The sequence below is a fragment of the Acinetobacter sp. PK01 genome, from assembly GCF_022819285.1.
GTDB lineage: Bacteria > Pseudomonadota > Gammaproteobacteria > Pseudomonadales > Moraxellaceae > Acinetobacter > Acinetobacter tandoii.
This window is the reverse complement of record NZ_CP094643.1, coordinates 3287272-3402614: the sequence shown is the minus strand read 5'-3', so window position 1 is coordinate 3402614 and position 115343 is coordinate 3287272. Positions and strand designations below refer to the sequence as shown.

The window sequence follows — 115343 nt, the reverse complement described above, 5'->3', positions numbered from 1 at the left end:
AACCTCTCCCCAACCAATCGCAATCTGGTCAAAGCGCTTGGTTTTTTAACCCTATCTGCTTTTTTATTTTCGCTGATGGGAGTATGTATTCGTTATGCTTCTCATAGCGTAGATAATCCCACCATCGTTTTTTTCCGAAACTTTATTGGCTTATTCGTCTTTCTGCCAATTATATTCAATAAAGGATTGGGATTTTTTAAAACCACCAAAATTTGGATGCATACTTGGCGCGCAGTCGTTGGTCTGATTGCCATGTATGGCTTTTTCTATGCAATTGCTCACTTAAAACTCTCCAATGCGATGGTTTTCACCTATTCCTCGCCCATCTTTATTCCACTGATTGCATGGCTATTTTTAAAAGAAAAAATTACTCACTCCATGTTATTGGCAGCGGCAATTGGGCTAGGTGGCGTTTTGTTTGTAGCAAAGCCAGATTCAGGGCTATTTAACCAAATTTCCCTAATTGGCTTAATCGCAAGCTTTTTAGCAGCAATGGCATTTGTCACTGTGCGTGCGCTGACCAGCACTGAACCTCCAGAACGAATTGTATTTTACTTCTGCTTCATTGGCACGCTCATTTCGATGCTGCCAATGTTTTGGTTATAGCGACCTTATACACTGTACGAACTTGGTTTTTTAATAACTGCAGGCGTATTAGCGAACATCAGTCAGATTTTTATGTCTAAAGCCTACCAATTGGCACCCGCTGGTCAGATCGGTCCTGTAAACTATATTGCCATTATTTTTGCAGGGGCTTGGGGCTATATTTTCTGGCAGGAAACTCCTGATCATTACAGTTTAATTGGCTTCAGCTTAATCTTAGCTGGCATTCTGTTTTGTAGCCCCCTATTTCAACAACGCAAGAAAACATAAAGCACCCGAAGGTGCTTTATCTGTTATTCGAATCGCTTAATGATACCAACCGAACAATTTAAATAAGTAAGGGATATAAGCAATAATAAGCATGGCAGGGAATAATACCAATAACGGTAAGATCCAACGTTCATATCGATAATAGAACGATTCATGTCGCACTTCTGCATCGGCTTCAGCCACTTCTGCATCACCAATCGACTGACGTGCCAGTAAATGATTAAGTGCCACTGGAGGAGTCACATAACCCAACTCAAAACCAATTAAGGTAATCATCCAGAAATGTACAGGATGGATACCATATTGATAGGCTACAGGAGCAACGGTTGCAGAAATTAAAATAACAGCACCAAACGGATCCATAATCATACCAACGACAATCATCAAAGCTACGATCATGGTAATAACCAAATAAATATTACCAATATCTGTTGGGAACAGGCTCATGACTTCCACCCGCTCAAGGAAACCTCCGACGCTGACTGACAGCGCCATAAGGATGACCAACGCCCCAATATGCCCAACCGTTTCACTGGTCGAAATATGCATCGCTTTCCAGAAACCCACTTGACGCATCGGGGTTAATTTTTCTGAATGCTGAACCGTATGATTGACAACCAGCTCATCTGCTGCATGTGCAGGATGAATCCCCTCTCGATATTCTGCTGTATTGAGTAAATCTGCGCCAGCCATAGCAGGTTGTGTAGACGATGCATAATTCAAATCCAGCGTTTCATCCCAATGCCCTACAGCTTGAATCGGCGCTGGTTCATGGCGTAACTTATCGAATAACACCATAACCAATAGAATGATTGGCATCATGACTGGGGCTGTGAATTCATTCAAATCTGTCGATAACGCATATTTATAAAACAGCCAGATCAGTACAAAAATTAAAATATAAGGCAAGACCGGTGCAATCGCACGCACCGACTTTGGAGCAGCAATATTCAAGGGTGCGATACGAAACTTCTGCTCTGCGAGGAACAAAGACACCACTAAAAACAGCGTTGATGTGAGCAAAAAGGTATAACTACCATATTGATACAACCAGTCTGTGGTGACTTCTTTATTGAGTGATGCGACTACGACAATCAACAAACATGGTCTTAATACCACCCCTAAAGAACCTGACATGGCTGTTGCAGCCAAAGCAAATTGGCGACGTCCACCTGCATTCCAGACTTCTTTATAAATGATTGCTCCTGCGGCAATCACGAAAATCCCCGATGCACCAGTGTAAGCTGTCGGCAATGCTGCTGCGATCAGAATGAGCCAAGTTAAAGTCTCAGGTGCCAGATTCCATGGACGTAAAATATTCAGGAATAAATCCACAATTCGAGTTTGCTTTAACAGCATCCCTGCCCAGATAAAGAGCGCAAGATTTAGGAAGATACTGGAAAACTCGACCAATTGTCCTAAGTAAATCCCTTGCCCCATCGGGTAATCCATTAAGAAAGTAAAGGCAACTCCTGTGATGACCGCCATATAGGCATATAAAGGGACACTCAAAAATGCCATGCTCAAGCGCCCACCCTCTTGAGTCGGCTGGGGTTGTTTCACGACTTGGAATAAACTAATGACTGTCAACACACCAAATAAAATGATCCACATCCAATAAATACTGAACATTTCACCTGTCATTGGGACACCCGAGTTTTGTACAGAGTGATACTGACTTAAACTAGAGGCCGCCAGGAAACCATTTGCCAGCAACATAAAAAGGCTATAAACCCGAAAATCAATTTTGGTTGTCGGGCTACGTAAGCCAATATGGTGCGTTTTTAAAGTTGCACTGATTGCCGCAAATACCACCATCAATACCAACAAAATGGCGCGATTCTCGCTACCAAATTTAAACACACCAAAGAACGTCGTTTCCACGGTACGGTAGGTTCTTAAGGTTGGATGTGCCTGCATATGTTGCATTGCTTTATCATAAAACTGATATTTTTCTTCACATAAATTTCGTGCCGCAATAATCGAGGCTCTGACATCTGACTCAGATGCTGTACCAAAAATATCAGCAAATTCATCAGCTGCATTGGTTTTCATTTGTGTTTGAACCAAAGCATCCACATTAGGATTTCGGTCACAATCGGGTTTGCTTGGCTCAGCTCTCAAAAAAGAATATTGCATGCCCTTGTCAGGGTCACCATATAGGCTTTCACCCATCCGCAATAATTGTCCATGAATCATTTCACCTGTGCCAATAATCAGTGTCAAAACCAGTAACACCAAAATCACAAAGGCAGAGATCCATTCTGTCCAAATATATTTAAACAGGTCTAATCCAGACCGTTTCTGTCCTGCATCATACATATGTGTTCCTATTTTTATTTTACTCATCATCAATGATGACGTAGAGATCCTCTATGAACAGAACATCTCCATATTCTGTTCTATCTTTATTTTTCAACTTCACTCTGCATGACTTTCAGATTGAAAAAAATGACTGCTTTTATTTTCTTTCTGCTTAAAATGTCAACTCTTTGGCTGAAGTGACTGTAAATGAAAAGGAAAATAGACGGCAGCTAATAGCATGCCCCAGAGTGCACCAAGTAAATGGGCTTCAATCAGAACAGGACTTCCTATCAATTCTGCGGTGCTGGTGTTGCCTATTGTATTTTCCCAAATTAACTTCAGCACAATTAACCCCAACACGCCCGCAGCAAACTTACGTTCATGTGCATAAGTTAAATGGACAAGCGCGACCGCAACATAAGCACCATGCAATACACCTGAAAGCCCAGCATAAGCTTCAATGTCAGGAAAAGCATAATAGAAACTTAAGCTAATACACACTGGAAGCACTAGCAGTAATGCAGCCAATTGCCAAATTCGAACATGAGGAAAAATAAAAGGAAAACACGCAAAGGCAAGCATATTCAGCAAATAATGTATCCATCCGACATGCACCCAATGTGCCGTCCAAAGACGCCAGAATTGCTCTAACAAATCTGGGCGCCAATAGATAAAATAATCTGCAAAAATCTGTAAACAGGCAGATATTGAGGCAACTCCTGCAATAAAAACCACCTTTCGAACAAAATATGGGACATTCATCAGCATCTCCCTCGATCTCTCAGCAAATCCTTTGCTTCATTCTGTTTCACGCCACAGCCTATTCTTTTGCAGTACTTGCAGCATCCTCCGAGGCATTAAATAAATCATCCAGACCCGAGCTAACATCCTGTTCATCCCAGAATTGCTGTATACCATCATCGGCTGTACGTTTGCCTGTGTGTTCCGTCCAGTAGCGGTCTGAAATACCTTGCACCATACTCGCCGCCATACTATCAATCAACTTGAACTGAGGATTAACAGGCTTTTCATCTGAACGCGCTGCAACGAAATGTTTTAAGGCATCACGAATTTTGGCATCATCGCCACTGGCTTGTGCTGCTACCGCATATAGGGCATGAGATAAGCGTACACCTTTTTGCTCACCAATTTGCATGGATTGTTTTAGGGTTTGGTATGGATCTGGTTTACCATCTCCCGCCCCTGGCAGTAAGGTCCAAATGGCCGCACGCGTTGCTTCTGGTGCACCCCAGAACTTTTCATTGTTCAAGCAAACCATCCCGCGCTCTACAATTGCTGCGATATCTTTCGGTACATTCACCGAACCACCTGCATTAATGTCATTGGTCATGGCTTGTACACCACTGAGCAAACCCAGCAAATACACGGTCTGATCAATGTCACTTTTCATTTTTGGGCAACTCTCCCCCAATTCTTGCTTATACTTGGCTTGCCAGCGCTTCTCTAAGAGTTGATAACCTGCATATTGCCGCTGTGCCGCTACAGCCGACCAACGTTTTTGCTCAATACGAGCATCTTGTGCTTCTGTGACTTGTCCTGCTTTAGACGCACGCAAATAACGGAGTTCAGCATCGAGTGCTCTGTTTTCGGCACATGTGCCCGCAGCAGAATAGAGTAAAATTGCAATACGTGTCGGGTCTGCCCCCATCTCTTGGGTCGACATAATTGCAGGTGTTAACGCATTCCCCGAATTACACACCATATCCGCATCTTCCATGGCTAAAATGGGCGGAACAATATGCTTTTCGCTAAATCCTAAAGCGACATTCGCGCCAGATTTCACTACATGCGAACATCCTGTAAGTACACTTGTTGTAATCATTAAAATCGCCATACCTTGGCCAATTTTCTGGACTTGCGACATCTTCCTGTCCTCTATATTTTTTGTTTGTGTCCTTCGCAGTAAACATAGCAGAAGCTATTTTCGAAGAAAAGAGTATTTACTCTAATTCAAAGGATTACTTTGCCATGAAAAATAAAGAGAAAAATTGACTCTAGCGGCAGGATTATTAAATTTTGGGCAAAAAAAAGTAGCATTGCGACGGTTCAGCACATGCTACCTATTAAATGAACGCCCAATGGGCTTTATGTTTGTGCAAATCGATCCTTCAGCACAGTTCCTAAACGTCCTATAACAATTGCCAAGACAATCGCTACCATTAGAAACGACCACGTTGGAAAAATCATACTGTTCTCCTCGTTCGCTGTTTGGTGGTTTTAATGTACAGAGAAAACACAAATGTATCTGCAAAAATTGTCTAACAATTTATACTTTATGCCAATAAATTTATTTTTTGTCTAACAACGCATCAATGGATTAATATTAAATATTTGTTTTTTATATTTTAATTAATTTAATAAAATTATTAACTGTCTAACAATTAGAACATTTTTGCCAACAATTTCAGTTTTTTCCACTCCACAAGCGTTAGTTGGTCATACCAGATGACATAACTACAAGATGACTGCTGTTGGAAATAAAGCACAATATAAAAATGATGATCAACCACTCGCCTGAGCCGCATGTGCTTTACAGCTTGATCTGTAGACTGAATGGACCATTCATCAGCCGAAAATGCTTGAAAATAATGCAGTGTAGAGCGCTTAAATTGCATCCACCATGAAAATAGCAAAATAATCAAAATAACAACTGCCAACCAAACGGGCAGTAAAACTGAAACTAAACATTGAATAAGAAGCAACAAACCTATTTGAAACACAATCGCCATGCGACTGCGTTTCAAATAATATGCAGTATTAGCCATGAACGTAATGCTTTAATTTAAGAATAAACGTCTTAATTTCAGCACGCGGCGGTTCGCCGACTTCCATAAACCAATCGAGTAAATCAGGGTCTTCTTGTTCAACTAATTCTGCAAATAACGCTTTTTCTTCAGGAGATGCAGCTAAATAATAATTTCGAACATATGGGTCAAAATACACATCAATTTCCTTTAAACCGCGACGCGCACGATAAATCACTTTGCGTTCTTCAAGCGTCATTTCTTCGCTCATTGTATTTCCCCTAGACCAAACAGAAGTGCCTTAGTTTAACCGAATCATTGGCGAAATTTCGAGACATTTCCCCTGAATGACCAAATCTACCATTTTTTTCATGGAATTGAGCATTGCTCACATTGCCCAAGTCACAACAGATCTTTTAAGTTCAACCTCACAATGATAATTAAAGGACATCATCATGCAATCTGGAGCCATTCGCCCACTGCCCCACATGCTACCAAGTCAACTGTTCAATGCGGAACATGAAGCCTTCCGTGACACCGTACAGAAATTTTATACTCAAGAAGTTATCCCCAATACTGAAAAATATGAACAACAACAACATGTTGATCGGGACTTATGGACTAAGGCAGGACATTTAGGCTTACTCTGTGCCACCATGCCCGAAGCGTATGGTGGTTCTGGTGTCGACCGCCTATACAGCATGATCCTGATTGAAGAACAAGCTTATGCGATGGACTCTGCAACAGGGTTTTCACTACATTCGGACATTGTCGCTAATTATATTCTGAACTTTGGAAATGAAGCACAAAAGCAGCATTGGCTCCCTAAAATGGCGACAAGTGAAGTGGTCACCGCGATTGCAATGACCGAACCAGGTACAGGCTCTGATTTGCAAGCGATAAAAACTACAGCAGTCCTTGATGGTGATGAATATATAATTAATGGCTACAAAATTTTTATTACCAATGGCTATTTGTGCGACATGGCAATTGTCGTCTGTAAAACAGGCAACAGTGATAAAGGCTCTGCCAATTTATCACTTATTATTGTTGAAGCTGACCGTGTCGGTTTTAGTAAAGGCAAACCACTGCATAAAATCGGCATGAAAGGGCAAGACACTTGCGAGTTGTTCTTTGATAATGTTCGTGTACCCAAGCAAAATCTACTTGGCGCCGAGGGCATGGGCTTTATAATGCTGATGAAAGAATTGGCATGGGAACGCATGTTAGTTGCTATTATCTGCCAAGCTGGCGCCGAGGCAGCATTTGCACATACTGTTAAATATACGAAAGAACGACAGGCCTTTGGTAAGAGCATTTCCAGTTTTCAAAATACTCGCTTTAAATTAGCTGAACTCAGAACTGAAATCGATTTCTGTCGTACCTACCTTGATCGCTGTATGCAGTTACAACTCACAGAAAACTTAGGTGTCGATGCCGCAGCAGCTGCAAAATACAAAATTTCAGAGATGTTTTCTAAAGTGGTCGATGAGTGCTTACAACTGCATGGGGGATATGGCTATATGTTGGAATATCCAATTGCAAGGGCGTATATCGATAACCGCGCCAATCGCATTTACGCAGGCACCAATGAAATTATGAAAGAGCTAATTTCACGAACTTTATAACATCATAAAAAAAGGAGCTTAATGCTCCTTTTTTTGATTACTTCATAGCTCAAGAGACCAATTTAGGCTTACGTTGATCGTGCGGTAATGCTTTCTTAAACTTTAATACAGCATCTTCGAAAGTTGCATTTTTTAACTCCTTACGATCTGCCAAATAGTTATTGGTGACTTTCCATGGTGCATGCTTGCCTTGTTTTGGCATCACATTCGCTGCGCGGGCAATATAACCAGAAGTTAAACTTCCCATCACCGTGTCTTCAAGTAGTTCTGTTTGATCACCTTGCGGGATCACCTCTACATAACCCTTTTGATCCATATAATTGATCAAACGACAAATATAATCAGCCGCAATATCTACCTTTAATGTCCATGAGGCATTAATATAACCAATAATCATCGCCATATTCGGTACATCACTTACCATCACCCCTTGATAGAGCATATGTTTTGAGGTATCGATTGGCTGACCATCCAGCGTTGCTTTGAGACCACCTAAAATTTGAATATCCAAGCCTGTCGCTGAAACAATAATATCTGCGTCAAGATGTTTACCCGACTTTAACAAAACCCCATTTTCAGTAAATCGCTCAATTAAATCTGTCTCTACACTGGCTTGACCAGAAAGCAAAATTTTAAACAAATCACCATCAGGCACGACACATAAACGCTGATCCCAAGGATTATAACTTGGGGTAAAGTGCTTCATATCGACTTTACCTTTCAGTTGCAACTCAATTGATTTTAATAGCAATTTACGCAAGAGCTTTGGTTGCTTTTGTGCCAATGCATAAATACCACGCTGCATCCCGATATTACGTGCACGAGTCAATTTATACGCAAGGTCTTCAGGTAAAATTTTACGCATTTTATTATAAAGAATATCGACCGAAGGAACTGACGCGATATAAGTCGGTGAACGTTGTAGCATCGTCACGTGCCCTGCTCCACCTTTTGCCATGGCTGGGACTAAAGTGATTGCCGTAGCACCGCTCCCAATAATAAGCACCTTTTTTCCACGATAATCTAAATTTTCTGGCCAATGTTGGGGATGAATAAACTCACCTTTGAACTCAAGCTGATTCGGAAATTTCGGTTGATAGCCATGTTCATAATTATAATAACCCGTACAACCTAAAATAAAATTGGCCACCCAAGTCTGCTTCTTTTGATGATCATCTTCAATTTCAACCACCCATTTTTGAATACTTGAATCATAATTGGCAAAAATGACGTTGTGTTTAAAATGAATTTTAGAAGCAAGTTGATATTCTTCTACTACTTCTGCCAGATAGCCTTTGATTGCAGCTCCGTCAGCCAATACACTAGATTGCTGCCAAGGTTTGAAATTATAACCAAAGGTAGACATATCAGAATCAGAGCGGATACCAGGATATTTGAACAGATCCCATGTTCCGCCAATACTCTCACGTCGTTCAATAATTTCATAAGAACGATTTGGGTTATTCTTAGATAAATGAGCAGCTAGACCAATCCCTGAAATACCTGCACCAATAATCAATATATCAATTTGCTTTTCCATGTTGTTTTTATAACCTGACTGATAATTCCATTTTATTAAAACACAAATCTGACAATGATCAATGTCAAGTTAAGTAAATTCAGATAGAAATCATGTCATTTCAGGACAAAAGTAAATATTGTCAAACAAAAGACAATAAAAAAGGTCGGTTAAAAACCGACCTTTTTTTAAGAACAACTGAGTTATCCTGCGAAATTAGTTAACTTCGCGATCTACTAGTTCAACGTAAGCCATCGGTGCAGCATCACCTGCACGGAAGCCCGCTTTAAGAACACGTAGATAACCGCCGTTACGTTCTTTGTAACGAGGGCCAAGAACGGTAAATAATTTACCAACAGTTGCTGCTGAACGAGTACGAGCAAATGCCAAACGACGGTTTGCAACAGTATCGTTTTTAGCTAAAGTGATTAAAGGCTCAGCAACGCGGCGTAATTCTTTAGCTTTAGGAACAGTAGTTTTAATTAACTCGTGTTCGAACAAAGAATTAGCCAAGTTTTGGAACATCGCTTTACGATGACTGCTTGTACGGCCTAATTTCACACCACTATTACGATGACGCATGGTGATAGTCCTACTTAATTAACGGCTACGATAGGCGAAACGATCGTCCATACGGAGACTAGCTGGTGGCCAGTTCTCTAAACGCATGCCGAGCTGTAAGCCTTTAGAAGCCAGAACATCTTTGATCTCAGTAAGCGATTTTTTACCAAGGTTAGGAGTTTTAAGTAACTCAACCTCAGTGCGCTGTACAAGATCACCAATGTAGTAAATATTTTCTGCTTTTAAACAATTCGCAGAACGAACAGTAAGCTCTAGATCATCTACTGGACGAAGCAAAATTGGATCAACTTCTTCACGAGGTTCTTGAGCAACAGGAGCTTGATCTTTCTGAAGGTCAACAAAAATTGCAATTTGTTGTTGCAAAATTGTCGCCGCTTTGCGGATTGCTTCTTCAGGATCAACTGTACCGTTGGTCTCAAGATCAATGATCAGTTTATCAAGGTCAGTACGTTGTTCTACACGCGCATTTTCTACGATGTAAGACACACGTTTGATTGGGCTATAAGAAGCATCTAACTGTAAACGACCCACTGGGCGAGTTTCGCCTTCTGGGAAACGTGAATCAGAAGTTTCATAACCACGGCCTTGAGCAACTTTAAGGCGCATTTTTAATGAACCAGTTGCACTTAATGTACCGATCAAGTGTTCAGGGTTAACCACTTCAACATTATGAGGTAAACGAAGGTCAGCAGCAGTAACATCGCCAGGACCTTGTTTCTCTAATGTCAAATAAGCTTCATTTTGATCGAACAGCTTAATAGACAATCCTTTTAGGTTCAGCAAGAGCTCGACGATGTCCTGCTGCAAGCCTTCCAAAGTACTGTACTCGTGCTCAACACCCTCAATTTCAACTTCAACCACAGCTGCGCCAGGTAAAGAAGAAAGAAGGATGCGACGTAAAGCATTACCAAGAGTATGACCAAAGCCACGCTCTAAGGGTTCTAGAATAACTTTTGCCGAGGTCCCGCTAACCGCTTCGACCTTGATCGCTTGCGGAGTTAGAAACTCATTTGCAGTACGCGTCATTATTGCTACCTCAAGGATTATTTAGAATACAATTCTACAATCAAGCTTTCGTTGATTTCAGCAGGTAAATCAGAACGATCTGGTGCAGCTTTAAATGTACCTTCCAACTTAGAATGGTCAATTTCCATCCAAGAAGGAATACCACGTTGAGCAGCTAATTCAACTGCGTTTTTAATACGCAATTGTTGCTTAGCGCCTTCGTGAACTGCAATCACGTCACCAGCTTTAACTTGGATAGACGCAATGTTAACACGACGACCATTTAAAGTGATAGAACGGTGAGATACAAGCTGACGAGCTTCTGCACGTGTAGAACCAAAACCCATGCGATAAACAACGTTATCTAGACGGCTTTCAAGCAATTTCAACAAGTTTTCACCTGTTGCGCCTTTAACACGAGCAGCTTCTTTATAGTAGTTACTAAATTGACGCTCTAAAACACCGTACATACGACGTACTTTTTGTTTTTCACGTAATTGTAGTGAATACTCAGATTGTTTTGCACGGCTTTGACCATGTTGGCCAGGAGCTTTAGCATGTTTTTTAGTCTTAACGTCAAATGGTTTAACGCCAGATTTTAATTGCAGGTCTGTCCCTTCGCGGCGAGAGAGTTTGCATTTTGGACCAATATAACGAGCCATGAATGTTTCTCCTTACACGCGACGTTTTTTAGGTGGACGGCAACCGTTGTGCGGAATTGGAGTCACATCGGTAATGCTGTTAATTTTATAACCCACTGCACCTAATGCACGAACCGCAGACTCACGACCAGGACCAGGACCTTTTACAAGGACGTCCAAGTTTTTCAAACCGTAATCTAAAGCAGCTTTACCAGCAACTTCAGCAGCTACCTGAGCAGCGAACGGAGTTGATTTACGTGATCCACGGAAGCCTTGTCCACCTGAAGTAGCCCAAGCCAATGCATTACCTTGACGATCAGTGATCGTTACAATGGTGTTATTAAAAGAAGCGTGAATGTGTGCGACACCTTCAGAGACGGTACGAGTGACCTTCTTGCGTGCGCGAGTATCTTTAGCCATCTTTTAGCTTCCAGAAATCTTATTTCTTAATAGGTTTGCGCGGACCTTTACGGGTACGTGCGTTAGTTTTGGTGCGTTGTCCGCGGACAGGCAAGCTGCGACGATGACGAAGACCGCGGTAGCAGCCTAAATCCATTAAACGTTTAATGTTCATGGAAATTTCGCGACGTAAATCACCTTCGGTTGGAACCTTGGTAACTTCTGCACGAATCGCATCAAGCTGAGCATCATCTAATTCACGAATCTTTGTTGTTGGAGCGATACCAACAGCAGCCAAGATGTTCTTAGCAGTGTGGCGACCAATACCAAAGATATAAGTGAGAGAGATAACAGCATGCTTGTTATCCGGAATGTTTACACCGGCAATACGAGCCATTCAATTTTCTCCAAAAAGGCAGTAGAGATAATCAACCGCCCCACAAAAATCTTGAGGGGCGGATAATAACCTAATTAGCCTACTGAAATCAACAGGTCTTGATCAGATTAACCTTGACGCTGCTTATGACGAGGTTCTGCGCTGCAAATTACGCGAATAACCCCATTACGACGGATAACTTTACAGCTACCACAAATTTTCTTTACAGAAGCTTGTACTTTCATGATGAAACCTCTAAGTGCGCTTATCCCTTCGGATGAGCAGTCGTTTTTCTCATTAACGTTTGATTATCGTATTGATGAGATGTGAGATGTGCTTGCAGTTGCGCCATGAAATCCATAACAACAACAACAACAATTAGCAAAGATGTACCACCCAGATAGAATGGAATACCAAAAGAACTTTGCAAAATCATTGGCATTAAACACACGATCGCAATATAAATCGCACCAATAAACGTCAAACGATTGAGAATATGATCTAAATAACGAGCAGTTTGCTCACCTGGGCGAATACCAGGCACATAAGCTCCGCTGCGTTTTAAGTTTTCTGATACTTCTTTAGGACTAAATACTAGCGCCGTATAAAAATAACAGAAAAAGATAATTAACGCACCAAAGAGCACCAAATACAACGGCTGTCCAGGCGACAATAAAAGAGCCAAATCTTGAAGACTGCGTTTGATTATACCTGCACTCGGATCTGAGCTACCTACCCACTGTCCTAAACTCGCTGGAAACAAAAGCAAAGAACTGGCAAAGATTGCTGGGATTACACCTGCCATATTAATTTTTAATGGCAAATGCGTTTGTTGTGCAGTAAATACACGACGACCTTGTTGTTTTTGAGCATAATTTACTGGAATACGACGCTGCGCTTTCTCAATAAACACAATTGCTGCTAATACACCGAGAGACAATAAGCCAAAAATAACCAAGCCAATCAGACTAGTTTGACCATTATCTACTGATGAAATAGATTGCATAATTAAATTAGGCAATCCAGCAACAATACCAGCGAAAATGATCATGGAAATACCATTACCCACTCCGCGTTCGGTAATTTGTTCACCCAACCACATTAAGAACATAGTACCTGCAACCAGTGAGGTTACAGCAGGAACATAGAAGGCTAAACCAGCTGAAAGGGTAATCCCTTGACTGATCAAACCTGCGCACATCCCAGTTGCCTGCACCAAAGCTAAAAGCAACGTACCTTGACGTGTATATTGGTTAATCTTACGCTTCCCTTGCTCTCCCTCTTTTTTCAAAGCTTCGAGTGATGGAATCACAGTCGACATTAACTGCACAATAATTGATGCAGAAATATACGGCATAATCCCCAAGGCAAGAATTGACATTCTTTCTAAGGCACCACCTGAAAACATATTAAACAAACCAAGGATTGTGCCCTGGTTTGCATTAAAAAGGTTTTCAAGTGCAGCATTATTAATGCCCGGTACTGGAATATGCGCTCCTAGTCGAAAAACCAACAATGCACCGAAGAGAAATGTCATTCGGCGAATAATTTCACGATATTTCACGTAAAATGGTTGCCCTTTCATCATGTGAACATGACCTGAAGAACTAGGAGACATAGACACTCGCGATTACTCCTCGACTTTGCCGCCAGCAGCTTCAACAGCAGCTTTAGCGCCTTTAGTCAATGCAACACCTTGTACAGTGAATGCACGAGTAATTTCACCAGAAAGTACGATACGAGCACGAAGCATATCTTTACGTACAACATTCGCCGCTTTTAAAGTTTCAAGTGAAACAATATCACCTTCAACTTTAGCAAGCTCTGATAAACGTACTTCAGCAGTTTTTAAAGCGATTTGGCTAGTGAAACCGAATTTAGGTAAACGACGATATAACGCAGTTTGACCGCCTTCAAAGCCTGGACGAGTACCACCACTTTTACGTGAGTTTTGACCTTTGATACCACGACCACCAGTCTTACCTACGCCAGAGCCAATACCACGGCCTAGACGAAGATTATCACGCTTCGCACCTTCTGCAGGTGCAAGTTCATTTAAACGCAGAGTCATGGCTTATTCCTCTACACTAACCATATAGTAGACTTTGTTGATCATACCGCGGTTAGAAGGCGTATCTTGCACTTCTACAGTATGACCAATACGACGCAGACCTAAACCTTGTAAACAAAGCTTGTGATTTTTCAAGCGATGAGAAGAAGATTTAGTCTGGGTAACTTTAATCGTTTTCATGATTGATTACCCTTGAATTTGTTCTACAGAAAGACCGCGTTTAGCAGCTACTTTCTCTGGAGAAGTCATATCACGCAAACCTTTGAAAGTTGCATTTACAACGTTCGCAGCATTTGTAGAACCGTAACATTTAGCAAGTACGTTATGTACGCCTGCAGCTTCAAGAACAGCACGCATAGCGCCACCAGCGATTACGCCAGTACCTTCAGAAGCAGGTTGCATATACACACGGCTTGCACCATGACGTGCATTCACAGGGTGTTGTAAAGTAGTACCAGCAAGGTCTACAGTAATCATGTTACGACGCGCAGCTTCAAGTGCTTTAGAAATAGCAGCTGGAACTTCACGCGCTTTACCACGACCAAAACCTACACGACCGTTACCATCACCCACAACAGTTAATGCTGTGAAAGAGAAGATACGACCACCCTTAACAACTTTGGCTACACGATCAACGGCAACCAGCTTTTCAACAAGACCTTCGTTTTGTTCAACTTTAGCCATGATTAGAACTCCAAGCCGTTTTCACGAGCAGCATCAGCCAAGGCTTTGATACGACCATGATATTTAAAACCAGAACGGTCAAAGGCAACTTTAGTAATACCAGCTGCTTTAGCACGTTCTGCGATTAAAGCACCTACTTTAGTCGCTGCTTCAATATTACCAGTTGCACCAGCACGTAAAGTAGCATCTAAAGTTGAAGCTTGCGCTAAAACTTTGCCACCATCTGCTGAGATAACTTGAGCATAGATGTGACGCGGAGTGCGGTTTACACACAAACGAGTCGCACCCAATGCACGAATGTGCAAGCGTGTGCTTTTCGCACGACGCAAACGGGATTGTTTCTTTTCGTTCATAAGAACCTCGCGCCTTATTTCTTCTTAGCTTCTTTACGAAGTACAACTTCGTCAGAATAACGAACACCTTTACCTTTATAAGGCTCTGGCGGACGGTAACCACGGATATCCGCAGCAACTTGACCTAAACGTGCTTTATCAGCAGATTTAAGGATAATTTCAGTTGCTGTAGGAGTTTCAGCAGTTACACCTTCAGGAAGCGTATAGTCGATCGGGTGAGAGAAACCAAGGTTAAGGTTAACAACGTTACCTTTAACCGCAGCTTTATAACCAACACCGATAAGTTGTAACTTACGTTCGAAGCCTTCGCTAACACCTTTTACAAGGTTGTTAAGAACAGCGCGAGCAGTACCAGCTTGCATCCAAGCGTCTTTCGACTCAGCTTTTGGAGCAACAGCTACAATACCGTCTTCCTGTTTAAGCTCGACCAGCGCATGCAGGTTGAAAGACAATGTACCTTTACTGCCTTTCACTTCGACCTGCCGGCCGTTCTGAGTAACTGTAACACCGTTAGGTACAGTTACTGGGGCTTTAGCCACACGAGACATGAGGAATCACCTATTAAGAAACAAAAGCAATAACTTCACCACCAACGCCTGCAGCACGTGCAGCGCGATCAGTCATGATGCCTTTGCTTGTAGAAACAATTGCAATACCTAAACCTTGCTTAACGCTCGGAAGTGCATCTTTACCGCGATATTGGCGAAGACCTGGACGGCTTACGCGCTTCACAGTTTCGATAACTGGCTTGCCTTCGAAATATTTTAAAGTGATGGTCAAAGTAGCTTTGCCTTCAACTTCAGCAACTTCTACGTTTGAAACATAACCTTCTTGTTGAAGTACGTTAGCAATTGCAACCTTCAACTTAGAATTAGGCATAGAAACTGCTTGTTTCTTAGCCATTTGTGCGTTACGAACACGAGTTAACATGTCGGCAACGGTATCTTGCATACTCATTTATAGTCGCTCCTTACCAGCTTGCCTTAACTACGCCCGGTACATCACCTTGCATTACTGTGTCACGTAATTTGTTACGGCTTAAACCGAACTTACGGAAGTAACCATGAGGACGACCAGTTAAACCACAACGGTTACGAAGACGCACTGGAGACGCATTACGTGGTAATGCTTGTAACTTCATCATCGCTTCGAAACGCTCTTCGTCGCTTGCATTTACATTTGCAATCGTAGCTTTTAATTCAGCACGTTTTGCAGCAAATTTAGCAACTGTCTTTTCGCGTTTCAATTCGCGATTAATCATACCTTTCTTAGCCATATCGACCTCTTATTTGAACGGGAAGCCGAATGCACGCATAAGCGCACGGCCTTCGTCATCGGTGCGAGCAGTCGTAGTAACAGTAATATCCATACCACGAATACGATCAATCTTATCGAAATCGATTTCAGGGAAAACGATTTGCTCTTTAAGACCCATAGAGTAGTTACCACGACCATCAAATGATTTCGAAGAGAAACCACGGAAGTCACGGATACGAGGGATCGCAATAGAGATCAAACGGTCTAAGAATTCGTACATGCGTTCGCCGCGTAAAGTAACTTTACAACCGATCGGCCAACCATCACGGATTTTGAAACCAGCGATTGATTTACGAGCTAATGTAAGCACTGGTTTTTGACCAGCAATTGCTTGCATATCAGCAAGAGCACCATCAAGGAGTTTTTTGTCAGCAGCTGCTGCACCAACACCCATATTGATCGTGATTTTAGTGATGCGTGGAATATCCATCACATTTTTAACGCCTAAAGTCTCTTGTAATTGAGCTTTAAGTTCGTCATTGTAACGCGTTTTAAGTCTGGCCATTGCCTTCTCAACCTATTACTTCGCTACCGCCACTGATTCACCATTTGACTTGTAAACGCGAGTTTTCACGCCTTCAATCACTTGGTAACCAACACGGTCAGCCTTTTGGGTTGTAGCATTAAAAATTGCCACATTAGAGATATGAAGCGAAGCTTCTTGTGTAACGATAGCGCCTTCAGCACCTGTTGCACGGTTCGGCTTTTGATGCTTCTTAACCAAGTTAAGGCCTTCAACCATAACACGGTCATTAGAAACAGACAGAACAGTACCCTGTTTGCCTTTTTCCTTACCTGCGATCACAATTACTTGATCGCCTTTTTTAATCTTAGCCATGATTGCCTCTTATAGAACTTCAGGAGCCAATGAAATGATTTTCATGAACTGTTCAGTACGAAGTTCACGAGTCACTGGTCCGAAAATACGAGTTGCAATCGGCGCTTTGTTGTTGTTCAAAATAACAGCTGCGTTATCGTCGAAACGAATCACAGAACCATCTGGACGACGGATACCGAATTTTGTACGAACTACAACAGCATTCATCACGTCACCTTTTTTAACACGTGCGCGCGGAATAGCTTCTTTTACAGTAACTTTAATAATATCGCCAACTGAAGCATAACGACGATGCGAACCACCAAGTACTTTAATACATTGTACGCGGCGGGCACCACTGTTGTCTGCTACGTCGAGCATAGTTTCGGTTTGAATCATTGCCCTACTCCAAAACCGTGCATCACCGGTCGCAATTTCGAAAGGCTCAAAGAGTACTCGAAATTGACCGATGATGCAAGAACGTTTAATTACTCAGCAGCAGCTTCAACAACTTCAACTAATGTCCAAGACTTAGTTTTAGAAATTGGGCGGCTTTCTTTGATTGTCACAACGTCGCCTAATTTAGCTGTGTTGTTCTCATCATGAGCATGTAATTTAGTTGAACGGCGGATTGATTTGCCATACAACGGGTGTTGAACACGACGTTCGATAAGTACAACAATAGACTTGTCCATTTTGTCACTTACGACTTTGCCGGTTAACGTGCGGACTGTTTTTTCACTCATTGTCCGTTCCCCTGTTTTTCGGTAAGGAGGGTCTTAATACGAGCAATAGTTTTACGAGTAAGTGCAACTTCGTGCGATTTACCCAATTGACCAGTTGCTTTAGCCATACGAAGACGGAATTGGTTAAGCTGTTGCTCATCAAGCAAAGCTGTCAACTCTTCTACCGACTTTTCACGTAGATCTTTAGTTTTCATTACATTACCGTCCGAGTCACGATAGTGGTTTTAAACGGAAGCTTAGCAGCAGCAAGCGTAAATGCTTCACGTGCCAATTCTTCGTTCACACCTTCCATTTCGTACAGGATCTTACCTGGTTTGATTTCACAAACCCAGTACTCCACATTACCTTTACCGTTACCCATACGAACTTCTAATGGCTTTTCAGTAATTGGTTTGTCTGGGAATACACGAATAAAGATCTTACCACCACGCTTAACACGACGGCTAATGGTACGACGCGCAGCTTCAATTTGACGTGAAGTCATACGACCACGTTCAGTTGCTTTAAGCGCGATTGAACCAAATGATACTGTACTACCACGGTGCGCTAGACCAGTGTTACGGCCTTTTTGCACTTTACGGAATTTGGTACGTTTAGGTAGCAACATGGATTATTCTCCCTTGTCAGCAGCACGGTCATTACGACGTCCACGACGTTGCTCTTGACCTTCACCACGACCACGACCGCGTTTAGCTGGACGCTCTTCAGCTGGAGCTGGGTTCATGACTTGTTTCATGCCACCCAAGATCTCGCCACGGAAGATCCAAACTTTAACACCAATCGTACCGTAAGTCGTTTCAGCACGCATAGTTGAGTAGTCGATGTCCGCACGAAGCGTATGTAAAGGTACACGACCTTCACGATACCATTCTGTACGAGCGATCTCTGCACCACCTAAACGGCCAGAAACTTCAACTTTGATACCTTTAGCACCAGCACGCATAGTGTTTTGAACCGCACGCTTCATAGCACGACGGAACATAACACGCTTTTCTAATTGAGAAGCAATTGCTTCAGCAACTAAACGAGCGTCTAAGTCTGGGCGATCGATTTCGTTGATGCTTACTTGCGCTGGAACACCCATAATGCTGGTAAGTTCGCGCTGTAATTTTTCAATGTCTTCGCCTTTTTTACCGATAACGATACCAGGACGAGCAGTGCTAATAGTTACTTTAGCAGCGCCTGTTGGACGTTCGATAAGAATATTGCTGATCATTGCATTCTTAAGTTTTTTAGTTAAAAACTCACGAACTTGCAAATCTTTAAGCAAGTATTCAGCGTATTGTTTCGGATTCGCATACCAGTTAGCGTTATGACGTTTCACAACACCTAGGCGGATACCGATTGGATGAACCTTCTGACCCATATCAAACCCCTACCTTAACGGTGATGTGACAAGTACGCTTAGTAATACGATCTGCACGGCCTTTAGCACGTGGCATAATACGTTTAAGGCTCATGCCTTCATCAACGTAAATCGTAGAAACTTTAAGGTCGTCTACATCTAAACTGTTATTGTGTTCAGCATTCGCAATTGCAGATTCCAATGCTTTTTTAACTAAAACTGCAGCTTTTTTGTTGCTGAAGTTTAAGATATTAAGCGCGTGAGCAACTGATTTGCCACGGATAAGATCTGCAACCAAACGAGCTTTCTGTGCCGAGATAGCGGCACCGCGTAATTTAGCAGTTACTTCCATCATAGCACCTATTAACGTTTAGACTTCTTGTCAACACCGTGACCACGATAGGTACGAGTTGGCGCGAATTCACCTAGTTTGTGACCAACCATGTGTTCAGTAACAATTACTGGAACGTGGTTACGGCCATTATGTACAGAGATTGTTAAACCAACAAAATCCGGGAGGATCATCGAACGACGTGACCAAGTCTTGATCGGCTTACGGTTGTTAGCAGCAATAGCAGCTTCAACTTTAGCGAACAAGTGCGCATCGACGAATGGACCTTTTTTCAATGAACGAGGCATTAATCAGATTCCTTTACTTGACGCGACGATCGCGAATAATCATCTTAGTCGTACGCTTGTTGGTACGTGTCTTGTACCCTTTAGCTTTTTGACCCCATGGGCTTACAGGTTGAATACCTTTGTTACGCCCTTCACCACCACCGTGTGGGTGGTCAACTGGGTTCATCGCCATACCACGAACGGTAGGACGAACACCACGCCAGCGTGCTGCACCAGCTTTACCTAGTGAACGAAGGTTGTTTTCTTGGTTAGAAACTTCACCCAACACAGCGCGACATTCAACATGAACTTTACGCATTTCACCAGAACGAAGACGGATGATTGCATAAGAACCGTCACGACCCAACAACTGAACAGAAGCACCAGCAGAACGAGCTAATTGCGCGCCTTTACCGATTTTAAGTTCGATGTTGTGAAGTGTAGAACCGATAGGCATATTGCGAAGTGGCAAGCAGTTACCTGGACGAATTGGAGCATCGTTACCAGATTGTACTTTATCGCCAGCACGCAAACCTTTAGGTGCGATGATATAACGACGCTCACCGTCAGCATACTTCAACAAAGCGATGTGTGCAGTACGGTTAGGATCGTATTCGATACGTTCAACTACAGCAGGAATACCATCTTTGTTACGTTTAAAGTCAACAAGACGGTAGTGCTGCTTGTGACCGCCACCAACGTGACGAGTCGTGATGTGACCGTTGTTGTTACGACCACCAGTACGTTTTTTAGCTTCAACCAACGGAGCATACGGAGCGCCTTTGTGAAGATGGTCGTGAACGACTTTCTCTACAAAGCGACGTCCAGGAGACGTTGGCTTACATTTTTGAATCGGCATAATTTTCGTCCTTATTCCGCTGCGCTTTCAGCGGTATCGCCCAAGTCAGCCATTTCTACATCTTGGCCAGCTTTCAGGGTGACGTATGCTTTTTTAACATCAGAACGACGTCCTAATGTTTTACCAAAGCGCTTAGACTTACCTTTAGTGATCGTTGTGTTAACTTTAACAACTTGAACACCAAAGAGTTGTTCAACTGCTTTTTTGATTTCAAGTTTGTTTGCATCAAGTGCAACCTTGAAAACTTGAACACCAGCAGTCTCACCTAAAACTTGTGCTTTTTCTGAGAATACAGGTCCTTTTAGGACTTGATAGATACGTTCGTTGTTCATCCGAGTTCTACCTCAATTTTCTTAGCAGCAGCAACAGACATAACAACTTTATCGAACGCGATCAAGCTAACAGGATCGATTGCAGTAGCATCAACCACATCAACGTGTGGAATGTTGCGCGCTGCTAGATATAGATTCTCATCTACAGCATCAGTAACGATCAATGCGCGAGTAGCATTCAAGTCGTTAAGTTTCGCAAGCAATTCTTTAGTTTTAGGAGCTGCAACAGCAATCTCTTCAACTAGTACAAGACGATCTTGGCGAACAAGTTCAGCTAAGATACATTGCATTGCACCGCGGTACATTTTGCGGTTTACTTTTTGAGACCAATCTTGTGGACGAGCAGCAAAAGTTTTACCACCACCAACCCAGATTGGGCTACGAATAGAACCAGCACGCGCGCGGCCAGTACCTTTTTGACGGAATGGCTTTTTACCACCGCCAGATACGTCAGCACGTGATTTCTGAGCTTTCGAACCTTGACGACCACCAGCTAAGTAAGCTGTAACAACTTGGTGTACAAGAGCCTCGTTAAATTCACGACCGAAAGCAACTTCAGATAATTCAACAGCAGAGCCGGAAACAGTTTTTAAATTCACGTTATTTCCCCTCAGGCCTTGATCGTAGGACGAACGGTAACGTCGCCACCAGTAGCACCAGGAACCGCGCCTTTAACAACTAGAACTGAACGTTCTGTGTCGATAGCAACGATCTCAAGACCCTGAGTAGTTACGCGTTCAGCACCTAAATGGCCAGCCATTTTTTTGCCTTTGAATACGCGACCAGGAGTCTGGTTTTGACCAGTAGAACCTAAAACACGGTGAGAAACTGAGTTACCGTGAGTAGCATCTTGGGTACGGAAGTTCCAACGCTTAACACCACCTTGGAAACCTTTACCTTTAGACGTACCAGTAACGTCAACGATTTGACCAACTGTGAACAAGTCAACAGTTAGAACACCACCAACTTCACGACCTTCAAGATCAGCTTCTGTAGCGCGGAATTCTTGAACTAGACGACCAGCAGCAACACCCGCTTTAGCGAAGTGACCTTTCTGAGCGTTAGTTACGCGAGATTCGCGACGTTCACCAGTAGTGATTTGAATCGCTTGATAACCATCAGTTTCAAGCGTTTTGATTTGTGTGATGCGGTTAGGATCAACCTCAATCACTGTTACAGGCACAGAAACACCAGCATCTGTAAAGATACGGGTCATACCGCACTTGCGACCGACTAAACCAATAGCCATGTGCATAACCTCTAAAAAAGCGGCCTAATTAACTAAAAACGTTAATTAACCGAAAGCCTTAACCCAAAGCGATCTGAACATCAACACCAGCAGCAAGATCTAACTTCATCAATGCATCAACAGTTTTATCTGTAGGTTGAACGATGTCGATCAAACGCTTGTAAGTGCGGATCTCGTATTGGTCACGAGCATCTTTGTTTACGTGCGGTGATGTTAAAACGTTAAAACGTTCGATGCGTGTTGGCATCGGGATTGGACCACAAACTTGTGCGCCAGTACGTTTTGCTGTTTCTACGATCTCTTGAGCAGATTGATCAATTAAACGGTGATCAAAAGACTTAAGACGGATACGAATTCTCTGGTTAGACATACCAGTTAACTCCAAGCCAAATATATAAAGAATCACCCTTGACGCATCTCACCTATTGGTAAGTGTCAAAGGCAGTGAAAATCACTAAGGTCATGATCGATGCCATGACTGTCACGATGCTAACTACTTTCTTCGCAGTTAACCCCCTTCCTTTGAAGGGTGAGTCATTATATCGATTGTTTAACGCTTAAGCAAATCCATTTTGTCTTTTTTGGTCTTTTTTTCAAATTTTGATGATTTTCATTTGTTTACTATTTAATCATCATGCTGTTTTTTGTAAGACATATTCAATAGCTTGATTGAGCAATTGATTTCCTTGTAAAAAGTGTGCTTTTGAAGAGTGTTTTAATTCACGTTCAGTTTGTACAAAGGCCCCAGAAAAATGAGCCAGCTCTTCGTCATTTTCCAAAAATAAACTTAGGGTTTCAGGCGTGATTTCGGGATGAAACTGAAAACCAAGAACATTTTTACCAATTTGGTACATTTGATTACGACACACATCATTTTCCGCCAAATGAATGGCGCCTTTAGGAATCTCAAAAGTCTCACTGTGCCACTGCATGACATTAAAATGCTCAGGTAACTCAAAGCAATCTTGTGGTACATGTTTTACTTTTCGTACCGTAGTCCACCCCAACTCTTGCGCACCATTTTTACTGACTGCTGCGCCCAGAGCATTCGCAATCAATTGCCCACCCAAACATAGCCCAATAGCAGGTTTACCCAATGCCAAATAACGTCTTAGCCAACGCTTTTCGATTTTTAACCATGGATAATTAACCTCATCATTCACACTCATAGCTCCCCCCATGATAATGAGAAGATCCACATCTTCAATTTGTGGTAAGGCCTCAATCTCTAGAGGTAAATCCACAGGCAAGGCAAAGAATTCTGTGGCCGTAATTTGTGCCTGATGTGCTTTTAAAAACTCATAACAACTACCGAACCCTTCACCAGCAATATGCTGAAAATAATGTACTTTTAAATGCGACTTCATGCGCTGTAACCTATTGTTGTAGCTTTGCTTAGATTTAGCAAAATTGAAGCCAACTTTTGATTTGGTTGCTTGTTTTTACAGTTCTTCCCAATTCGGTAGCGAAAATTAACTTATTCTCTTAATCTAGATGACATCTTACGCTTTAGATGAGTCACATCTTGAACAAGAAATTTCAAACTGCGCTAATTCATGCACCAAGAAAAGCACCTCAGTATATTTCCAGCGTTCAACCTCCCCTGTTTCGTGCATCTACCATTATTTTTGAAAATACTGATGCACTATTTAATCGCCACTGGACTGACCCGTATGACTACAGTTATGGCACACATGGTACACCCACCACGTTTACCTTAGCCGATCAGATCGCTCAAATCGAGGGTGGCGAATACTGCTTATTGGCACCTAGTGGACTATCCGCAATTAATTTGGTCAATTCTGCATTACTGGCACAAGGAGATGAAGTCTGGGTACCCGATAATGTCTATGGTCCAAATATGGAACATCTGCGTAATTTGGAAAAACGCTATGGGATTCTGGTTCGAGTTTATAACCCTATAGATGTAACCAGTTTCACCCCCTCTGAACATGCCAAACTCCTTTGGCTCGAAGCTACAGGATCAGTCACCTTAGAATTTCCTGATTTGGTTGGCTTAGTTCAAAAAGCACAAGCTCAACAGATTTTGACCGTACTGGATAATACTTGGGGTGCAGGTTTAGCATTTAATCCTTTCGATTTTTCTGATGAACATTTGGCTGTAGATATTAGTGTGCATGCCTTAACCAAGTATCCAAGTGGTGGTGGTGATATTTTAATGGGCTCAGTCGTGACGCGTGATCTGCAATTGCATCACAAATTGTTCCGTATGCATGCCATACAAGGGATCGCGGTGTCTGGCGATGATACTGCTCAGATTCAGCGCAGTTTGGCACACATGTCCATCCGTTATGATCAACAAGCTCAATCTGCCTTGAAGTTGCTCGCATGGTTAAAACAGCAACCACAATTTAGTCAGGTGTTACATCCTAGTGATCCAGATGCCGCAGGACATACTCACTGGAAACAAGTCTGCACAACAGGAAAAAGTGCAGGCTTGGTGAGTGTAATTTTTAAACCCGAATATGACTTAAAAGCAGTGCGTAAATTTTGTGATCATCTTAATTTATTTAAACTCGGTTTTAGCTGGGGTGGTCCAATCAGCTTGGTTATGTTGTATGAACTCAACCATATGCGCTCACTAAAAAATACACATTTACAACAAGGTTTATTGGTCCGCTTTTGCATAGGACTAGAAGATGCTGAGGATTTAGTCCAAGATATTCAAAACGCATTAAAACAGCTCGAATAAATTCTAAAATAGGTGAAAAATGAGTACACCAATCGTTATTGCAAAAAAAACTACTGATACCACACAAGCTATTGTTTTACATTCTCAATTTGCCAATCGACACGGCTTGATTGCAGGCGCAACAGGTACTGGTAAAACCGTGACCTTAAAAGTCTTGGCAGAAAGTTTTTCACGCATTGGTGTGCCCGTTTTCCTTGCAGATGCCAAAGGTGATGTCTCAAGCCTTGCACAAGCAGGTAGTAGCAATCCAAAATTTGACGAACGCATCAAAAGCCTAGGAATTGATTCTATTCCTTTTGCTGCCTCACCTGTGATGTTCTGGGATTTATTTGGCGAACAAGGACATCCTATACGCAGTACGGTTTCTGAAATTGGGCCACTTTTACTGGCACAAATGCTGAATTTAAATGACACGCAAGAAGGTGTTTTATCGGCAGTTTTTCGGATTGCCGATGATCAGGGGTTACTGCTCATTGACTTTAAAGATTTAAAAGCAATGCTTAGTTATGTCAGCGAGCATGCCGCGGAATTCAAAGCCGAATACGGTAATCTATCACCTGCCAGCCTAGGTGCCATTCAACGTAACTTACTGGCGCTTGCTGATCAGGGTGGAGATCAGTTTTTTGGTGAACCTAGTTTAAATATTCTTGATTTTATTCAAACTGATGCTGATGGCCGAGGTTACATCAATCTGCTTGCAGCGGATAAATTGATGAACACCCCTAAACTGTATGCCACCTTTCTACTCTGGATGCTCTCTGAATTATTCGAGCAATTGCCTGAAGTCGGTGATATGGACAAACCGAAACTGGTATTTTTTTTCGATGAAGCCCATTTACTTTTTGATAATGCCAGTGCTGCACTGCAAGAAAAAATTGAACAAGTGGTGCGCTTAATTCGATCCAAAGGTGTCGGAATTTATTTTGTCACTCAAAATCCGCTGGATTTACCTGAAACCGTACTTGGGCAATTAGGAAATCGGGTACAACATGCTTTACGCGCATTCACACCTAAAGATCAAAAAGCGGTTAAAACTGCTGCTGCAACATTCCGTGCCAATCCTGAATTTAATGTTGAACAAGCTATTACCGAATTGGGCGTAGGCGAAGCCTTAATTAGCTGTCTAGATGAACAAGGTATACCGCAAGTTGTCGAGCGTGCATGGGTGATGCCTCCCTACTCATCTTTTAGCCCCATTAGCCCAGAACAACGTCAAGCATTAATTTCACAGAGTATCGTTGCTGGCGTTTATGAACAAAGTGTAGACCGAGATAGTGCTTACGAACGTTTACAGCAAAAAGTTGTTGAACGCCAACAGCAAGCTATACAAGTTGAACAAGAAAAACAACTCGCCAAAGAACAAGAAGTCCTTGCGAAACAACAGGCCAAAGAAGCTGAAGCACTGGCGAAACAGCAAGCGCGTGAACAAGAGCGCATTGCAAAAGAACAACAGAAAGAAGCCGAACGTGAAGCCAAACAGCGAGAGAAGTTAATCCAAGACACGGTCGGTACTTTTGCAAAAAGTGCCGCACGCAGTTTAGGTGGCTCGACTGGACAAAAAATTATGCGTGGTTTATTAGGCTCTTTGTTTGGTGGGAAATAGCATTCCCATCACCTTGGGGCGTAATCTGCACATAAAAAACTTAGGTAAATCATACAATTCTTATTGCCAAATTTTCAGCATAAACCCATAAAATTTTTATTCCATAAAATAAATATGGTTTTATATTAAAAATAGATTGCAATTAAAATATTAAATATGTATTTTAAATACATCTTATAAATAACAGCCAAGTGAGATCACCTCATGACTCCACAGCAAATTGAACTTGTCAAAGCCACCGTTCCTGTACTTCGTGAAAATGGCGTTGCATTAACCGGCTATTTTTATAACCGTATGCTAGGTAATAACCCTGAATTGAAAGAAACTTTTAATATGGGACACCAACGTAGTGGTGCACAGGCACAAGCACTTGCAGGTGCTGTTTTGGCTTATGCAGAAAATATTGAAGACCCATCTGTTCTTCTGCCTGTGGTTGAATTAATCGCACACAAACATGTCAGCCTGAATATTCAAGCCCCTGACTATAATATTGTGGGTGAAAACCTTCTGCACTCAATCAGTGAAGTCCTTAATATCTCAATGGAAGACCCATTAATTGATGCGTGGGCAGCGGCTTATGGTCAGCTAGCTGATTTGTTTATTCGCACTGAAAAAGCAATTTATGATCTGCACCAACAAACAAAAGGCAGTTGGTTAGGCTGGCGTAATTTTAAAATTGCAAAAAAAGTGGTTGAAAGTAATGAAATCACTTCTTTCTATCTTGCTCCCGTTGATGGTGATGCATTGCCAACCTATCAAGCAGGTCAATATATTTCAGTTCGCGTCTTTGTCGAAGAATTAGGTTTAAAACAACCTCGTCAATACACGTTATCGACTAGCCCACAAGCTGACTATTTACGTATTTCGGTAAAACGTGAAGATGAAAAAGGTGATTTAGCTGGCGGATGGGTTTCTAATACGCTTCACGGCTTAGACGAAGGTGCTGAAATTGAAGTTTCTGCACCAACAGGTAACTTCTACCTAATTGATAGCAGCAAACGTAATGTCTTTATCAGTGGTGGTGTTGGATTAACCCCAATGATTGCCATGCTTAATCAATTGGTTACACTGGATATGCCACAACCTGTGAGTTTTATTCATGCTTGTCGTAGCAGCGAAGTACATGCCATGAAACAACATATTCATGCACAGAAATCGAAGTTCCCTCGCCTCAGTACATTTACAGCTTATGAGTTTCCACATGCAACTGATGTCTTAGGTGAAGATTATGATGTCGCTGGACGCCTAGACCTCGGCACAATGGATGCAGCTCTTCTACCTGTCAATGCAGATTACTATCTTTGTGGTCCAATGCCATTTATGGCTGAACAGCATAAAGCACTGGTTGCTCGTGGCATTAAACCTGAACAAATTCATAGTGAAGCATTTGGTACAGGCGGGGTTCGTATTTAAACCCACCCTCGCATACATACCTTATAAGGCTAGTCTATGATAGACTAGCCTTATCTTTTCATCTCAAAAAAGATGAGCACAATCATGCAGCTAAATAAATTTACCGATTATGCCCTGCGCATTCTAATGTATATTTCGCGACCAAGAGAAAGTGCATATACCATTGCTGAAATTGCGACTGACCTGCAAGTGTCTCAAAACCACTTGGTCAAAGTCGTTCACTTTATGGGCAAACAAAACTGGTTGATTACCACACGTGGTAAAGGTGGTGGTATTCGATTACACCCAGATGCTGTACATCTAAAAGTCGGTGAGGCAGTTAGGACTTTACAAGGTGAAAATCAGATTGTTGAATGCAACAATCCCCCTTGCGTACTCAGAAGCCAGTGCGGTCTAAAAGGTATTTTAGATCAAGCGCTTGAACAGTTTTATCAGTATTTAAATCAATACACTTTAGGCGAAGTGCTTGCTCGTTCGAATATTAACAATACTAAAACCATTAAAAATGGTATTGAGCTACTTAACCTATAACATTTTCAAGCGCTAAGAGGAAAATTCGCGTGCGTGGGCGACTTCCTTTATACTAGGCACTTGAAAACCAGTGAATGAAGTTGAGTTATGCACCACAGCAGAGGAAAATCAAAAAACAGTAAAACCGCGCAGGCGCCTAAGCAAAAGATCAGCTATGAAAAAAAGCTTGATCCTGCGATTACTGAATATGCTGTACGTGCACTCAACTGGCTGCGTAAAGCCGCTTTTTTAATGAGTGCACCCAAGCTCAGTATCTGTGTAGAAGATACTGGTTATGAAATTGCTTTTGCTGGACGCTCCAATGCGGGTAAATCTAGTGCAATTAATGCATTGACCAATCAAAAGCAATTGGCACGCGCCTCAAAAAAACCTGGTCGTACCCAAATGATCAACTTCTTTAGTCTAGGCAATCCCGATCAGCGTCTGGTCGATTTACCGGGCTATGGTTATGCAGCCGTACCTGAAGCCATGAAAATCGTGTGGCAGAAAGAGCTTGAAAATTATCTGATTCATCGCAAAAGTTTACAGGGCTTAGTATTGTTGATGGATATCCGCCATCCCCTACAACATTTCGATGTGATGATGTTGGAATGGGCATACTCACGTAAACTATTTGTGCATGTGCTGTTGACCAAATCAGATAAGATGAACCGTGGCCCTGCCAACAAAGTACTCTTAGATGTCAAACAACAATTGAAGAAAATGAAACTCGATTTCTCGATTCAATTGTTCTCCTCACTCAACAAACAAGGTTTAGAAGAACTTGCCAGTGTCATGGGTGGGCGTCTGAATTTCACCCTTGAACAAGCTGCCGAGTTTGACCTCGCGCTCATACCTGAAGCAGAAGCCGATACACTCGAAGATACTTTGGATGATGAGAGCGAAGCTTTTGAGCTAGAAGAACTTGAAACCGAAGCATCGGAGCAAGCACCGAAACCAGATTAAGTACTGTTAAACCAGATCAACTCATCATGAATTGACATTGAAATGTCCCGCATTGCTAAACACATTGTGGGACTTTTTTTTCATACTGTTTCGAATGCATCAAAAAATGCTAGAGACCGTAGTATGAAACTGTTACAACGCCTGAAAAAAACAAAAATTGGCTCTTCAATTCAATATCGTATTCAACCGCGCAAAGTGAAATTTGAATGGCACAATACACCCGTCGACTGGGTGCCAGAACAACCATTTGTCAGCTATTTTATTAATGAAATTAATATGATTTTACCTGCTGGCGAGTTCTGGTTTTGCCGTCTGTACAATAAAGTTCTACCGCAAATTCAAGATGAAAAACTCAAACAGGATGTGCAAGCCTTTATTCGTCAAGAAGCCATGCACGCGCAGGCGCATAACTCTGCCAACAAAGAATATTTACGCGAGCGACATATCGACATTCAACGTAATCTAGATGTTATGGATTTCCTATTTGGCAAATTATTGGCGGATCAACCTTTAGGTTTGAATGCTCCAAAACCCTTACAACATCAATGGGATTTATTCCGTCTCGGTATTATCGCCACTGTTGAGCATATGACTTGCGTCTTGGGCAAATATGCACTCTACAATACAGAGTGGCAAAAAAGTGGTGCAGATCCTGCCATGCTCGACTTAGTGAAATGGCATGGTGCAGAAGAAATTGAGCATCGGACTGTCGCATTTGATTTATATCGCCATTTGGGCGGAGGCTATCTGGCACGTTATTACCTCAGTGTTGTGGTCATTGCTGCAGTACTGGGCTTGTGGGTGGATGGTACGGCTCATATCATGCAACAAGACCCTCGTTTTAAATCAATCCGCCCTGCTATCTACAAACCATGGATTTGGCGTGAATGGTATGCTATTTCTCAACGTAACAATGGTTTATTACCAAATCCACTCTGGCTTATCTCGCAACAATTGGGCTATCTGATGCCATGGTACGACCCTGTACATGAAGCCAAAACTGAAGATGCGATTGCTTATCTCAATCAATCCCCTGCTGCACTTCGCGCGATGCTTAAGGTCGCATAAATCAATTACCCATATGTCGGAACACTACAAAAAGCAGGCTGAATTTGCCTGCTTTTTTGCTCATGCTGAAAGTCACTTTCCGATTGAGTACTCCCCCTTATGCATCCTCATCTCAGTGTACTGACCCTTGCAGTTCGTGACCTCCAAGCAGCGCTGGATTTTTACTGCCAAGGACTGGGCTTTAAAAGTGACGGCATTATTGGACAAGAATACGAAAATGGCGCCGTTGCCTTTATTGAACTGCAATCAGGTTTAAAACTGGCTCTTTGGCCGCAACAGAGTTTAAGTCAGGATTCTGGCTTGGCTTTAACGCCTTTCTGTCCGACTGGATTTTCGCTAGGACACAATGTCGGCTCAGCAACCGAAGTCGATGCCATTATGGCACTCGCCGAAAAAGCGGGTGCAACCATCACCAAAACTGCACAAGCCACTTTTTACGGTGGCTATGCCGGCTATTTTCAAGACCTAGATGGACATCTTTGGGAAATTGTCTGGAATCCCTGTTGGGAATAAAGCTAGCTGTTTGGTTCCGTCACAGTTTCACGAGTATGACGATCAACCACCACACTAATCATCATGTCTCCCTGAACATTGACCACGGTTCGGACCGTATCCAACAAACGGTCGATCGGCAGTAAAATCGCAATGGCTTCCGCAGGTAAACCCACCGATTGCAACACCATAATCATGGTGACCATGCCTGCACTTGGAATACCAGGGGCACCTAATGATGCAATCATGGCGGTCAAACACACAATCAGTTGTTGACCTAGACTTAAATCCAAACCAATCAGATTGGCGACAAACAACGCCGCCGCTGCCTCGTACAAAGCGGTACCATCCATGTTTAACTGCGTTCCCAAGGGAATTACAAAACCCGCAGTTGCAGGACTGACTTTCAGATTCTCTTGTGCACATTTCATGGATAATGGCATGGTAGCTGAACTGGAACTGGTGGCAAATGCCGTGATCAATGCGGCTCGTGTGCCTTTAAAAAAGGTCACAGGGTCCATCTTGCCAAAAATCCATAACAGCAACGGTAACACCACTGCTCCGTGGAAAATGGTGGTGCCTGTGACCACCACAGCAAATTCGGCTAAACGACTGAGTACAGAAAGGTCTTCTGTGGCAATCAACTTGGCTAACAGGGCAAAAATCCCCAATGGTGCAAGTTTCATTACCCAACGAATCATCAGCATCATAATTTCAAAAAATTGTGCTGCGAGCTGACGTACCGCTTTAAAACGCTCACCACCATGTACCAATGCCACACCAATAAACAGTGCAAATACCACCACAGCCAAGACATTGCCTTCTGCAAAGGCTTTAAATGGATTAATTAACGTATTCTGAATAAAATTGGTAAAGAAAGATGTTGGCGTTAAGGTATCAGGCGTTTGATATTGATTCATGTCATTCTGGAATAAAGTGATATCTACTCCCTTACCCACATCGAATAAATGTGCACAGCCGATGCCTAGAATTAATGCCAATGTGGTTGTCGTGACGCAGCAGGCAACCGTGATCTTCCAGACTTTTCCAAGTTGCCCACCTGCTTGTAAATTGGACACCCCAACCACAATCGAGCTAAAAATCAGAGGAATTAATAGCATTTTAAGTAAGCCAATGAAAATGCTACTGATAATGCCCAAGCCATATAAACTGCTGGTAAAAAAACTACTCTGTGGAAAGACACTGAGTAGAAAACCAAAAGCAATCCCCAGAATGGCAGCAATCAAGATTTGGGTATTTAAGCTCATATCTGCTGTAATTTTATCTTTTAAAGTCACATCACTATGGCATATCTTGTGTGTAAAAATCGAATTTTTCTTATCCAAAAAATAAAGCCGTCTAACTCACCCCTTATGTAATCGATCACTTGCATGGAGCGTACGTATTGCAAAAATATCAAAAAAAAGCCTCATCTACATGAGGCTTTTCTAACATTTAAATCTTATTGGGTTTCAATTTCTCTGAGCCGAATCAAGCCTTCTTGAGTCGTACTACAGACCAACTCGCCATTTTGCCACATACGTCCAAAATTTAGTCCCCGCGAGTTGGCACTTACCGTTGCATCCATGTCATACAACATCCAGTCATCCACACGGAAAGGTTTATGGAAATACATAGCGTGGTCAATACTGGCACATTGCAAACTTGGTGATAACCAACTCAAACCATGTGGACGTAATGCCGTGGTCATTAAAGTAAAGTCTGAATAAAATGCAGCAATCGCTTGATGTAATGAAACTTCATCAATCTCAGCCGCAATACGGTCATGGGTGCGTATGTAGTGCGCATAAGAAGGTGCCGCTGGTTGTGGCTGATATGGATTCGCTGGGTCGATCGGACGAATCTCCACATGACGATCACGCATAAAACTAGCCCGTACGTTTTCAGGCACAAACTCCACCATCATTTTTTTCAGTTCCGCTTCCGATTTCACCTGCATCGGTGCGGGATAATCAGGCTCCTGAATCTGATAATTCAAGCCTTCTTCTGGCTGAGCAAACGATACCATTGCGGTAAAAATGGTACGTCCATGTTGAATGGCACGCACCTGACGGCTGACAAAACTTTTGCCATCTCTTAAACGATCCACTTCATAAATGATCGGAGCATTGACATCACCACCAAAGAGAAAATAAGCATGTAAAGAATGTGCAGGACGGTCTGCCGTATAAGATGCGGCACGTAAAGCCTGCCCCAAAACTTGACCACCAAAAACACGCTTACCTACCAAATTACGACTTTGACCGCGAAAAATATTCTCTTCGATTTTTTCAAGGCTAAGGAGTTCAACCAATTCTTGAGTTAAGGCATTCATAGCAGACCCGTTTTAAATTTTAGACACACCCATGTTGGTGTTCATTAGAAATAACCATTGAGCGCTTGCTCTAAAACTATATTACCTAAATGTTGACCGATCCCCTAGAGATTAATTGACCGCACTGTCACTGTAATTTTCAAATTTAATTGCTAAAAATATGCAGTTTAACGCTAGAATCTTGGCATAAGCAGTAAATTTGTCAGAAAATGACATCTAGTTTTTGATTACAATTACGCAGAATAATTTCCCCTGTGCATTTTGGGGCTTCGTACCGTATTAGGAGTGTTTATGTCCAAGCGTGGCTTTGGTCAAATGTATCGCCAGCTTTCCAGCAAGCTACTTGACCTTGTGGTAACCCCTCATATTTTGGGTGAAGTACCCAGCAACCCGACAGCTCCAACCACCAGCGAAGATCCTCATGTTGCCAACACACCGAGTAAGAAAGTGGTGTGTTACGTCTTACAAAACTATTCGCGTAGTAATGCCTTGGTGGTCGATGGTGAAACCCGTCGTTTAAAACTGCCTGCGGCATTGGATTCGCTCTTGATTGGCGAACATAAAGAAAAAGCCTCCATCTTATTTTTACAACATCATGATGAGCAGAACCTACTTAATCCGCCACCCAATACCTTTCCACCCCGTCTATTACGCCTGATCGATTTACTCGAAAAGCATCCTGAACTAGACATTGAACTGGTGCCTGTAACGGTGCTGTGGGGTCGCTCACCAGACAAGGAAGACTCTTGGTTTAAATTGTTATTTACCGATACATGGGCAACGCCAAGCCGTGTCAAACAGATGGTAAATATTGGCTTGCATGGACGTGAATCTTATCTGGAATTTCACGAAGCCCAGTCTTTACGTGACCTGATTCAGTACGCTAAAACCACCCATCCAAATTTATCGCCTGCAACGTATATTATTAGCAGCTTGAATAACTACATGGATGCGCAACGTGAAGTCGTGCTCGGTCCTGACTTATCTGACCGTCGTAACGTCATGCACAGCCTAATTAAAGCACAAGATGTGCAAGATGCAATTCGTCGTGAAAGTATCCGTAGCAAAATCAGCATGCTTGAAGCAGAACGCCGTGCGATTGGTTATTTAAATGAAATCGTGTCCGATTATTCCTCTTCAGCCGTTCGTTTTGCGGATATGGCACTTACTCGCTTATGGACACAGTTGTATGATGGCGTCGAAGTGCATAACTTCAGCACCGTACGTGAACTGGCCAAAGAATACGAAATTATTTATACCCCCTGTCACCGTAGCCATATCGACTACTTATTACTGTCGTATGTGATTTATAAGCGTGGTTTGATGGTACCGTACATTGCGGCGGGCGATAACCTGAATATGCCATTTGTGGGGCAACTACTACGTGGTGGTGGTGCGTTCTTTATTCGCCGTACTTTCCGTGGTAATGGTTTATATACCACCGTTTTTAAAGAATATTTATACAGCATTCTGTCGCGCAACACGCCTTTGGAATACTTCATTGAAGGGGGCCGTTCACGTACAGGACGCCTATTACCTGCTAAGACAGGTATGCTTGCCATGACAGTTCATAGTCACTTACGTGGACGTGCCAAACCGATTGTGTTTGTGCCAACCTATATCGGCTATGAACGCCTGATGGAAGGTTCTACATATGTTGGCGAAATGCAAGGTAAACCGAAAGAAGCGGAATCTGTGCTTGGAATTGTAAAAACCCTACGCAAAATTGAACGCATCTTCGGTAAAGTACACGTGAACTTCGGTGAGCCTGTATTCTTGGATGACAAACTCAAAGCCTTTGGCGCTGACCAGATTCGCATTCAGAAAAATGACGATCCAATTCCAAATGAAGTCTCTGATGCGGTAAACAGTGCTGCACATACCATTTTAGAAAATATCAACCGTGCTGTAGTGATTAACCCAGTATCGTTGTTGTCTCTGATTTTATTGGCAACACCAAAACATACATTGGATGAAGAGTTGTGCATCAAGCAGTTAGATGCGTATCGTAATTTGCTCACCGCACTGCCTTATGATAAACGCACACAAGTTACACCTCTTTCTGGCAAAGAAATTATTGCTTACGGTTTAAAACTCAAACTGATTAAGCGCGTGAAACACGTTCTGGGCGATATTATTGCGATTGAAGACAATCAAGCCGTGTTACTCACCTACTTCCGTAACAACATTGTGCATGCTTTTGTCTTGCCATCTTTGATTGCGGCTTTGGTTGAACACAACGGTACCATCAAGCGTCACGATTTATGTAACGTCATTCGCACCTTATATCCATTCTTGAAAGCTGAGTTATTTCTTAAATGGGATGATGAAAGCTTAAAAGTACAGATCGCTGCTTATGCAGATGCTTTAATCAGTGCAAAACTCATCACTGAAGATGCGGAAGGACATTTAATTTCCCCTGCACCGAACAGTGAAGATCATAATCAGTTGTTAGTCCTTGCTGGTCCTGTGATGCAGAGCCTAGAGCGCTATTACATGACTTTGGCACTGATTACACAGCGTGGTTCTGGCAACATCTCGACGCGTCAAGTGGAAGAGTTGAGCCATTTGGTGGGTCAACGCCTCTCTGTGTTGTATGAGTTCAATTCACCAGAGTTCTTCGATAAAGCCCTATTCCAAGGTTTTATCCGCGTACTGACTCAACAGGGTTATATCAGTACCAATGCCGAAGGCTCAATCGTATTTGACAGCAACTTTAGCAATATTGCTGCCAATGCCAATTTGGTACTGGATGATGTGACTTTACAAATGTTGCAGCACATTACCACTTTTAGCGATGAAGAGTTAAAGCAGGTATTAGATGCGGTTGCCGCACAACAAGCGAAACGTCGTTTGAAGCGTAAGAAAAAGTAATTTTAAAAAGCATAGGTATCTGCGATTGGCAGATACCTATGCTGTATGTATAACAAGACGTTTTGGTCGATTTTGCATAAGAGATTTTATGTTAAATAAAGCTCAGGTTAATAATTTAAGCCAGCTTAGTAAACTCAAAATATTATAATAATTATCAAATGCTTATATTAATCTTAACTTAAGGTTTCCATGTTGGTCTTTAATATATTGATCATGGTACATAAGAACTATTTTCAGATTATTAACGTCAGGCCTATAGTCAAATCCGATATAATCACCACAACCATTTAGTCCAAAGACGACTATCCTATCATGGCCATATATATCTTGATCTTGATAGTTTTCAATATGATCACCTCCTATCTCCTTCCAAAACAACAGAACGCTATGCCTGACTCTCCTACTTCATTGTTAGAATCTGTATATTCAAAGCTATTCTCAATAAATTGCACCCCATTATGAGATGTAATCAGCTTTATATAATTTAAAGGTAAGTTAATTTCATAAGCTTGATCAAGTTTTTCTACAACATCTAAACTGATTGATCCGAAATCATACATAACATTTAAATTTTGATAAGGCATCTGATGTTTTTACCTAATTAAGAGAAACTCAATTTCCTATAACCACCATTATTTTAAATGGAGGAAAAGAAAAAAGAATGAAATTTTCAAACTTTGTATCGTTTAATTCTTGTGTTTTAATGGTGCTGTTATTAATTAAACATAAAATTATAAATGAAAGCATTAATTACCGTTGGTTGTAAAACGGATCATGGTGGAATCATTATTTTAGGTGATTCGTCTTTTTTAGTTGAAGGTAAAGCTGTCCATTTAGATGGTATGACGCATTATTGTCCTCTGTGTAAAGTTCAATCACGTGCATTAGCTTCGAATCAAGGCTTTATGATTGTTGGTGGAAAAAGCATTGTAGCTGCAGATGATACATCTACTTGTGGTTCAAGATATTTAAAAATTTCTGATCTTGCTGTTATGAGTAATGGATCAGGTAGATTCGAAACATCATCAAAAAATACTAATAACTTTATATCTAAACCTGAGTTTCAGTATGGTCAAAGATTTTTATTACAAGATGAGTTAACAGGTGAGCCACTGGCTGAAATTTGTTATGAAGTTCATAAAAATGGTGAAGTTATTCATGGAACTACGGATAAAGACGGTTTGACTGAACTTATAAAAGGAACTGAAGAGGAGGAAGTTGAATTAAAAATTATTTCGAAGGAGCATAATCATGACTAATGTTATTGCAACATTTTCTGCAAAATTAAAAAAAATTGATGGAGATATGAAAGCAAAGGCTGCTGTTGCTATCAAAATAGGGACTAAACGTAAACTTACATCTGGTGAGATAGCAATGTCTCAATTGGTATTCAAGGACTCTATTGATTATTCTAAAGTTTGGATACATTTAGGTGGATTGATACACACAAGAACTGGCAATGCAATGACGCCTGCTGGAGAAATATATTTACCTAAAGATGATTATTTAAAAATAACAGACTTTAGTATTGCTAAACCAAATGTAAGACATTGGTTTATTCATGAAATGACTCATGTTTGGCAATATCAAATGGGTGCAACGAATGGTTGGCTTGGCATAAAGCAACTTTGTAATGGTGGATATACTTCCGAAGTAAATTCAGTTGATTCAGGTCAAAATGAATTAAAAGCTTACGATACAGACTTAATGGGCAGAGATCTTAATAAAAAATTTCAAGATTTTAATTTTGAGCAGCAAGGTCGTATCATTGAGTTTTGGTTTGATGCAATATATTTACAAAAAATTAGCCCATCACGAGCGCACCATCAAAAAAGTCTAAAATTATTAGGGTATGTTGAAAGAATATTAAGAGATTTTTTGTTAAACCCTAAAGATAAATCTTTGTTACCTAAAGCTTAAATCATGAAAAAAAATCCTGTTTTATTAATGTCTTTGCTTAGTTTACTTACTATAAACAGTTGTGCACAACCTATTAGTAGAAATCTTGAATCCACTATTAAAGATAATAATGTATGTATTTTCACAAATAATGAAAAAACCTATTCCGATGTTGAAAACTCATATCTAGTTTTTGTTGCAGAAATAACAGATAGTAAAGATTATAAAACTGTGTATGAAAAGACATACAGTAAAGGAAAATTTCCTATATTAGAGGATGATTGTGCCTTAATTCCGTTAAATATTTTAAAAATAAACAAACCATATGATGTGAATTTGGAATCAAATAAAAATTTTGCAACGCAAATATGTATTTCTGAAGCTGGAAAGATTCTGCCTGTAAGCTATCTTAGCCCTGGGGAAGCTGTGTGTTCTAAGTAATAGATATTTAGTCATGACTAAGTTTTTACCTATCGACTTATCCCATAACCACGACTTTTTGGCTGATCTTACTTAAGCTGATCTCGTTCCTGTTAATGGTTATGCCCATATTTCAGGTAGATCTCGTTCATTTTTAGGAGGGATTACCAGATGAAGCCTAGAGCTTTTTTGTAGCACATTAAATCAAGTTTTAATTCATAAAAAGGCAGTTCAATTTAGTTAATCCCAAAAATTGCAGCACTTGTGTTCTTAATATCAGATGGATTTAGTTTTATGCTTAGTACTGAAATATTGGTTGATAGTGATGTGCTAGGATTCAGTTGCTCTAAACTAACATAATACACCTTATACCAACGTGAAAGTTTAGGCTATGTTTTTAATTTTTATATATTTTTATTTCTTACCACAGCCATGATGTTAAATAGAAGGCGTCTCTCTTAAAACAAGAGCTTTAATTTTTACGGCTTTTTCAAAATGATCTAATTTATGTTGCATGATCCACCAAGTTGCAGCTTCCATTAAAAGCTCAGGATCATCATTTTTATTTTTGAAAAAAGCATAGAAAGATAAACCTACACTATCTCCCTTTTTTTGAATTTTCTCATTACACCCACTGATAAATAGTTCTCTTAGCTCTTTTCTCATATTTTTAACTTTTCCTAAAATCAACATAAACAACTTATGCAAAATTATTTATTTAATATAAATCATAATCTTAAATCGGATCCTTCTAGTGAACAGTCCACTAGAAGGACTTTTACATTACTTTTCACATTCCACGACTATTTTCCAAAAAATTCATTGAATAAAGTACAAAATATTTTTTCAATCATTTTTTAACAACAACGCCGAATAATCCTCAAAACAATCAGGATGTTGTAATTCAAAATCCATCTGCTGCATATGGGAAGCATAAATTCGCTTACCAGACACCACATCGCTTTCCAAAACTAAAACTAGCAGCGCCAACTGCTGCTGAAACCACTGAATAATTTCATGTAAAGGAATGGGTTGATTATTCGTGACAATATAAGAACTTTTAGGATGTTCCACGTGAATCAAATGCGCCAAAAAGCGGGCTAAATCTTCAATATGAATACGATTGCTATAATGAATATTCGGATAGGTCGAAGTCTGCTGTGCCAACTTCACCATACGCGCAACAGAAGCTCCGTAAATACCTGTCGGGCGAATAATGATGCTTTGTTCAGGATACGCAGCCTGCCACAACAATTCCATCTGCCGTAGAATTTCGCCCTGTGCATTAATCGGCTGAGGCACACTCGCATCATCAATACGCTCCCCTGCTTGCTCACCATAAACTCGGGTTGAAGACACTACAATGACTTTTTTGACAGGATGAGCTTGTAAGGCCTTCTGCATCGCAGGAATGGCATCTACAAAAGTCGCTTGATAACCTTCAGGCGTGCTTGATGCGGGAGATAACAATATATAGACGATATCGACAGGAGTAATTTGACTCAAATCAAGTTGATGAATATCTTGAATTAAATGTGTAGCAAAATCTTGTGGTTTGGCAGTACGGCTTATTGTGGTAATTTGGTGGCCTTGTTGAAATAATTGTTTAGCAACCCGTTGAGATGTTTTACCATAACCTATAAATAAAATATGCATTTAGCACCTAATGAGCACTTTAGTTGAGGGGACATGGCCGCAGTCCAACAATTGCAAGGGGTTGGAAGTGCCTCTGCTGCATTACTTGAAAAACTGAATATTTTCACCACGGATGATTTACTGTTTCATCTGCCGCGGGATTATGAAGATCGTAGCACGATCATCCCCATGAACCAATTGGAGGTTGGGCGTAGCTATCTGCTTGAGGGTACGGTGAAATCAGTGGACTTTCCTCCGGGAAAGCGTAAATCCATGGCCATTTTACTGGATGATGAGCTCGGTAAAGTTACATTACGCTTTTATCACCTATATAAAGCCCTGACTGATCGCGGCAAAGTCGGCAACCGTTTACGGGTTTTTGGTGAAGTCCGTGTCGGTGCTCGTGGCTTGGAAATGTATCATCCTGAAATTCAGCTCATTACTGAACATACGCAATTGCCACAAACCCAGCTCACGGCGATTTACCCTGCGACTGAAGGACTCACTCAAACCAAACTACGTGAATATGTCAAACATGCGTTAAAACAGCACAGTGATGATCTACCAGAACTCCTGCCACAGAAATTCACCAATGGCTACGCCTTAAAGCAAGCCTTGCATTACATTCATGAACCGCCATTGGATGCCAATATGTTGCAGTTGAGTCAAGGTTCACATCCTGCGCAGCAACGTCTAATTTTTGAGGAATTGGTGGCTCATCAAGTCAGCCTTCTGACCCGCCGCGCCTACATCCAACAGATTGAAGCTCCCGCTTTTACTCACAGTAAAATCCTATCCAAACAATTGCTAGCTGCGTTGCCTTTTAAAATGACCGCAGCACAGAAGCGCGTGTCTAAAGAAATCTCCGATGATTTAAAGCAACACAAGCCAATGCTGCGTCTGGTACAAGGTGATGTGGGTGCAGGTAAAACGCTCGTGGCGGCACTTGCTGCTTGTCACGCCTTAGAAGAAGGTTGGCAAGTTGCACTCATGGCACCAACTGAAATTCTCGCAGAACAACATTATTTGAATTTTAAACGCTGGTTTGAACCTTTAGGCTTAACTGTGGCATGGCTATCAGGCAAGCAAAAAGGTAAAGCCCGTGCCTTGGCAGAGCAACAAATCCAACAAGGCTCGGCGCAACTGGTCATTGGTACCCATGCATTATTCCAAGACAGTGTTGCCTTTCATAAATTGGGTTTGGTGATTATTGATGAGCAACACCGCTTTGGGGTTGATCAGCGTTTAGCACTTCGCAATAAAGGCGCACAGCAAACCACGCCCCATCAACTCGTAATGACTGCAACCCCTATTCCGCGTACTCTCGCGATGTCCGCATATGGGGACTTAGATACCTCAGTGATTGATGAATTGCCACCAGGTCGAACCCCGATTCAAACGGTGACTATTCCTTTGGATCGTCGTGAAGAAGTCTTACAACGGATTGCCAGTAATTGCGCCGAAGGCAAACAAGCCTATTGGGTTTGCACATTGGTCGAACAGTCGGAAACTTTAGATGCTCAAGCCGCAGAAGCCACCTATACCGAAATTAAGCAACGTTTCCCAACACTCAATATCGGACTGGTACATGGCAAAATGAAAGCCGATGACAAGCAAGCCGTCATGCAACAGTTCAAGGACAACGAACTACAATTGCTCATTGCGACCACGGTAATTGAAGTCGGCGTGGATGTGCCGAATGCCTCTATTATGGTCATTGAAAATGCCGAGCGTCTGGGCTTATCACAACTGCATCAGTTACGTGGTCGTGTTGGACGTGGTGCTAAGGCAAGTTTTTGTGCCCTACTCTATAAGAATCCACTGTCACAAAATGGGCAAGAACGCTTACGCATCATGCGTGAAACCAATGATGGCTTCATCATTGCAGAGAAAGATTTAGAGATTCGCGGCCCTGGGGAATTACTCGGCACTAAACAAACAGGAGATATGGGCTTTCGCGTTGCCAAATTAGAACGGGATGATCATTTGCTCAATCAGGCGCATTATGTAGCACAACAAATCCTGAAAGACTATCCAACTCAGGCCGATGCCCTACTCAAACGCTGGCTGCCTGAAGCCCCTCGCTATGCCTATGTTTAAACCTTTTTTATCTAGCGCTCAGCAATGGCTACATTCAGTACTACCATGTCAGTTTTGTGGACTTGAGCGTGGCCGCTATGCGAGTCTCTGTCAAGATTGCTGGAACCATTTACCTTGGTTCAAACAATACGTGCAACGTCAAGAAATTGAGGTTCAAGTCGCCTGCCATTATGCCTATCCCATTGATCGTGTGATTCAGCAATTTAAATATGAGCAACAACTACATTTTCAAATTTTGCTGACTGGACTGCTCAAGCAACTGGACTATCGACAGATTCAGGCCATCGTTCCCATGCCAATTTCCACTCAACGTTTGGCTGAACGAGGTTATAACCAAAGTGTCATTCTGGCACAGCGTTTGAGTCAGCAGTTAAATATTCCTGTTTGGCAACCTATTCAACGGCAACATCAGCATTCACAGAAAGGCTTAAGCCGTTTAGAACGACTGGATAGCATAGAACAGCAATTTAAAATCGCCCCAACAAACACTCTGCGTTATCGTCGCGTGTTAATGCTAGATGATGTGGTGACAACAGGCAGCTCACTTAAAGCATTGCAACAAGCTCTAAATGAACTGGGCTGCCGAAAAATTGAAGCTGCCTGTATTGCAGCAGCTCAATGTTAATTATAGAAGTACTGATTCAATCCATTTGAAAAAGCTATGCCTGTATCTTTAGATACTGACGCACCCATGGCAACACGATTTCTCGAGTCAATGGTGCTAAAGGCGTACTCTGATCATCCAGCTCAATCCACTTGAGTTCGGCAATTTCAGCTGCAATTTGTGGCGAGTTCAATAGTTCCACTTGAAATACATGACTCACCAATAGATGATCAGGCTCATTGGCCGCAGCAGTTTCGAAACGTCCAACGTACTGAATAATTTTCGCCTGACAACCAATTTCCTCCTCGATTTCACGCAAGATACAATGTTCAGGTGCTTCATCTGGTTCTAACTTGCCACCCACCTGCATAAAAAAACGAGTGTTGTGCTTACGCACCAATAACAACTGCTGTTGTGTATTTAACACAATACCCGCAGCGACAGTAATTTGTTTCATTAGGCGTGTTTCACCAAGTCTTGCTGCTCGGTCATGCCCCATTTCGGGGTAGGTGCAGTAAATACATCAAACTGCTGTAGAATCGCTTCAACCGAGTTTTCAGCAATTAAGGTCTCTGTGAAACGTGAATGCGTAAAGCCTTTTTCAGTCGTTAAGTTGATGAATTTAATCAGGTCATCATAAAAGCCTTCAACATTTAAAAAGGCGCATGGTTTTAAATGAATGCCCAATTGTGCCCAAGTCCACTGTTCAAAAATTTCTTCCAAAGTTCCCGCACCACCTGGCAGTGCAATAAAGGCATCTGAAAGTTCAGACATTTTGGTTTTACGTTCATGCATGTTTTTCACCACATGCAGCTCAGTCAAATCAGGATGAGCCAACTCACGATCGACCAATGCATGTGGAATCACGCCAATCACTCGCCCACCTGCTTGTAAGGCACTATCCGCAATCACGCCCATTAAACCAGAGCGCCCACCACCATAGATCAGTGTTTTACCTTGTTGTGCTAACGTTTGCCCAACATGACGTGCTGTATCTAAGAAAATGGTGTCTGTACCAACCGCTGAACCACAAAAAACCGCAATAGAATGTGTCATTATTTCACCATGTTATGATCTTGTCATACCGCGAAAGTAAAGTAGATAGAGATTTTTTCATAAATTAGCAATTCAATCAGTGTTTTTCATGAAATCCTTGTCTAAAATACACCCATCGATTTAACCCCATACTGCGTAAGGGAGAAAAGACATCTATGCTTGAAGCCTTTTACGCCACAGAGCGCGGTAGTTTAGAAGACGCCACCATTAATGGCGGTTTTGATTTACATCCAGAACTGGTCTGGGTCGACCTGATTGCACCTTCACAAGAAGAACAGCAATGGGTTTTAGATGCGTATGATCAAAATCTACCAACACTAAAATCGTTGGAAGACATCTCTTCATCTGCCCGATTCTACCGTGATGATGATGGTATTTTGCATATCAGCACGTATTTTTTAACGAAAAATAAAAATTATCAGGTGGATGGTGAAGCAGATGATAATTCCAGTATTTTAGCCACAGTACAAACAGTTGCTTTTATTTTACATAAAGAGCGTTTGTTTACTCTACGTGGTGAAAAACTGGTGGCTTTCCGTGCCTTTCGCGCACGCGCACGTCGCAATGATTACGAAATTGACTATAAAGACCCGACTTGGGTACTTTTAGGTTTACTCGAAGCCAAACTAGATGAGCTTGCGGATATCTTGGAAGATATCCACAAGGACTTGGAAAAATACTCCACAGAAGTGCTGAATAACCGCCATCGTGAACAAATTCTCGACCTTGATGACATGATTACCCGTCTGGCACAGTTAGAAGATATGCTAGGTAAGGCACAACTCTGTTTGATTGACTTACGTCGTGTACTGACCTTTTTATCCCGTCCGCGTGCCCTAGGCAGTCATATCTATGATGCAGACATTCGAGAGTTGAGTGAAGATGTACGCTCACTGGTCGAACATGATGCCTTCTTGTTCCAGAAAGTGCGCTTCTTGCTAGATACGACATCAGGATTCATTAACACCGAGCAGAATGATACCATTCGTCGCTTCTCGATTTTACCCAGTATGCTTGCACCCCCAATGTTAGTGGCAAGTATCTACGGCATGAATACGGATGTTTTACCCTTTGCCCACGGCACCACCAGCTTTATCGCCGTTAGTATGATTATTGTCGGCTTCTTTATTGGGCCACTGATTTATTTCCGCTGGAAAAAATGGATCTGAACATTCTTTTTTGCATGGTGTGATCCGCGAAGTACAACAGAACACGTTCTTTTTGAGCATAAGATTCAACATAAAAAAAGCACCGCAATTGCGGTGCTTTTTCTTTTAGATCAAATGCAGATCATCTTGCAGATGACAAGCCTGAATAATCTTCATCATTTTGTCAGGCACAGCCTTAAAGTGTAAACCTTGTGCTTGAGGCGTTTGGCGCAACCAACGTACCAGTACCGCTAATGCCAAGGTACTTCCCTGTTGCAACTGTGCTAGGTTCACTACCATAGGCAACTGTTGTTTCTGAATCAATGCCAGACCCTGCTGATAGTATTGTTCAGCATTGTCATAGTCGATTTTTCCAGTGACTTGCAATTCCTGATTGACGAGACTAATCACCATTCACCTATCTTATTTTTTCTTTACAGCTGCGTCAGCATCTGGTTCAAAGTTAGCAATCGCTTTATCCAGATTACCACCATTACGTTTCACAGTCGCCGCAAACTGGTTACGGAATTGCAAACCTAAATCAATACCAGAAACGTTGATGTTACGAATCTTCCATTGGCTACCTTTATCCGCCAACTGGAACGATACAGGAATCTTTTCACCGTTGTTATTAAAGTCAATGGTCACTACAGGATTAGCACTGCCTGTTGCTTTATAAGGGCGCATGCTATACGTCTGGTTGCTAAACTTGGCAAAAGCTGTGCCGTAGTTTTCAATCAATGTTTCACGGAAGTTCTTTTCAAACTGTGCACGCTGTGCTGCAGTGCTGTACTGATTGGTTGCATAAGTACCCATGACGATACGAGTGAACGCTTGTGAATCCACATACGGGTCTAAGTTTTGACGTACAATGGCTTTAACCGCTGCTGGGTTATTTTGCAATTTTGCATGGTCTGCTTTTAAGCGACCAATTAAACCATCCGCCACACGCTTAATAAATGCAGGAGGAGCTTCAGCTGGCGCAGCAAATGCAGTACCTGCAATCATGGTTGATAAAATGCTTGCCGTTAATGTTTGTTTCAACAACATATTCACTTCTAAGTTCCTCTTTCAATTATTCAACAAATGCTGGTTCAGCATCTGTTTTTTCAGTTGGTGCCTCAGCTTCTGCCGATGGAGTCGATGACTTACCTGCACCTGCTGTAATAAATTTACTAATCAAATCTTCCAAATCCATCGTACCCTGAGTGTTAGCGATTGATGCGCCACGCTTGATATAATTCAAGCCACCACCTGGAACAACTTTCAAATACTTCTCACCCAACAAGCCATTGGTTGCTACCATTATGTAAGCATCTTCATCAATACTGGTGATGGATTTCATGTTCGCAATAAGTTGCTGTTCCATTTCTTTTTGTTTCGCTGGTGTAGCTTCGGTATATTCTGTGCTATAGCGCAACTCATCCAACGCATTGTTTTCAACCGTTTTCAACTGTTCTGCATTAAAAGACGTTAGCTTGCCATCCAATTCAAAATGCACCGTTGCCAAACGTGTTACTGGATCTAGAGTAATATCTGTAACACGACCAATCGTGACACCACTCATCGTAACTTTGGCACGAGGCTTCAAGCCATTTACGTTATCAAATTGTGCCGTCATGCTATAGGCATCACGTAAGTTAGTGCCGACTAAGCCACTTACTTTCATTGCCAAGAAAAACAATGCAACACCGAAGACAATCACAAATAATCCTACGGCCAGCTCACTTGCACGTGATTTCATTAAACCCCTCCGAACATGACCGCAGTCAACACAAAATCAAAACCTAATACACAAAGCGATGAATACACCACGGTACGCGTTGTGGATGTTGCAATGCCTTCAGATGTCGGTACACAGGCATAGCCTTGGTAAACCGCAATCCAAGTACATAAAATGGCAAAAACAATACTCTTAATAATCGTGCCATTAAAGATATCTTTATAGAATTGCACATTACTTTGCATGCCACTCCAGAAAGAACCTTCATCTACGCCCAGAAAATCTACGCCGACCATTTTACCGCCAATAACACCAATCGCAGCAAACACCACACTCAACATCGGCAAACTTACAATACCCGCCCACAAACGTGGTGAAACAATACGTTTTAATGGATCAACCCCGATCATCTCCATACTGGACAATTGTTCGGTGGCTTTCATTAATCCAATTTCTGCAGTCAATGCAGAACCTGCACGCCCAGCAAATAATAATGCGGCAACCACAGGAGCCAATTCACGTAACAGAGTTAACGACACCATGGTGCCCAACATAGCTTCTGAACCAATGTTGACCAAAATGGAATAGCCTTGTAAGCCTAAAACCAAACCAATGAACAAACCTGACACCGAAATAATCAGTAAGGACATCACCCCGACACGATACATTTGGTAAACAAACAGTTTGACCCCTAACCATGTCGGCATTGAGCATAGAATTTGTAGCAACATAATGGTTGCAACACCGACACCCTGAACACTCTGAATAACACGTCTACCTAATGAGGTAATAGCATTCATGCACGAACCTCGCCCGCCAAATACGCTTGATGACTAAACTGATATTCTACAGGCCCTTCAGCCGCACCTGTCAGGAACTGTCGCACAAATGGTGATGCATTCGCCTGTAATTCAGCAGGCGTACCTTCACCTTGCACTTTCCCCTCCGCAACCACATAAATATAATCTGCAATCGAAAGCGTTTCTGCTACATCATGCGATACAATAATCGTGGTCAATTCCAATGCTTCACGTAGAGAACGAATTAATCGAGTCAGTACACCTTTCACAATCGGGTCCTGACCTGCAAAAGGTTCATCATACATAATCAATTCTGGATCTAATGCAATTGCACGTGCCAAAGCCACACGTCGGTTCATCCCCCCTGAAAGTTCAGAAGGCATGAGCTGCTCTGTGCCACGCAGGCCAACCGATTCCAGCTTTAATGCGACCAATTCTGCAATTAAATGCTCAGGTAATTGGGTATGCGCACGCAATGGAAATGCAACATTTTCATAAACGCTCATATCGGTAAATAAAGCACCGCTTTGGAACAGCATGCCCATACGCGCTCGTGCCGCAAACAACTCATGTCGCGACATCTGACCAATATCTTTACCATCGAGTAGCACTTGCCCATGATCTGGAGTTAACTGCCCCCCAATTAAACGCAACAGTGTAGTTTTACCTGTTCCAGATGGCCCCATAATGGCGGTAATTTGACCACGTCGAATCTTCAGACTGACTTGGTCATAAATGATTCGTTCCCCTCGCTTAAAACTCAGTTCTTTGACTTCAATCAAAGCTGAATTTTCAAAGGGTGCTTGATTATTCATAGCGGAGAAAGTTCCTGCAATTTTTCAGCACGCATACTATAAAGGATTGAACTATAAAATGTTACCTAGTTACGTCGGGTAAACTGTGTGCAATTTGTTTTTTGATTCTTTCATTTTAATTATACGAACCAAGGCGCACAGCATAGAAATTAGAACGCTGTGTTATATAAATTGAGCGTAAAAGAAAAAGATCAAATTACTCAGCAAAAGAATAAAACCCAAATAAGGCATAATGACCTCTTTTAACGAATACCCGAATAGAGGTTGTTGTTCTATATTGTTGTTCATATTTGTCATATTTCAACATAAATTTGACTTAGTATACATTTTTTAAACAATAAACGAAATCTTTAAACATAAAAAAACCAGCGCTTTTGCGCTGGTTTTTTAGAAGGTAGAACTTAGTCGTTAAACTTACGACGACGGTCACCGCCTTCACGACGTGGATGATCATCACTACCAAATGAACGTTTAGGACGATCATCGCCACCAAATGAACGCTTAGGACGATCTTCACCACCGAATGAACGCTTAGGACGATCTTCACCACCAAATGAACGTTGTGGACGGTCACCAAAACCACCTTCACGACGCGGTGGACGATCACCGAAATCACGTTTAGGACGGTCACCAAAAGAACCTTCACGGCGTGGTTTGTAATCTACACGGTTACCACGGTTATCATCATTCGAGTCAAAACGCGGCTTATCATTGAAACCACCTTCACGACGTGGACGATCGCTGTTAAATTCGCGACGTGGACGGTCTTCAAAACCACCTTCACGGCGTGGACGATCATTATTGAATTCGCGACGTGGACGGTCTTCGAAACCACCTTCACGGCGTGGACGATCATTGTTAAATTCGCGACGTGGACGGTCTTCGAAACCACCTTCACGGCGTGGACGATCATTGTTGAATTCACGACGTGGACGATCTTCACCACCAAATGAACGCTGTGGACGGTCGCCATCACGGCCACCTTCACGACGTTTGAAGTTAGATTCACCTTCAAAACGACGACCACCGCCGAAACCGCCACGACCACCTTCACGACGACCACCGCCATTGCGACCACGACCACCATCACGACCAGAACGTGCTGGAGGTGGAGATGGCTCTAAGCCTTCGATTTCAGAAACTTCTAAACGAGCATCTAAGTAATCTTCTAAAGCACGGATTTTGCCGCGTTCACGGTAAGTTGCCAAAGTAATTGCTTTACCTGTACGACCCGCACGACCTGTACGACCAATACGGTGTACATAGTCTTCGTTCTTCATTGGTAGACCGAAGTTGATTACATGTGAAATTGTTGGTACGTCTAAACCACGTGCTGCAACGTCAGTTGCAACCAAGATTTTTGCACGACCTTCACGAATACTACGTAAACGACGGTTACGCACGGTTTGTGGCATTGCACCGTGAAGTGCAACCACTGAGTGACCCGCTTCAGCCAATTCTTCAGCAAGCATATCTGTGTCTTCTTGTGTAGACGCGAAAACAACAGCTTGATCAAGATCTTCTTCGCTCAACCAGTGAGTTAAAAGTTTTTTCTTGTGCTCAAAACCATCAGTCCAGTGTAGAGTCTGAGTGATATCTGTATTGGTAGAATGACCTGTCTCAATTGCAATACGTTCAGGATCATTCATCATGCGTTCAGCAAGAGTGATGATACGTGGTGCAAATGTTGCAGAGAACATTAATGTTTGTTTACGGTTTGCAGCAAGATCGCTAATCGCTTCTAAGTCTTCAGAGAAACCAAGGTCAAGCATACGGTCAGCTTCATCAACAATTAGCGCATCAACTTTGTCTAATTTAATTTGACGACGGTTCACAAGGTCAAGTAAACGACCTGGTGTCGCAACCACAACTTGTGCACCTTTTAACTGTTGGATTTGCTTGCCAAATGGCATACCGCCCATGATCGCAGCAATACGTGCACCTTTCATGTGACGTACAAATGCAATTGCGTCTTGGCTTACTTGTTGCGCCAACTCACGTGTTGGGCAAAGTACTAAAATATTTGGTTGGGTAATTGCTTTCATACGTTCTTTGAACGGAACGAAAGTCTCTTGACCTGCAAGTGCGTTTAACGTTGGAAGTAAAAACGCCGCAGTTTTACCTGAACCTGTTTGGCTTGATACAAGAAGGTCTTTACCTTCTAAAGCAGCAGGAATCGATTGTTCCTGTACAGGCGTAGGAGATGTAAAACCTAGGCTTTGTAGCGCTTGTTGTAACGATTCATGTAAAGAAAATTCAGCAAAAGTTTTGCTCATAGAGTTTTTCACCCGAAAACTGGGTGCTCCATTAAAATAAAGTCAGATGGACATCGGCAAAAAGCGGCACAGCAATAATCGCTGAAAATATAGAATCAGCGGCGATCCGAGAACGACGATGCGTATAACGCACATTTGATTACAGCCGCAACCTGAAGGAATCGCTTAAGCGATTGGGTGGGGCGCGAAATAATGTCCTCTCTTTGGACCGGACGCGCATACACAATGATAGAAGAGAATGTTCAGGTAATGAACGAAATTTAGTGCGTGGCAAGATTATAACAGCATATTTTTAAAAGTCACCTTTTTTAATCGACTTTTACCATTTTTTTAAAAAATATTATTTAAAGATGCAATTAAAGCTTGGAATTTTATATAAAAAAGCCCTCAAAATTGAGAGCTTTTTTATCGTCACTTGATCAGGTAATCATTCAATTACTTTGCTGCTTCGCCCCACGCTGGCACGACTGCCTGCATTAATGGCTTTAACATTTTCATTGAACATGCAAGTACTTGACCATTTTCCATAGAGTCGCTACCGCCACGTGCATCAACCACAGTGCCGCCCGCTTCTTTCACAATCAATTCGCCTGCTGCGATGTCCCAAGGCTTTAGACCGAGTTCAAAATAAGCATCGAAACGACCCGCTGCTACATACGCCAAATCTAATGCTGCTGAACCTGTACGACGATATTGCGCACCAGCTTCAGTTACATTTAACAATGAAGCAAAATGATTCTTTGCATAAGAAATCACTTCACCATTACGTTTTGCGCGGTAAGCATGTCCTACAGACATGAATGTATTTTCAAGGCTGTCTTTCACATTTACACGAATACGGCGTTGATTCATCATGGCACCACGACCACGACTCGCAGAGAACAACTCATCTTTCACAGGGTCGTAAATTACACCGTGTTGAGTAATGCCTTTATGTTGAACTGCAATAGAGATACAGAAATGAGGAACACCATTAATGAAGTTTAAAGTGCCATCAAGTGGGTCAATGATCCAACACCAATCTGCGTCGTGACCTTTACCTTCTTGATAACCAAACTCTTCACCAAGGAAACTGTGGTTTTTATAGCTTTTACGTAGCGTATCGATGGTCAATTGTTCCAAATAACGGTCTACACGCGTTACAGGCCCATCAATTCCTTTTTCTTCGACTTGTAGATCAAGTTTATGACGATTTTGATGCGCTTTTAAAAGCTCTTGACCGACTGTTTGAGCCGCACGCGCAGCCATCACCACCATAGGTTCCATTGAACACCCACTACAAATTTGAAGATATTGATTAAAGAATAATGCATAAAAGCCCCTATATCTTAACAAATATAAGCGCTTTTAGGGAAAAAATGTTTCGAAAATTTAGTTTTTGATTAGCCTATACTTTGTACAAGCTTTAACCATGCTGATTCTATTGATTTAACAATGCCTTGTGCATCTAGACCTGCTTGTTGCAACATTTGATTGTGTGTTGCCTGATGCATAAAGTTGTCAGCCAAACCTAAATTCAGCATCGGCTTAACAATTTGTGCTTGTGCCAAATATTCATTCACTGCACTACCCGCACCCGCCATTACTGCATGTTCTTCTACGGTGACAAACAATTGAGTTTGATCGGCTAAGCGCGACAATATCTGTTCATCTAAAGGTTTCACAAAACGCATATTGACCACACGCACGCCAACATCCAGTTGCTGTGCCAGACTACGTGCAGCCTCTACAGATGCCGCAACACGACTACCAAAAGCCAGAATGCTGATCTGTTCATCGGCAGTTTCGTTCAATTGCAAGATGATTTCAGCACGCCCTATTTCTAGTTCAGTCATGTGCTGCTGTATTTCCACACCAAGGCCATTACCACGCGGATAACGTACCGCTGCTGGTCCTGGATATAAATATGCAGTATGCAACATCTGACGACATTCATTTTCGTCTTTCGGTGCCATGATGACCATATTCGGCACAGTTCGCATGAAGGCATAGTCATACGCTCCTGCATGCGTTGGGCCGTCTTCACCGACCAAACCTGCACGATCAATACCAAACGTCACATCCAGATTTTGCAATGCTACGTCATGGATCAACTGATCATAACCACGCTGCAAGAAGGTGGAATAGATGGCGACCACAGGTTTTAAGCCTTCACACGCCATTCCAGCAGCCAGTGTCACTGCATGTTGTTCTGCAATCGCCACGTCAAAGAAACGCTCTGGATATTGCTGCGCAAACTTGACCATACCTGAGCCTTCGCACATGGCAGGCGTAATCGCTAATAAACGTGTATCTTGTGCTGCTTGATCACATAACCACTGACCAAATACATCTGAATATTTAGGCGCTGTTTGCGGTGCCGCCTTGGCATTTATTTTGCTAATGGCGTGGTATTTAATTTGTTCTGCTTCAGCAGGCGCAAAGCCTTTGCCTTTTTTGGTATAAACGTGAATTAAGCGTGGTCCACTGCGTTTTTTCAAAGCTTCAAAAACTTGCGTCAACTCTTTGACATTATGGCCATCAAAGGGTCCAAAATAATCAAAACCAATCGCTTTAAACAGATTGTCAGCAGCTTCTGTTGCGGATTGATGTAAGCGTGAGTTATATGACCATTTTGGATGTGGTTGTACGTAAGCTTCGCCTTGTTCTGAAATATGTACTGACTGACCACTTTCCCAAATTGCTGCCAAATGCTTGGCAAAACCACCCGTACTGCATGAAATCGACATATCGTTGTCGTTGAGTACCACCATCAAGTCAGCGTTATGTGCCACGGCATCATTCATGGCTTCAAACGCCATGCCCGCAGTCATAGCACCATCACCTACAATCGCGACCACATCACAAGGATTTTGTTGGTAGCGACGCGCTAATGCCATTCCCAGCCCCGCTGAAATTGCAGTAGATGAGTGGCCAACCCCAAAAGTATCAAAAATCGATTCATCTCGCGCAGGGAATGCTGCTAGACCATCTTTAGCACGAATGGTGGTTAATAACTCACGACGACCTGTTAAGGCTTTATGTGGATAAGCCTGATGACCCACATCCCAAATGAGGCGATCATCTGGCGTATTAAAACAGTAATGCAAGGCAACTGTTAACTCAATGACCCCCAAGTTCGCGCCAAAATGTCCGCCGCTTTGTCCAGCTGCATACAAAATAAATTGACGTAACTCATCCGCCACTTGTGGTAGTTGATCACGCGCGAGCAAACGTAGTTGTTGTGGATGATCGATCGTATCCAGCAACGGTGTTACAGGGCGTTGAGTTGGTATTTCTGTATACAACATATGTGGCAAAGCCTTCTAAAGCCTGGCAAATCCTAAGCTAGGTAAATGGGTTACTTGATCATCGTGGGATGATATCACCTTCAATCAGCCACATTTCTGGCGATGCGTACTTGAGTACAAAACTCAATTGGCGTTTTTTGGTGCGTAGATTATCCTGAATAATATAGCTATTTATCAACTATTATCGTTCGCTTTCTACAAAAAAGAAAATCTTGCATACATTTTCAATGTGACTATTCTACTAATGTCCAAGCATTACGCTATACTTTAGTCAATTTATAAACTATTTAACGGGTTAAACAGTGCCTATAGAATTTGTCGCAACGTCTCGCCTTCCCACTGCTTTTGGTGAATTTAAAATTACGGTCTTTCAAGACCCGAAAACGGGTGAAGAACATGTTGCGCTCTCTAAAGGACTCGATACACCACCAACGGGTCCAGTATTGGTTCGCATTCACTCGGAATGTTTGACTGGCGATGCTTTTGCCTCATTAAAATGTGACTGTGGCCCGCAATTACAAGCCACCCAGAAACTCATTAATGAAGTCGGACAAGGCGTCATTCTCTACTTGCGTCAGGAAGGTCGTGGCATTGGTCTTACCAATAAAATTCGTGCCTATGCCCTGCAAGATCAAGGACATGATACCGTTGATGCCAACCTCATGCTGAATTTGCCTGCCGATGCACGTCGCTATGATATGTGTAGTATTATGTTGGATCATCTCAATATCAAAGAAGTTCGCTTGGTTACCAATAATCCATTAAAGATTAAAGCATTAACCGATCTTGGCATTAATGTAATTGACCGTGTACCATTAACGGTGGGTTTAAATCCGTTCAATGAAGATTATTTAAAAACCAAACATGAACGCATGGCACATATGTATAAAAAGGATGACTTTTAAGTCATCCTCGCCTGATTTATTTGCACATTTTTCAATCAATAACAGCATTTAAGTCAGCTAAATCGTCATCGAGAAAATACGGTTATTCGGCATTTTTCGACTTAAACGCAAATCGAATGCCATACAAATATTTCGCACAAAAGGTTTGCCCTGCTCAGTAATTTGAATATGATCTGCTTCAATCGTTAACAAGCCATCTTTTTGCATTTCTTCTAGTTGTTGTAACACCTGTGGTAATTCTGGAAATCGCTGAGCTTTGTCCTTCCATGACGTCGTAAAGGTACACATTAAATTCAGAATATGTTGCCGAATGACCAAATCTTCATCGCTTAAAATATGGCCACGATAGACAGGTATTTCATTTTGCTCTAGACGCGCATAATAATCTTCTAAAGTTTTTTCATTTTGCGCAAAGCTGTACAAACTATCACTGATGGACGAAAGCCCCAAACCAATCATGACCTGAGTTTTGGATGAGGAATACCCCATAAAATTACGATGTAAATTTGCGTGCTGAAAGGCTTGATACATTTTGTCGTGTGACAAAGCAAAATGGTCCATGCCAATTTCATAATAACCCTGTGCCAGCAGTTTTTTCTTACCCTCTTCATAGAGCTGGCGTTTTAATTCGTCTTTGGGGACATCCTGATCTTTAAAACCACGTTGTCCATTGCCTTTAATCCAAGGCACATGCGCATAACTATAAAATGCCAAACGGTCTGGACGTAACAGATTGGTTTGATCAATGGTATGTAAAACATCGGTTAAATCTTGGAAAGGCAGGCCAAACACCAAATCATGCGAGATAGAGGTATAACCAATGTCTCGCGCCCAGCCCGTCACTTGTTGTACATGCGCAAAGGGTTGAATGCGATGAATGGCTTTTTGTACTTTTTCATTATAATCCTGCACTCCGTAGCTGACACGGCGGAAACCAAGGTCATATAGGGCTTGCAGATGTTCACGCGTGGTATTGTTCGGATGCCCTTCAAAACTAAATTCATATTCGTCCGAGATTTCCGCTTGCGACAAAATGCCTTGGATAAGTTGAGTTAAATGTTCGGCCGAAAAGAAAGTCGGTGTGCCACCGCCCAAATGAATTTCTTTGATAATGGGTTTTTCGACCAACAACTGACAGTACAAGTCCCACTCTTTTAACACTGCTTGAATGTAAGGCTGTTCCATCTCATGCTTTTTGGTGACGCGTTTGTGGCAGCCACAAAAGGTACATAGGCTTTCACAAAACGGCAGATGGATATACAAACTAATGCCTTCTCGGGCATTCGATTCATCAAATGCTCGCTTTAGGCTTTGCTTCCACTGCACCAAACTAAAATCTTGCTCTTCCCAATACGGCACAGTTGGATAACTGGTATAGCGTGGACCTGCAACATTGTACTTTTGAATAAGGGAATTGGCTTGAGTCATGGATGCCTCATCAGAATCTCTGCCTGATACAACAGGCGTGTTTCCTCTATTGTGCGGAGCTTAAATTCAGAATTCAACCTAGCCTTTTAGTCGGGATAATTTCTATGAGATCAGATAGATACTGTAATTCAAACCAACCAACTTATTTATCCAAATAAGAAAAAACCTTAATTTTTTTATGATTTTATGTTACATGTTAGGGCAACTTTTATTATTTTTTAGAGGGTTGAGATGCAACATCCAACGTCCACAGATATTCAACGTGTTCGTGACTTTCTTCTCGATTTACAAGCCCGTATTTGTGCTAGCTTAGAACAACAAGAACGTGCTGGCGGTGGAACTGCTGAATTTATCATTGATGATTGGCAACGCCCTGAAGGCGGTGGCGGACGTTCACGCGTATTACAAAATGGTACAGTGATTGAAAAAGGTGGTGTGATGTTCTCACACATCAACATTTCCAAACTGCCTGCTTCTGCCACTGAACGTCATCCTTCAATTGCAGGTGCAAAAGCCCAAGCCATGGGGGTGTCTTTAGTGATTCATCCTAAAAATCCGAATGTGCCGACTTCACATGCCAATGTACGGTTATTTGTAGCGGAGCCTGAAGGACAAGACCCAATCTGGTGGTTTGGGGGTGGTTTTGACCTCACCCCATTTTATCCTAATGATGAAGATGTACTGTCTTGGCATCAAACCGCGTATGACTTATGTGCTCCATTTGGAGATGGCGTCTATGCCGAGTATAAGCAATGGTGTGATGACTATTTCTATTTAAAACATCGTGATGAACAACGAGGGGTTGGTGGTTTGTTCTTTGATGATTTAAATCAATGGGACTTTGAAACCTGTTTTAACTACATTCAAGCCGTGGGCAATGGTTACCTAAACGCGATCTTGCCAATTTTCCAAAAAAATCAAGATAAACCTTATACTGAAGCACAACGTGAATTCCAGCTTTACCGTCGTGGTCGTTATGTCGAATACAATCTGGTTTATGACCGTGGCACATTATTTGGGTTACAAACAGGCGGACGAATTGAATCGATTTTGGTCAGTTTGCCTAATTTAGCCGGTTGGTCATATCGCCCTGAATGGGAAGCAGACTCTGCCGAGAAAAAACTCACGGATTATTATTTAAAACCTCAAGATTGGCTCAATCTACTCAAATAGACACACGCACTTACAATTTTGAAACCTTAAGTACGCCCTTTTTAACCAGATAAGGGCGACTTATAGCTTAGATTGGTATATTTCCCCACAAACTCCCCGTAGAATGTCTTCTACAAAAATGTCTATTCTTTGCATTTATCAAAAATACTGTCACCGCTTTAAAACAGCATTCCCGCTCTTTACGGTTTAAAAATACATAAACTAAAAGAAGGTATTTTTAATATATTCATTTTAATGACATGAAAATCTCGTATCGTTCTGTGCTGTCATCTGAGGTCTCTAACATGTTCACAAAAAGAGTTAGTTCAACCATCATGGTTTTTTCCTGCTTTGCTATTGTCTTCCTGAGTTCAATTAGTACGACTATTTTTTCTGAAAGTGCATTCAATGATAATGCTTCGATCAGTATTGCCGTACTTGCTGCGATTGGCTTAGCTCTGACCACTGCAAAACTCATCTTTGATACAATTCACAATATTTGTAATCCATAAGCACTTGATTTCCACCCCAGAAAAAATAGGTTAGCGCTTTAGCCTGAGTGCAATTTGCCGTATATTGAACGGCATTTCTCACATGGATTTTGTGCGATGAGCAAACAATTCGCTGTCATCGGCAACCCGATTGAACAGTCTCGTTCACCTGAACTTCATCATGCCTTTGCAGCAAAAACAGGCATCGACCTCCGCTACAGCAAACGCTTAGCCCCTCTAGATGGCTTTGAAGCCAGTGTGCAAGATTTTTTCGCTCAAGGTGGCTGTGGTATGAATGTCACTGTTCCATTTAAAGAGCAAGCCTTTGCGCAATGTCAGGTACTGACCGAACGAGCCAAGATTGCCAAAGCCGTCAATACGCTATGGATGCAAGATGGCATACTTCATGGCGACAATACCGATGGTCAAGGTCTGGTCGATGCGATCCATGCTTTGGGTTGGTCACTCACGCAAAGCCGCATCTTAATTTTAGGTGCAGGTGGGGCAACACGTGGTGTGATTTATCCTTTGGTACAAGCAGGCGCGAAACACATCGTGATCGCCAACCGTACGCTATCTCGTGCGGAACAACTGGTGACAGATTTACAACAGCATGTGCCGCAAGCTGAACTCAGTGCGACAGCACTCACTACCTTAACTGGAGAATTTGATCTGGTGATTAATGCCACTTCTGCCAGTTTGAGTGGTGAAGCCTTAACCCTTCCAGAGCAATTGATTTTTCACCATGCTTACGAAATGGCTTACGGTAAACCCTCTAGTTTTCTTGACCAAGCCAAAGCACGCGGTATCCCAAGTTCTGAAGGGTTTGGCATGTTAGTTGGGCAAGCTATAGAAGCATTTTCCATTTGGAATGGGGTGAAACCTGAATTAAAAGATTTCCTTTAATCACTCAAGAACACCCTTGAGAAAATAAAAAAGCCAACCGACTTAGGTTGGCTTTTTTGAATACATGACTTTATTTCAAATGCTTAACCACAGCGACATACGCTTTTTCATACAGATCATAATCCATAAAACCATCGTGGTCTTTGTTTAACTTGGCAATAGATTGCTCGGAAAGTTTATCCTTACGATCATCTGCAAATGCTTGACCCAGTACGGCTGCCGCACTTTTTAAAGTTTTGGTTTGCTCAGCATTGAGCTCATAGTCATCCTTAAACAATTCAATATAATAATCTGCAAATACCGCTTGTGGGGTTTTGAATTGTTGAATCCGCTTATTCCATGCCTGATATTCTTTCGCACCTTCCGAAGCGTCTTGGACAATACGCGCAGCGCTATAACCCAACTCATCAAACTGATCTGGATCTAGTAATTTGTGCTTTGCTTTCAGGCTATTCAAACGAGTTAAAGCTTTGCCTTTCGGCTCTTCTAAACGGTCATTGAAACGGTAAGCATAGACTTCTGCAATTTCATTTAATTCGCTATTGCTAAAATGCTTCACTATTTCAGGGCGGTTTGCAGACAGCATCAAGACGAAGACCGATTGGTAAGTCTTAATATAAGAACCTGTGTTTGCAAAAGTTTTTTCTGCCAAGTCCGACAACTGCTGATCAAAGCTCAACCGTTCTCCCTGCTGTCCATCTACACCAGTTCCAGACATACCTAACGATTTGGTAAAGCCTGTCACTACATTTTCTAGCATTGAGCCTTTGGTGACATCCTCAACCGATTTGGCATCGCGTAATGCTTTTTTATCAATCGGTGTACCATGTCCATAATTCGAGACTTGCATATCTAGATTGATACCGAAGTTCCCAATGGTCTCATCAGCAAATTGTAATTGATATGCCAAATCTACTGCACGACCTTGATTATCCAACGCCACATCTATAGTGACTGGCATAGCCTGTCCACTTTCCGCTAAAGCAGCCTGAATTTCAGGTTGATGCTTAATCCAAAGCGCTTTAAACGCCTGCACATCGGTTAATTGATCGCTAACATAAGGTTCAAAAATTTGTTGTACCTCTTGCATCGCCAACACTTTTTGCTCCAGAGCAGAAGCGGTTGATTTCGCTTTACCTTGCGCTGTTTGTAGCAACTTGATGCCATAGATATCTTGACAGTAAGTCACATCACCAATTGCGAGATGCTTTTTACTACCCAACAACGCTTCGCATGCCTGTTCCGATAAAAGTTGACTTGATGATGCTGCAGCAACTGCACCCGTAGCAACATCTTCTGCTACTTCATCTTCAACAGTTTCTTCCTGCGCTTCGGCAACCTCTTCTGTATGTTCAGATGCATCAGTTGATTCTTGCTCTGGATATAACAACTCATCCAAACGATTATTAATTAAGGTTGCTACACGCTCTGAAGATGCATAGGCTTGTGCACTCACTGATTCACTGCTTGCTGCAACCGCTGCGTCTGCAGCTTTTGCGGCCTCTTCTGCTACAATTGAAGCATCTTCACTAACGGTATCAGTTTCAACCACGCCCATGACTCGCTGAGTAAGGTATGGTTTATTAATCTGCTCAAACAGACTCATTTGCAGCATTAAATTGCCCAAATCACCTTGATAGCGGATTTTATTGCTGATGCCCTGTTGTTTTTCTGATGCTGAAACATGCATACGCTGCAATTGTTTAGTATCAGCCAATACATAAGGCAAAGCATTCATCTGTTTCAGGTAATCGACCAGTTTAGGCACATTTACACGATCAAGATCTTGTTTATATTTAGAAAAATCTAAATATGCATAAGATGCCTGACTGTCTTTATTGACCAAGTAAGGCATGAACGCAAAATAATTGGCATAGAACTTATAGTTTTGAAAATCCACCACCATTGGGAGCTTCGCTTCAACCAATAGCGTTGGTTTTTGATACTTGGCCACCAGATTTAAAGATGCCATTTTGTCTCGATAATGTACCGAACCATCATAGCTAATTTTTAAATCATTCATAAAATTCATCAGACCTGCAGCAATGCGGGCAGAGGATGAATCCGAACCTTGACCGTAAAAATACGGGCTTTGCTCTGCAAGAATCGCCTCATACAAGGCCTGCTTCTCTTGTTTACTCAACGACAACTTTTGTTGTTTTAAGTACTGATCTAACTGCTTTTGAATGGCGGGGTCTAAATTCTGCGTCGAATTAGAAGTTGTTTGGGTATTGGCAACTTTGCCTTTACTGGTATCAAACTGGAAACCCATGTTACCGCGATAATCGTAACTCGGATATTCATACATCGCATTGACGCCAGTAACCGCTTGTTGTTCCAAAGAGGTATTGGTCGAATTAGATGTATTCGAATTGGATTTTATGACATGCTGAGAGCAACCGACTATGCTCAAACTTAAAAGACAGCAACTTAAATATTTTAAACGCATAGGTTTTTTTAAACCCCTTATTTATTTATACTTTAAGACATCAAAAAAATTGATTAAATGATCAAAAGACCGCAGATACTGTAGCAAAAAAATACAATATTTTGATAACATTTTTTACTTTAATTAGCCTTTCTGACATTTTTATTGGGCTACACTATCAATGTATTTTTATAACTAATGTGAATAATCAAATTATCGATTCGGATAATCCAAAACTATTTCTAAATTAGGATTAATATCATGCCAGCATATAAAGCTCCCCTACACGACATTCGTTTTTTAATGAATGAAGTGTTTGACTACCCAGCACATTACAAAACTTTATCCAACGGCGAACTCGCTGATGCTGACACTGTAGACATGATTCTAGAAGGTGCAGCGGATTTTTGTGAAAACGTACTTTCGCCAATTAATCAATCTGGCGATGAAGAAGGCTGTCATTTTGACAATGGTGAAGTGAAAACGCCAAAAGGTTTTAAAGAAGCCTATGACCAATTTGTCCAAGGTGGTTGGCAAGGTTTATCTTTCCCTGAGGAATTTGGCGGTCAAAACTTACCACAATCTTTAAACTTGATTAAATCGGAAATGATGGGGACGGCAAACTGGTCATTCCAGATGTACCCTGGTTTAAGTATTGGCTGTATGAACACCATTTTACAGTTTGGTACAGATGAACAAAAAAATCTGTATATGCCAAATTTGGTTGCAGGGACATGGTCAGGTACCATGTGTTTAACAGAGCCACAATGTGGTACAGACTTAGGCCAAGTCAAAACCAAAGCAGAGCCAAATAGCGATGGTACCTATAATATTTCAGGCACCAAAATTTTCATCTCTGCGGGTGAACAAGATTTAACTGAAAATATCATTCACATCGTTCTCGCCCGCCTTCCAGATGCACCTGCTGGCACCAAAGGTATTTCTCTGTTCATTGTACCTAAATTTTTGGTGAATGAGGATGGCAGCCTCGGTGAACGCAACCCTGTAACGTGTGGTTCAATTGAACATAAGATGGGGATTCGAGCTTCTGCAACAGCAGTCTTAAACTTTGACAATGCTGTAGGTTATTTAATCGGTGAACCGAACAAAGGCTTACATGCCATGTTCACCTTTATGAATACTGCACGTATTGGGACCGCGATTCAAGGTATTGCACATGCTGAACTGTCTTTCCAAGGCGCGTTACCTTATGCCAAAGAACGTATGTCAATGCGTGCCCTTTCAGGTAAAAAAGACCCTGAAAAAGTCGCGGATGCGATTATTCACCATGCCGATGTGCGTCGTATGTTGTTGACTCAAAAAGCGATTGCTGAAGGTGGCCGTGCCATGATTTATCATGCTGCACAAATTGCCGACAAAATGGCCGATGCATTAACACTGGGCGATACAGCCGCGTTTGAAGCAGCCGATGATCATTTAGGTTTTTACACCCCAATTTTAAAAGGCTTTCTAACAGAATTAGGCTTAGAAGCAGCCAATCATGGTATGCAAGTTTATGGTGGTCACGGTTATATTAAAGAATGGGGGATGGAACAAATTGCACGAGATGCACGTATTTCAACCCTATACGAAGGAACTACAGGTGTTCAGGCACTGGACTTGATTGGTCGTAAAGTTTTACTGACCTCTAAAGGTAAAGTGATTCGTGACTATACGGCTGAAATTTTAAAATTCTGTGGTCAACATGCACGAAATAAATACATGCGCCGTTTTGCGTGGGATTTAACCAAGCTTTGCGCACAGTGGAATGCTTTAACTGTGCGTATTATGCTTGCAGCACGTAAAGACCGCGATATCGTATCAAGTGCATCTGTAGACTTCCTCATGTTCTCGGGCTATGTGATGATGGCTTATTTCTGGGCGCAACAAGCGGCAGTAGCTTCTGCTAAACTTGCAGCGGGTGAAGGCCAAGAAACTCCAGAATTCTATAAAGCTAAAATTAAAGTCGCAGACTTCTACTTTGAACGTTTGCTACCACGTACACAAGGTCATGCTGAAGCGATGGTGAATCCTTCACGCACCATGACCTCATTAGCAGCGGAACACTTTAGTTTTGATTACTAAATTATAAATTCAATAAAAAAGACCGCCGTAGCGGTCTTTTTTATTCTTTGCATCTCTTTTCATTTCTCTACTTAACTTCTTCCAATAAAGCCTGAGCTGCCATTTTACCTAAGGTATTCGATGCCAACGGGCTATCACCTGTAATTAACTTACGGTCTCGAATACATTGTCCTGACATCTCTTTATTGACCACTTCTACACCCAGTTGTTCGAGGCGTTCGGCCAATAACCAAGGTAATTCCCCCGGCATATAGCCAATGTCTAGATTGGCCCCTTGATCGAGTGCATCGGGGAAAACACACATTTTATAGCCTTTAAAAATATAATTTTCTGGTGCTTCATTCACAGCCGCTGCCAATAATCCCGCAGGACCATGACACAAAGAGATCACAAATTTATCTTTATCCACTGCCCATTTCAGTAAAGTTTTTAAGTCTTCACTTTGAGGTAGACCAATTAATGCGCCATGTCCGCCAGGAATGAGGACAGCCAAATAAGGAGAGTCATCACCTAAACTATTTTTCAATATATCTGCAAGTTTTAAAGGCTTTTTAAACTGGGCTAAATATTTTTGGAATGTTGCTGGCACCACAGCATCTTCATGAGGCATCGCCCACATTTCAAGCTTGACGGGATTGCCCGATAAGGTCGCAATATCAATTTTGAACCCTGCACGATCTAAATGATACATCGGCAACAAAGTTTCTACAGGATGATTGCCCGTAGAGAAAAATTTGCCATTTTTCATGAGCAAATAGCGTTCATCGCTTGCAATCATCAGAATTTTTTTATTCCCAGTATAAGGCGTTGGATAGTCCGTGCCATCAAAATCAGTTTTACTGGCAGTGTATTGAGAAAGTGAGTAAGGCGAAGGGAAAAAGGCATTATCTTCAGCTAAATCAGGGGTTGGATTACGGTCTTGGCTGGTCTGTACCATGCGAATTCTCCTTTATTATTGCGTGGTTATTTTCAACTTTTCGAAACCTAGAGTCCTGTACCGCAGCTCATTTATTCAGCATAGCAAAGTTTCACAGGGGCACTGTTTTAAGATGTAATTTTAAGATTTTCTTTACAACCCATAAAAATTTGGTCAATAAAAAACCCCGACATCCTGTCGGGGTTTTTCATATTCAATGCTGAGGTATGACTCCTGTCTTACCTTCGTCCTTGTGCAGATCTTTATTGTTATTCTATTGGAGCATCCTGCTCTCTATGGTTCTATCTTATGAAAATCATGATGCGGCGCATAGGTGCAAAAAGCGGGAATTGATGTAAGCTAATTCGTACAAAGTCAAAAAACGTCGCATAAGATATTTTAGCAATACAATAAAACTTCTTAAAAAAACATACTCAAGCCATGTTTTTAATTTAAACGATTGAAAGGACGGTGCAGTTTGAAAAATCAGTGTAGTTCAGCCTTTCACAATCAACAAAAAGTCCAATTCATCTTGAATTGAACTGCTAGATAGAACCTTCAAACTAGACCAATCATTTTTAGTTTCAATAAGATGCGATACCTGTCAATAAAAAAATAATGATTTATTTAAGCTAAAGAAACTCTTCCAGCACCGAATTTAAAAACACATGCCCCTGCTCGGTACATGCCAAACGAGTTGCATCATCCGACATCAACTTTCGACTACGGAGTGAAGTTAAGGTGTCGGCTAGATCATCCAAACTCAAACCTGTACGCTGCGCATAATTTTCAGCAGCAACTCCATCATTTAAACGCAACACATTCATCATAAACTCAAACGGCAATTCATCTGCTTCAATCCGTTTAAACTGCACATGCTCCGCAGGAACTTTGGCTAAATAATCTTTAGGTAAACGGGTTTTCTGAAAACGGTACACGCCATCTGGCTGGGTAACCTTGGCATGTGCGCCTGCCCCAATCGCCAAATAATCCCCAAACTGCCAGTAATTCAAATTATGTGCCGAAGGCAATTCTTTACGCCATGCCGAAACTTCATAGTTAATAAAACCTTGTGCTTTTAAATAAGCTTCACCCTGCACTTGAATTTCTTCAAGTACATCATCTATAGGTAAAATAGGCTGCGTTCTAAAGAACACCGTGTTCGGTTCAATGGTTAATTGATACCATGAAATATGGGTTGCACCATTTTCCACCGCCAGCTTTAAATCTAGTAAAGCCTGTTCTAAAGTCTGTTCAGGCAAACCATGCATTAAGTCCACATTAATCCGCTGAAATCCTGCATCACGTGCCAAACCAATCGCAGAAATCGCATCGGCATTGCTGTGAATTCGTCCCAACTTGGTTAAATGCTCGGTGTTAAAGCTTTGAACCCCAATTGAGAGGCGATTAATGCCTGCCGCCAAGTAATCGGCAAAAGGATCATGCTCGACCGTACCCGGATTGGCTTCTAAGGTAATTTCACAGTCGGCCTCAAAAGGCAACAAGGCTTTTAATTGGCTAAATAACCATTGATAACCTTGTGCAGAAATAAGCGAGGGCGTTCCACCACCAATAAATACGCTATGAATGGCTCGACCTTGAGCAAATTCAACTTGGGTCTTAAAGTCCTCAACCAAAGCCTGTAAATACTGTTGCTCCAAATCCAAAGACAGTTTGCCATCTGGCACCGCATGAGAATTAAAGTCGCAATACGGGCACTTACGCACACACCAAGGCATGTGAATATATAAAGACAACGGGATATTTTCAGGATGTAAATCAGTCAAGGAAAAGACTCTAAAGCACAACGGGAATCTTGCATATTTTAACATGACTGCATCAAGACACTTATGAAATCTATGTGTATTTGGATTAGACTGATAAAAAGACAAGAAGAATGAATGGGTTAAAATGATGAAAATATCGAGTCAATTGCTGTTTTTCTTACCGCTTGCATTCGGTATTGGTATTGCCATGACCTTTCAAACTGCTATTAACAGTCAATTAAGAGAACATTTACATTCCCCACTACAAGCAGCATTACTGTCATTTACTGTGGGAACTATCGTCTTAGCGTTGTTTGTGCTATTCCAACCTGTACCTAAACCTAATTTACAAGATTTTTCCAGTATTCCTTGGTACTTGTGGCTAGGTGGATGCTTAGGGGTTTATGCCATCAGTATAAGCATCTATACTGCCCCTAAATTAGGTTTTCTCACGTTCTCAGGTTTGGTTATTTTTGGCCAAATTCTGACATCGATGATTTTTGACCATTTTGGTCTACTTGGTACCGACAAAACGCCTGTGAATTGGCAGCGTTTACTCGGCGGCGTCGTAATTTTTATTGGTGTGCTTCTCACTTTACAACGCTAAATCTATTCTGACCAAGCACATAATGAAGATGAGTAATTTTTGTGTCGAATGTCATATCTACCCGCTATGAATTAAAACAACTTTTCCATTTAATGTTACCCATTTTGGTGACGCAATTTGCCCAAGCTGGTTTGGGATTAATTGATACCATTATGGCAGGACATTTATCGCCAAACGATTTAGCCTCGATTGCTGTTGCGGTTGGTCTTTGGATTCCTGTCATGTTGCTGTTTAGTGGCATCATGATTGCGACCACACCTTTGGTGGCGGAAGCCAAAGGCGCTCGTACGCCTGAAAAAATTGCCACCATTGCTCGGCAGTCCCTATGGGTCGCTTTTATTTTAGGAACCATTGCAGGACTTGTTTTACAGGTTATGCCGTTTTTACTGCCACTATTTGGTGTACCTGAAAGCCTGCAACCCAAAGCCAGCCTGTTTTTACATGCAATTGGTTTTGGTATGCCTGCCGTGACCATGTATGCGGCACTGCGCGGCTATTCCGAAGCTTTAGGCTATCCACGACCTGTCACCGCCATTAGCCTTCTAGCTTTAGTCGCACTGATTCCGTTGAACTTTGTGTTTATGTATGGCTTAGGACCTGTGCCCGAATTGGGTAGTGCAGGCTGCGGCTTTGCAACGGCCATTTTGCAATGGTTGATGTTCTTGACCCTTGCCACCTATATTTTTAAAAGCAGTGCATATAAATCGACTCAAGTCTTTGCCCTATGGGAAAAAATTAACCCTTACTGGATCAAACGCATTTTAAAATTGGGTTTGCCGATTGGTTTAGCCATTTTCTTTGAAGTCAGTATTTTCAGTACTGCGGCGATTATTCTCAGTCCATTAGGCGATACGATTGTCGCCGCCCATCAAATTGCAATCTCGATTACCTCACAATTATTTATGATTCCAATGTCCTTGGCGATTGCACTCACCATTCGTGTTGGAACCTATTATGGTGAGAAAAACTGGGCAGCCATGCGCAAAGTTCAAACTGTCGGATTGACGGCGGGCACCTGCTTTGCCCTTATTACCATGTTGTTACTTTGGGTGTTCCGTGCCGAAATTATTGCGATTTATACATCGGACTATGATGTGGCACAAATTGCAATGTATCTGGTTTTATTTGCGATCGCCTATCAACTCATGGATGCATGGCAAGTCAGTGCTGCGGGCTGTTTGCGTGGTATGCAAGATACCAAAGGGCCAATGTGGATCACCATGATAGCCTATTGGGTCGTGGCTTTTCCTGTCGGTATTTATTTGGCACGCTTTACGTCCATGCAAGCAGCAGGCGTATGGGTAGGCTTGATTGTTGGTTTAACTGTGGCTTGTCTGCTGTTGCTCAGCCGCCTCTATCTCAATAATCATCGTCTCAAACAATCGGCTTAATCAAAGACTATATTCCCTTGTAGCTTGAATACGAGGGAATACTTTTATTTTAAATCTATCAATCTGTTGCTCCAATCAAACTCTTCACAGCTTTCAGCATTCTATTGATCTTTTTTATCCTGTATTGATGCCAAATAATTCAATGTATTTGAGCCTTAAATACTGAACAACAACCATAAAAGTTGAAAATTTGAAGCGAAAATTTAAATATATTCACGCATTTTTAACAATTTAAAATAGGCAAACTTAGTTTTAACGCCTATGATCAAAAACACTCAAGATTAAGATCTTTCCGAGGTACACTGCATGGCCAAAACGACTCGTACACCTGGTCGTCGCTTTATGAAACTTGCCAGTATGACTGCAAGTATTGCCACCAAAACCGTGTCCAACTCTATTAGAAACTTTAATGCCGATGAAGAACAAAAAAATGCGGCACGTAGCCAGTTGTTTCAGGATATTGGTATTCAAATTGCAGACACGCTCGGTGAGATGAAAGGCGCCGTGATGAAAGTGGGTCAAATTGCCTCACAATATAAAGATATTTTTCCGCCTGAAGTATCACGAGCGATTGCCAAACTGCAACGTCAAGCCCCTGCCATGCCATTTGGCGAAATCAAAAAACAAGTCGAAAAAGAACTAGGCAAACCCTTAGATCAAATCTTTAAACAGTTTGATGAACAGCCTTTTGCCGCGGCCTCGATTGGTCAAGTGCATAAAGCCATCTTGCCGCATGGTGAACAAGTGGTAGTGAAGGTGCAATATCCTGGCGTAGATGAAGCCTGTGAGAGTGATCTCAAACAAGTAAGACTCGCCTTGCGTCTGATGGGGGTATTAAAGGTTGATCGTAAATTACAAGATCGTTTATTTAAAGAAATCCAACACAGTTTAGACAATGAACTCAATTATCAGATTGAAGCACAGAACTTGGAAGTCGCACGTACCTTCCATGAAAAACTCGACAGTAAAATTATTATTCCCAAGGTCTATCCCGACTACTCTTCACGACATATTCTGACTTTGAGCTTAGAAGCTGGTGACAGTATTGAAACTGCCAGCACTTGGCCACAACAAACCCGTAATGAATTGGGGCGACGCTTACTACGTGCGATTGGGCAGGAAATTTTCTATCTGAAACGCTTTCACTGCGACCCACATCCAGGTAACTTCGCATTTCGTGAAGATGGCAGTGTGATTATTTATGATTACGGCGGTGTGAAAGTGCTGTCTAATGAAATTGTGCATCATTTCAAACAATTGATCCAAGCCTCACGTCGACAGGATATTTCCGAAATTGAACAGCAACTGAATGCCTTACATGCCATTGCTGAACAAGGCAAATTTCCAGAACCTCTATATCAAGCTTGGTTAGAAGTGCTGATGCGTCCACTGACAACACATTATGATTTTGCAGAAAATTCAGCGCATCATGATGGCATGGAACTGGTGAAATCATCCCTGAAATATTGGGATGTGTTTAAACCTTCTCCTGACACCTTAATGGTCAATCGCACCGTCTCTGGACATTATTGGAATCTGATTCATTTAAAAGTAAATGATAATTTAAATGATGTTTTTGAAGAACTTGTCCCTTCCCCGCATATCCAATAAAACTCCATAAAAGACTGATCATGATATCAGTCTTTTTATTTAGATTATTTATGTTATATTATAACATATCAATTTTAATTCAATAAGGAGTCTTAAAATGCGTCCGAACATTCATCCCGAATATCGTGAAGTACTGTTTCATGATACCAATGCAGATGCTTACTTTATTATTGGAAGTACCATGCATACAGCGCAGCAAAAAGAATATCAGGGACAGGTTTATCCCTATGTCAGCTTAGATATTTCCAGCGCCTCACATCCGTTTTATACAGGTGAAGTTCGTCAAGCCAGCAATGAAGGTCGCGTTGCCAGCTTCAATAAACGTTTTGCACGTTTTCAGCGTAATCGTTAAAAATTAATATTGCTTTAAGTTTAACGTTCTAAACTACAACTATTCAGAAGTCTAAGTCTCTATCCTCCACTTAGACTTCTTTTTTTTACTTAAGTTTTTAATGGCAATAGATGGGAAAAAATAACATAACCTACGGCCAAAAGAACCACTCCAAGAATTACACTCGAAACAGCGTAGCCAATTGCCCACATGGCTTGTCCTTCGCGCAGTAAATTAAAGGTTTCTAAGCCAAAACTAGAAAATGTGGTGAAGCCTCCTAAGATGCCCACCATTAAAAATAAACGTGCATTATTCTGTAAAGTTGGATATTGCTGACTAAAGGCAAAAAATACACCTGCCAAAAAACAACCCATCAAGTTAATACACCATGTTGCCCACGGAAAGGTTGAACTGGATTTAATGAAATAACTGCCCAGACCATAACGAGAAATAGCACCGATTGCTCCCCCCAGTGCCACTAATAGCCAATTCATGCCTTGATCATCTTCGTTCAAATAAACCCTGTTATCCTCTTCCCATCCCGTATTGTCAACGCTCACTCTGATAAAATCATGACAGAGCCAACATAAAAAGCATCCGAATTTAGACAAAACTTGCTATAGTCAGAACCCATTTTCTACTGTGTTTGAGGACATTATGGCTCAGGACTTACTGGCGCAATTACAATCTGGCGAAGCTAAATTTTCAGATGTATTGGCTTATATCGAAGCACGTTATACCCACACCCCAACTGCGTTTAAAAATGGACAACACAACAATGCTGCAAGCGAAAACCAAGGCAGTGCTAAAGTTTTTTCTTTTGCCAAGCTCAATGATTTAAACCCTGAGCAAACCTTGTCTTTATTTGCAGAGCACTATGCTGCGGTATTGGCAACGCCTGAAGCAACAGATCATCAAAACATTCGTCAGTTCATGCAAAATGGCTGGGCAGGTATTGAGTTTGAAGGGCAAGCGTTAACTGCAAAATAATTGCTCGTTCATCAATGAAAGCACTGTTCAAATTTGTCCTGCACTTCGCGATGAAATGAAGGTTGAACAGTGCCCGAGCGCATCGAATTAAGTTTTGACTTTCTCAATCCAAACAATAGATTTCACACGAAATAATTCACATGCACCGTCGCCCGTATCTGTGGACGTTAAAGATGAGCGCCAAACCAGATCTTTGTCTTTAACCTCGACCAAATCTCCCTGTAAGCGCACCAAATCTCCTCGTTTTACTTTTTGAATTTGCTGTGCAACCTTAGGATTGGCAGGAATAATATGCATATTCGACACCATTTGCATGGCTTGCTCAGTTGGCACTGGCACTTTATCCATTTTCCAATTCAAGTAGCGGTCATACTGATTAACCGAAATATGACGGGCAATTTCAGGTTCCGCAAACAGCCCCCAGCTCACTGCATAATCAATCGGTGAAAACTTGGCTTGCTCATCATCAGTATAGGTTTTAGAACCTAAAATCCGAAAATCACCGTTAAAGGGCTGCAATACCGAAATTGATTGATCTTGAATAATTGGTGCCAAACCTTTAGCAATATTATATTCGACAGAAGATGCCATTGAGCCTGTACTCAACATACTCAAACCGAATAATGAAAGTGCGATCATTCGAATGTTCATGGCGACCTCTTGTATTGCTTTTAAACCTGTTCTAGTGTCAATCATACGCCTGAATAACAGCTTAAAATTTGCAGAATTGGTAACAATATAGAAGAGTTTGGTCACAACCCACCAAGTCAACAGCCATTTAAATTGGACAGATACCACCATGCTTTATCAGTTTTATCAACAACAGATTTTCCCTCACCTGCTCAATCAGGTGATGCAAACGCCCAGTTTAATGGATAAACGGCGTGAACTTTTACTGCCTGTTGCAGGTGAAGTACTCGAAATTGGCTTTGGTACAGGCATCAATTTACCATTTTATCAAAATGTAGATTTACTGTATGCCCTTGAGCCTAATCAAGATATTTTCAAATTAGCCTCGAACCGAATTTTTGCAAGTGATATCGACGTTCAGCATTTACAAGCCTGTGCGGAACATATTCCCTTAGCCGATCACTCTATCGACCATGTGGTCAGTACTTGGACCTTGTGTAGCGTAAAACGACTGGATCAAGTCTTGCAAGAAATTCAACGCGTACTCAAACCGACGGGAACTTTGCATTTGGTCGAGCATGTACTCAATACCGAAAATAAAAAAATTCGCCAACTGCAACATCTGATTACACCTATTCAGAAACGTTTGGCAGATGGTTGTCGCTTAAATCGCAATATCGAGCTGGCATTAGCTAAAGCAGGTTTTCAGCTCGATCAGTATGATTATTTTTATGCTGAAGGCATTCCAAAAATTGGGCAACAAATGTTATTGGCACGTGCGCAAAAATTACCGTCTTCTTAAATGCAAGACTGTCAATATTTAAGGTGTTGCGTTAACTGTCTTCAAAATCAATCCGAATGGTCTCAAAACGAATTCGACCTTGCTGAATGGCTTGTGCAATCGCTTGCTGACCTTTAGTAAGTCGCGCGCCGCCACTTTTAATATCGATGAGTACAATCTCCACATCATCAACTTTGCCTTGTCCATCGCGCAAATCGGTATAACCATCAAAGACCACATAATCTACAGGATCACCTAAAAACTTGGCATCACTGGGTAAGTATTGAAACTCAGGTAAAATCGGGGCAAATTGTTCCGCCATTTTGCCTTTTAATACTGCACGGCTGGTATTTACACTGCGTTTTTGTGCCTGAGTAAGGGCTTGCTGATGTTCCAATTGCAACTCTGCAATATAGCGTTCATATTCAGCTTTAATTTTGCCGTTACGGGTTTGACTTAAAATTAATGTCGTCAGTACAACCCCTATACATGCCCCTATCAGCATAGCCATCCAAATCGACATGCATTCATCCTAATTTCAAATAAATTTTGACTTACAACTTTTGTCCTGTGCCCTAGTCTTCGCACAAAAGAATGATATGCTAGGACTGAACAGAATTAAATCTTTAGGGTCATGAAAACAATTTTAATTGCCAATCAGAAAGGGGGTTGTGGGAAAACTATCACAGCGATTAGTCTTGCCGCAGCATTAGCTCAAAAAGGCTATAAAGTCGCTCTTGCCGATGCGGATAATCAGAAATCTGCACGTCAGTGGCTGAAACAACGCCCTGAAACTGCTGCTAATATTCAAAGTCTGGATTGGCGCCAAGACAAGTCAGTGGGCGAAAGTCCAAAAAACATTGAGTATCTGGTCATTGATGCGCCTGGGGCGTTATCAGACAGTCAAGCCGAACAATTAATCAGTGAAGCCCACGCCATTATCACACCATTGCAGCCTTCATTTTTCGATATCGATAGTACCCGTCGCTTCTTAAAGCATTTGCAAGAGATTAAGCGTATTCGTAAAGGAAAAGTGCAAATTTTGCTATTGGCAAACCGCGTAAAAGCCAATACTTCGGGTTCAAAAGAAATTCAAGAATTCTTCAGCAAAATTGAACAGCAACCTATCGCATGGATTTCAGAACGTACTGCTTATGGACAACTGGCGATGCAAGGTTTAAGTGTATTTGATAAATCTCAGAAAAACTATGTCACCCTGCAAAGCCAATGGCAGCCTGTATTGAACGCCATTATTGATGATCCAAGCGAATGGTTTTGATTTTTGAGGGATAACACAACCACGTCGAGATTATGTGAAACTTGCCGAGCACTCATTTTCGAGTGTGCTGTTTTCGGTTAAGATGAGTTTGAACTTTAATATTAATCAGTGAAAAATAGTGCAACAATACGCGCCTACAATACAGAAAGTCTTGTTATTTGGATTGTTTTTTATCCTGATGTTTTTGGGCTTTCATGTGCTCAAATACTTTATTGTGCCTGTACTGTGGGCCACGATTATTGCCTATATGACTTGGCCCCTGTACCAGTCCATTTACCGTTCCTGTGGTCAACGCTCTACCCTCAGCGCAACACTGATGATCTTGTTTATTATCTTGGTCATTGGAATTCCACTTACATTTGCCATCTTTATTTTGCAGCATGAAGGGCGTAATCTCTACTACGAATTACAGAAGCAGGTTTTTTCTGGGCATTTTAATGTACCGCAATTTATCCGTGACTTGCCTGTAATTGGTAAAGAAATTACACGGACTCTCAAAGAATTAAATCAAGACCCAAACAGTATTATTCAGAATATTTCCAATTGGATTCAAGGTCATCTGAATTATGGCAAATTTGTACTGAATGAAATTAGTAAAAATATTATTAAACTGTGTTTTGCCATCATGTCGCTGTTTTTCTTTTACCGCGATGGACAAACCATTTTAAATCAAGTCAGTAAAGCACTGGAAATGGTGATTGGTCCACGTGTACACCATTATATTGACACCATTTCCGAGACCACACGTGCTGTGGTTTATGGTGTGGGTTTAACTGCCGTTGCCCAATCCTTCTTAGCAGGTCTAAGCTATTTGGTTGCAGGTGTGCCAAATCCAATGGTACTGACCATTATTACCTTCTTATTAGCACTCATTCCCTTCGGTCCTCCTTTGGCCTATACCTCTGTTGCTCTATGGCTGTTTGCTCAGGGACAAACCATTGAAGCGATTGGTGTCATGGCATGGGGCGTCTGTATTGTCAGTACTGCGGACAACGTGATTCGTCCTTTGGTCATTTCTGGCGCAACCCAGATTCCGTTCTTACTGATTATGTTTGGGGTATTGGGCGGTATCGCCAGCTTCGGTTTGGTTGGACTTTTTATTGGTCCCGTAATTTTAGCGGTACTCCTCGCCATTTGGCGTGAATGGTTGCATGAAACCCATGAAGAAGAAGCACTCATGATGCCTAAAGCGAGTCTCGCTTATGATCTTGATAATGACTTTGATCCCCCCAAAGATCCTCCTAAATAAAACCATCTTTGAAAGCCAGTGATATATCCACTGGCTTTTTTATTGATGAAACTTATACATTCCCAAACGCAATCAATACTTTATTCAAGCCAGGTATCTGATTAAATAGTGATCATTCATATATCACAGAATAAGGAACATGAATGCGAACTGCTTACTTTAATACTGGGATACTCACGCTTTGTACTGCTCTGCTGATTGCAGGTTGTAGTACCACCCCCACCCAATCTACGTCTAATGTACGTACTGTTCAAATAAACAGTGTTTCTGCCCAAGGCATTGGTGCTTCGGTGGGAACGGTCACCTTACAGGACAGTCCCGTCGGCTTAATCATTCAAACACAGTTAACCAACCTGCCTGCTGGCCCACATGGTTTTCATATCCACGAAAAAGGTTCATGCGAACCTGCTGAAAAAGACGGCAAAATGGTGGCCGCTTTAGCTGCGGGTGGGCATTACAATCCAACTCAAGTTGCCCACCATGGAACCCCTATGACAGGTCACATGGGAGATTTACCTGTATTACATGTCAATTCTGCGGGACAATCACGGCTCAAACTGATTGCACCACGCTTAAAATTGGCAGATGTTCAAGGTCATGCCCTGATGATTCATGCAGGTGGTGACAATTATGCCGATCAACCTAAACCATTAGGTGGTGGTGGAGAACGTATTGCTTGTGGTGTCATTTAAACACAACTGTGGATAAGTTCGGGGTTATGCACAAGTGCAAGTTCACCATTTCGACCGTGTTAATAAACCTAGACTTATCCACAATTTGGCCTCACTCACATGTATTTTGATAAAAATAATTCCGATAAAATCAGCAGAGCCAAAGAAAAAAATAGCTTTAATCCTTGAACAATAATGACTCCAGAATTGACAGTTGAGCTAAAAAAGCTCAGGCTAGTGGAAAACGATAACACTCTATAAAGAACAATACTGTGAATCCTTTACGTCAGTTTCTGCGTCCTTTTTTCACCAATTCTATTTGGGTCTACTGTTTACAAATTTTGATTGTTTTAACTGGAACAACGCTCGGTTTGTTCTATACAGGACATCAACTTTTAATTGTCCCTATCACTTTGGGTGCGATTGCCGCAGCTCTTACTGATTTCGACGATCGGCTTAGTATTCGTCTGCGCAATTTGTTCTATGTCTGTATTTTATTTTTTAGTGTCAGCAGTATTCTGGAATTTCTTGCCCCGTATAAATTGCTGTTTATTCTTTATCTATCTTTATCCAGTGCTTTCCTAATTTTGATGGGTGCATTAGGGCAACGCTATGCCACGATTTCTTTTGGCACCATTTTACTGTCCATTTACACCATGTTTGGGCTCGGTGAATATCAAGCATGGTATCAACAACCCAGTTATTTTGTTTTAGGTGCGGTGTGGTACGGACTCAGTTCTATACTGTTCTATTTGCTCAAACCCACACAGGCCGTCCAAGATAATTTAGCGCAAAGTTTTCAGCAACTCGCAGCTTTATTACAAGCAAAAGCGCGACTATTTGATCCTGATAATATTGAGAATGTAGAAACGCTGTTATTTGAGGTTTCCCTGCAAAATGCGCAAGTGGTGCAACGCTTAAATCATTGCAAAGCCTCACTGCTGACTCGTTTAAAAGCCTCACGGGCCAATCAAAAAACCATGTACTGGCTCAATCTTTATTTTCTGGCACAAGACATTCACGAACAAGCCACGTCCAATTATTTACATTACGAGAATATTCATCGCAACTTTAGCCGCACCGATTTAATCTTTCGGATTCAAAAAAATATTCGTTTGCAAGCCAACTCCTGTCAAAAATTGGCAGAATGTATATTGCAGCAACAGGCTTTTGAAATGGATTCGACACATGCATCCGCTTTGCAATACCTAGAAGATTCCATGCACCATTGGGTTTTAGATCATCCTCATAATATTGAAGTCAAAAACTTGAGTTTGGTGTTACGAAATTTACGCAGTGTCCAAGAACAATTTTCCAACTTAGCCATTGAACAAGACCATTACCAACAACATTATTCTGTACATCAGGACAATTTAAATCTGTTAGATGATGACATTCATGGCATACAAGACCTGTGGCTCAAACTCCGTCAACATTTAACCCCACAATCTGCCCTGTTTCGTCATGCAGTGCGTATCGCCTTTGTCTTTGCGGTAGGCTATGCCATTTCTTTATTACCATTTGCCAAACATGGCTACTGGATTTTACTCACCAGTTTATTTGTCTGCCAAATCAGTTATTTTGCCACCAAGAGCCGTTTAAAGCTGAGAACCCTCGGAACAGTTTTGGGCGTGATTTTGGGTATACCACTGTTATATTTTGTACCCAGTATTGAAGGACAACTGATCCTGACCATTTTATCTGGGGTAGCATTTTTCTATTTACGCTCACAAAAATACGCCATAGCCACACTCATGGCAACCTTGATGGTGTTGCTGATTTTCAACCTCAAAGGTGCAGGTTATGACATCATTTTGCCACGCATTATAGATACCCTACTCGGCTGTTTCATTGCATGGTTTGCAGTCAACACCATTTGGCCAGATTGGAATTTCCGTAATATTTCTAAAAATATTCTGAACAGCAGCAACGCAACCTTGGATTATTTCACGGCAATTGTGGAGCAATATCAGCAGGGTAAAAACAACAGTATGGCTTACCGTAAGGCGCGTCGCTTAGCGCATGACGCGCAAATTGAACTGTCTAGCATGATTTCCAGTCTAAGTGCTGAACCACAGCCAAACCCTGAACTGATTCAACACGCCTTCCGTTATCTGGTCTATAGCCATAGCCAACTCAGTTATATTGCCGCTTTGGGCAGCCATCGTGAGCAGGTTCAAGATCCTAAAATTTTGGAACTGTTGCAATGGTGTTTACAGACCTTACAAGATAGCTTAATCCTACAACACGAATTGGATCAACAACACATCCAAAGCAAACTGGATGAACTTCAATATATGAGTAATGACTCTGAACTGCCTGAACATTGGCAATTGGTGCTCAAGCAAATGAGTCTATTACTCGAAACCTTGCCTGAATTATTAAGACTGAAACAACGCTTATTGGCATTAGACATTAAATAAATATGAATCATACAAAACATTCAAAATTTTGTGCTGATTCACTCAGATTGGTCACTGAAGACAGCTAAAGTTTTGTCGATTAACCCCACTTTTTATGTATAAAGATTCACCCGATTCAGCTAGAATCGAGATTCATTCTCAATTTTATTGTTTTGAATATGAATATTAAAACCTTGCGTATTGTTGGTTTTCTAGAAGGCTTATCTTTTCTACTTCTCCTGTTTATTGCTATGCCTTTAAAATATATTTGGGGCAATCCAATCTTAGTGAAATTCGTCGGCATGGGACACGGTATTCTGTTTATTCTATTTTTGGCCGTGCTATTTGTTGTCTGCGAAAAACAGAAATGGTCGATTAAAATGTTCATTTTGGGCTTTATCGCCTCAATTTTACCCTTTGGTCCCTTTGTTTTTGATCACAAATTAAAGAAATTTGAATCTTAAACAATTGCATGTTCCTAGTATCAATAAAAGTCAAACAGGCAAATATCTGCCTGTTTGAACAAAAAGTTTTAAGCAAATTAAAACTCACCTTTGGCTTTACGCTCCAACAAGACTTGTTGCAACATACGTCGTGGGAAACTAAACCACAGTGCAATCAAAACAAAACACGCCAAGCCATAGGCCAGTAAGTGGTACTGCTCATACAGAATACGCACCCCTTCAATAATAAAAAAGAAACTAAACATCAACAGCATCGACACGGCGGCAGCCACAGTGCCTTTTGACACTTCAGAAGACATTAAAGCAAAACGGTACAGTACCGAAAAACTAATCCCCTCACCAAAGCTGATCAAGGTCATACCGATAATTAAACACAGCAGGAAATAATCCCGCCAGAAAATACCCGCCAGAATCAGCAACGTGCCCAACAGCATAATCGGTAAGCCCATGATCACTGTTTTGCCCAAAGCCAGTCGATCAATGATTTTAATCAACACTAAATTGCCTGCAATCAACCCGCCCAATACGGGGAACTGTGCTAGACCATACTGCAAACTGCTGAGCCCTAGCTCTTCGACTAACATCACAGGTGAAAGTGCAATCCATAACATCAAAGGCATACTGACCATTGGCAATGCCAAGGTTAAACCAAGAAAACGTTTATTTTGATAGACTCGTTTAAAGTCCGAAAAAATATAACGTAATGGCTGTTTCACCACGGTTGGTTGTGTTGCAGGCATTTTTGCTTTTAAACCAAACCAACTCAGAAAGGCCAACACAGCAATCCCGATAAAACCCCAATGCCATGACACATGGTCAATCAGGAATGCCCCTAAAACTGGGCCGAGCAAAGGTGCAAGTAAGGAAATATTGGCCATCAGTGCCATGACTTTAATGGCATCACGCTCTTCAAAAGTTTCCTGAATGGCAGCATAACCCACGGCTGAAATCACGGTTAACCCTATGCCTTGTAAAAAGCGTAGGGCCAGAAATTGCTCAATATTGTGGGTCAGTAAAATCAGTAAACAACAGACGCTAAAAAACAGTACGCCTGTGAGCAGTACTTTTTTACGCCCAAGTCGATCTGATAATGGACCCAACAGCCATGCCACACAGGCTCCACCCAACAGATAAAAAGACATGGATGATGGTGCCCAACTGCTGCTGACACCAAATTCTTTGGTAATGGCTAGCATGGCAGGTTGGACTAAATCATTTCCGATATAAACGGAAAATTCGAACAGCACCAAAGCTAAAGGAAACATCAGCGTAGTGCGGTTCAACGTGGTTGTTTGAACTTTTTGCATTATTTTCTACAGATCATGATGGTCTGGTCGAGGTCTTACGCTATTTTTCGGGAGATAAACGTCAGCCCAATGACCAGCACTGAGAGATTTATTTAAATTACGTTTTTTTGAATGCGCTAAGGTTTAGCGGCTTAATACACCGTATTCACAAGGTGTCTAAGACAGTTTAATCAATTTCAGTTGTGAGATTTTTATCACTCAAGCTAGTACACCCACTAGGTCAAGTGGGTGTAGTTTAGCAGTTTATGCGTTGGGAATTGTAATTTTTGTTGTTATCACTAAGCAGAGATTTCTGTCTTCACTTTTATAGTCTTCTTTTCTGGGCTTACAAAATCGGGCTTCATAAAGAACGAACAGCTAATCGCAAAGACTGCCATACCCGCAATATAGCCAATAATTAAATGTGGACTACCATCACCAATACTTAACAGCTTGGTTGCAATCAGTGGAGCTAAACCACCACCTAATACACCGGCAAATTGCACCGAAATTGAAATACCGCTATAACGAATCTCAGCAGGGAATTGGCGTGCAAACAATTGAGCTTGTGGTGCATACATAATCGGAAACACGACACCAATTGCCAATACAATTGCAGTCCAAACCAGCACAGGATCTTTGGTATCCAACATAGTAAAAAATGGATAGCAATATAATCCTAACAATACCAACCCAAACATAAACATGTTCCGTTGCCCGACTTTATCTGAAAGATGTCCACACAAAGGTGTCATCACCATAATTAGGCCAGCACCACAAATTGTGGCGAATAAAATATCCTGACGTGGAATGCCTAACTTAGTCGTGGTATATGCCAAGGTAAATGTGGAAGCAATATAAAACCAAGCATTCTCCGCCGCACGTGCAAAAATGATGGTCAGTAATTCACGAGGATGATTCTTAAAAACTTGCATTGCAGGCACTTTAATGTCTTGAGCCTGCTCTTTCACTTTTTCAAAATCTGGTGATTCAGGTACTTTGACCCGAATGTACCAACCCACACCGAGCAACAAAATACTGGCTAAAAAAGGTAACCGCCATCCCCAACTAAATAGCGTCGCTTCAGGGAGTAAAGATACAGCACCTAAAGCAAGTGAAGCCAAGAGTAAGCCTCCTCCTGCACTGGCCTGCGGTAAACTTCCCCAAAACCCTTTACCACCTTCAGGCGCATGCTCAACAGCCATTAGCACTGCACCACCCCACTCTCCACCCATTGCCATACCTTGAATAAACCGCAGTACCACGAGACAGAACGTTGCCCAGTAACCAATGCTTTCATATGTAGGTAACAGCCCAATTAAAACGGTGGGAATTCCCATCATAATCAATGTGGTTAACAACATGGTTTTACGACCTATCTTGTCACCAAAGTGTCCAAACACTATCCCGCCTAAAGGTCTTCCAATAAATCCTACCGCATAGGTGGCGAAGGCTGCCAATACCCCTGTCAAAGGGTCTAAATTGGGGAAAAATAATTTATTAAAAATCAGTGCCGCTGCGGCACCATAAATGAAAAAATCGTACCATTCTATGGTCGTTCCCACCATGCTGGAGATTCCTGCCAAACGGTGCGAAGACTTTTTATGTGGAAGACCCGATCCTTGTATCTGCTCCATATTTACCTCTTGTATTTTTAATATTGTCTTCTGTTTTCACTTTCAAAACCGATCCTGATTTTTCTAAATAAAGTGATGACTGCTACATTGTTATACGCAATTGAATGCCGAGGATTTTCCTAATTTATAAATGAAATATTATAAAAGTGAACTAAAATTCACTAATTAATTAATGTGGATTAATCCTTCAACAGAGTCAATCTACTTAATTACTTAAGTAGTTTTTAATATTAAATTTTCCATTTAACTACAGTAACTTAATAAAACAATGTCTAATTTTTATTCCATAACATGTATCTAGCCATCACAGTGTTTTAATAAAAAAATTCAGCGCTAAACGCATCCAAAAGGGTAAAAAGGTCATTTTTTACAATTGTCAATTCGGCGTAATTTACTATATTGCTTAATATACTAAGTATGGATACTTATTATGATGAATTATAATAAATTGGCTTTTGCTTTTAGCCCTGCACCAATTGTAGTGCTTAGCAATCGGCACATGGTCGAAATGAATAGCGCTTTCTCACAGATGTTTGGCTATGAACGTGAAGAGCTAATGCATCACTCGATTATTAAAATTTTCCCCAGTATCGAAGACTATGAGAAAGTTGGAAATGATGCTTTGCAAAGTTTATTGCAAAAAAATAGCCTGTATTATTCCGATCAACGTTTTATGCAGCATAAAAGTGGAGAAATTTTCTGGACACATACTCATGGGCGTACGCTCACGCCAGAAGACCCTTTTAAATTAATGGTGTGGCATTTTGAACGTATTGAACAACATCCCCTTGTAAATAAGCAAAAGTTAACGAAACGAGAGTCTGAGATTACTCAACTGATTGTCAACGGATTAACTTGTAAAGAAATTGCACGGAAGCTGTCACTCTCGCATCGAACCGTAGAAGCTCATAAAGCCAATTTAATGAAAAAACTCGATGTCCATTCTAAACATGAACTTAGTTCCAAAATTATTATTCAAAATAATCTGATACATCATAAGTAATTATTTTGATTTATTTTTCAGTGAAGCCCAAATACAAAAGGCGTAAATTAATACGCCTTTTTATATCTATTGAAATCCATATTAAGCCAAATTAAGAACACTTTTCCGTTTGGAAATTCTTGGTATTTTTACCGCGCATACATTGATACGACTTTTCAGTTTCGATCAATTTCCAGTCATTATCCACATGTTTAAAACTATAGATGGTACGAACCGAACGAATAGAATCGTCCATTAAACCTGTTTCCGTCACTTTCACTTGCGCAGCCGTTGGTGCTTCTACACTATTAAAAAATTGACGAATTTCCACAGTAGATAACTCTTTGACTAAATCTGGACGCTCTTTTAATACTGTTGCTAATGGCGTATCTGGACTACTGACTTTATTGACTAAATTTTTTGTTGTCGCACAGCCTGCCAATAATCCTAAGCATAAGGCTGAAACCGAAACTAAACGCAACATGACAAATTCCCCATAGATATCATTACTTACTCGTAATGATGCATGGCTTAGCCACATAACTCTATGGCAACAATGTAGCATTTGTTTTTCTTGATTGAGATTCTTATCGATTTCATTAATGCATAAAAAAACACCACAATGTTGCCATTACGGTGTTTAGTATTTCATTCAATTTGAACTTATAAATCGAATAATTTACCAGGGTTCATAATCCCGTTTGGATCGAAAACTTTTTTCAAGGCTTTCATGTATTCAATTTCTTCGGCACTACGTGAATATTCCAAATATGGCTTTTTGGTCATGCCCACACCGTGCTCGGCAGAGATAGAACCGTCATATTTTTTCACAGTATCGAATACGTATTTATTCACCACCTGACATTTGGCAAAGAATTCGTCTTTGCTTAAATCAGCAGGTTTTAAAATATTTAAATGCAAGTTACCGTCACCAATATGACCAAACCAACAGATTTCAAAGTCTGGATAGTTTTCTGCCACAATACTGTCAATTTCTTGAATAAACGCAGGCACGTGCGTAATCAAAACTGAAATGTCATTTTTGTATGGGGTAAATGGCGCGATTGACTCAGAAATGTCTTCACGTAAACGCCATAAGCTTTCCACTTGCTCTAGGCTTTGGCTTAACACGCCATCCAGCACCCAACCTTGTTCCATGCAATGCTCAAAAATTTCCATCGCCTTGTCCATAATTGGCTCAAATGGCGCTTCAAATTCAAGTAACACATAGAATGGGCATTCTGTTTCAAATGGACGTTGCACATGACCATGATCGAGTACTTTCTGCATTGCCAATTCACCAAAGAATTCAAATGCAGTTAAATCAATTTTGGCTTGGAAGGCATGTAATACAGGCATCACCGCATTAAAATCAGGTACACCCAACACCATGACTTGAAGGTCTTGTGGTTGACGCTCTAATTTAATTTCAGCTTCAGTGACTAAACCTAAAGTACCTTCACCGCCAATGAACAAATGCTGTAGCGCATAACCCGTAGCATTTTTAATCATGCCTTTGTTTAAACGTAAAATGTCGCCTTTACCCGTCACTACGGTTAAACCCAACACCCAGTTACGAGTCATACCATATTTAATGACTTTAATGCCGCCCGCATTGGTACCAATATTGCCACCAATTTGCGAAGATCCCGCAGAAGCAAAATCTACTGGGTAGTACATGCCTTGTTCTTGGGCATAACGCTGTAATTGTTCAGTTACCACACCCGCTTGTACGCGCACCATACGGTCGGCAGGGAAAAATTCCAGAATCTGGTTCATTTTGTCCATGCTCACCACAATTTCACCATTGGCTGCTACAGCACCCGCAGATAAACCAGTACGACCACCCGATGGGGTTACCGCAACATTGTATTGGTTCGCAAGCTTAACAATGGCTTGAACTTGTTCAGTCGTTGCAGGGAAAACGATCACAGATGGGTTTGGATCAAAGTGTTTGGTATAATCCCGACCCCAATTTTGCAGGCTATCGGTATCCGTTTTAATACGGTTTTCGCCAACAATTTCGGTCAATTGGGTCAACAACTCTGGGATTAAAGCGACTGGAGCATTCATCGTTTTCAGACCTTGCAATGAAGTAAACAAGTGGTGTCGAATCTAATGCATTATTCAACTGAAACAGCGTAACAAAGGAACAATAACTAGACAGCACGTGAAGTAATGGACAGTGCATCTGCACCGTAATTTTTCACGGAGCATTATTATAAGCCATTTTTAACCAAAACCCGCAGAAAATCGCGTTTTAACAAGGTTACCTTGTAAATTACAGGCTTAGTTAGACCGATTACGACAGGTTGTGACGCATATTTCACCAAAATACCTGATCGCTGGGTCATAAAGGAAATGTATATCGACCTAAGTCCTATGTTATGATACCGCGACCAAATTTGGCCTTTGTAGCGGAGCCGTAATGAGCCAACATCTTTCCCTGCCTAAAGATAAAATTCGTTTCTTGTTGTTAGAAGGCGTTCACCAAAACGCAGTCGACACTTTAAATGCTGCTGGATACACCAACATCGATTATCGTAAAACTGCGCTTGAGGGTGAAGCGTTGAAAGAAGCGATCAAAGATGCACACTTCATTGGTATTCGTTCCCGTACTCAATTGACTGAAGAAATTTTTGAAGCAGCAAACAAACTGATTGCTGTGGGCTGTTTCTGTATCGGAACTAACCAGGTGAACTTAAATGCTGCGATGGTTCGCGGTATTCCAGTCTTTAACGCACCATATTCAAATACTCGTTCAGTGGCTGAACTTGTACTTGCAGAAGCTATTCTTCTTCTTCGCCGTGTACCTGAAAAATCGACAGATACACATGCAGGTGGCTGGAACAAATCTGCTGTAGGTTCATTTGAAACACGCGGTAAAACTTTAGGTATCGTAGGTTACGGTTCAATCGGTTCTCAACTTTCAGTTTTGGCTGAAAGCATGGGTATGAAAGTTATCTATTTTGATACAGTGACCAAATTACCTTTAGGTAATGCACGTCAAGTCGGTAGCATGGGTGAACTTCTTGCTAATGCTGATGTGGTTTCTTTACACGTTCCAGATGTTCCATCTACACGTAACTTCTTCGGTAAAGACCAATTTGCACAAATGAAAGAAGGTTCAATCTTCATCAATGCTGCACGTGGTACATGTGTCATCATCGAAGACTTAGCAGATGCCTTAAAATCAGGCCATCTTGCAGGTGCTGCGGTTGACGTGTTCCCGAAAGAGCCTAAAGCAAACGGTGAAGAATTTATTTCTCCATTACGTAACCTACCAAACGTGATCTTAACCCCGCACGTGGGTGGTTCGACCATGGAAGCGCAAGCAAATATTGGTTTAGAAGTTGCTGAGAAATTCGTTTCTTACTCAGACAAAGGCATGACCTTATCTGCTGTAAACTTCCCAGAAATTGCGTTGCCATTAACTGAAGGTAAACACCGCTTACTTCACATTCACAAGAATGTGCCTGGCGTACTTTCAAAAATCAACAACTTGTTTGCTGAACATGGCATCAATATCTCTGGTCAGTCTTTAATGACCAAAGGTGATGTTGGCTATTTAGTGATGGATGTTGATGCAACTGCATCTCAAGAAGCACTTGATACATTACAAGACGTTGAAGGTACAATCCGCGTTCGCGTATTGTTCTAAGTTATTCGATGTGAAAAACCACAGACTTGTGTCTGTGGTTTTTTATTGATTCATCCTCCGCTTAATTGAATCAATAAAGCGCATTTCACAACTTAAAATCGATCTATTACCTATAGGGAATAGATCGATTTTGTTTCAGCTCAGTATTCCAACCAACATGCTCATGCTTTGTTCTACATCTATTGCACTAATTTAGTTCATCCCTAACAAGCTATTTCCCCAGCACAGTGTTATGATTGAAAAAAATATACAAATTGATCATCTGTTATAAAACAAAATGTCCTAACTCATGCTGAACTTTAAAACCCCCTCCTATTTGCAAGCGGTTTTCCTGCTCTTTGTTGCCATGCTTTGTGTGCAAAGTAGCGGCTCATTAGCCAAAATTCTGTTTCAGCAATTTCCAGTTCTTACCGTTTCTGCCATGCGTATGCTGCTTGGTGCGCTCATTCTGGCAATTATTTTTCAAATCTGGAAAATTAATTTTAAAAACGTGCGCTGGTCTTCCATTTTAAGTTATGGCATCGCATTGGCAGGTATGAACGGCCTGTTTTATTTGTCGATTGAGCGGCTCCCTTTGGGCATTGCAGTTTCATTTGAATTTATTGGCCCCTTAAGCGTCGCCCTGTACTATGCTCGACAAAAATATGACTTCCTTTGGGTCAGTTTGGCAATTTTAGGCTTAATCTTGCTGTTTCCTTTTGACCAAGCCACACAATCACTCGATTTAACGGGCATTGCCTTCGCGATTGGTGCAGGGGCATGTTGGGCGGTTTATATTATTGCAGGTCAACGTCCATCGGGCATTTCAGGCAATCATACGGTATGTTTGGGTATGTTTGTCGGCATGTTGTGTTTAATGCCTGTCGCGATGTTTTCAGGTATGACCAGTGATGTTTTCCTCCCCTCCAATTTATTCTATTTTATTGGCTTGGCCATTCTGGCGAGTGCCTTACCTTTTACTTTGGAGATGATTGCCTTACGCAACCTTACGGCAATGAGCTTTGGGACTTTAATGAGTCTAGAGCCTGCGATTGCAGCATTATCAGGCTTCGTCTTTCTAAATGAACAATTACTCTGGACGCAGTGGTTAGCCCTAAGCACCATTATTATAGCTTCGATTGGCTGTACCTATACGACCCAACAAGCCAAACGTGCTAAACAAAGCAGTTTAGCATCTTCAAGCCAAACCGATTGAGATGAGTTGTACCAATTATCTCAATAACTTCATATTAGACCCACCGCCCAAATGTAGAGAAAAAGCGATATGCGCAACAGTCAACTCAGTGCTGTCTTATTTATGGTACTTTCCATGTTGTCCTATCAAGTCAGTGCCTCTTATGCTAAGCAGCTCATGCAAGCATTAGACCCTTTTACTGTGGTGACTTTACGGCTTAGCTTTGCGTCTATTTTGGTAGTGTTGATGTTCCGTTCATGGAAAATCATACAACGCTTACCTCATTTAAAATGGCGAGACTTATTATTTTACAGCGCCGCAGTCTGTGTCATGAATGTTTTGTTTTATGCCTCTTTAGGTAAATTACCGCAAGGCATTGCCGTCGGATTAGAGTTTTTAGGACCACTGACCTTAGCACTGCTCTCGATTAAACACAAAAGTGATTATATTTGGGTCGGACTCGCAATTGCGGGGATTGCTCTAATGGTACCGTGGCAAGATACCCATGCTCACAATTTTTCTTATATCGGTGCAGCATATGCATTAGGTGCAGGTATTTGTTGGGCATTTTATATTTATTTTGGTCAAAGAGTTGCTCGCCAAAATATGGGGATGCACGCACTGAGTATCGCCATCGTACTGTCAACGCTAATTTTATTGCCGATTAATAGCATTCGTCATCCTGACGCAATGTTGCAATTTCAATACTGGCCACAAGCTTTAATGATAGCCCTCTTAGCCACTGCAATTCCTTATACACTTGATTTAATGGCACTCAAACGTCTGAGTAAACTCAGCTATGGCACACTGTCGAGCTTATCTCCTGCTTTAGCGGCAATTGCAGGTATGCTGCTGTTAAAAGAACATATCACCCTCTGGCAAACTTTAGCGCTGATTTGCATTATGACCGCTTCGGTCGGGGTCACCTACCGTGCCAGTCGCACTGCACCAGATAACGAAAACTAAGTTCCCATCACGGCATTCTCCCCCTTTAGTGACTGTTGTATGCTTCTGACTGCATCAGCAGTCCCTTTTATTTCTCTACTCTGTTTCATCTTACAAATGCTGTCACATGGTTTCGCCTGAAGAATGGCTTGAATTTGCTGGTCTGAAAATCTACTATGAGAAAAAGAACAAAAGAGAAGATAAGAAGAACAATGCAGCCACATATCCGCCTCAATATGATTGTAAAAAATGAAACCGCGGTGATTTTACGTTGCTTAAAATCGGTCAAACCGTGGATCCATTCTTGGGTGATTGTTGATACAGGATCAACAGATGGTACACAACAACTGATTCAAGACTTTATGCAAGATCTGCCTGGCAAGTTATTTGAGCGCCCTTGGCACAATTTTGGTTTTAATCGTACTGAAGCCCTACAACTGGCACAAGATCCATCCCTACCACATGCCGATTACCTGATGTTTATTGATGCCGACCAAACTCTCATGGTAGATCCTGAATTTCAATGGGGCACTTTATCGGGCTTAGCCTATTATTTTGAATATATTTACGGGAATACCCGCTACCAATTAAATTCGCTTGTTTCAACCCAAGTGCCATGGAAATGGGAAGGTGTTTTACACGAATATTTAAACTCACCAAAACCCCATCAATGGCAGCTACTCAAAGGTCTTCATGTTTTTGTGCAGCATGATGGTGCCAGAGGGCATGATCCCACAACTTATCTCAAAGATATTGAAATTCTAAAACAAGGGATCAAAGATGAACCCAACAATCTCCGATATAAATTTTATTTAGCACAAAGTTATCAAGATGCAAATTTACCCGAACAAGCACTGCAAGCCTATCAAATACGCGCAGATGCAGGAGGATGGGAAGAAGAACGCTGGACAGCACAATTTCGTGCAGCAAAATTCATGGAAAAACTCAAGAAACCGATAACTGACATTCGTAACGCTTATTTGCAAGCTTGGGTGAGCCGTCCACAACGCGCAGAACCTTTATATGAGCTTGCACGCTACTATCGTGAACAAAAGCAATTTGAAACTGCATGTCAATTTGCCTTGCAAGCTTGCCAGATCAAACGACCAAGTGACATTTTATTTATCGATGACAGTGTCTACACATGGCGTGCGCTGGATGAACTGAGTGTTGCAGCATCTTATTGCCCACACTATAAAGAGGAAGGTAAAAAAGCCATCCTCAAATTATTGATGGAGCAAAAGTATCCAGTTTCCGAAGAGGCACGACTCATTGCCAACCTACGCTTCTATAAATAAAGAACCCTTGCTGAGGCAAGGGTAAGCTTAAAAATTGGATTTAGCTATTGATACAACATTGCATCCGTTGAGCTATTAAGCAGGAAAGAGAATTTGGTAACTCAATCGGACAATTAAAATAGACACTAATATTAAAAAGATGATGCGAATAAAACCACTGCCATATTTTAAAGCCAGTTTAACCCCAACCAAAGAGCCTGCTATATTGGCAGCAGCCATAGTTAAACCGATGCCAAACAACACATGACCTGCAGGTACGAAAAAACTCAGTGCAGCAAAATTGGTCATGAAATTGGCAATTTTGGAGAGCGCCGAAGCATGAAGAAAATCGACTTTTAAGTAGCGAATAAAATAGAAAATAAAGAAACTGCCCGTTCCTGGTCCAAAAATACCATCATAAAAGCCAATCAAGACACTGCCGACTGCTGCAAGTACCAGTATTTTAGTGGTGATTTCCTGTTGAAAATGTACCTGACCAAATTGTTTCTTCATGAATGTGTAAATTGCGATAATAATCAACATACACAGTACAAAGGGTTTCAGTACTTGGGTGGGAATCATGGAAACACAGGCGGCCCCCAAGTAGGAACTAATAAAAGCCCCCACTCCAATCACCAATAGCAATTTCCATGATAAGGATACGCGGCGCATAAATGAAAATGCCGCAGATGCTGTGCCAAAAATAGAAGAGAGCTTATTGGTACCAAAAACTGTGGCTGGCGCCAACTGTGGCATTGCCCCCATAATGGCGGGAATTTGAATGAGTCCACCACCACCCACAGCAGCATCGATTGCTCCCGCACAAAAAGCAAAGAAGACCAAACTCAGAATAAGATCAAGTTCCATAATATTGGGTCTCCTACAGATTCAAAACACGTTTAGGAATCAAACGCTTTCGATCGTTGATTTCAGCCAGACCCAAGCACTTATCACCATCAAAAACCAACACTTGTGCTTCAGCAGCATGATCAATATTACTTTCCATGCCACGACTAAAATATTCTGCCCGACCTTCTGGGACTTGAATTTGAGTAAAATGCTGTACGGGTGCATACACAGGCAATAACAGCGCTTCGCGCTCTTGTTCTGTTAAGCCTTCTAGATATTCAATGGTATAGCTTGGAATCAGTTCAAAATGACCCGTTTGAATGCGGTGCAAATAGGTTAAATGCCCATAGGTTCCTAAAGCTTTGGCAATATCTTCCCCCAACACACGAATATAGGTGCCTTTAGAGCAAGTTACATCTAAAGTAATGCTGTTTTCAGTAAAGGAAAGGAGCTGAATGGCTTCAATGGTTATTGGTCGTGCATCACGCTCCACTTCAATGCCTTTACGTGCCAATTCGTACAACGGACGACCCTGCTTTTTGAGGGCAGAATACATTGGAGGAATTTGCTGAATTTCTCCAACAAACTGATTCAATACATTCTGGATACTCTCTTCAGTCAATACTGGCACCGCTTGTTCGAGCAGTATCTCCCCTTCCACATCACCCGTCGTTGTGCTGTGGCCAAGCTGGATCGTGGTTTGATAACGCTTGGTTGAATCTAATAAGAAATGAGAAAACTTCGTTGCTTCACCAAAGCAAATGGGTAATAAACCAGATGCCAGTGGATCCAAAGCACCCGTATGTCCTGCTTTCTCTGCCCTCAATAACCAGCGCACTTTTTGTAATGCCGCATTTGAACTAATACCCAAGGGTTTATTTAATAAAAACACCCCGTTAACCGCGCGGCGCTGGATTTTTGCAGCAGATGATTTCATAACTCAAAACACGTATTTCAACTGCCGCAATACTAACAACCGCTCATCTACTTTTACAACTTTTCTGTTGTTTATTTGCGCTCGCATTGCACAATAAAACAAGTTCAGCAAATGAACCGCATAAAAATTAAAAATGGATATTGGGCATAGGATATGCAAAAAAAGAAATTATGGCTGATACTTGCCGTTGTAGTGATTATTCTACTTGGTTTTTTAGTGTGGCTTGCGCCGAGTGCAACCACTGGCTCCAACACCACAGCCTCTTCACTCGCAGATGCGCCGTCGAATTCTACATCGGCTCTTGCTGGGAATACAGCATTATCACATGACTCCACACAGCCTTTTGTCAGCACAAGCCAACAAGATACCGAAGTGAATTGTCAGCTTAGTTTAGATCAAAGTCAGCATTTAATCGTGAATGAACAAACGCGAAATTGCTTTGAATATTTCATTACTCAATACGGGGAAAAGCAGATTGATCAAATTAAGCAAGACTTCACGCGTTACATGCAAAAAGGCTACAAAGAGCCTGCTTTAAGCCAAATTATTGATTTATGGAATCGCTATATTGATTACCGTATTCAGTTAGGCAACTTAAAAGAACCCAACCTAGATAAACAAGACCCAGAGTACTATCGAAAAGTTTTTTCACTGATGAAAAACTTACGCACACAATTTTTTTCCCCTACTGAAATTGAGGGATTATTTGGTGCAGAAAATACCTACCATGAATATACCTTAGACCGCATGTCAATCATGGCAGATTCATCTCTAAATGAAGTTCAAAAGGCACAAAAACTAAAAGAACTATTTACCCAGTTGCCTGAAGATTGGCGTGAAAATTTGGAACAGTTGTCTAAGTTGGAAGATCTACGCAAATTGACCAGTGATATTAAAGCTCGCGGTGGTTCTGCTGATGAACTTCGCCAAATGCGCATGAATTTAGTCGGTGCTGATGCAACCGCTAGACTAGAACAACTAGACCAAGACCGAGGCCAATGGAAATCACGTGTGAATGACTACTTAATGCAGCGTGACCAAATTCTAAAGAGCCAGATGAGCGAATCTGCACAACAACAAGCCATTGCTCAATTACGCCAGCAACAATTTAAAAATCCACAAGAACAACTTCGACTTGGAACTTTTGAAACCACACATGACTCAGGAGGAAAACTACCCTTCGCAGAATAATTCTGCCCAACCAAACCTTTTTTCAGGATGAAAATATGTATAAAACGAAAAAAATAGCACATAGCATTTCACTGCTGGGTTTAGTCGCATGCATCGGATTCACGACCAGTTCGGTAACTGCGGGCGTGCTTAGCGTAAATACCACTGCTCAAAGTACCTATGCTAAAACCAAATACCCATTATTATTTACTCATGGGATGTTTGGTTTTAGCCGTGTTGGTGTCGCCGAATTCGGCTTAGATTATTGGTATCAAATTCTGCCCGATTTGGCACGTAATGGTGCAACCACCTTTGCCGCACAAATTTCGCCTTTAGAATCGACCGAAGTTCGTGGCGAACAACTGTTACAACAAGTCGAAGAAGTGATGGCTATTACGGGAAAACCCAAAGTCAATTTAATTGGACATAGTCATGGGGGACCGACGATTCGCTATGTCGAAGCAGTTAAACCACAATATGTCGCATCACTCACGGGGGTTGGTGCAACATTCAGAGGCTCCAAAGTCGCAGACGATTTACTGTCAAGCCAAACAGGTTCACAGCTCTTGAGCATCGCTACGGATTATATTATTGGACCACTTATTACCTTTGCCGAGGGGAACCCATCGCTGAAAAGCGATCTGAAAGCCTCGCTAACCTCGATCAGTGAAAAAGGTTCTCAAGTTTTCAATCAAAAATACCCAACCACAGCCTTAGCATCGGACTGTAGTAAAAGTGGAGCCAGCTCCAATAATGGGATTTACTATTATTCTTGGACAGGAACCTCTCAAGTGACCAACGTGATTGATGTTGCAGACAGTGCCATTTCGCTGCTGGCTCCAATCTCCTATATCAGCACTGACAATGACGGATTGGTTGCGCGTTGCAGCACCCATTTCGGCAAAGTCATTCGTGATAATTACGATTGGAATCACTTAGATGAAGTCAACCAAGTTTTGGGATTAAGAGGTCTCTTCAGCCCAGACCCAGTCGATGTTTATCGTCAACATGCCAACCGCTTAAAACTTCAAGGGCTTTAATACACCCTCCCGCTAAGCAGATGACTTAGCGGGATTTATTTAGAATTATAAAGTTACAATTTGTATTTAATTTAATCGGATTTATCTGCCCAATCCTCACTCCAACTTTATACTCATTTTGACAATTATTTTTGTCGATAGAAAAATTAAAATAGAGGAAGATCAATGAAATATGAACTATTGATAGCTGGACTGCTATCAACCTGCGTACTAAGCACCACCCAAACTCAAGCCAGCGCTTCACAAATTCAAGCTAAATACGTCACCTCAAACTATGCAAAAACCAAATACCCATTGGTCTTTGCACATGGTATGGGAGGATGGATTCGTGCAGGCACAGATGAACTGGGTGTAGATTATTGGTATCAAATTTTGCCTGATTTAGCACGTAATGGTGCCAACGCATGGGCAACACGCGTTTCGCCCTTTAATAGTTCCGAAGTTCGTGGGGAACAACTGCTACAACAAGTCGATGAAATTTTAGCAATTACTGGTGCAAGCAAAGTCAATTTACTGGGGCATAGTCACGGTGGGCATAGTATTGCTTATGTTTCAAATGTTGCCCCCTCTAAAGTTGCGTCATCAACTGCAATATCAAGCCCTTTAAAAGGCTCTCCTGTGGCTGATCTGATTATTTCAGCTCAAGGTACACCATTAGAGCAGCCCTTGGTCAGTCTGATTAACTTTGGTTCTAAAGCGATTGTATGGGCACAACAGCAGGATCCTAATTCACTCCCGCATGATGCCCTTGCTGCTGGAAAAAGCTTAAGTCAGGCAGGATCTAAATCATTTAGTCAAAAGTATGCTTTAGGTATGCCGAAGACAGCCTGCGGTGAAGGTGCTGCAACAGAAAATGGCATTTACTTCTATTCGTTCTCTGGTAATTCAACTCTAACCAATATCCTTGATCCTGATTCATTATTGGCAGCAACAGGTTTATTGATGCAAGCTCCGAATGACAATGATGGCTTGGTCTCACGTTGTAGCGCAAAGTATGGCAAAACCATTCGAGATAATTACAACTGGAACCACTTAGATGTGATTAATCAGTTCTTTGCTTTGCGTTCGGTATTCTCACCAGATCCAGTCGATGTTTATCGTCAACATGCCAACCGTTTAAAACTTCAAGGGCTCTAAAGTTTGGCCAAAAAAAATGCGCCAAACGGCGCATTTTTTCACTCAAATAAAACTGATTAAGCAACAGTTTTACGAGCTGGTAACTTTTCACGAATACGTGCAGCTTTACCAGACAATTCACGTAGGTAGTAAAGTTTAGCACGACGAACGTCACCACGACGTTTCACTTCGATTTTAGCAACGATTGGAGAATGAGTTTGGAATACACGCTCAACACCAACACCGCTCGAAATTTTACGTACTGTGAACGCAGAGTTCAAACCACGGTTTTTCTTCGCGATTACAACACCTTCAAATGCTTGAAGACGCTCACGATCACCTTCTTTTACTTTTACCTGAACGATAACAGTGTCACCTGGTGCAAAAGCAGGGATGTCTTGTTTAAGCTGTGCATTTTCAACAGCTTGTACTAAAGGATGCTTACCGCTCATGGGGTATCTCCAATATGTGTGGGTCAGAAGAGGTCTGAGATCCACTGGGTATAGAGGCTAAAGCGCATAGACCCGATTGACTTTCCCTTTATGCTTGACCGCTTCAAGACATAAAGAGCCTAATAAACAACACTTCAACACAACCGTTCAAGCATTGGATTCGGAAAATAACCTGAAGTTATCTCCCTTATAAATCTTTGAGCCATTTTTTTTGCTGCTTGGTCAACTCTACCTTTTCCACCAACTCAGGTCGGCGTTCAAGAGTCCGCTGATATCGCTGCAAAAACCGCCATTTTTCAATGTTGGCATGATGTCCCGACTTTAAAATATCGGGCACATCCAAACCCTCAAAATGGTCTGGCTTGGTATATTGTGGGCAATCTAACAGACCGTCCACAAAAGAATCTTGCACAGCTGACTGCTCATCAGACATGGTATTCGGCAAACGTCGAATAATACTGTCCAACAAGACCATCGCTGGAAGCTCTCCACCAGATAAAACGTAATCCCCAATTGACCATTCCTGATCAACATATTTTTGGATTAAACGTTCATCTACCCCTTCATAACGACCGCATAACACAATCAATCCGTCATAATCGACAAACTGTTGCACCGCAGGCTCATTTAAGGTTTTGCCTTGTGGCGACATATACACCACAGGAACATGGATGGCTCCCGCTTGCTCTGCAAGTTGTTTGGCATGTTGAATCGCTTTTGCCAAAGGCTCTGCCATCATCACCATACCTGGACCACCACCAAAGGGACGTTCATCCACTCTTTTGTAGTTGCCCTCAGCAAATTCACGTGGGTTAATACAATGGACTTGTACAATGTCACGTTTTGCTGCGCGCCCGCTAATACCGTAGGCTGTAATCGCTTCAAACATTTCAGGAAAAAGCGTAATGACTGCAAAAAACATCGCAGACTCCCGTATTTCCAAAAATAATTAGTAATCTACGCCCCAATTCACGTAAATACGACCAGCTTCGAGATCAACGCGTTGTACCACATCTTTATGCCATGGAATCATCCGCTCTTCACTATCGATGCTTTCAGCAGTTGCGCGAACCACCATCACATCATTAGCGCCTGTTTCAAACATTTCATGGATTTGACCAAGATTGACTTCTTGTTCTTCATCATTCAAACCTAACACCGTTAAGCCCTTTAAATCAGACCAATAATACTCGTCCACGCCTGCTTGAGGCAGTTGCGATTTTGAAATCCAAACATTTGCACCAACCAAATTATCTGCTGCTGTGCGATCACTCACACCTTTCAGCGAAACAACCAAGCCTTTGCCATGTGGTTTCCAACGTTTTACATCTACTGTTTGCCAACCTGCTTTGGTCTCAATGTACCAAGGCAGGTAGTCAAAGATGTTGCTCATAGGTTCTGTATTGGAATAGACCCAGAGCCACCCATTTAATCCATATGCTGAACGTAACTGTCCAATCTGAATACGATCTTCGGGAACATTCTGTGTTGGTGTCATGGGCTACCTACTACTTAATCTAAAATTATGCAGTAGCTGCAGCTTTCTTAGCTTGAGCAGCTAAAGAAGCAACACGATCAGAAGGTTGAGCACCTTGTGCTACCCAGTGAGCAAAACGGTCAGCATCTAAACGAAGTTTTTCTGCTTTACCTTGAGCTGTCGGGTTGAAGAAACCAATACGTTCGATGAAACGACCGTCACGAGCATTACGGCTATCAGTCACAATGATTTGATAGAACGGACGTTTTTTAGCACCACCGCGTGCAAGACGAATAACTACCATGATACAACCTTATAGTTTTTACGGATTATCCCTGTACCGACCATCGATACACTTCAAACCCCTTTCATAGAGGGCGACATTCTACGCTAAATTCTGCAAGAGGGAAAGATCAAAAAATGATTTATCCACAGTTTTGAATTTAGAGCTTAGCGACCATCCCAAGTTGAACTAGCTGACAGCACACATGTGGTTGCAGCTTTTGACCAGTATTTTTGTCCTTGATCATTTAAACAGATAACCCCATTACCATCTTGAACTGTCCCTGATTTAGGTGTAGCAATCAACAACCAACCATTCGTATTAGCAGAACTATTTGTTAATGCAACATTATTTCTATCTGTGAGCGTGAAATCATACATCCCATCAGAAGTTTGAGCCGAACCATGCACATTGGATAATGTTCTTCCCGCAAAGTTACTGTTGGCAAGTTTATAATTCGCCAAACTACGTGCAACTTGTAACATTTCAGCTTGTGCATCAGCTCTTTGTACACGGACCTTGTAACCTGTATAAGATGGGTAAGCAATTGCCGCAAGAATTCCAATAATTGCTACAACAATCATTAACTCGATAAGTGTAAAGCCCTTCATTACCAACTTTCGCTCCCTGTTGCAGATGTTCCACAATCAGAATATGTGACATTTGCTCTTGTTTTATTCTTGCAACGTAAACCAGAACTGGTCATTAAAAAATTATAGTTTTTTACATCACTGGTTTCAGCAATCATTGCCCAACGCCGTGCTCTAATTGCTGGCGAAGCGGTCGTATCTGTTAATAACTTGGTCGGATCATCACCATCACGAATAGTAATGGTGTATTTAATGCCTGAGCTAGTTGCCCCCCGTGGCAAGGTTACAGAATTCATCGCACCTGTAACCCCATAAATAAAATTGGGATCAAACCCTCTATAAGAAAAGTTACGTGATTTATGGCGCTCCAATTGTTCCGCAATTTTTTGCAGTTCTTGTTGCGCTAATCCTGCGTCTGCACGACGTACATAATTCAAATAGCTTGGTATTGCAATCGCAGCAAAAATTGCCACGATCACAATAACAATCATCAATTCAATTAAGGTAAAACCTTGTTGTCCTCGCCCTAAATTACACCAAACAGCATGTAATTTAGGGATTTTATTGTTATTTATTGCACCCATTTTTCATACCACCGTGTTGGATTGACAATTCGACGGCATTCCCATTTACCCACCCCTCCCTGATTGGTACTGATAGTTGATTCGCAGTCCGGTCCACCTGTACCCGAACCTGTTGGCACTAAAGCAATACCACGAATACCCGAACCAATTGGATTATCATTACACTCAGCCACACCAGCAGGGCATCCTGTCGTTTTTGTAACAAATCCTGTCCCACCTTCTCGAGTAATATCAACGGCACCGCTCGTAGTCAAACATGCACCAAATGGTAAGCAATACCTTTGACGGTCTGTTTCACCCACCACACGCGGTAAACATGGGTTTTGTGGTGCAATACCCGTACCTTGCGGGTCATATACCGGCACAATTAGATTTCCCGTAATCGCCATTGGTTCTTCAAAGGCCTTCATTCCACCTAGTACACGGAAGCTTCCTCCAGCACGCTCTGTACCAGCTCCATTACTTGAAAGTGAACGATACCAACCATCTTTACTTGCACTTGTACCAATAAAGGTAGATGCAACAACACCTGATAATAATTGTGGATTTTTTTGCAAATTCGCGAGGGTCTTATTTTGAGACTCTAAGGTTGGAGAACCTGTAATTAAATTACGCTTAATAAAGTCACGATCAATAATACCATATACGTTATTGACCAACCGATCAGTCAAGGCTGTGGTTGGTAACATACCATCACGACCTACACTCGGATAAACATCAAGTGGTGTGCTTCGGTTACCGGATGCCAAACCAACAAGAATAAATGTAGTCGCCCCTTGATCATGAATCGTTACGGTTGGTGCCTCATAAAAACGTGGATTTTTACCTAAAGTCAATGCCGCACCAGTCGTCCCATCCGTTGCAAGATTTGCTAAACGAGCAACACGCACACCAAATGCACTGTAAGTTGACCCAGATAAAGTTTGGCTATTATTTAAGTCAGCACGAAAGACTTGCCCACCTAAATCACCGAAATAAAGATGATCAATCAGACCATCTGCATCACGATCCAGTGCACTGATGCGGCTTACCACACTGTGCGTCATATTGGCATTATTTGTGTCTGCACCAGTCGAACTTGCCCACCAGATACGCTCACCTGTTTTTGCATCAATAATATAAACTGCATTTCCTTGAGCAGCTGACTTATTATTACAAGTGGTATCAGGATAATCTGTTGTTGCAACAGTTGCTCCTAAACGGAAGCTAGGGTTTTCATAACATTGATCATAGCCCCCACCAACAATCATAACGCGACGAATTGCGCCGTTATAACGAATATTTGCCAATACTGGTTTAGACCAAGACTGTCCCATTCGACTGTAATTAGAGATATCAGGACCAACTCTAAATAATAACTTCGGACTCGTAGGGGTCAACACATCTAAACCATAATAGCTGCTCCCCCCCATACGTAACCCGCCATAAATATTCATTTGGCGTGCTTTAACCATACTACTTTCTGAAGATGATGCAGCTTTTTGAGTTTTATAAGCAGGATCTGCCACCCATGCACCATCCACGCCATCTACAGGCGCATTGGTGTCATCTTGTCCTTTTACCAATGCTTTAGATGATACTGTGCCTCTTAATAATTCAGCAGGAACAAATACCATTTGCTCTACACCAGTTTCACCATCGACCAAATGCAAACCGCCATCCATTGTTCCATACAATACTGATTGACTTCGGGTACTAGTTAATTCTCCAGCACTGTCTAGCGTACCTGAGTAAGTCAACTGAACTGGGAAGGAGTGAATACTTCCGCCCATTGCTAAATATGGCGAATTTGGAGTAGTCAACGTGGTTGGCAGAGCTGTAGCCGTCTCGTCTAGAGGAACACTATAACCCAAATAGTTTAATAACTTTTGCTTGACCAATAATGGGAAATCTTTAAGCGTTGTTTGGGTACCAAACTGACTCAAAATATAGGTTGTGATATTAGAAGAGGGTAAAGTTCCACTTGGAATAGTAAGCAAGCTCGCGCCATTTGCAGCATTCGTTAAAGTAGCTCCCCCAGTCGCAGATACATCGGTATACAAGCGACGTAGTTGATTAGCATTTGCTGTATAAGCATATTGTTTTGGGGTCACACTTAAATTTTGAGATTGCCCTAGAATTGGCATTGGAACTTTGGAATAAGCACCACCTAGAGTAATAATGCCGCCATCATTATAACTTTCATTCTGATAAACACTTGCACTGTTCCATAAGTCCTTGGTGTTGGCTTGGAAACCACCATCTGTATTATAAACCAAGGTTGTACCATTCGCCGCAGCGAAAGCACCAGCATTCGTACCAGAAAGCAAAACTTGATATTTCTTTAAGTTCCCAGCCCAAATAACTTTATTACTCTGAGGGTTTGGCTCTAAAGCACGCAAATAACCATAAGGTTGCAAACCATTTGGGTTCAAACTATCCACTGGCACTGAAATCGCACCCGTAGTTAATGGCTCCAAAGGTGCAGCACCCAAGTTATTAATAAAGGCAATTACACTATCAGTTACCCCTGTCGAACTTTGTGTTGTAAAGAATCCACCATTACCATAACCAGGATAAGTTACCGAGTATGCTCCTTGGTTCGGAGAACAAGCATCGTCACCCGCTCTATCAGCCTGCGAACGTGAACTTAGCTTACATGCATTCTGCACATAAGACTGACTCAAGCTATTCATTTCATTACCAAAACCTACAAAAGCAGTTTGGATAGAAACACCTGCTGGATTGGTAGATGCATTAAAGAGCTTCTTAGCAAATTCCCCCATACAGTCCCAACCAGAATCACTTCCCCCACCAGTTAAACCACCTGAACAACTAAAATCTGCTCCATAGGTACTACCTAATGCAGTAGACATAATTTTTGTTGCTTCACTTACTGAAGTATTATTCGCTGCACCATCCGATAAGACATAAACCCCTTGTCCATCACATGAGACTCTGTCTGCTACAGCTGGTAATGGTGATTTATACCTTGCATTCGCATTTGAAGCAGTACGATCAACCACAATTCCCGGATTAGATGTTGTATCGTTCGCCTTGGAGCTTGGCATACCACTGTTACTATCATATAGTGTTTTTGTTTCAACCACGTAATAATAATAATAGTCATAAGTACCATCATAATAAGTGTCATATTGGACACCATTAACAAAACCTGACGGTTGGGATGTAGCCCAACTTGACCAATAGCTATTACTTCTACAACTTTGCCATAAGTTTGTGTAATCGATGCCACTGTCCCGATACTGGGTACAATAGCTATAATTGGTCTGGTTATTTGATCTTCTGACTCGCTTAATAAAACTGTCTTTCCGAATATCATAATTCATTTCTGAATATGTAGTGGTTCCCATTAAGTACGCTGCCGCCTCAGCATACGCATGTGCTGTAGGTGTATAGCTATTTGCCGTTAAATTCTGAACAGCCTGTTTAAGTTTATATCGTTGGGAACCGACTGTATTTAAGGTACTCACATCACCTAATGGAGCAGCAGGGACCAAGATATTACCTGTCTGCCCATCACCCCCTGTAGAATAATTCCCTAACCCAACTCGCACATCGGTCAAAATAGGGTTATTACTTCCCAAAAATGCATACATCCCTTGTTGCAAACGGTATAAACGTGAGCCTGTTTGTCCTGAATCTGAATTACCCATAGATCCTGATGTATCCAACATCATGACAATTGTTTTTTTACCCGCACTTGGCTTAGCGTAAATTTGCAAATCTGTTGCTTGTACCACAGATGACGTAATGAGCAACGTCCCTGTGAACACTACTGAAAATACAGCACCAGTATGAATTTGGGTGCGATCTTTTCGCTCAAACTTATTTGGTTTCATTATTGTTCTCCCACTCATCATGGTGCTGTGACTTGAATATCACGTTTACGTAAATCAATTTCTTGGACTTGAGTATTCACAGGAATACCATAACTTCTTAAACAATCAGCAACCGTTCTTTTTCCAGAAACGGCATCATCAATATTGTCATTGATATACCCCACTGTACTTGAAGAGCCGATACATTCACTTTGTACCGTCGCAAGATTTTCTGTTGAATATGCTGGCATAATTGCTGTTGACGTAACACGTACACGAGCCTCAACTTTTCCTTTAGACGTATTTGATTGCAAACTTACATCTGTATCTCGTGCAAGTGTTGAACCTGGATTTGCATCTGTTATGGCGTCAGTAGGAATGCGAACAGCAACTTGAGTCACTACTGCCTGACGAGCACTCCCATAATCAGCCTCTAAATCACAAAACCCACTACGATTGGTCTGGGTCGAATCTATTGTCGCTTTGCTATCTGCAGGATCACCTTTAGCAGGTGGCACTAGCACTGTCGTATCAAGTGCTGAACCCAATTTGAGATTAGATGTTGGTTTATAACAAAAAATGATTTCTTTACCAGGTGCAACCTTGTTTTCTTCAATCGCCTTACCTATCGCACCACTCAAAACCGTTAAATCATTATAATTAGAGACGTTTAAAAATTGATTAGTCGGTGTATCACCTGTTTGCAATAAAAGCTGCCCCACTTGACTATTGGTCGCAATGTTTAAGGATGTGATTGCCACACGGATACCGATGATGCCCACAATCGTAATGAGCAATAACATGAATAACACAACTATCAATGTCGCACCACGCTGTGCTTGGTGAGTTAAAGTACTGTGTTTCATAGTGCTTCTCCTAAACCATTGCGCAATGTAATATTGGTGGTATATACACGACGAGCAAATTTTGTGGTTGTATTATTTAACGTAACGTTTTGATTCAAAATTGGAATTTGCTTCGTTAAATCAATAGCCGAATTATTAGTATTGTCCATTGATCGCACCAAGACCCCAAGTTTTACAGAGATAATACGTGGTGGAATTCTAGATGCTGCACGTTCAGTTGTTGCAAGTGTCCGATATTGATTAATTGTGTAATATGCCAAGTTCCCCAAATCATTTCTTACACCCAATTGCACTGTAAAATGATCTACACGCGGAATAATAATTTCTCCCGCGTCACCAAAACCATTAATTGTTGTGGGTGGCAAAACTGGTGTTGTTCCAGCAGCAGTTGGTTGATTTGCATCACACGCTAGTCCATAGTCTGTACCAGAGGTAGCAGTTGCAGGATCTCGTCTAACAAAATATCGTTGTATAACATAGTCACCCGCTTGAACATTTGCTCCTTCGCAATTTATCATCGCATTTGGAGAAATGAATTGGATGGTCAACTGGTCGCTAGTAAGGTTAACATTCGAAAGTCCACGCCATTCATTTGTTACAGTACTTAAGGTGTCGCCTTGACTGTGGCTTAATAAGCCATTTGAAACAAATGGAGTAGAAGCTGGAATAGGAATATTCGCTGTTGTGACTGTAGCCGTTCTTGCAGTCAGGACTACCCCACCCCATGAGGTTTGTTCATTTAGTTCAGGATTGGTCGTGTTAGCATAATTGGCTAATCGAATGTCTTTGGCAATATAATCCAAACCAAATACACCACTATTTTGTAACTCTGCACTTGCCTCTTGCATGCGAGAAGACAGCAATCCCCCAGTAAATAATTGAATTGCAGCAGCACTAATCAATAACCCCAAAACTAGGGCTACCATCAATTCAACTAAGGTAAAACCTTGTTGTTTTGTCATAGAAACATAGTTGTTATTCATTTTAATATGCCTCCATCATCAAACAACGTGCAGTATTTACATAAATTCCATTAGATGACATACATTGACTAACATCAGCCGCAGATGACGTTGCTGTTATAGTTGTATTATCCCATGCTGCATATAAGCATTGTCTTCTAACAGGCGCACTTGAAACACCTGGACATTCCGCCATCGTAATTTTCATCCCAATTTCAAATGCTGACTTTGCTGCATTATAGGCATCGTAATTCGCCATTTGCGCTGGAGTACATAATGTTGAAGGATTGAAACAAGATGGAGTTGGGGCTGTTGGAGTTGCTGTAATAGATGTATAACCCCGAACAGCCGTTGCATAATTAGCTTGACCTGCACCATTTGCGCGAATATTTTCAGCCAAACCTCTTAGAATTAATATCCCTTGAGATTTAGTCAAAGCTTCAGATGAAGCATCAATTGCACGTAGTTGTAAGGCAACATAGCCTAGTACACCAATTGCCAATAGCAATAAAGCAACCAGCACTTCCATAAGCCCTACGCCAGCTTGATATTTATTGTAGTTCATTAGCAGGTTCCTGAACTTTGACTAACTGCACCTAAACGTTGCACGGTTATCGTCCGTGAATTTCCAGAAGCACAGATATTAAATGAGACCTGAGCATTAGCGCTGCCAGTAGAGTTAAATAATGCTGCAGTGCTACTTGTTGATTGTACTGTCACAGCAGGATCCACCATGACTTGAAAAACGCGATCAATTTGCACTGTTTGTTTCTGCGTGTTCGTCATGGATGAATAGTTTGGAATTACTGCAGTTGCACATTCATCTTTTGTGAAATCATCATCACTATTGGTTTTATTTGGACATACTGCAACTGTTGTTCTCAATAGTGCCGCTTGAGATTTAGCTTGATTAAGCGTTGTAATAAAGTCGCGTGCGTTACCATTCAATTTTTGTCTTACAACCAAATTCCCAAAAGAAGGTGCTGCCATAGTCGCAATAATCACCAATACAGCAATTGTCACTAGTAGCTCTATTAAGGTGAACCCTCGATTTGTTCGCATACGCCCTCCCCAAGGCAATTAATCTTTTACCCTATTTAAAATCATATTTCTTTTTTTTACAAAACGAACACAAAAAGGATAAATGGCATAAAAAAACAGATGATTGCCAAAAAGCAATCATCTGTCAAATTATGAATAAAAATAAAATGTTAAGTAATTATCACTTTAAGCTTGTGTTACAGGGATACGTAACTCTTTTGGCAAACTAAAGGTAATGTTTTCTTCACGTCCAGCAAGCTCTTCTGGCACTTTCGCACCCCAATCTTGTAAACGCTGAATGACTTGTTTAATCAAAATTTCAGGCGCAGATGCGCCAGCTGTTACTCCAATTTTAGTATTCTCATCAAACCAATCTTTCTGTAATTGTTCAGCATTATCCACCAAATACGCTGCTTTCCCCATACGCTCTGCCAGCTCACGCAAACGATTCGAATTCGAAGAATTCGGAGAGCCTACGACCAGCACCACATCGCATTGCTCAGCTAAATCACGTACCGCATCTTGACGGTTTTGTGTGGCATAACAAATATCATCTTTACGAGGCCCTTGAATCTTCGGAAATTTTTTGCGCAGTGCATCAATTACTTTAGCTGTGTCATCAATCGATAATGTCGTTTGCGTTACAAAAGCCACTTTATCAGGATGACGCACATTCAACTGAGCGACATCTTCTTCATCTTCAACCAGATAAATATCGCCCCCATTTTTTTTGTCATATTGTCCCATCGTGCCTTCCACTTCAGGATGACCTTCATGACCAATCAAAATGGCTTCCACCCCTTCACGGGCATATTTAGTGACTTCAATATGTACTTTGGTGACCAAAGGACAAGTTGCATCAAAAACTTTTAAACCGCGACGTTCTGCCTCTTGCTGTACCGCTTTAGATACGCCATGTGCACTAAAAATCACGATATTGTCATCAGGTACTTCATCTAACTCATCAACAAAAATCGCACCACGCTGACGTAAATCATCCACGACAAATTTGTTGTGTACCACTTCATGACGCACATAAATTGGCGGCTGAAAACACTCAAGTGCACGATTTACAATCGCAATGGCTCGGTCTACCCCTGCACAAAAACCACGTGGATTAGCCAATACAATTTCCATAAAACCCTCATTGCTCACTTCAATGCACGTCATGCAAAACTAAATTTATGCAAACTAAAATTCGACTAGCTATTTAGTTTGCAACACATCTACTCTAAAATAGAGAGGATATTTTATCATATCAGGAAAAATATCATGTCGGGTCTCTTGTTTGTCGTTTCTGCTGCGTCAGGAACTGGCAAAACATCTCTCGTAAAAGCCCTGCTTGAGCGTGTAAGTAATTTACATGTTTCTGTATCTCATACCACTCGTGGGCAGCGTCCTGGTGAACTTGATGGTGTGCATTACCATTTCACTCAAAAAGAAAACTTTCTGACTTTAGTGGATCAAGGCGGTTTTATTGAGTATGCAGAAGTCTTTGGCAATTATTACGGCACTGCGCAAGCGACTGTAAAAGAGCAACTCGCCAAAGGACATGATGTTTTACTAGAAATTGACTGGCAAGGTGCAGAACAAGTTCGCAAATTGTTCCCAGAATCAATACAGATTTTCATTTTACCACCAAGTCAGTTTGATTTACGTCAACGTCTATCTAATCGTGGTACAGACAGTGTAGAAGTGATTGAACATCGTTTAAGCTGTGCAGTTGAAGACATGCAACAATTTGTTAATTTTGACTATGTCATTATTAATGATGACTTTAATAAAGCCTTGCATGATCTTGAATCTGTCATTACAGCAAACCGTTTGGTTCTAACGCAGCAAGCCAACCGCCATCAAGACTTAATTCAAAAGTTGATCACTCCAGTTGAATCATGATTAAAACTTGAGTCTGAACTGAAAGCATTTTATACTGCACAGTCTGTTTCCGAATTTTAGCATTTATACGAGAGCACATATGGCACGCGTAACCGTTGAAGATTGTTTAGACCATGTAGACAACCGCTTTGAGCTTGTACTAGTGGCAAGCAAACGTGCGCGCCAACTCGCACGCCAAGGTATTGAACCAACTGTAGAATGGGACAACGATAAACCAACAGTTGTCGCACTGCGTGAAATCGCAATTGGTCACGTTTCAAAAGATATTTTGAAACAACGTGAGCAAGACTACCAAACTTCAAGCCTTGATCTTGCACTTTCTGCAAACAATTTGAATTTAGATGGTTTTTCTTTCCAATAAGAAAGAAAAACTACATAAAAGCCTAGTTTTTAACTAGGCTTTTTTATGCTTGGAACTTTAATATTTCTTCAAGAACAGTTATAACATTAACTTAAATTACGCTATTTTTTTAAACTGCCGATTTGCGATTTTTGCATAAAAAATTTGACAAGTTTCGCACTTTGCTTTTTATTAAAAATTGAACTAACGAATAGATTCCTCATGGTATAGGTACAGGTGTTATATGCCAGGCGCAGAAGTCAGCCAAGCCAAACAACAACTCAAAGTGATTATCGACGCTTATCTGAATGAAAGTGAAGTCGAACGAGTGCTTGCGGCCTGTGATTATGCCGATATTGCGCATGATGGAATTACGCGGAAAAGTGGTGAGCCATACATACTGCACCCGATTGCCGTCAGTTGCATTTTGGCACACATGCGTTTAGATGCAGAAACTCTGATGGCTGCATTGCTACATGATGTGATTGAAGACACCGATTTTAGCAAAGAAGATATTAAAGAAAAATTTGGACTAACTGTGGCAGAACTGGTCGACGGTGTCACCAAACTCAGCCATTCTAGTGATAAAGAATATAACAAAGCTGCTTCGTTCCGAAAAATTTTACAAGCCACCCTACAAGATCCACGTGTCATTATTATTAAATTGGCTGATCGCTATCATAATATGACCACGCTAGAGTCTTTACGCCCAGATAAACGCGCACGCATTGCTCAAGAAACTTTTGATGTGTTCGTGCCAATGGCTCGTTTAGTGGGCATGAATGAAATGGCTGATAATCTTGAACATCTTTGTTATCAAAATCTTGATTTAGACATGTTTAATAATGTCCAAGAAGCCTTACTTAAAACCAAGCCCAAACGCTGTGAATATCAAGCTTTATGGGAAAAAAATCTGACTGGACTGTTACAACAGAATCAAATCAGTGGGCGAATTAAAAAGAAAAATAACAACATTGAATTACTTCGTCACTTCGTTAAAAACGACATTGATTTGCAAGAACTGACTCATAGTCATGCTTTTGAAATTATTCTGCAAAGCATTGCGGATTGCGATAATCTTGCCGAAATTTTACAAGAACATTTCCAAGTTCTGTCTTATCAAGACCATATTCGACGACCATTGCCGGGTGGTAACCAGTCACTCATGCTGCGCCTCAAAGGCGAGAAAACCACGCTCTCCCTTACCCTACAGACCGAATTGATGCGTAAAGCTGCGCGTTTTGGTGTGGTCTTGGGTGAAAATGCCCCTCAAGCTTGTCGCTCAGCTATTCAAGCCTCTATGCAGAACTTAAACGTACTGATTGATAGCAGTTGTGCCAAAACCACGTTTAATGATTTGCTTGACTATCTACATCAAGAAAAAATTTGGGTGTATACGCCACACGGGCAATTACATGAATTACCACAAGGCGCAACTGCCGTCGATTTTGCTTATTCAGCAAGCCTTTTTTTAGGCAACCATGCGATCGGAGCAAAGATTAATGGCGAAACTAAGCCTTTATCTACACCGCTTGTGAGTGGACAAGTCATCGAAATTATTACCGATGTACTCGCCACGCCAAATCCAGACTGGCTCAGCTTTATTAATACACAAAAGGCCCGACGTGCCATTCAAAATATCCTACGAGATCAGGATGTAGAAGAACAGCAATTGGTTGGAGAGCAAGCCCTCAATCGTGCTTTAAAACTCTTTCATCGCTCTACAGATGACTTGACCAAAGATGATTGGCTCGACTTGCTAGAATGGCGTCATTTAGATTCCAAAGAGCGTCTATTTCAGCAAATTGCAGTGGGTGACTTATTACCACAATTGGTTGCCAATCATTTATTTGCTCAAGATCAATCCGCTGAAGATCATAACTCTGACCGTCTCATTCAAGGTACAGAGGGTGTTGATGTCAAATATGCACATTGTTGCAACCCCGTGTTAGGTGATCCAATTCAAGGACATCTTTCACGTCGCGGACTAATCGTGCATCGTGCCCGATGCCACAACTTGTTGCATGAACAACATCTACACCCTGAAAATATTATGCCGTTGCAATGGTCTTCCGAAGACCTCGACGATGTTAGCTTTACCGCCTATCTTTGCATTGATATGGAGATGGATGATGAACAGATTTCAGATTTAATCTATCAATGCCGTAAAGCCAAAACAGGGGTGGAAATGGTGCGCAATTATGACCATAAAACCTATGTCAATATTGTAGTGAATAACCGTAAACAAATTGCCCAAATCATTCGTGACCTACGCATGCACTATGGCTTTCCACGTATTACCCGCCTATCCATACCAATAAATATGACTGAAGCTTCTATAGCAAGTTAATCATTTAAATCGATAGGGCTTCTGTATCTGGATACAATCCTTTAAGATGTATTCAGATATAAAAGGAGAAATCGATGTCACGCCAAGTTATTCATACTGAAAATGCCCCTGCTGCGATTGGTACTTATTCTCAAGCAATTCTCGTTGGTGAAACACTTTATCTTTCAGGGCAAATCGGTTTAGATCCGTACAGTATGGAATTGGTAGAAGGCATTGAGGCGCAAATTCGCCGAGTTTTTGATAACTTAAAAGCCGTGTGTGAAGCCGCAGGTGGCTCTCTGGCTGATATTGCTAAACTCAATATCTTTTTAACGGATTTATCTAATTTCCAACTGGTCAACCAAATTATGGGGGAATATTTTGCTCAACCCTACCCAGCACGTGCTGCGTTAGGTGTGGCAAGTCTACCTAAAGGAGCGTTGGTCGAGATGGATGGCATTGTGATTATTCCACAATAATTTATAAAATTAATTCAATCACCACCTTCAATATTTAGCTCTAAACTATATAAATCTCTTGCGTGAAATCCGAGCAGAACTCGGATTTCCGCTAAGATGATGTTTTTCTATTCAAATTCCCAATGATAATAATTCTCTTTTTAAATGAATGTTATTGACAAACGATAACAATTATCAATAATATTACTTATCGTATTTAAATTCATCTGGCTCGCAGTCATGTACGTATGTTTGTGTCGTGGTATTACAGATCAAGATATTAAAGATGCCGTTGCTAATGGTGCAGAAAGCTATCGCGAAATCCGTGATTTGCTTGATCTTGGTACATGCTGTGGTCGTTGTGCGCCTGAAGCTCGTGCCATCATTAGTGATGAAATTGCAGAGATTGCGGGACGTATTGCCGTCGCAGCCTAAGAATAACAATATTTATAAATGTAATGGTCTCTATCCCCCGCTTTTGACTCTAAGCGGGTTTTATTTTTCTAGTTTAATATCCAATTGTTTTTGATTGCGATTTTCATTTGCCGTTCAATAAAGCACTCGCCTTTCAGCATTTTCTTGTTTAAGATTTACAGAATAACAGGCTGTTATGGTCTAACTTACAATTTTAAATCAGCATTGATTGATGGAGTTTATGCTATGCAAGGCAATCGCGATGTGATTAACCAGTTAAATCAGGTGCTCTATCATCATTTAACTGCTATTAACCAATATTTCCTGCACTCAAGAATGTTTAATGACTGGGGCATTGAACAATTGGGTTCTGCCGAATATAAAGAATCGATTCGTCAGATGAAACATGCCGATAAAATTATTGAACGGATTTTATTTTTAGAAGGCTTACCAAATTTACAACACCTCGGTAAACTTTATATCGGTCAACACACTGCTGAAGTTCTGAATTGCGATATTCGCAAAGTGAAAGAGAACATTGAAAGTATTAAAACAGCTGTGACTTTGGCTGAACAAACCTTAGACTATGTGACGCGTGATTTGGTTCAAGAAATTCTAGAGAAAGAAGAAGAATATTGGGATTGGCTCACCACTCAACTAGATTTAGTCGAAAGTATTGGCATTGAAAACTATATTCAAAGCCAACTCTAATCAATAAAAAAGCCAGCGTTTCGCTGGCTTTTTTAGGTCTTTTATTGAGTTGGTTCTAACAAAGATTCATAGCCCACATCGACATGTTTCAACTGTTTTAATAACCATAATTGGTAACGTGCCCCCTGTTCATCCCCATTAAAGGCAAGAACACGTGCATATTTCAACAAATCATATTTGGTTGGATAGCACTGTACCATTTCATGAATTTGCTGTAATTCAGCTTTACTCAATACCGTATTCGGGTTCAGTCGAATCCATGCAATTCTGCGACTGAGCTCATCTAAGACATAAATGCGATCATGGTTGGTAATTTTTTCAGGGGTATGTTCATAACGCATCGATTGATTCAGTTTTGGCACCGCAACCATATAATCACGATGAATTAACACCAAAAGCAAGCCCCCTACCACAAACATCATTTGTGTATATTTAGGCACTAAAGTCCAGACTTTCAGTTGAGTTTCCTGTGACAGCACCAAACCTACGATAAAACCCAATGGTAATAAGAAGTAAGCATAGTTTTGTGGATACTCCAATAAGGCATGAACCAATACTGCCACAATCATCAAAATACCGATGACCGACTCTGTAGAGCTCACTCTGCTAATTAGGCGATATCCAAGATAAATTAAATATCCTAAAAATGGTATGCCGATTAGCAATCCATTCCATACCAAGAAATCCAGCACAAAATTATGCGAGCTTCGTACCCATTCAGGAATACGATAATATTCACTTACAGCAACCTGAGCCACACTGGTTTGATTCCAACCATACCCAAACCATGGCCGGTCTGAAATGGCATAAAGCATTTGTTGCCATATACCTAAACGTAAATGCCCTGTACTTGCCCGCTCAATCGCAGTTGGCGAGTCCGCAATTGTCAAATGTGCAGCTTGCGCCACCCAATGATCAACGATTGGCATGACTAAAATTAGCCCAATAAATAAACCAACCCAAGTCAGCATTGCATACCATTTGAGATGCAAATACCCTCTATATTGTTGATAAAAGAAATATGCCAAAAATAGAATACAGACAACCCACGATGTTCTAGACTGACTTAAAACCAACGCAATCAATATCGTCAATGAACATAGGCTTAAAATCCAAGCCTTAAGCTTACTTTTCTCGAATAAATACAGACTCGCCATTAACGAAAGAATAAGGAAAGTAGCCATATTATTCGGCTGAGCAAAATTCGCATAAGGACGATTACTGCGTAAATTGGCAATACCAGGAATATGATTTTCGATCGTGAGCCACTGACAGATTGCCATCACTCCTGAGAGTGTACCGACCACCAACAATACATAACTCAAATTCGTAAATACTTGTTCTCGATCTTTTAGGGTTAAAGATAAGTTATAACCCAATAGCATACTTAGCCAAAAAGCAAAGACAAAAAGGCTTGAAATTAAAGCAATACTAAAGAAAAACTCCAGCCCAAATATCCATTGCAGCAATGGAATAAACGCCGTAACAACTAATGGAAGTGTCAAAACTGGTACTTTTATTTTTTGCTGAAGAAAAATGGCGGTGAGTGCAAACAAAGACAAAAAAGCAAATAACTCACCTGTGTAGGTCACCCATGGGCGATAGTGAACAGGTAAAAGCCAAGCCAGCGCAATCAGCACACTGGCAAGTAGAGAAAGAATAAATTTCATGGGGCGCCACAGTTGCAGAACTACGTATAGTGTAATTCAAAATGTTGGTTTTCCAATAATTACTCTTAGCAATTTAAAAAACAAATACTCATAACTACTAATTTTAAAAATATCTCAACTATATTTTATATACTCCATTTAATTAATTTTAAATATCCATTTTCCTAAAAATAAAAAAAGGTAAATTTCTAATTATTAACATAATAATTTTCCATTTTTTTGGTGTATAAAGGGTTGCTTTTCCTATTTCTATAGCTCGAACTATTTCTTGAGCAACCTGCTCTGGAGATGCTTGCCTTCCTTTTACTTCTACTCCTTGTGTCATGGGAGTTGCCGTTGGTCCAGGTTTAATCAGGGTTACAGTAACCTTAGAATTCGTTAGAGCTAAGCGGTGTTGTAAACCTCGCACATAAGTATCTATAAGTGCCTTTGATGCACCATATATATAATTGGATTTTCGCCCACGATCCCCTGCTACTGATCCAATAACTGCAAGTTTCCCATGATTACGGTCAATCATGCATTGAACAATCGCCTCAGTAAATAAAACAGGGGATATTGCGTTTACTTCTATGGATTGTTGAGATTGCTGAAGATCAATTTGACATTGTTCTTGATTAGGTAGATTCCCATGTGCAATCAGCGCGATATCTATAGTTGCCTGATGATTCAATGTTTGAATACAGGTTTGAATCGCTTGAGCATCTAAAAAATTTACACATTGCATTTGAATATTTGCATCAGGATTACGAACTTTAAGATCACTTATGACACGTTGTAGTTTTTCAGAATCACGACCTAACAGGATGAGTTCACATGCTTGTTGTTTTAACCAAATTCTTGCACAGTATTCAGCAATGGTAGATGTTCCACCCACAATCAGAATTCTTAATTTATTTGACATTTGTTATACACCTAATAGACGACGGGACATATTTGAGCTAATACCTGGATCTCGATATTTCATAAACTCTTGAATACGTGGATATCCTGATTCAAATAAAGTTTTAGGCATGCGTGCATCTTTGGCTAAGTAAAGTCGTCCTCGTGCTTCTTTAACGATATGATCTAATTCCTTAAATAACTTTAATGTTCTTTCATTACGATTTGGAAAATCTAAAGCAAGAGTGACTCCTGGTCGAGGAAAGCTTAATAAACCGCCCGATTCACGATTTCCAAAAGTCTTTAATACCGCTAAAAATGATCCTTCACTAGATTTTTTAATTATTTTTAACATTTCATGAGTCGCATCTAGACCTACCTCGTGTGGCACAACACTTTGATATTGATAGAATCCATGAGGACCATACATTTTGTTCCACTCGTGTAGTGAATCTAATGGATAGAAAAAAGGTTCGTAATGCACGATTTGATTGTGCTTTTTTAACGTATTTTTATAAAAATAAGCGAAGTTAAATATAGGGAGACTAATTCTATTGACTAAAGAAATTGGCGGAGTAAATGGGAAAGTTTTATCCTTAAACTTTGGTACCGATTGATTTTGCACTTGTGCCAGATTACCGCGAATAAAAAGTCCTTTTGTTGATGAGCTATTGATGCAATCAATCCAAGACACTGTATGTTCCCAATCAACTTCAGATGAGTCAGCTAAACTAAAAAATTCTTGTAAGCTGTGATAAGGGATAGTTTCTGATTGTATCCATGGTCCATACACTGATCGCAATTGCAACTTCGCTTCCAAGATCAAACCAGTTAACCCAATACCACCTAGAGTCGCATAGAACCAATCAGATTTTTCGTGATGTGAGCATTCAATAATTTCACCATCCGTGCGTAACAGCTTTAATGACAACACATGATCGCCAAAAGAACCAAAAGCATGATGATTCTTTCCATGAACATCATTACTGATTGCACCGCCAACAGTGATCATTTGAGTACCAGGTGTTACAGGCAACATCCACCCTTGTGGAACAAGTGTACGATGAATATCTTGTAAAGTTACACCGGCTTCGCAATGTAAAACACCTGTTTCAACATCAAATAATATTAAATGATTTAATGCAGTTGTATGCCACAAATTACCTTGCATATTTAAGGCAGCATCACCATAACTTCGCCCCATACCATGTCCAACACCTGGGTAAGAATGTTTTAACTGCTGAATGGCCTGAGTCGGCGTGTTAAAAGTAATTAAATTATGCTCTTCATCAGAGAGCCGTCCCCAAGCTTGTACCTTCACCATAGATTGATTGATACCATTTTGAATACATAGCGTTTATCTAAATAATATTTACAGATATAGCCAATAATTAGACCTAAAATGCCACCTAGATAGCGCATTTCTTTTGTTTCAAAAATATAATGAAATCCGAATTCAAATCCCCAAAAAATAAAGGTAGTAAGAAGGCCCATACTTGTGTATAGAAAAAAGATTTGTCGATTATGTCTAAAATTTTTTGTTTTATATTGAAAAATATATTTTTTATCTAGGATGTATTTGATGATAAGCCCACAACCCGTACCGATCATGATTGAAATTAAGAGTGAAAACTTTCCAAAGTACAAATAATTACAAATATCTTGTGCTAAGATATTGCATAGCGTAGCAACTATTGCAAAAGCCACATAGAGGATCGTGAGTCTAAACGAATTGATCATTTAAAAATTTTTTAATAGTGTTGTAAATTAAATGCATGATATAGCAC

The 115343-nt window shown here is 41.3% G+C and carries 124 protein-coding genes and 2 pseudogenes (2 of these 126 only partly in view); 47 read left to right on the top strand and 79 right to left on the bottom strand.

Annotation, left to right across the window (positions count from 1 at the left end; genetic code table 11):
- Positions 1 to 873, top strand: a pseudogene (locus tag MP622_RS16110) (DMT family transporter); it begins 3 nt to the left of the window's first position.
- A 36-nt stretch (positions 874 to 909) separates the two neighbouring features.
- Here the strand turns inward: MP622_RS16110 and MP622_RS16105 are convergent.
- From MP622_RS16105 to MP622_RS16085, 5 genes are all read right to left on the bottom strand, one after another.
- The gene (locus tag MP622_RS16105) at positions 910 to 3195 is read right to left on the bottom strand and encodes a TRAP transporter large permease subunit (protein WP_243791798.1); all 2286 of its coding nucleotides are present in this window, start codon (positions 3193 to 3195) and stop codon (positions 910 to 912) included.
- A gap of 162 nt (positions 3196 to 3357) precedes the next feature.
- Complete coding sequence (gene rrtA / locus MP622_RS16100; protein ID WP_151504339.1) at positions 3358 to 3939, bottom strand: rhombosortase; 582 nt, start codon at positions 3937 to 3939, stop codon at positions 3358 to 3360.
- Between the two features lie 58 nt (positions 3940 to 3997).
- Positions 3998 to 5062, bottom strand: coding sequence for a hypothetical protein (locus MP622_RS16095; protein WP_243791796.1), 1065 nt, complete (start codon positions 5060 to 5062; stop codon positions 3998 to 4000).
- A 517-nt stretch (positions 5063 to 5579) separates the two neighbouring features.
- The gene (locus tag MP622_RS16090; protein WP_044739617.1) at positions 5580 to 5963 is read right to left on the bottom strand and encodes a hypothetical protein; all 384 of its coding nucleotides are present in this window, start codon (positions 5961 to 5963) and stop codon (positions 5580 to 5582) included.
- Entirely contained in the window at positions 5956 to 6213 is a 258-nt protein-coding gene (locus tag MP622_RS16085; protein ID WP_016168582.1) for a succinate dehydrogenase assembly factor 2, read from the bottom strand. Before MP622_RS16085 ends, MP622_RS16090 begins: the two co-directional genes overlap by 8 nt.
- Before the next feature lie 184 nt (positions 6214 to 6397).
- Between MP622_RS16085 and MP622_RS16080 the strand changes: the two genes are divergently transcribed.
- The gene (locus MP622_RS16080) at positions 6398 to 7570 is read left to right on the top strand and encodes an acyl-CoA dehydrogenase family protein (RefSeq protein ID WP_243791794.1); all 1173 of its coding nucleotides are present in this window, start codon (positions 6398 to 6400) and stop codon (positions 7568 to 7570) included.
- Between the two features lie 49 nt (positions 7571 to 7619).
- On the opposite strand, the gene MP622_RS16075 is transcribed toward MP622_RS16080, so the two are convergent.
- The 30 genes and pseudogenes from MP622_RS16075 to MP622_RS15930 all read right to left on the bottom strand — a co-directional run bounded on the left by MP622_RS16075 (position 7620) and on the right by MP622_RS15930 (position 23850).
- Complete coding sequence (locus MP622_RS16075; protein ID WP_243791792.1) at positions 7620 to 9110, bottom strand: NAD(P)/FAD-dependent oxidoreductase; 1491 nt, start codon at positions 9108 to 9110, stop codon at positions 7620 to 7622.
- A 195-nt stretch (positions 9111 to 9305) separates the two neighbouring features.
- The gene (rplQ, locus tag MP622_RS16070; RefSeq protein WP_016168585.1) at positions 9306 to 9671 is read right to left on the bottom strand and encodes a 50S ribosomal protein L17; all 366 of its coding nucleotides are present in this window, start codon (positions 9669 to 9671) and stop codon (positions 9306 to 9308) included.
- Positions 9672 to 9689: 18 nt separating this feature from the next.
- The gene (gene rpoA, locus MP622_RS16065; protein ID WP_016168586.1) at positions 9690 to 10697 is read right to left on the bottom strand and encodes a DNA-directed RNA polymerase subunit alpha; all 1008 of its coding nucleotides are present in this window, start codon (positions 10695 to 10697) and stop codon (positions 9690 to 9692) included.
- 17 nt (positions 10698 to 10714) lie between these two features.
- Positions 10715 to 11338, bottom strand: a complete 624-nt coding sequence (gene rpsD, locus MP622_RS16060) for a 30S ribosomal protein S4 (RefSeq protein WP_016168587.1) — start codon at positions 11336 to 11338, stop codon at positions 10715 to 10717.
- Positions 11339 to 11350: 12 nt separating this feature from the next.
- The gene (gene rpsK, locus MP622_RS16055; RefSeq protein WP_004281491.1) at positions 11351 to 11737 is read right to left on the bottom strand and encodes a 30S ribosomal protein S11; all 387 of its coding nucleotides are present in this window, start codon (positions 11735 to 11737) and stop codon (positions 11351 to 11353) included.
- Between the two features lie 19 nt (positions 11738 to 11756).
- Entirely contained in the window at positions 11757 to 12113 is a 357-nt protein-coding gene (gene rpsM / locus MP622_RS16050) for a 30S ribosomal protein S13 (RefSeq protein WP_016168588.1), read from the bottom strand.
- A 107-nt stretch (positions 12114 to 12220) separates the two neighbouring features.
- Positions 12221 to 12337: a 50S ribosomal protein L36 gene (gene rpmJ / locus MP622_RS16045; protein ID WP_000867907.1), complete on the bottom strand. Its 117-nt coding sequence runs from the start codon at positions 12335 to 12337 to the stop codon at positions 12221 to 12223.
- Between the two features lie 20 nt (positions 12338 to 12357).
- Positions 12358 to 13677 (bottom strand): preprotein translocase subunit SecY, encoded by a 1320-nt coding sequence (gene secY / locus MP622_RS16040; protein ID WP_171284999.1) that lies wholly within the window; start codon positions 13675 to 13677, stop codon positions 12358 to 12360.
- 45 nt (positions 13678 to 13722) lie between these two features.
- The gene (rplO, locus tag MP622_RS16035; protein WP_016168590.1) at positions 13723 to 14163 is read right to left on the bottom strand and encodes a 50S ribosomal protein L15; all 441 of its coding nucleotides are present in this window, start codon (positions 14161 to 14163) and stop codon (positions 13723 to 13725) included.
- Between the two features lie 3 nt (positions 14164 to 14166).
- The gene (gene rpmD / locus MP622_RS16030) at positions 14167 to 14343 is read right to left on the bottom strand and encodes a 50S ribosomal protein L30 (RefSeq protein ID WP_000849088.1); all 177 of its coding nucleotides are present in this window, start codon (positions 14341 to 14343) and stop codon (positions 14167 to 14169) included.
- 6 nt (positions 14344 to 14349) lie between these two features.
- Positions 14350 to 14847, bottom strand: coding sequence for a 30S ribosomal protein S5 (gene rpsE / locus MP622_RS16025; RefSeq protein ID WP_004657688.1), 498 nt, complete (start codon positions 14845 to 14847; stop codon positions 14350 to 14352).
- A gap of 2 nt (positions 14848 to 14849) precedes the next feature.
- Positions 14850 to 15200: a 50S ribosomal protein L18 gene (gene rplR, locus MP622_RS16020; protein ID WP_016168591.1), complete on the bottom strand. Its 351-nt coding sequence runs from the start codon at positions 15198 to 15200 to the stop codon at positions 14850 to 14852.
- Positions 15201 to 15214: 14 nt separating this feature from the next.
- Entirely contained in the window at positions 15215 to 15748 is a 534-nt protein-coding gene (rplF, locus tag MP622_RS16015) for a 50S ribosomal protein L6 (protein ID WP_016168592.1), read from the bottom strand.
- A 13-nt stretch (positions 15749 to 15761) separates the two neighbouring features.
- On the bottom strand, positions 15762 to 16157 hold the full coding sequence (gene rpsH / locus MP622_RS16010) for a 30S ribosomal protein S8 (RefSeq protein ID WP_016168593.1): 396 nt from the start codon (positions 16155 to 16157) through the stop codon (positions 15762 to 15764).
- 13 nt (positions 16158 to 16170) lie between these two features.
- Positions 16171 to 16476: a 30S ribosomal protein S14 gene (rpsN, locus tag MP622_RS16005; protein WP_004754234.1), complete on the bottom strand. Its 306-nt coding sequence runs from the start codon at positions 16474 to 16476 to the stop codon at positions 16171 to 16173.
- Positions 16477 to 16485: 9 nt separating this feature from the next.
- Entirely contained in the window at positions 16486 to 17022 is a 537-nt protein-coding gene (gene rplE / locus MP622_RS16000; RefSeq protein WP_016168594.1) for a 50S ribosomal protein L5, read from the bottom strand.
- A gap of 15 nt (positions 17023 to 17037) precedes the next feature.
- On the bottom strand, positions 17038 to 17355 hold the full coding sequence (gene rplX, locus MP622_RS15995; protein ID WP_044739623.1) for a 50S ribosomal protein L24: 318 nt from the start codon (positions 17353 to 17355) through the stop codon (positions 17038 to 17040).
- A 9-nt stretch (positions 17356 to 17364) separates the two neighbouring features.
- The gene (rplN, locus tag MP622_RS15990) at positions 17365 to 17733 is read right to left on the bottom strand and encodes a 50S ribosomal protein L14 (protein WP_001982634.1); all 369 of its coding nucleotides are present in this window, start codon (positions 17731 to 17733) and stop codon (positions 17365 to 17367) included.
- Positions 17734 to 17822: 89 nt separating this feature from the next.
- A complete protein-coding gene (gene rpsQ, locus MP622_RS15985) occupies positions 17823 to 18080 on the bottom strand; it encodes a 30S ribosomal protein S17 (RefSeq protein ID WP_016168596.1) in 258 nt (85 codons plus the stop codon).
- Positions 18077 to 18274 carry a 50S ribosomal protein L29 gene (gene rpmC / locus MP622_RS15980; protein WP_004650482.1) on the bottom strand — a complete coding sequence of 66 codons (198 nt, stop codon included), beginning with the start codon at positions 18272 to 18274 and terminating at the stop codon, positions 18077 to 18079. Before rpmC ends, rpsQ begins: the two co-directional genes overlap by 4 nt.
- The gene (gene rplP / locus MP622_RS15975; RefSeq protein WP_016168597.1) at positions 18274 to 18687 is read right to left on the bottom strand and encodes a 50S ribosomal protein L16; all 414 of its coding nucleotides are present in this window, start codon (positions 18685 to 18687) and stop codon (positions 18274 to 18276) included. Before rplP ends, rpmC begins: the two co-directional genes overlap by 1 nt.
- A pseudogene (rpsC, locus tag MP622_RS15970) lies at positions 18627 to 19446 on the bottom strand (30S ribosomal protein S3). Before rpsC ends, rplP begins: the two are co-directional and overlap by 61 nt.
- Before the next feature lies 1 nt (position 19447).
- Entirely contained in the window at positions 19448 to 19777 is a 330-nt protein-coding gene (gene rplV / locus MP622_RS15965; protein WP_001982638.1) for a 50S ribosomal protein L22, read from the bottom strand.
- 11 nt (positions 19778 to 19788) lie between these two features.
- Positions 19789 to 20064: a 30S ribosomal protein S19 gene (rpsS, locus tag MP622_RS15960; RefSeq protein WP_004641066.1), complete on the bottom strand. Its 276-nt coding sequence runs from the start codon at positions 20062 to 20064 to the stop codon at positions 19789 to 19791.
- A 13-nt stretch (positions 20065 to 20077) separates the two neighbouring features.
- Positions 20078 to 20902 carry a 50S ribosomal protein L2 gene (gene rplB / locus MP622_RS15955; protein ID WP_016168599.1) on the bottom strand — a complete coding sequence of 275 codons (825 nt, stop codon included), beginning with the start codon at positions 20900 to 20902 and terminating at the stop codon, positions 20078 to 20080.
- 11 nt (positions 20903 to 20913) lie between these two features.
- Positions 20914 to 21234 (bottom strand): 50S ribosomal protein L23, encoded by a 321-nt coding sequence (gene rplW / locus MP622_RS15950; protein WP_016168600.1) that lies wholly within the window; start codon positions 21232 to 21234, stop codon positions 20914 to 20916.
- Positions 21231 to 21833, bottom strand: a complete 603-nt coding sequence (gene rplD, locus MP622_RS15945) for a 50S ribosomal protein L4 (protein WP_016168601.1) — start codon at positions 21831 to 21833, stop codon at positions 21231 to 21233. Before rplD ends, rplW begins: the two co-directional genes overlap by 4 nt.
- 11 nt (positions 21834 to 21844) lie before the next feature.
- Entirely contained in the window at positions 21845 to 22483 is a 639-nt protein-coding gene (gene rplC / locus MP622_RS15940; RefSeq protein WP_016168602.1) for a 50S ribosomal protein L3, read from the bottom strand.
- A 58-nt stretch (positions 22484 to 22541) separates the two neighbouring features.
- Complete coding sequence (gene rpsJ, locus MP622_RS15935) at positions 22542 to 22853, bottom strand: 30S ribosomal protein S10 (protein ID WP_000070912.1); 312 nt, start codon at positions 22851 to 22853, stop codon at positions 22542 to 22544.
- Between the two features lie 262 nt (positions 22854 to 23115).
- Positions 23116 to 23850 (bottom strand): type 1 glutamine amidotransferase, encoded by a 735-nt coding sequence (locus MP622_RS15930; RefSeq protein WP_243791790.1) that lies wholly within the window; start codon positions 23848 to 23850, stop codon positions 23116 to 23118.
- A gap of 158 nt (positions 23851 to 24008) precedes the next feature.
- On the opposite strand from MP622_RS15930, the gene MP622_RS15925 reads away from it, so the two are divergent.
- The 7 genes from MP622_RS15925 to MP622_RS15895 all read left to right on the top strand — a co-directional run bounded on the left by MP622_RS15925 (position 24009) and on the right by MP622_RS15895 (position 31269).
- Positions 24009 to 25196, top strand: coding sequence for a PLP-dependent transferase (locus MP622_RS15925; protein WP_243791788.1), 1188 nt, complete (start codon positions 24009 to 24011; stop codon positions 25194 to 25196).
- Between the two features lie 19 nt (positions 25197 to 25215).
- The gene (locus MP622_RS15920; protein ID WP_243791787.1) at positions 25216 to 26799 is read left to right on the top strand and encodes a helicase HerA-like domain-containing protein; all 1584 of its coding nucleotides are present in this window, start codon (positions 25216 to 25218) and stop codon (positions 26797 to 26799) included.
- 204 nt (positions 26800 to 27003) lie between these two features.
- Positions 27004 to 28212 (top strand): NO-inducible flavohemoprotein, encoded by a 1209-nt coding sequence (hmpA, locus tag MP622_RS15915; protein ID WP_243791785.1) that lies wholly within the window; start codon positions 27004 to 27006, stop codon positions 28210 to 28212.
- An 84-nt stretch (positions 28213 to 28296) separates the two neighbouring features.
- Positions 28297 to 28743, top strand: coding sequence for an Rrf2 family transcriptional regulator (locus MP622_RS15910; protein ID WP_044739628.1), 447 nt, complete (start codon positions 28297 to 28299; stop codon positions 28741 to 28743).
- Positions 28744 to 28830: 87 nt separating this feature from the next.
- Complete coding sequence (gene yihA / locus MP622_RS15905) at positions 28831 to 29688, top strand: ribosome biogenesis GTP-binding protein YihA/YsxC (RefSeq protein WP_243791783.1); 858 nt, start codon at positions 28831 to 28833, stop codon at positions 29686 to 29688.
- A 123-nt stretch (positions 29689 to 29811) separates the two neighbouring features.
- Positions 29812 to 30756, top strand: a complete 945-nt coding sequence (locus MP622_RS15900; RefSeq protein WP_243791781.1) for a metal-dependent hydrolase — start codon at positions 29812 to 29814, stop codon at positions 30754 to 30756.
- Positions 30757 to 30855: 99 nt separating this feature from the next.
- Positions 30856 to 31269 carry a VOC family protein gene (locus MP622_RS15895; RefSeq protein WP_243791780.1) on the top strand — a complete coding sequence of 138 codons (414 nt, stop codon included), beginning with the start codon at positions 30856 to 30858 and terminating at the stop codon, positions 31267 to 31269.
- Positions 31270 to 31271: 2 nt separating this feature from the next.
- On the opposite strand, the gene MP622_RS15890 is transcribed toward MP622_RS15895, so the two are convergent.
- Both MP622_RS15890 and MP622_RS15885 read right to left on the bottom strand, forming a co-directional pair.
- A complete protein-coding gene (locus tag MP622_RS15890; protein WP_151504467.1) occupies positions 31272 to 32516 on the bottom strand; it encodes a dicarboxylate/amino acid:cation symporter in 1245 nt (414 codons plus the stop codon).
- Between the two features lie 194 nt (positions 32517 to 32710).
- Positions 32711 to 33583, bottom strand: coding sequence for an acyl-CoA thioesterase II (locus tag MP622_RS15885; protein ID WP_044739632.1), 873 nt, complete (start codon positions 33581 to 33583; stop codon positions 32711 to 32713).
- A gap of 291 nt (positions 33584 to 33874) precedes the next feature.
- On the opposite strand from MP622_RS15885, the gene plsB reads away from it, so the two are divergent.
- Positions 33875 to 36457 (top strand): glycerol-3-phosphate 1-O-acyltransferase PlsB, encoded by a 2583-nt coding sequence (gene plsB / locus MP622_RS15880; protein ID WP_243791778.1) that lies wholly within the window; start codon positions 33875 to 33877, stop codon positions 36455 to 36457.
- A gap of 359 nt (positions 36458 to 36816) precedes the next feature.
- Here plsB and MP622_RS15875 read toward each other — a convergent pair whose 3' ends face one another.
- Entirely contained in the window at positions 36817 to 37041 is a 225-nt protein-coding gene (locus tag MP622_RS15875; RefSeq protein ID WP_243791776.1) for a hypothetical protein, read from the bottom strand.
- A gap of 153 nt (positions 37042 to 37194) precedes the next feature.
- Here MP622_RS15875 and MP622_RS15870 point away from each other — a divergent pair, with 153 nt between their 5' ends.
- From MP622_RS15870 to MP622_RS15860, 3 genes are read left to right on the top strand one after another with little or no spacing between them, the layout of a single operon-like run.
- A complete protein-coding gene (locus tag MP622_RS15870; RefSeq protein ID WP_243791775.1) occupies positions 37195 to 37716 on the top strand; it encodes a PAAR domain-containing protein in 522 nt (173 codons plus the stop codon).
- Positions 37709 to 38377 (top strand): zinc protease, encoded by a 669-nt coding sequence (locus MP622_RS15865; RefSeq protein ID WP_243791773.1) that lies wholly within the window; start codon positions 37709 to 37711, stop codon positions 38375 to 38377. Before MP622_RS15870 ends, MP622_RS15865 begins: the two co-directional genes overlap by 8 nt.
- Positions 38378 to 38380: 3 nt before the next feature.
- Positions 38381 to 38797: an NF045616 family extracytoplasmic (lipo)protein gene (locus MP622_RS15860; RefSeq protein ID WP_243791771.1), complete on the top strand. Its 417-nt coding sequence runs from the start codon at positions 38381 to 38383 to the stop codon at positions 38795 to 38797.
- Positions 38798 to 39214: 417 nt separating this feature from the next.
- Here MP622_RS15860 and MP622_RS15855 read toward each other — a convergent pair whose 3' ends face one another.
- Positions 39215 to 39442, bottom strand: a complete 228-nt coding sequence (locus MP622_RS15855; protein WP_243793566.1) for a DUF6500 family protein — start codon at positions 39440 to 39442, stop codon at positions 39215 to 39217.
- A 180-nt stretch (positions 39443 to 39622) separates the two neighbouring features.
- Positions 39623 to 40432 (bottom strand): NAD(P)H-binding protein, encoded by an 810-nt coding sequence (locus MP622_RS15850; RefSeq protein WP_243791769.1) that lies wholly within the window; start codon positions 40430 to 40432, stop codon positions 39623 to 39625.
- A 33-nt stretch (positions 40433 to 40465) separates the two neighbouring features.
- Between MP622_RS15850 and recG the strand changes: the two genes are divergently transcribed.
- Together recG and MP622_RS15840 are read left to right on the top strand one after the other, a co-directional pair.
- Positions 40466 to 42511: an ATP-dependent DNA helicase RecG gene (recG, locus tag MP622_RS15845; RefSeq protein ID WP_243791767.1), complete on the top strand. Its 2046-nt coding sequence runs from the start codon at positions 40466 to 40468 to the stop codon at positions 42509 to 42511.
- A complete protein-coding gene (locus tag MP622_RS15840) occupies positions 42504 to 43136 on the top strand; it encodes a phosphoribosyltransferase family protein (protein ID WP_243793565.1) in 633 nt (210 codons plus the stop codon). Before recG ends, MP622_RS15840 begins: the two co-directional genes overlap by 8 nt.
- A 34-nt stretch (positions 43137 to 43170) precedes the next feature.
- Here MP622_RS15840 and MP622_RS15835 read toward each other — a convergent pair whose 3' ends face one another.
- Together MP622_RS15835 and MP622_RS15830 are read right to left on the bottom strand one after the other, a co-directional pair.
- Positions 43171 to 43572, bottom strand: a complete 402-nt coding sequence (locus MP622_RS15835) for an NUDIX domain-containing protein (RefSeq protein WP_243791765.1) — start codon at positions 43570 to 43572, stop codon at positions 43171 to 43173.
- Complete coding sequence (locus MP622_RS15830) at positions 43572 to 44171, bottom strand: TIGR00730 family Rossman fold protein (RefSeq protein WP_243791763.1); 600 nt, start codon at positions 44169 to 44171, stop codon at positions 43572 to 43574. The genes MP622_RS15835 and MP622_RS15830 overlap by 1 nt, the downstream gene beginning before the upstream one ends.
- 155 nt (positions 44172 to 44326) lie before the next feature.
- Between MP622_RS15830 and MP622_RS15825 the strand changes: the two genes are divergently transcribed.
- On the top strand, positions 44327 to 45340 hold the full coding sequence (locus MP622_RS15825) for a magnesium and cobalt transport protein CorA (RefSeq protein WP_016168624.1): 1014 nt from the start codon (positions 44327 to 44329) through the stop codon (positions 45338 to 45340).
- A gap of 105 nt (positions 45341 to 45445) precedes the next feature.
- Here the strand turns inward: MP622_RS15825 and MP622_RS15820 are convergent, their stop codons facing one another.
- The 8 genes from MP622_RS15820 to dxs all read right to left on the bottom strand — a co-directional run bounded on the left by MP622_RS15820 (position 45446) and on the right by dxs (position 54223).
- Positions 45446 to 45730 carry an STAS domain-containing protein gene (locus MP622_RS15820; protein WP_044739641.1) on the bottom strand — a complete coding sequence of 95 codons (285 nt, stop codon included), beginning with the start codon at positions 45728 to 45730 and terminating at the stop codon, positions 45446 to 45448.
- Between the two features lie 12 nt (positions 45731 to 45742).
- Entirely contained in the window at positions 45743 to 46375 is a 633-nt protein-coding gene (locus tag MP622_RS15815; RefSeq protein ID WP_016168626.1) for an ABC transporter substrate-binding protein, read from the bottom strand.
- A 19-nt stretch (positions 46376 to 46394) separates the two neighbouring features.
- Positions 46395 to 47063: an outer membrane lipid asymmetry maintenance protein MlaD gene (locus MP622_RS15810; protein WP_016168627.1), complete on the bottom strand. Its 669-nt coding sequence runs from the start codon at positions 47061 to 47063 to the stop codon at positions 46395 to 46397.
- Entirely contained in the window at positions 47063 to 47842 is a 780-nt protein-coding gene (mlaE, locus tag MP622_RS15805) for a lipid asymmetry maintenance ABC transporter permease subunit MlaE (protein ID WP_243791761.1), read from the bottom strand. Before mlaE ends, MP622_RS15810 begins: the two co-directional genes overlap by 1 nt.
- Entirely contained in the window at positions 47839 to 48657 is an 819-nt protein-coding gene (locus MP622_RS15800; RefSeq protein ID WP_243791759.1) for an ABC transporter ATP-binding protein, read from the bottom strand. Before MP622_RS15800 ends, mlaE begins: the two co-directional genes overlap by 4 nt.
- Before the next feature lie 401 nt (positions 48658 to 49058).
- The gene (locus MP622_RS15795; protein ID WP_243791757.1) at positions 49059 to 50933 is read right to left on the bottom strand and encodes a DEAD/DEAH box helicase; all 1875 of its coding nucleotides are present in this window, start codon (positions 50931 to 50933) and stop codon (positions 49059 to 49061) included.
- A gap of 435 nt (positions 50934 to 51368) precedes the next feature.
- Entirely contained in the window at positions 51369 to 52199 is an 831-nt protein-coding gene (locus tag MP622_RS15790; protein WP_016168632.1) for an inositol monophosphatase family protein, read from the bottom strand.
- 116 nt (positions 52200 to 52315) lie between these two features.
- Positions 52316 to 54223 (bottom strand): 1-deoxy-D-xylulose-5-phosphate synthase, encoded by a 1908-nt coding sequence (gene dxs / locus MP622_RS15785; protein WP_243791756.1) that lies wholly within the window; start codon positions 54221 to 54223, stop codon positions 52316 to 52318.
- A 302-nt stretch (positions 54224 to 54525) separates the two neighbouring features.
- On the opposite strand from dxs, the gene ribA reads away from it, so the two are divergent.
- Positions 54526 to 55128, top strand: a complete 603-nt coding sequence (ribA, locus tag MP622_RS15780; RefSeq protein ID WP_016168634.1) for a GTP cyclohydrolase II — start codon at positions 54526 to 54528, stop codon at positions 55126 to 55128.
- A gap of 57 nt (positions 55129 to 55185) precedes the next feature.
- On the opposite strand, the gene hemN is transcribed toward ribA, so the two are convergent.
- Positions 55186 to 56556: an oxygen-independent coproporphyrinogen III oxidase gene (gene hemN / locus MP622_RS15775; protein ID WP_016168635.1), complete on the bottom strand. Its 1371-nt coding sequence runs from the start codon at positions 56554 to 56556 to the stop codon at positions 55186 to 55188.
- A gap of 231 nt (positions 56557 to 56787) precedes the next feature.
- Between hemN and hemF the strand changes: the two genes are divergently transcribed.
- The 3 genes from hemF to aroE all read left to right on the top strand — a co-directional run bounded on the left by hemF (position 56788) and on the right by aroE (position 59105).
- The gene (hemF, locus tag MP622_RS15770) at positions 56788 to 57729 is read left to right on the top strand and encodes an oxygen-dependent coproporphyrinogen oxidase (RefSeq protein WP_243791754.1); all 942 of its coding nucleotides are present in this window, start codon (positions 56788 to 56790) and stop codon (positions 57727 to 57729) included.
- 284 nt (positions 57730 to 58013) lie between these two features.
- Positions 58014 to 58220 (top strand): hypothetical protein, encoded by a 207-nt coding sequence (locus tag MP622_RS15765; RefSeq protein WP_016168637.1) that lies wholly within the window; start codon positions 58014 to 58016, stop codon positions 58218 to 58220.
- A gap of 96 nt (positions 58221 to 58316) precedes the next feature.
- Entirely contained in the window at positions 58317 to 59105 is a 789-nt protein-coding gene (gene aroE / locus MP622_RS15760) for a shikimate dehydrogenase (RefSeq protein ID WP_243791752.1), read from the top strand.
- Between the two features lie 70 nt (positions 59106 to 59175).
- On the opposite strand, the gene MP622_RS15755 is transcribed toward aroE, so the two are convergent.
- Positions 59176 to 61554, bottom strand: coding sequence for a hypothetical protein (locus MP622_RS15755; protein WP_243791750.1), 2379 nt, complete (start codon positions 61552 to 61554; stop codon positions 59176 to 59178).
- Positions 61555 to 61794: 240 nt separating this feature from the next.
- Here MP622_RS15755 and MP622_RS15750 point away from each other — a divergent pair, with 240 nt between their 5' ends.
- Positions 61795 to 63618: an acyl-CoA dehydrogenase C-terminal domain-containing protein gene (locus MP622_RS15750; protein ID WP_016168640.1), complete on the top strand. Its 1824-nt coding sequence runs from the start codon at positions 61795 to 61797 to the stop codon at positions 63616 to 63618.
- Between the two features lie 67 nt (positions 63619 to 63685).
- Here MP622_RS15750 and hchA read toward each other — a convergent pair whose 3' ends face one another.
- Together hchA and hemW are read right to left on the bottom strand one after the other, a co-directional pair.
- Positions 63686 to 64555 (bottom strand): glyoxalase III HchA, encoded by an 870-nt coding sequence (hchA, locus tag MP622_RS15745; RefSeq protein ID WP_243791748.1) that lies wholly within the window; start codon positions 64553 to 64555, stop codon positions 63686 to 63688.
- 611 nt (positions 64556 to 65166) lie between these two features.
- The gene (gene hemW / locus MP622_RS15740) at positions 65167 to 66321 is read right to left on the bottom strand and encodes a radical SAM family heme chaperone HemW (protein ID WP_243791746.1); all 1155 of its coding nucleotides are present in this window, start codon (positions 66319 to 66321) and stop codon (positions 65167 to 65169) included.
- 124 nt (positions 66322 to 66445) lie between these two features.
- On the opposite strand from hemW, the gene MP622_RS15735 reads away from it, so the two are divergent.
- From MP622_RS15735 to MP622_RS15720, 4 genes are all read left to right on the top strand, one after another.
- A complete protein-coding gene (locus tag MP622_RS15735; RefSeq protein WP_016168646.1) occupies positions 66446 to 66907 on the top strand; it encodes a DMT family transporter in 462 nt (153 codons plus the stop codon).
- 92 nt (positions 66908 to 66999) lie between these two features.
- Entirely contained in the window at positions 67000 to 68298 is a 1299-nt protein-coding gene (locus MP622_RS15730) for an MATE family efflux transporter (protein ID WP_279052709.1), read from the top strand.
- Positions 68299 to 68604: 306 nt separating this feature from the next.
- Positions 68605 to 69909, top strand: coding sequence for an AarF/ABC1/UbiB kinase family protein (locus MP622_RS15725; RefSeq protein WP_044739654.1), 1305 nt, complete (start codon positions 68605 to 68607; stop codon positions 69907 to 69909).
- A gap of 97 nt (positions 69910 to 70006) precedes the next feature.
- The gene (locus MP622_RS15720; RefSeq protein ID WP_016168649.1) at positions 70007 to 70261 is read left to right on the top strand and encodes a type B 50S ribosomal protein L31; all 255 of its coding nucleotides are present in this window, start codon (positions 70007 to 70009) and stop codon (positions 70259 to 70261) included.
- Positions 70262 to 70350: 89 nt separating this feature from the next.
- Here the strand turns inward: MP622_RS15720 and crcB are convergent, their stop codons facing one another.
- On the bottom strand, positions 70351 to 70734 hold the full coding sequence (gene crcB / locus MP622_RS15715; protein ID WP_243791743.1) for a fluoride efflux transporter CrcB: 384 nt from the start codon (positions 70732 to 70734) through the stop codon (positions 70351 to 70353).
- A gap of 163 nt (positions 70735 to 70897) precedes the next feature.
- Between crcB and MP622_RS15710 the strand changes: the two genes are divergently transcribed.
- Complete coding sequence (locus MP622_RS15710; protein WP_243791741.1) at positions 70898 to 71230, top strand: HopJ type III effector protein; 333 nt, start codon at positions 70898 to 70900, stop codon at positions 71228 to 71230.
- A gap of 87 nt (positions 71231 to 71317) precedes the next feature.
- On the opposite strand, the gene MP622_RS15705 is transcribed toward MP622_RS15710, so the two are convergent.
- Positions 71318 to 71869, bottom strand: coding sequence for a hypothetical protein (locus tag MP622_RS15705; RefSeq protein ID WP_243793564.1), 552 nt, complete (start codon positions 71867 to 71869; stop codon positions 71318 to 71320).
- Between the two features lie 160 nt (positions 71870 to 72029).
- On the opposite strand from MP622_RS15705, the gene MP622_RS15700 reads away from it, so the two are divergent.
- Entirely contained in the window at positions 72030 to 72662 is a 633-nt protein-coding gene (locus MP622_RS15700) for a class I SAM-dependent methyltransferase (RefSeq protein WP_151504366.1), read from the top strand.
- Positions 72663 to 72693: 31 nt separating this feature from the next.
- Here MP622_RS15700 and MP622_RS15695 read toward each other — a convergent pair whose 3' ends face one another.
- Complete coding sequence (locus MP622_RS15695; protein ID WP_016168654.1) at positions 72694 to 73164, bottom strand: Holliday junction resolvase-like protein; 471 nt, start codon at positions 73162 to 73164, stop codon at positions 72694 to 72696.
- Positions 73165 to 73275: 111 nt separating this feature from the next.
- Between MP622_RS15695 and MP622_RS15690 the strand changes: the two genes are divergently transcribed.
- The 5 genes from MP622_RS15690 to MP622_RS15670 all read left to right on the top strand — a co-directional run bounded on the left by MP622_RS15690 (position 73276) and on the right by MP622_RS15670 (position 78706).
- On the top strand, positions 73276 to 73920 hold the full coding sequence (locus MP622_RS15690; protein WP_151504367.1) for a ParA family protein: 645 nt from the start codon (positions 73276 to 73278) through the stop codon (positions 73918 to 73920).
- Positions 73921 to 74038: 118 nt separating this feature from the next.
- Entirely contained in the window at positions 74039 to 75169 is a 1131-nt protein-coding gene (locus MP622_RS15685; RefSeq protein WP_243791739.1) for an AI-2E family transporter, read from the top strand.
- A gap of 143 nt (positions 75170 to 75312) precedes the next feature.
- Complete coding sequence (gene sodC / locus MP622_RS15680) at positions 75313 to 75861, top strand: superoxide dismutase [Cu-Zn] SodC (RefSeq protein ID WP_243791737.1); 549 nt, start codon at positions 75313 to 75315, stop codon at positions 75859 to 75861.
- Between the two features lie 251 nt (positions 75862 to 76112).
- Positions 76113 to 78263, top strand: a complete 2151-nt coding sequence (gene yccS / locus MP622_RS15675; protein ID WP_243791735.1) for a YccS family putative transporter — start codon at positions 76113 to 76115, stop codon at positions 78261 to 78263.
- Positions 78264 to 78421: 158 nt separating this feature from the next.
- Positions 78422 to 78706: a DUF3817 domain-containing protein gene (locus tag MP622_RS15670; protein WP_243791733.1), complete on the top strand. Its 285-nt coding sequence runs from the start codon at positions 78422 to 78424 to the stop codon at positions 78704 to 78706.
- 77 nt (positions 78707 to 78783) lie between these two features.
- Here the strand turns inward: MP622_RS15670 and MP622_RS15665 are convergent, their stop codons facing one another.
- Both MP622_RS15665 and MP622_RS15660 read right to left on the bottom strand, forming a co-directional pair.
- Positions 78784 to 80013 (bottom strand): MFS transporter, encoded by a 1230-nt coding sequence (locus tag MP622_RS15665; protein ID WP_243791731.1) that lies wholly within the window; start codon positions 80011 to 80013, stop codon positions 78784 to 78786.
- 278 nt (positions 80014 to 80291) lie between these two features.
- A complete protein-coding gene (locus MP622_RS15660; protein WP_243791730.1) occupies positions 80292 to 81629 on the bottom strand; it encodes an MFS transporter in 1338 nt (445 codons plus the stop codon).
- 430 nt (positions 81630 to 82059) lie between these two features.
- On the opposite strand from MP622_RS15660, the gene MP622_RS15655 reads away from it, so the two are divergent.
- On the top strand, positions 82060 to 82632 hold the full coding sequence (locus tag MP622_RS15655; protein ID WP_228155354.1) for a LuxR C-terminal-related transcriptional regulator: 573 nt from the start codon (positions 82060 to 82062) through the stop codon (positions 82630 to 82632).
- A 91-nt stretch (positions 82633 to 82723) separates the two neighbouring features.
- Here MP622_RS15655 and MP622_RS15650 read toward each other — a convergent pair whose 3' ends face one another.
- The gene (locus tag MP622_RS15650) at positions 82724 to 83095 is read right to left on the bottom strand and encodes a hypothetical protein (RefSeq protein WP_243791728.1); all 372 of its coding nucleotides are present in this window, start codon (positions 83093 to 83095) and stop codon (positions 82724 to 82726) included.
- Positions 83096 to 83274: 179 nt separating this feature from the next.
- Positions 83275 to 84684 (bottom strand): FAD-binding oxidoreductase, encoded by a 1410-nt coding sequence (locus MP622_RS15645; RefSeq protein WP_243791727.1) that lies wholly within the window; start codon positions 84682 to 84684, stop codon positions 83275 to 83277.
- 355 nt (positions 84685 to 85039) lie between these two features.
- On the opposite strand from MP622_RS15645, the gene serA reads away from it, so the two are divergent.
- The 4 genes from serA (at position 85040) to MP622_RS15625 (ending at position 89689) form a co-directional block, all read left to right on the top strand.
- The gene (gene serA / locus MP622_RS15640) at positions 85040 to 86272 is read left to right on the top strand and encodes a phosphoglycerate dehydrogenase (RefSeq protein ID WP_016168665.1); all 1233 of its coding nucleotides are present in this window, start codon (positions 85040 to 85042) and stop codon (positions 86270 to 86272) included.
- 289 nt (positions 86273 to 86561) lie between these two features.
- Positions 86562 to 87467 (top strand): EamA family transporter, encoded by a 906-nt coding sequence (locus tag MP622_RS15635; RefSeq protein ID WP_044739666.1) that lies wholly within the window; start codon positions 86562 to 86564, stop codon positions 87465 to 87467.
- Between the two features lie 69 nt (positions 87468 to 87536).
- Positions 87537 to 88412 (top strand): EamA family transporter, encoded by an 876-nt coding sequence (locus MP622_RS15630; protein ID WP_243791725.1) that lies wholly within the window; start codon positions 87537 to 87539, stop codon positions 88410 to 88412.
- Positions 88413 to 88603: 191 nt separating this feature from the next.
- On the top strand, positions 88604 to 89689 hold the full coding sequence (locus tag MP622_RS15625) for a glycosyltransferase (protein WP_243791723.1): 1086 nt from the start codon (positions 88604 to 88606) through the stop codon (positions 89687 to 89689).
- A gap of 75 nt (positions 89690 to 89764) precedes the next feature.
- Here the strand turns inward: MP622_RS15625 and MP622_RS15620 are convergent, their stop codons facing one another.
- A complete protein-coding gene (locus tag MP622_RS15620) occupies positions 89765 to 90535 on the bottom strand; it encodes a TSUP family transporter (RefSeq protein ID WP_044739669.1) in 771 nt (256 codons plus the stop codon).
- Positions 90536 to 90548: 13 nt separating this feature from the next.
- Positions 90549 to 91454: a tRNA pseudouridine(55) synthase TruB gene (gene truB, locus MP622_RS15615; RefSeq protein WP_243791721.1), complete on the bottom strand. Its 906-nt coding sequence runs from the start codon at positions 91452 to 91454 to the stop codon at positions 90549 to 90551.
- A 153-nt stretch (positions 91455 to 91607) separates the two neighbouring features.
- Between truB and MP622_RS15610 the strand changes: the two genes are divergently transcribed.
- The 3 genes from MP622_RS15610 (at position 91608) to MP622_RS15600 (ending at position 94801) form a co-directional block, all read left to right on the top strand.
- Positions 91608 to 92645: a lipase secretion chaperone gene (locus MP622_RS15610; RefSeq protein WP_243791719.1), complete on the top strand. Its 1038-nt coding sequence runs from the start codon at positions 91608 to 91610 to the stop codon at positions 92643 to 92645.
- A 35-nt stretch (positions 92646 to 92680) separates the two neighbouring features.
- Positions 92681 to 93664 (top strand): triacylglycerol lipase, encoded by a 984-nt coding sequence (locus MP622_RS15605; protein ID WP_016168673.1) that lies wholly within the window; start codon positions 92681 to 92683, stop codon positions 93662 to 93664.
- Between the two features lie 165 nt (positions 93665 to 93829).
- Entirely contained in the window at positions 93830 to 94801 is a 972-nt protein-coding gene (locus MP622_RS15600; RefSeq protein WP_151504380.1) for a triacylglycerol lipase, read from the top strand.
- A gap of 56 nt (positions 94802 to 94857) precedes the next feature.
- On the opposite strand, the gene rplS is transcribed toward MP622_RS15600, so the two are convergent.
- The 12 genes from rplS to ispH form a co-directional block, all read right to left on the bottom strand.
- Positions 94858 to 95232: a 50S ribosomal protein L19 gene (gene rplS, locus MP622_RS15595; RefSeq protein ID WP_016168675.1), complete on the bottom strand. Its 375-nt coding sequence runs from the start codon at positions 95230 to 95232 to the stop codon at positions 94858 to 94860.
- A 187-nt stretch (positions 95233 to 95419) separates the two neighbouring features.
- The gene (gene trmD / locus MP622_RS15590) at positions 95420 to 96154 is read right to left on the bottom strand and encodes a tRNA (guanosine(37)-N1)-methyltransferase TrmD (RefSeq protein WP_151504381.1); all 735 of its coding nucleotides are present in this window, start codon (positions 96152 to 96154) and stop codon (positions 95420 to 95422) included.
- A gap of 27 nt (positions 96155 to 96181) precedes the next feature.
- Entirely contained in the window at positions 96182 to 96730 is a 549-nt protein-coding gene (gene rimM, locus MP622_RS15585) for a ribosome maturation factor RimM (protein ID WP_151504382.1), read from the bottom strand.
- Positions 96731 to 96755: 25 nt separating this feature from the next.
- Positions 96756 to 97013: a 30S ribosomal protein S16 gene (gene rpsP / locus MP622_RS15580; protein ID WP_016168678.1), complete on the bottom strand. Its 258-nt coding sequence runs from the start codon at positions 97011 to 97013 to the stop codon at positions 96756 to 96758.
- 146 nt (positions 97014 to 97159) lie between these two features.
- On the bottom strand, positions 97160 to 97603 hold the full coding sequence (locus MP622_RS15575; protein WP_151504383.1) for a type IV pilin protein: 444 nt from the start codon (positions 97601 to 97603) through the stop codon (positions 97160 to 97162).
- On the bottom strand, positions 97603 to 98073 hold the full coding sequence (locus tag MP622_RS15570) for a type IV pilin protein (protein WP_243793563.1): 471 nt from the start codon (positions 98071 to 98073) through the stop codon (positions 97603 to 97605). The genes MP622_RS15575 and MP622_RS15570 overlap by 1 nt, the downstream gene beginning before the upstream one ends.
- A gap of 80 nt (positions 98074 to 98153) precedes the next feature.
- The gene (locus tag MP622_RS15565; RefSeq protein ID WP_243791717.1) at positions 98154 to 102008 is read right to left on the bottom strand and encodes a PilC/PilY family type IV pilus protein; all 3855 of its coding nucleotides are present in this window, start codon (positions 102006 to 102008) and stop codon (positions 98154 to 98156) included.
- Between the two features lie 17 nt (positions 102009 to 102025).
- Positions 102026 to 102853 carry a hypothetical protein gene (locus tag MP622_RS15560; protein WP_243791715.1) on the bottom strand — a complete coding sequence of 276 codons (828 nt, stop codon included), beginning with the start codon at positions 102851 to 102853 and terminating at the stop codon, positions 102026 to 102028.
- On the bottom strand, positions 102850 to 103836 hold the full coding sequence (locus MP622_RS15555; RefSeq protein WP_243791714.1) for a PilW family protein: 987 nt from the start codon (positions 103834 to 103836) through the stop codon (positions 102850 to 102852). Before MP622_RS15555 ends, MP622_RS15560 begins: the two co-directional genes overlap by 4 nt.
- Position 103837: 1 nt before the next feature.
- Positions 103838 to 104380 (bottom strand): type IV pilus modification protein PilV, encoded by a 543-nt coding sequence (gene pilV / locus MP622_RS15550; protein ID WP_243791712.1) that lies wholly within the window; start codon positions 104378 to 104380, stop codon positions 103838 to 103840.
- A complete protein-coding gene (locus MP622_RS15545; RefSeq protein WP_044739678.1) occupies positions 104380 to 104877 on the bottom strand; it encodes a GspH/FimT family pseudopilin in 498 nt (165 codons plus the stop codon). The genes pilV and MP622_RS15545 overlap by 1 nt, the downstream gene beginning before the upstream one ends.
- Positions 104878 to 105042: 165 nt before the next feature.
- Positions 105043 to 105993 carry a 4-hydroxy-3-methylbut-2-enyl diphosphate reductase gene (ispH, locus tag MP622_RS15540; RefSeq protein ID WP_044739679.1) on the bottom strand — a complete coding sequence of 317 codons (951 nt, stop codon included), beginning with the start codon at positions 105991 to 105993 and terminating at the stop codon, positions 105043 to 105045.
- A gap of 135 nt (positions 105994 to 106128) precedes the next feature.
- On the opposite strand from ispH, the gene gmk reads away from it, so the two are divergent.
- The 6 genes from gmk (at position 106129) to bfr (ending at position 111004) form a co-directional block, all read left to right on the top strand.
- Positions 106129 to 106752 (top strand): guanylate kinase, encoded by a 624-nt coding sequence (gmk, locus tag MP622_RS15535; RefSeq protein ID WP_016168687.1) that lies wholly within the window; start codon positions 106129 to 106131, stop codon positions 106750 to 106752.
- Positions 106753 to 106831: 79 nt separating this feature from the next.
- A complete protein-coding gene (gene rpoZ / locus MP622_RS15530) occupies positions 106832 to 107113 on the top strand; it encodes a DNA-directed RNA polymerase subunit omega (RefSeq protein ID WP_004978050.1) in 282 nt (93 codons plus the stop codon).
- A gap of 223 nt (positions 107114 to 107336) precedes the next feature.
- Entirely contained in the window at positions 107337 to 109442 is a 2106-nt protein-coding gene (locus MP622_RS15525) for an HD domain-containing protein (RefSeq protein ID WP_044739680.1), read from the top strand.
- A gap of 74 nt (positions 109443 to 109516) precedes the next feature.
- Positions 109517 to 109900, top strand: coding sequence for a RidA family protein (locus MP622_RS15520; protein WP_044739681.1), 384 nt, complete (start codon positions 109517 to 109519; stop codon positions 109898 to 109900).
- A gap of 219 nt (positions 109901 to 110119) precedes the next feature.
- A complete protein-coding gene (locus tag MP622_RS15515) occupies positions 110120 to 110314 on the top strand; it encodes a bacterioferritin-associated ferredoxin (RefSeq protein ID WP_016168690.1) in 195 nt (64 codons plus the stop codon).
- 225 nt (positions 110315 to 110539) lie between these two features.
- Positions 110540 to 111004 (top strand): bacterioferritin, encoded by a 465-nt coding sequence (gene bfr, locus MP622_RS15510; RefSeq protein ID WP_243791710.1) that lies wholly within the window; start codon positions 110540 to 110542, stop codon positions 111002 to 111004.
- A 41-nt stretch (positions 111005 to 111045) separates the two neighbouring features.
- Here bfr and MP622_RS15505 read toward each other — a convergent pair whose 3' ends face one another.
- From MP622_RS15505 to MP622_RS15490, 4 genes are all read right to left on the bottom strand, one after another.
- The gene (locus tag MP622_RS15505) at positions 111046 to 112674 is read right to left on the bottom strand and encodes an O-antigen ligase family protein (protein ID WP_243791708.1); all 1629 of its coding nucleotides are present in this window, start codon (positions 112672 to 112674) and stop codon (positions 111046 to 111048) included.
- A gap of 148 nt (positions 112675 to 112822) precedes the next feature.
- Positions 112823 to 113578 carry an SDR family NAD(P)-dependent oxidoreductase gene (locus MP622_RS15500; RefSeq protein ID WP_243791706.1) on the bottom strand — a complete coding sequence of 252 codons (756 nt, stop codon included), beginning with the start codon at positions 113576 to 113578 and terminating at the stop codon, positions 112823 to 112825.
- 3 nt (positions 113579 to 113581) lie between these two features.
- Positions 113582 to 114880, bottom strand: a complete 1299-nt coding sequence (locus MP622_RS15495) for an FAD-binding oxidoreductase (RefSeq protein WP_243791704.1) — start codon at positions 114878 to 114880, stop codon at positions 113582 to 113584.
- On the bottom strand, positions 114874 to 115296 hold the full coding sequence (locus MP622_RS15490) for a GtrA family protein (RefSeq protein ID WP_243791702.1): 423 nt from the start codon (positions 115294 to 115296) through the stop codon (positions 114874 to 114876). Before MP622_RS15490 ends, MP622_RS15495 begins: the two co-directional genes overlap by 7 nt.
- A 31-nt stretch (positions 115297 to 115327) precedes the next feature.
- Here MP622_RS15490 and MP622_RS15485 point away from each other — a divergent pair, with 31 nt between their 5' ends.
- Positions 115328 to 115343, top strand: partial view of a decaprenyl-phosphate phosphoribosyltransferase gene (locus tag MP622_RS15485; protein ID WP_243791701.1) — the beginning only. 863 nt of this gene lie beyond the right edge of the window; the window shows 16 of its 879 coding nt (coding positions 1–16); the start codon lies at positions 115328 to 115330; its stop codon lies off the right edge, out of view.

Excerpts from the sequence above, each read along its gene's own strand:
- MP622_RS16105 (WP_243791798.1), bottom strand. The coding sequence starts at position 3,195 with ATGTATGATGCAGGACAGAAACGGTCTGGATTAGACCTGTTTAAATAT.
- rrtA (WP_151504339.1), bottom strand. The coding sequence starts at position 3,939 with ATGAATGTCCCATATTTTGTTCGAAAGGTGGTTTTTATTGCAGGAGTT.
- MP622_RS16095 (WP_243791796.1), bottom strand. The coding sequence starts at position 5,062 with ATGTCGCAAGTCCAGAAAATTGGCCAAGGTATGGCGATTTTAATGATT.
- MP622_RS16090 (WP_044739617.1), bottom strand. The coding sequence starts at position 5,963 with ATGGCTAATACTGCATATTATTTGAAACGCAGTCGCATGGCGATTGTG.
- MP622_RS16085 (WP_016168582.1), bottom strand. The coding sequence starts at position 6,213 with ATGAGCGAAGAAATGACGCTTGAAGAACGCAAAGTGATTTATCGTGCG.
- MP622_RS16080 (WP_243791794.1), top strand. The coding sequence starts at position 6,398 with ATGCAATCTGGAGCCATTCGCCCACTGCCCCACATGCTACCAAGTCAA.
- MP622_RS16075 (WP_243791792.1), bottom strand. The coding sequence starts at position 9,110 with ATGGAAAAGCAAATTGATATATTGATTATTGGTGCAGGTATTTCAGGG.
- rplQ (WP_016168585.1), bottom strand. The coding sequence starts at position 9,671 with ATGCGTCATCGTAATAGTGGTGTGAAATTAGGCCGTACAAGCAGTCAT.
- rpoA (WP_016168586.1), bottom strand. The coding sequence starts at position 10,697 with ATGACGCGTACTGCAAATGAGTTTCTAACTCCGCAAGCGATCAAGGTC.
- rpsD (WP_016168587.1), bottom strand. The coding sequence starts at position 11,338 with ATGGCTCGTTATATTGGTCCAAAATGCAAACTCTCTCGCCGCGAAGGG.
- rpsK (WP_004281491.1), bottom strand. The coding sequence starts at position 11,737 with ATGGCTAAAGATACTCGCGCACGCAAGAAGGTCACTCGTACCGTCTCT.
- rpsM (WP_016168588.1), bottom strand. The coding sequence starts at position 12,113 with ATGGCTCGTATTGCCGGTGTAAACATTCCGGATAACAAGCATGCTGTT.
- rpmJ (WP_000867907.1), bottom strand. The coding sequence starts at position 12,337 with ATGAAAGTACAAGCTTCTGTAAAGAAAATTTGTGGTAGCTGTAAAGTT.
- secY (WP_171284999.1), bottom strand. The coding sequence starts at position 13,677 with ATGAAAGGGCAACCATTTTACGTGAAATATCGTGAAATTATTCGCCGA.
- rplO (WP_016168590.1), bottom strand. The coding sequence starts at position 14,163 with ATGACTCTGCGTTTAAATGAACTTGCACCTGCAGAAGGTGCGAAGCGT.
- rpmD (WP_000849088.1), bottom strand. The coding sequence starts at position 14,343 with ATGAAAACGATTAAAGTTACCCAGACTAAATCTTCTTCTCATCGCTTG.
- rpsE (WP_004657688.1), bottom strand. The coding sequence starts at position 14,847 with ATGGCTAAAGTTGAACAAAACGAAGGTCTTGTTGAAAAGCTGGTTGCC.
- rplR (WP_016168591.1), bottom strand. The coding sequence starts at position 15,200 with ATGAACGAAAAGAAACAATCCCGTTTGCGTCGTGCGAAAAGCACACGC.
- rplF (WP_016168592.1), bottom strand. The coding sequence starts at position 15,748 with ATGTCTCGTGTGGCTAAAGCCCCAGTAACTGTACCTAACGGTGTTACA.
- rpsH (WP_016168593.1), bottom strand. The coding sequence starts at position 16,157 with ATGAGTATGCAAGATACCGTTGCCGACATGTTAACTCGTGTTCGTAAC.
- rpsN (WP_004754234.1), bottom strand. The coding sequence starts at position 16,476 with ATGGCTAAGAAAGGTATGATTAATCGCGAATTGAAACGCGAAAAGACA.
- rplE (WP_016168594.1), bottom strand. The coding sequence starts at position 17,022 with ATGGCCAGACTTAAAACGCGTTACAATGACGAACTTAAAGCTCAATTA.
- rplX (WP_044739623.1), bottom strand. The coding sequence starts at position 17,355 with ATGGCTAAGATTAAAAAAGGCGATCAAGTAATTGTGATCGCAGGTAAG.
- rplN (WP_001982634.1), bottom strand. The coding sequence starts at position 17,733 with ATGATTCAAACCGAAACTATGCTCGACGTAGCAGACAACAGTGGTGCC.
- rpsQ (WP_016168596.1), bottom strand. The coding sequence starts at position 18,080 with ATGAGTGAAAAAACAGTCCGCACGTTAACCGGCAAAGTCGTAAGTGAC.
- rpmC (WP_004650482.1), bottom strand. The coding sequence starts at position 18,274 with ATGAAAACTAAAGATCTACGTGAAAAGTCGGTAGAAGAGTTGACAGCT.
- rplP (WP_016168597.1), bottom strand. The coding sequence starts at position 18,687 with ATGTTGCTACCTAAACGTACCAAATTCCGTAAAGTGCAAAAAGGCCGT.
- rplV (WP_001982638.1), bottom strand. The coding sequence starts at position 19,777 with ATGGAAGTAACTGCTAAATTACGCGGTGCCGCTATCTCGGCACAGAAA.
- rpsS (WP_004641066.1), bottom strand. The coding sequence starts at position 20,064 with ATGCCTCGTTCATTGAAAAAAGGTCCATTCGTCGATGCGCACTTGTTC.
- rplB (WP_016168599.1), bottom strand. The coding sequence starts at position 20,902 with ATGCCGATTCAAAAATGTAAGCCAACGTCTCCTGGACGTCGCTTTGTA.
- rplW (WP_016168600.1), bottom strand. The coding sequence starts at position 21,234 with ATGAACAACGAACGTATCTATCAAGTCCTAAAAGGACCTGTATTCTCA.
- rplC (WP_016168602.1), bottom strand. The coding sequence starts at position 22,483 with ATGGCTATTGGTTTAGTCGGTCGCAAGTGCGGTATGACCCGTATCTTT.
- rpsJ (WP_000070912.1), bottom strand. The coding sequence starts at position 22,853 with ATGTCTAACCAGAGAATTCGTATCCGTCTTAAGTCTTTTGATCACCGT.
- MP622_RS15930 (WP_243791790.1), bottom strand. The coding sequence starts at position 23,850 with ATGAAGTCGCATTTAAAAGTACATTATTTTCAGCATATTGCTGGTGAA.
- MP622_RS15920 (WP_243791787.1), top strand. The coding sequence starts at position 25,216 with ATGAGTACACCAATCGTTATTGCAAAAAAAACTACTGATACCACACAA.
- hmpA (WP_243791785.1), top strand. The coding sequence starts at position 27,004 with ATGACTCCACAGCAAATTGAACTTGTCAAAGCCACCGTTCCTGTACTT.
- MP622_RS15910 (WP_044739628.1), top strand. The coding sequence starts at position 28,297 with ATGCAGCTAAATAAATTTACCGATTATGCCCTGCGCATTCTAATGTAT.
- yihA (WP_243791783.1), top strand. The coding sequence starts at position 28,831 with ATGCACCACAGCAGAGGAAAATCAAAAAACAGTAAAACCGCGCAGGCG.
- MP622_RS15900 (WP_243791781.1), top strand. The coding sequence starts at position 29,812 with ATGAAACTGTTACAACGCCTGAAAAAAACAAAAATTGGCTCTTCAATT.
- MP622_RS15895 (WP_243791780.1), top strand. The coding sequence starts at position 30,856 with ATGCATCCTCATCTCAGTGTACTGACCCTTGCAGTTCGTGACCTCCAA.
- MP622_RS15890 (WP_151504467.1), bottom strand. The coding sequence starts at position 32,516 with ATGAGCTTAAATACCCAAATCTTGATTGCTGCCATTCTGGGGATTGCT.
- MP622_RS15885 (WP_044739632.1), bottom strand. The coding sequence starts at position 33,583 with ATGAATGCCTTAACTCAAGAATTGGTTGAACTCCTTAGCCTTGAAAAA.
- plsB (WP_243791778.1), top strand. The coding sequence starts at position 33,875 with ATGTCCAAGCGTGGCTTTGGTCAAATGTATCGCCAGCTTTCCAGCAAG.
- MP622_RS15875 (WP_243791776.1), bottom strand. The coding sequence starts at position 37,041 with ATGCCTTATCAAAATTTAAATGTTATGTATGATTTCGGATCAATCAGT.
- MP622_RS15870 (WP_243791775.1), top strand. The coding sequence starts at position 37,195 with ATGAAAGCATTAATTACCGTTGGTTGTAAAACGGATCATGGTGGAATC.
- MP622_RS15865 (WP_243791773.1), top strand. The coding sequence starts at position 37,709 with ATGACTAATGTTATTGCAACATTTTCTGCAAAATTAAAAAAAATTGAT.
- MP622_RS15860 (WP_243791771.1), top strand. The coding sequence starts at position 38,381 with ATGAAAAAAAATCCTGTTTTATTAATGTCTTTGCTTAGTTTACTTACT.
- MP622_RS15855 (WP_243793566.1), bottom strand. The coding sequence starts at position 39,442 with ATGAGAAAAGAGCTAAGAGAACTATTTATCAGTGGGTGTAATGAGAAA.
- MP622_RS15850 (WP_243791769.1), bottom strand. The coding sequence starts at position 40,432 with ATGCATATTTTATTTATAGGTTATGGTAAAACATCTCAACGGGTTGCT.
- recG (WP_243791767.1), top strand. The coding sequence starts at position 40,466 with ATGGCCGCAGTCCAACAATTGCAAGGGGTTGGAAGTGCCTCTGCTGCA.
- MP622_RS15840 (WP_243793565.1), top strand. The coding sequence starts at position 42,504 with ATGTTTAAACCTTTTTTATCTAGCGCTCAGCAATGGCTACATTCAGTA.
- MP622_RS15835 (WP_243791765.1), bottom strand. The coding sequence starts at position 43,572 with ATGAAACAAATTACTGTCGCTGCGGGTATTGTGTTAAATACACAACAG.
- MP622_RS15830 (WP_243791763.1), bottom strand. The coding sequence starts at position 44,171 with ATGACACATTCTATTGCGGTTTTTTGTGGTTCAGCGGTTGGTACAGAC.
- MP622_RS15825 (WP_016168624.1), top strand. The coding sequence starts at position 44,327 with ATGCTTGAAGCCTTTTACGCCACAGAGCGCGGTAGTTTAGAAGACGCC.
- MP622_RS15810 (WP_016168627.1), bottom strand. The coding sequence starts at position 47,063 with ATGAAATCACGTGCAAGTGAGCTGGCCGTAGGATTATTTGTGATTGTC.
- mlaE (WP_243791761.1), bottom strand. The coding sequence starts at position 47,842 with ATGAATGCTATTACCTCATTAGGTAGACGTGTTATTCAGAGTGTTCAG.
- MP622_RS15800 (WP_243791759.1), bottom strand. The coding sequence starts at position 48,657 with ATGAATAATCAAGCACCCTTTGAAAATTCAGCTTTGATTGAAGTCAAA.
- MP622_RS15795 (WP_243791757.1), bottom strand. The coding sequence starts at position 50,933 with ATGAGCAAAACTTTTGCTGAATTTTCTTTACATGAATCGTTACAACAA.
- MP622_RS15790 (WP_016168632.1), bottom strand. The coding sequence starts at position 52,199 with ATGGAACCTATGGTGGTGATGGCTGCGCGTGCGGCTCAAACAGTCGGT.
- dxs (WP_243791756.1), bottom strand. The coding sequence starts at position 54,223 with ATGTTGTATACAGAAATACCAACTCAACGCCCTGTAACACCGTTGCTG.
- hemN (WP_016168635.1), bottom strand. The coding sequence starts at position 56,556 with ATGACTCAAGCCAATTCCCTTATTCAAAAGTACAATGTTGCAGGTCCA.
- hemF (WP_243791754.1), top strand. The coding sequence starts at position 56,788 with ATGCAACATCCAACGTCCACAGATATTCAACGTGTTCGTGACTTTCTT.
- MP622_RS15765 (WP_016168637.1), top strand. The coding sequence starts at position 58,014 with ATGTTCACAAAAAGAGTTAGTTCAACCATCATGGTTTTTTCCTGCTTT.
- aroE (WP_243791752.1), top strand. The coding sequence starts at position 58,317 with ATGAGCAAACAATTCGCTGTCATCGGCAACCCGATTGAACAGTCTCGT.
- MP622_RS15755 (WP_243791750.1), bottom strand. The coding sequence starts at position 61,554 with ATGCGTTTAAAATATTTAAGTTGCTGTCTTTTAAGTTTGAGCATAGTC.
- MP622_RS15750 (WP_016168640.1), top strand. The coding sequence starts at position 61,795 with ATGCCAGCATATAAAGCTCCCCTACACGACATTCGTTTTTTAATGAAT.
- hchA (WP_243791748.1), bottom strand. The coding sequence starts at position 64,555 with ATGGTACAGACCAGCCAAGACCGTAATCCAACCCCTGATTTAGCTGAA.
- MP622_RS15735 (WP_016168646.1), top strand. The coding sequence starts at position 66,446 with ATGATGAAAATATCGAGTCAATTGCTGTTTTTCTTACCGCTTGCATTC.
- MP622_RS15730 (WP_279052709.1), top strand. The coding sequence starts at position 67,000 with ATGTTACCCATTTTGGTGACGCAATTTGCCCAAGCTGGTTTGGGATTA.
- MP622_RS15725 (WP_044739654.1), top strand. The coding sequence starts at position 68,605 with ATGGCCAAAACGACTCGTACACCTGGTCGTCGCTTTATGAAACTTGCC.
- MP622_RS15720 (WP_016168649.1), top strand. The coding sequence starts at position 70,007 with ATGCGTCCGAACATTCATCCCGAATATCGTGAAGTACTGTTTCATGAT.
- crcB (WP_243791743.1), bottom strand. The coding sequence starts at position 70,734 with ATGAATTGGCTATTAGTGGCACTGGGGGGAGCAATCGGTGCTATTTCT.
- MP622_RS15710 (WP_243791741.1), top strand. The coding sequence starts at position 70,898 with ATGGCTCAGGACTTACTGGCGCAATTACAATCTGGCGAAGCTAAATTT.
- MP622_RS15705 (WP_243793564.1), bottom strand. The coding sequence starts at position 71,869 with ATGATCGCACTTTCATTATTCGGTTTGAGTATGTTGAGTACAGGCTCA.
- MP622_RS15700 (WP_151504366.1), top strand. The coding sequence starts at position 72,030 with ATGCTTTATCAGTTTTATCAACAACAGATTTTCCCTCACCTGCTCAAT.
- MP622_RS15695 (WP_016168654.1), bottom strand. The coding sequence starts at position 73,164 with ATGTCGATTTGGATGGCTATGCTGATAGGGGCATGTATAGGGGTTGTA.
- MP622_RS15690 (WP_151504367.1), top strand. The coding sequence starts at position 73,276 with ATGAAAACAATTTTAATTGCCAATCAGAAAGGGGGTTGTGGGAAAACT.
- sodC (WP_243791737.1), top strand. The coding sequence starts at position 75,313 with ATGCGAACTGCTTACTTTAATACTGGGATACTCACGCTTTGTACTGCT.
- MP622_RS15670 (WP_243791733.1), top strand. The coding sequence starts at position 78,422 with ATGAATATTAAAACCTTGCGTATTGTTGGTTTTCTAGAAGGCTTATCT.
- MP622_RS15665 (WP_243791731.1), bottom strand. The coding sequence starts at position 80,013 with ATGCAAAAAGTTCAAACAACCACGTTGAACCGCACTACGCTGATGTTT.
- MP622_RS15660 (WP_243791730.1), bottom strand. The coding sequence starts at position 81,629 with ATGGAGCAGATACAAGGATCGGGTCTTCCACATAAAAAGTCTTCGCAC.
- MP622_RS15655 (WP_228155354.1), top strand. The coding sequence starts at position 82,060 with ATGATGAATTATAATAAATTGGCTTTTGCTTTTAGCCCTGCACCAATT.
- MP622_RS15650 (WP_243791728.1), bottom strand. The coding sequence starts at position 83,095 with ATGTTGCGTTTAGTTTCGGTTTCAGCCTTATGCTTAGGATTATTGGCA.
- MP622_RS15645 (WP_243791727.1), bottom strand. The coding sequence starts at position 84,684 with ATGAATGCTCCAGTCGCTTTAATCCCAGAGTTGTTGACCCAATTGACC.
- serA (WP_016168665.1), top strand. The coding sequence starts at position 85,040 with ATGAGCCAACATCTTTCCCTGCCTAAAGATAAAATTCGTTTCTTGTTG.
- MP622_RS15635 (WP_044739666.1), top strand. The coding sequence starts at position 86,562 with ATGCTGAACTTTAAAACCCCCTCCTATTTGCAAGCGGTTTTCCTGCTC.
- MP622_RS15630 (WP_243791725.1), top strand. The coding sequence starts at position 87,537 with ATGCGCAACAGTCAACTCAGTGCTGTCTTATTTATGGTACTTTCCATG.
- MP622_RS15625 (WP_243791723.1), top strand. The coding sequence starts at position 88,604 with ATGCAGCCACATATCCGCCTCAATATGATTGTAAAAAATGAAACCGCG.
- MP622_RS15620 (WP_044739669.1), bottom strand. The coding sequence starts at position 90,535 with ATGGAACTTGATCTTATTCTGAGTTTGGTCTTCTTTGCTTTTTGTGCG.
- truB (WP_243791721.1), bottom strand. The coding sequence starts at position 91,454 with ATGAAATCATCTGCTGCAAAAATCCAGCGCCGCGCGGTTAACGGGGTG.
- MP622_RS15610 (WP_243791719.1), top strand. The coding sequence starts at position 91,608 with ATGCAAAAAAAGAAATTATGGCTGATACTTGCCGTTGTAGTGATTATT.
- MP622_RS15605 (WP_016168673.1), top strand. The coding sequence starts at position 92,681 with ATGTATAAAACGAAAAAAATAGCACATAGCATTTCACTGCTGGGTTTA.
- MP622_RS15600 (WP_151504380.1), top strand. The coding sequence starts at position 93,830 with ATGAAATATGAACTATTGATAGCTGGACTGCTATCAACCTGCGTACTA.
- rplS (WP_016168675.1), bottom strand. The coding sequence starts at position 95,232 with ATGAGCGGTAAGCATCCTTTAGTACAAGCTGTTGAAAATGCACAGCTT.
- trmD (WP_151504381.1), bottom strand. The coding sequence starts at position 96,154 with ATGTTTTTTGCAGTCATTACGCTTTTTCCTGAAATGTTTGAAGCGATT.
- rimM (WP_151504382.1), bottom strand. The coding sequence starts at position 96,730 with ATGACACCAACACAGAATGTTCCCGAAGATCGTATTCAGATTGGACAG.
- rpsP (WP_016168678.1), bottom strand. The coding sequence starts at position 97,013 with ATGGTAGTTATTCGTCTTGCACGCGGTGGTGCTAAAAAACGTCCGTTC.
- MP622_RS15575 (WP_151504383.1), bottom strand. The coding sequence starts at position 97,603 with ATGAAGGGCTTTACACTTATCGAGTTAATGATTGTTGTAGCAATTATT.
- MP622_RS15570 (WP_243793563.1), bottom strand. The coding sequence starts at position 98,073 with ATGATTGTTATTGTGATCGTGGCAATTTTTGCTGCGATTGCAATACCA.
- MP622_RS15565 (WP_243791717.1), bottom strand. The coding sequence starts at position 102,008 with ATGAAACCAAATAAGTTTGAGCGAAAAGATCGCACCCAAATTCATACT.
- MP622_RS15560 (WP_243791715.1), bottom strand. The coding sequence starts at position 102,853 with ATGAAACACAGTACTTTAACTCACCAAGCACAGCGTGGTGCGACATTG.
- MP622_RS15555 (WP_243791714.1), bottom strand. The coding sequence starts at position 103,836 with ATGAATAACAACTATGTTTCTATGACAAAACAACAAGGTTTTACCTTA.
- pilV (WP_243791712.1), bottom strand. The coding sequence starts at position 104,380 with ATGAACTACAATAAATATCAAGCTGGCGTAGGGCTTATGGAAGTGCTG.
- MP622_RS15545 (WP_044739678.1), bottom strand. The coding sequence starts at position 104,877 with ATGCGAACAAATCGAGGGTTCACCTTAATAGAGCTACTAGTGACAATT.
- ispH (WP_044739679.1), bottom strand. The coding sequence starts at position 105,993 with ATGGAAATTGTATTGGCTAATCCACGTGGTTTTTGTGCAGGGGTAGAC.
- gmk (WP_016168687.1), top strand. The coding sequence starts at position 106,129 with ATGTCGGGTCTCTTGTTTGTCGTTTCTGCTGCGTCAGGAACTGGCAAA.
- rpoZ (WP_004978050.1), top strand. The coding sequence starts at position 106,832 with ATGGCACGCGTAACCGTTGAAGATTGTTTAGACCATGTAGACAACCGC.
- MP622_RS15525 (WP_044739680.1), top strand. The coding sequence starts at position 107,337 with ATGCCAGGCGCAGAAGTCAGCCAAGCCAAACAACAACTCAAAGTGATT.
- MP622_RS15520 (WP_044739681.1), top strand. The coding sequence starts at position 109,517 with ATGTCACGCCAAGTTATTCATACTGAAAATGCCCCTGCTGCGATTGGT.
- MP622_RS15515 (WP_016168690.1), top strand. The coding sequence starts at position 110,120 with ATGTACGTATGTTTGTGTCGTGGTATTACAGATCAAGATATTAAAGAT.
- bfr (WP_243791710.1), top strand. The coding sequence starts at position 110,540 with ATGCAAGGCAATCGCGATGTGATTAACCAGTTAAATCAGGTGCTCTAT.
- MP622_RS15505 (WP_243791708.1), bottom strand. The coding sequence starts at position 112,674 with ATGAAATTTATTCTTTCTCTACTTGCCAGTGTGCTGATTGCGCTGGCT.
- MP622_RS15500 (WP_243791706.1), bottom strand. The coding sequence starts at position 113,578 with ATGTCAAATAAATTAAGAATTCTGATTGTGGGTGGAACATCTACCATT.
- MP622_RS15495 (WP_243791704.1), bottom strand. The coding sequence starts at position 114,880 with ATGGTGAAGGTACAAGCTTGGGGACGGCTCTCTGATGAAGAGCATAAT.
- MP622_RS15490 (WP_243791702.1), bottom strand. The coding sequence starts at position 115,296 with ATGATCAATTCGTTTAGACTCACGATCCTCTATGTGGCTTTTGCAATA.